The sequence below is a fragment of the Vibrio navarrensis genome (assembly GCF_015767675.1).
Taxonomy (GTDB): domain Bacteria; phylum Pseudomonadota; class Gammaproteobacteria; order Enterobacterales; family Vibrionaceae; genus Vibrio.
In genome coordinates, this window is the sequence record NZ_CP065217.1 from 1,498,048 (window position 1) to 1,612,952 (window position 114,905).

The following is a 114,905-nucleotide window of genomic DNA, read 5'->3' on the forward strand; positions in this document are numbered from 1 at the left end:
GGTGATTATGCGGCCACTGGCGGTGGGGAGTTCAAAGACTTCTTTGAGCAAGTGGCTCCCAAAGTTGGCTTGACGGTTGAGAAACTACAGCAAATGGCTGGTCCTGAAGCCTTGGTGGCAGTAAAAGACGCAATGGATCAGGCTAATATCCCAATGAAGCAGCAGATTTTTTATCTGGAGTCGATTGCGAATGATGCTTCAGCATTAATGCCACTGCTTGAAAATAAGGGAGTAAAGCTCTATGAGCTGACGCAGCGTTATCAAGACTTGAATGTCGCCATGTCTGAATACGACATTGAGAAATTCAAGCAGATGGATCAAAAGCTTGAAGATGTCAGCCTAAAACTCCAGAAATCATTTGCAAATGCGGTTTTGGGTTCAAGCAAGCAGATAGATTGGCTCACTGATAAGATTGTTGATACTCTTGATTATTTGGGTGCTTATTTCGATAGCATGAACGACGAGCCCAGTACCCAAAACGGAATACGTAAAAAACTCGATGATCTTCGTGGTGATGCAAGAACAGTTAAGATCGAGCTTGAAAGAGCAGAGAATGCGCTTGAAGGGTTAAAGAAAACCCAGAAAAAAGCAGAAGATGACTTAGAAATGCGGGCTCACCTAGCCAATGCAAGGTTTGGGGAAAAAGTCGATGCAGCACAAGCCAAAGTCACAAAGCTAAAGCAAGAATACGAAGCTCTCAGCCTAGCGGTAGACAAATATCAGCGCCAATATGATGACCAAAAGGACAAGAACAAGCCAAGTTTTAGTAAACCGCAGCCGGGGCTTGTTGTCGCGGGTTCAAGTAGCACCGACACCGACAGCAAAGAGTTAGCACGCCAACAGGCGGCTGGTGCTGCGCGTCTGTCCAGCCTTGATATGCAATACGCCAATGAGCGCGAGAAACTGCAGTTGGCTCATCAGCAGCGTTTAGCGGACATTGAAGCGTTGCAAGTCTCCGAAAAAGAGTTGAAGCAGCGAGGCTATGAAACGCTGGATGCGCTAAAAGCGGACTACGCCTCACGTGAAAGAGGCTTCTATCAAGCCGAATTGCAAGAGCGTCAGCGAAATCAAGACGACGCCATTCAGCGCGAAATCGATGCTTTTGCCCGTAAAGAGGAAGAGAAAACACGCCTTGCAGAGCAAGAGGCCAAGCAGCGTGCCTACATGGAAGAGCGCTTGATGCAAGAGCGCATTCGCGGTGTGAGCAATTTCATGGGGCAGATTTCCCAACTGCAAAACAGTGAAAACAAGAACGCTGCGCGCATTGGTAAAACCGCCGCTCGCTTTCAAATCATGCTCAATGCCTACGAATCGGCAACCTCTGCGTATAAATCTCTGGTCGGTATTCCTTACGTTGGCCCCGGACTGGCTGCCGCTGCCGCAGGTACCGCAATGGGATTTGGTATTTCCATGGCCAGCAAAGTCGATTCACTTTCGAACATGGCGCACAACGGGATCACCGAAGTTCCCATGATGGGCGGCAAGCGAGAATCCAACTGGACACTATTGGCCGGTGAACGGGTTTACACCAATGAGTCGGCGAATCGGATAGACCAAATGTTTAACGCCATTATGTTGATGCAAAGCCGCGTGTTTGCTTTTAACGATCCCATTTCTCAAACCAGTAAAGACTCTTCACGTATGGCCCCTCGGACGATGGTTAATATCTACGGCGCTCCCGAAGGCGCTCGGACGGAAGAGAAAACTGGCGAGAACGGGGAAGAAATTATCAACGTTTTCTTGGCTGATATCGATACCGACGGGCAAATGTCGCAAGCCATGACCCGAACGTTTGGCCTAGCTCGGCAGGGGGTATAAATGGTGGCCATGATGTATCCCAGCTATTTGCCTCATCCGCATTTTGACCCATCCGGTATTAAGCAGCAATCCAATCGTATCCGCAGTGAAATGGCCTCTGGTCGAGTTCGTCAGCGTCGCCGTTTTATGGTGGTTCCTGCCGAGCAGACACTGCAGTGGCGGCTGGAGCCAAACCAAGCGGCGGCGTTTTTAGGGTGGGTAGAGCATGCGTTGATGGGGGGCGTAGGCTGGTTTAGGTTGAATCAACGCACTGAGCTGGGCGTTGTCCCGATAGACATCCGCATGATTCAGCACCCACTAGAAAACGCCAAGCAAAAAGCTGGGCGTTTTTTTTATTCCGTTAAATGTGAGATTCGCCAGTACCCAATTCAGAGCGAAGAGATCACGGTTGGCCAAATCCTAGCGCCTCATACTCTTGATGAGTTTGTTGATGGTGTTGATATGGGCCGTTACTACACAGAGAGCTGGAAATGATGGAAAACAGCAACAACTATTTTCAGTTGATAGCTAAATTTAATAAGAATATTGAATGGCTTAATAAAGTTTTACTGGGTGGAGAGACAGATTACGTAGTGATTGATGGTGTTGGTAAACCATCTATCTCCAAAGAGTTTGCGGACCGATTCAGTGAGCTTCAGGCCATGGTTCAGGGGCAAAAGACCTATACAACCAAGGCTGCAATGGATGGTGATTTAAGCCCGTCAGCAGACACCATAGCCATGGTTTGGAGTGATCCAAACAGCCAAAATAATGGTTGGTATGGAAAAGTCGGCGCCAGTGGCTCAGGTAGTTGGAGTAAATCACAGTACGACCCTATCAAAGAATCTCAATCGTTGGTGTTAGACGTATCTTCGGCTATTTCATCTTCTACTGATAATACCTACAAGCGCCGTATGGCTGCTATGGGGCAGTATCTGCTCGATCATAAAACAGAAAAGATAGTGCCTTTTGTTGTTGACGAAGATGACATGGTTCGCCTCGGTTTTGACAAAGCGACCGGGGATCTTGTTGGTACAAGTTTAGGTTCTATTGATGATTCTGCGCCATCGTCTCAGGTTCACCCTGTTGTTGTTGATAAAAGTGGCCGAGTTGCCATTGGCGTGAACAAAAGAACAGGTGAAACATTAATGGTGCCGGATGAGTCTACTTCCATTCTTAATGCTGAAAAGCTGGAAGAGTACCACTTGGCAGAGCCTCTTGGCGCTTTTTCTGGTTACGTGTATTTGATTACTGATGAGGCAAACCGTGTTTTAGCAGGTGTTGATAAAAATGGCGCATGGGAGTTTTTTGGCGGCATCAAAGGGATTAACCAGCAAGTTAACGGTCCGGTTATTGGTAGTCCTAAGCCATTTGCTGATATTAATATGACGATGTTCTATGGTCAGAGCTTGTCAGTAGGCTCTCAAGGTAAGCCAGCGTTATCGACAGAGCAGAAGTATAACAACATCTGTTTTTCTGGCGGTGCGCGTTCAAAAAATACAGAGCTTGGCTCAACCATCCCTCTAGTTGAGACGAATGACCCGGCTCCTGATGGTGGAACTAACCGTGGCGAGACACCTTGTAGTGGCATGGGTGATTACACTCAAGTGCTGCTTGGAAATAGAGATATTCACACTCAGCTAGTTTGTACCGCTGGTCACGGTGGTTATCGTATTGACCAGCTTAACAAGGGAACGGAGTGGTACAACAATTATGCCGTACCTCATATTAGAGCAGGTTTTGATACATCAAAGGCCAGTGGTAAAACACACATTCACCAGGCTGTATGTTGGTTGCAAGGCGAAAACGATACCAATAAAAGCATTGACGCTTATAAGCTGGACTTAATCACTCTGCGAAACGATCTACAGACAGAGATGGCGACTTATGGAGGTCAAACAATTGAGCATGAGTTTATCACTTACCAGCTTTCTTCTTATGCTACGACTGGGAATGTCGCCCGAGCACAGCGAGCAGCATCAAAAGAGCATGAACATATTCATGTCTGTACGCCAACTTATCCAATTCCGCACTTTAGTGACAAAGTGCATTTAACCAATGTTGGGTATTACCTGATTGGGTGTTATTACGCTCGTGTCTATGATCATGTCGTCGTTCGAGGGGTTCCGTGGCAACCATTGGACTTTAAGCAAGCGTTGCGACAAGGGAAGTTGGTAACTGTTGAGTTTCACGTGCCTAACCCACCATTAGCTTTTGATACTGATTTTATGGGTAGTGTTTACCAATCAGGATTCAGAGTTGTTGATGCTGACGGTGATGTTGATGTTGAGTCTATTGTGCTTTCTGGCTCCAATAGAATCACATTAGTGTTAGCTAAAGAGCCTAATGGTGACGTCCGTTTGCGATATGGCCTGGACTATTCATCCAGTGTAATTGATGGCATTTCCTCAGGAGCCGGTGGCACGTTGCGTGATAGCAATGAGGAAACGGTAAAAATATCCGGTGTTACTCATCCACTTTATAACTGGTGTTTGCATTTTGAGGAGATCATCTAATGGCCACAACATTGTTAAGCCGTAATGCGAGTTTTACCAGCCAGGTACTGCCAACGTTAAATGGAGCTGGTTTTCAGTTAGGTGAGACCAGCCGAGAAAGCACGGCGAAAGGACATTACATATTGGGGGAAAGCCTAGAAAAAAGCGTAGTGGACTTATCGGGTAATGCTCACCACCTATCCGTTCCTTTTGATCAGCCAGTGGTTGGCGATGGCTACTGCGAAGTTGATAGCATGATGATGTTTGATACAGGTCTGGTTATTGGTGATGAACTGACTATGGCGGTTGTTTTTAAGCGAGTGGGTAATGGCTTGGTTATTGGTAACCTTGGGAGAAGCGGTGGTCTGCAGCGCCTTGACCGAAATGAAGAAGATTTGATTGGTTCGGCATCCATTTTTACTTCCACGGATATAACGAACTTTAACGCAGGTTACTCTCAGCCGATGGGGGCTTCGAGCGGTTCAATTTCAAACAAAGCTCAATATATAGATGATAGTTGGTGCTTTGCAGCTTATTGCATCTCACCAACGTCAACACATGCCCTGACCAGCCATTCAGGTATAAATAATCTATTGAAAGCCGCTCATCCTGGAACAGCAAAAACAACAACAGCTGAAGGTAAGCCAGTTCAAAATCTTCATATTGGTAATCCTAACTACAGCTCTATGGCCGGGAAATCATTGGTCGCTGAGGCTGTCTTTTTTGAACGGTCATTAGGTCATCAAGAACTTATTGCTTTGTATAAGCGCTCTCAGGCTCGAATGAAATTGAAAGGGATTATTATCTAATGGCATATATCAAAAGAATTAAAGGTGTAGTGGTTGATAACCCTGAACTTCCTGTCCTTGATGGGTTTAGAAGAATCACAGAAAATAATGTATTTGAGACAGATTCATGGGGACATTGGATTCTTGGCGGTTCTGAGCCAGATAGTATCCGTGATTTATCAGGTAATGGGAACAACCTTACGGTAATGTTTGGGCAGCCAGAGTTAGGTGCCAATTATGCAAAAGTTGGATTTTCTGATGTTTATGACACTGGGCACAAGTTAGGTAAAGCGCATACATTTGTTGTTGTGTTTAAGCAGGACAAATCGAAAGGTTCTTCTGGCGGCCTAGTTTTTGGTAACTTTGGTCGTTCAAGCAGCACATATCGTTTGGATCGTTATGGTCTGCCTATCATTGGCTGTTCTTCGGTGTATGTTTCCGGCGATCGCATTTGTGGGAATAGTTCATATTCATCTCCGTATTTGGCCTCTGTTGGCACCATTAACGATGATGCCGCGGGTAACTCAGAACAATGGTTCTTTGCTGCTTATTCCTTAGATGGAGAGTCTAAAGCTCGAATGGTAAATACCATCCGTGGTGTGAATAACCCATTAGAGATAAGCACACCAGGCGGTGGGGTAAATACTGAAACAAACCATCCTGTTGGTATCGGTAACCCTAACTATGACACAAATTTAATGAATGATTCATTAGTGGCCGAGGCGATTTTGTTTGACAGAGCATTAACTGCTGAAGAGATGGTTTCGGTGTATGACCGTTCTCGTCAGCGTATGGCATTGCGGGGGATTGTGATCTAATGGATACGGTTTTTAAATTAGCGCATAGATTTGTAGTGCCTTCAGAGCAAGTTGCCTCCCCTGTGTATTCACCCGGTGGTGACGTGCCTGAAGTGGGCGCTTGGGGGCATTGGATCCTCGGTGGTACAGAGAACGGTTCTAGAACGGACATTACTGGAAATGGTCGTAATTTACGGAATTATTTTGGTACGCCACAAGTGTTAGACCAAGGTGTTGAGTTTAACTATAACGATGTTTGGGACACGAACTGGGTACCAAAGGGCGAATTCACCATGGCCGTTGTATTCCGTCGCAAGACATTTGAACAGTTAGGTGGATTGGTTATAGGCAACTTAGGTACAAGTGGTGCTGGTTGGCGTCAAGACCGATTTGGCAACCCGCTTGAAGGTTCGACTTGTATCTATGCGAGTTATGGTGCTCCGCCTTTGCCAGCTCCAGAGGGCATTGGGGTTAACATGAACTCATCTCCAAACAAAAGTGAAGGGCAGAGTGCTAGCTTGGGAGCCGTTACTTTTGGTTCTACGACTGTGAACCATCGCGAATGGGTGTTTGTTCTTTACTCTGTATCACCTGTAGGTACCGTTGGGTATTCATCACTTAATAATCCCGCAGGGCGTTTCTATGATGGTGATGGGTATCGAGGGACGATTACCAATGTTACAGGTCAGACAGTTGGCCTAGGCAATGCTCACTATCAACCCGATTATGCTAATGAAAATAGCTTGATAGATACGATGGAAATTGCTGAGGCTATTCTTTTTGATCATGCCGTGACTGTAGAAGAAGCTGAGGCGGTATTTGAACGATCAAAAATGCGTATGAAGCTAAAAGGCATTGAACTACTCGACTTGAGAACCTGATTATGGAAGCAATAGAGGTTTATTACGCCTCTGCCCCAGCCAATGAAATCCCCATCCACACCCTCGAAATCCGAAACGAACAAGCCTACCAAAATGGCGATGCTGATGCCGTCATTCGGCTTGCTGATGGCTTTTATTCCGTTCGTGATGATGGTGAGGAAGGGATTTCTCTGGGGCTTGAGGACGGCAATCTCACTTTCTTTCGCTCCTCTGCCTTTGGGGTTTCCCTGCCGGGCAAAAGCGTGAAAGGGAAGCAGAACCTGCAGTTCCAGATTGATAACGTGACGGGCGAGGCCCGTCATTTTATTGATAAAGCCATGGAAGCCGGAAGCAAAGTCAAAATCATTTACCGCTTTTATCTCTCATCCAATCTATCCGCTCCCGCTAAACCACCGCTTGAGCTCACTTGCGTCAGTGAAAAAGACAACATCCAGACCGTGGCTGTTGTCGCGTCCTTTCATGACTTAGTGAATCGAGCGTGGCCAAAGCGCCGCTATACGCCAGCCGTGGCGCGTGGGCTTAAATATCAGGGGTCGTAATGCAGTTAATGGACTTAATGAACATTCCCTATCAAGACCATGGCAGGGCGCTCTCTGGCGTGGATTGTTGGGGCTTCGTGCGGCTGGTTCGCCATCATCACCACAAGTTGCCAATGTTGGCCAGCTTTGGTGCAGTTTCACCAGACGACAAAACAGGCATGACAGCTGGCTATCAAGCGTTAGTCGGTCAATTTAAGCTGACTCACCCTGTTGATGGTGCGATTGCCTGCCATTTTGTCGGCGACACCTTGGTGCATGTTGGCGTGGTCGTGGACGAGAACGGGCTAAAAGTGGCTCATACCGGGCGAAAAATGGGACGGCCTAGGCTTTCCCGTTTGGCTGAATTTGAGCGCATGGCGCTGATTACGAGGTATTACATAGAACATGAGTATGTTAGTGGTTTACCCGAACAAGTTGGACCGCACCAAGCGTGAGTTTTGTCCTGTTCAGGCAGGGCAAACGCTCAATGCTTGGATGGCCAATAACATCAAAGGCTATTACGTATCGCCGACCCCGCCTTTTTCTTACTTTGTGAACGGGCAACAAAAAACCAGCGAAGATTGGTTCGAGTACCGTTGGCAAAACGGAGACCTGATTGAACTGTTTGCTGAGCCGAAAGATCCCGTCACCGCCGTGATGGCAGTCATTGCGGTTGTTGCAGCAGGCATGGCCATTTATGCCATGAACCAGATCCCGGACAACTTTCAGAAAACTTCCCCGGAAGGCAGTCCGATCTATGACGCAAACGCGCAAGGCAACCGTCCTCGACTCATGGGGATCATTCCTGAGTTGTTTGGCCGTCATAAAACCTACCCCGACATCATCAGCGAGCCCCAATGGTACTTCTCGGATGACGATGAATTTATGATGCTTATGACGGCAGTGAGTGTGGGTGAGGTAGAACTGAGCGGCGATAATATTTATATCGGTGATACGCCCATTTCAAAATACGGAGCTGATATTGATTTTCATGTATTTCCTCCGGGCACCGATGTTACAGGCCACCCGGCACATCAGAACGTCTACACCTCTCGGGAAGTGGGCGCGACCGCTTCCACCGCGGGGATTGAGTTGGAAGGGGCGGTGAACTCTGTTGAAGCGCAAATCACTCGTTTATCGGGTAAAAACATCACGCTATTGACGGAAATTGATGGGTTCATGAGTGAGTTCTGGCCAGATGAATGGGAAGAAAACTCGATCATCGTGCTATCGGGCACGCCCGGGGCCAAAACCGTCTCGGCAGGGGAGGAGAATGGCGGATTTCGCGGTTATTACGCGACAAGTCCCATAGAGTTTTGGTCAACTCATGAAGCACTACACGATTGCCGCTATGGCGACTATATTCGTTACCCCATCTCGTACACTGAGTCACAAAATGGGGCGGCACAAATCGAGTACGCGACGGGGTACATCTCCGATACCTACGTGGTCACTGAAAACGACGTCGAATACTATGCGGTTAGAATCAAGGATGGAAACGGGATGAATATCCCGAACAGTGCCGTTCCTGTCGAAACTCGGCAGCTTCCTTTGCAGTTTTTAGGCAAAGATGATGGCCGCTATAAGATCAGCGAAAAACGCAAAACCAGTGCCACGGTAGAGAAACTTTTCCCCAGTGCGAGTGAAATGGCGTTCCCCGGCTTTACTAACACTGGCGACTTAACGCAGGTTCGGGTGACTGTCGAACAATCCTTGCCGGGCAAACCTGCTGGGCCGCATTATGCTTGCCCCATTTCGGAGGTGACGGACCAAATTTCCGTTGATATCAAGTTTCCTGATGGCATTGGTTACATGAACGACAACGGCTCAGTTTCTAGCCGGGAAATCCGCTTGATGATTGAGTGGCGAGGGGAAGGGGAAAGCGAGTGGAATCAGGTCCCTTTTAAACGCTCGGGGGCGACACGCGATCAAATGGGCAATACCATCACCATCAATCTTGGCCGAAAAGTACGCCCTGAGGTGCGCGTGTATCGGGTGACAGGGGACAGCAAAGATAGCCGTTCCTTTGACCGGATTGAATACAAACGGCTGAAGTCTCGCCTTGAGGCGAACACCAGGTACGATGATTTCACCACCATGGCCGTGCGCATTCGAGGCAGTAACACGCTGTCACGCAACGCTGAAAATCGCTTAGGTGTAGTACCAGTGCGCAAGTTACCCATTCCTGACGGCTTCGGCGGCTGGACGTCAGAGAATTATGCTACTCGCGATATTGCGCCAGCGGTGCGCTACATCATATGCGACAGTGGATTGAGCGATGTGCATATCGGGCAGCATGAGTTGCTGCGCTTACATGATGTATGGAAAGTGAGAGGCGATACTTTTGATGCGGTTTTTACTGACGACAGCACCTTGTTTGAGGTATTGAAAAAGGTCCTCGCCGTTGGCTATGCCGAGCCGACGCTGAACTATGGACAAATCGTTCCGGTTCGAGACGAACCGCGCACTGTGTTTGATTACCAATACCAGCCTGACAACATGCTCGGGAAAGGGCTCGAACGCTCGGGCAAGTTCTTTGATGAAGAAGAGCCAGACGGGATAGAGGTGGAATACTTCTCAACCGAGACGTGGAAACCGGAAACAATCTTGTGTCTTTTACCTGATGACCTTGGCAATAAGCCCGAAAAGGTACGTGCCTTTGGTGTAACGGATGCAACCAGAGCGTGGCGATTTGGGATGCGGATACGCCGCAAAAAGCGTTATCGCCGTTTTCAGTACTCATTCCAGACGGAGATGGATGCCTTTAACTCAAACTACCTTGATTACGTGGCACTGGCTGATGATGTGCCGGGTTACGCACAAAGTGGACGAATGGAAGGCTACGATGTGTCGAATGGCAAAACGGTCGTTACGCTCGATGCGCCGCTTGAGTGGGGAGAAGGGGTGCACCATATCGCGCTCAGAAAACCCAACGGGCGAACATCCGGCCCGTACGTTTGTGACCGTGGACCCAATCCATACCAAGTCACGATCAACGGCAGTTTAGACTTCAAACCCGTTCTCGATGGCTCGATAGAGCCGCCTTTTTGGTTATTTGGCGAAGCAGATAGCTGGTGCTATCCGGCGCTGATTGATGATGTGGCACCGCAAGGAACGGAGCGATGCAGCGTAAAAGCCGTTAATTATGACGTTCGTGTTTACGCTGATGATGATAATGAGCCGGATGAAAACGGGTACCCGAAAGTGGCTTGAAGTTAACGCCATTAAAAAGCCCCTTAACGGGGCTCTTCTAGTCGTTAATCACTGTGTACTCCATATACTCTGGGGTGACAGAGTTGACCATCAGTTGATAATTTCTGAATCTAATGGTCTTAGTATCTTTAGGGTAGATCAGCTCTTGGGTAAATGCTGATCTCGCGTGATTGTCGAATGTGTATTCACGGTAGAGCACATTGATACCATCAGAGCTCAAGCCAGTGAAAATCAATTCGTGGTTTATGTAACCGGAGTCAGAAAGTGGTGTGCTTGTCTCGTGTTTTTCAAATTGCACATTGCTTGGTTCAATGGTGTATTGAGAGCCGCTTCCAACAGGAGAAGTCCAGAAATCACCGGAAACGACAGTTTGGTCCCAGTACCCCGCCTTATCGATGCCGAACAATAGGTGACTACCTGGAATCATCACAATATCGTTGCCTTTTTCGTTTGTCCCTGCGATTTCGTATGCATCACCAGCTTTTCCAGAGAGCCTAAGAGCAACACTGGCTAAACCTCCGGACAGTACAAAAGCCTGTTTGGCTTGATAAGCATTTGACTGGACCAATGTTTTGTAAGCCTTTCTCGTCAGCAACTCTTCGCCAACATAGGCTTTAGTTTTGATTCCAATTTGATAGCTTCTAGAGTCCACATTCTCCACTCTAGAAGGGGTGGTTCTGGAAAAATTCGCCGTCGAAGTGCACCCGGTCAACGCTGTCGTTACAAGCGCCAAAACAAAAAGCCTTTTCATCCTTATAGCTCAACTTACTGTTGTAAAGGACTTAAAAGGTATTCGGATCAATAAGTTTTGTCACTGAAATAGGGGATGTTTTGTGATTTGAATTGCATAGCTATCGTGACGCGTAACGCTAACTTAATTTCATTTCATGTTTTTCAGTTCGTTGTAAAGGCCTGTCAAAAAATTTGTAATCAGCCTTCTTATTGGTTCCGGGAAGAGCCGGGACGCAGCAAGTAAGTCGTGCTCGGTCACGTTATCAAGCTCAAATCTATCTAGCACCATGTCAAGCTCGCTGACATTGAGTGCTTCAAGTATGCGTTCGTATTCACTCCAAGTGATGTCGCGGACGCCTTGCTCAATACGTTTATAAGTTTTCTTACTAATACCAGCCTTTTCGGCTAGTTGCTCTTGGGTTAGCCCCGCCAATCTTCTCCGGTGTTTGATTGCCTTGATCAATGAATCTCGTGACATTCAACACACACAACGGGCCGGATATGGCCATTTTGGTCTTAAAAGGGGTCAAAAAAGGGCACTTACCTTGTCAGACCTGAACAAATGAAATGATATGCGGTACGCGGCACACACATCGAAATTAAAATAATAAAAATATCAATAAAGATAATATTAACATCAAACAGAGGCTAGGTAGAGGTAATAATGAACTCTAAAAAGAAGGTGAGTTTGGATGATATTGAAGCTGGCTTAAATCACTTAAGCTCAATGGCATCTGAACTGAACAACGAGCTGTTGAAGAATGTAGGCAATAGCGCCTTATCAGAGAAAGCGGAGCGGATAGCGTATGTGTCTTGGATGATGACTAGGCTTCTAGATCAAGTTGAGTGATAACACAGGCTGGCATTTGTCAGCCTTTTATCTTTCTAAAGCAAAAATTATGGTTAGAGTCTGCGTCCAAATTGCGTCTAAATAATTATTGAGGTTAATTTTATTTTTATTAAATCATTTAGTTACGTCGGTTGATTCATAATCAAAAAAGAAGAATGTAGGCTGATTATCCTGGTGCATCCGGCGTACCATTGAGAGCTGCAAAAGGTGTATTAGACCATTGCACGCCAGCGCTGGCAACGACTTCGCTGGGCATCAAGCTCAGAAAGGGCAAAGACCATCAAACGGTTATACACCCGACTCGCAGCGTAAAACCTAGCGAAACGGTGACAACAACTGTTCCATCTCAAGTTTATGCAAAATCTCTATTTTGCGATGGGGGTGGCTGAAGGTGCGATAAAGCATTGCTTCGGCGACCGTGTCTGCGCTGACGGGTGTCCAGTTGTGTAGCCGGCCGCGTAGCAAAGGTGTGATTGGTCGCATCAGGCATTGCAGCCATTTTTCGTCTTGGCGCTGCTGCTCGCGCGCTCCCAGCAAAGGGCCGGGCCGGACGATCACCAGTTGTTCAAACGCCATCTGCATCAACGCATTTTCCATCTGTCCTTTGCACTTTAGATAGTGGAACGGAGAATGTGCATCTGCGCCCAAGCTGGAGACGACGGCCAACTTGGACACGCCAAGCACCTTCATGCTTTGTGCTACATGGCAGACAAGTTCAAAGTCCACCTGGCGCAGTTTTGCCCGGCCGCCAGCTTGCCTTCGCGTACTGCCCAAGCAGATAAAACCGATGGTGGGCCTTGGTAAACTCTCATCCCAAGCGGTAATTTTGAGCTCAGGGTCGAGCAGTAAATGTACCTTGTCATTGCCAGTATGCGCGACTTTTGGCGGCCGGCGGCTTAAGGCGTAGACGGTGCCAATCGCGTCATGCTGCAAAATGTGCTGAAGTAGCCTTGAGCCAACCAAGCCAGTCGCGCCAGCAATGATTACGCAGTGATTGTCCTGATTGATACTCATCGTTACTCCTAATTGATTCGCTGCTCATAGTGTTCAGCAAGTCGTCTTTACTATCATTAGCTTAGCGCTGGCGATCCGCTGTCGCTAGAGGTTACACTAGGTCACTTCTTTTTTCCCGTCAGTTTAAGACAGAGGACGTCATGTTAGATCAACAATTCGCCGCGCAAATTCAACACATTATCGACAACAAAACCAAGCCGCTTGGCGCTCTCGGCCAATTGGAGACAGTGGCGTTGCAACTGGCGCTCATCCAAAGTCAAGGCCAAAGCCAAGTGGCGGTGCAGATTGAACTGCGCAAACCGCAAATGTTGCTGTTTGCTGGTGACCACGGCATCGCGGATGAAGGGGTTAGCATCGCGCCCAGCGCAGTGACGCAGCAGATGGTGCTGAACTTTCTGGCTGGTGGTGCGGCGATCAACTGTTTTTGTCGCGGCAACGATATTGAACTTACGGTCATCGACTGTGGCATTTTGTATCCGGTGACGCAGACAGCACCCAATTTACTGTTGCGTCGCTTGGGCGAGCGAACGCACAATTTTGCTCAGCAAGCGGCGATGAGCCTTGAGCAAGTCGAACAAGGTTTAAGCAATGGCGCAGAGATTGTTAAGCAGCGCTGCATGCTCGGGGCGGATTTGTTGATGTTTGGCGAGATGGGCATCGCCAATACCAGTTCGGCAGCAGCGCTGCTGAGCGCGCTGTCTGGACACGAAGTGGATCACTGTGTCGGTAAAGGGACCGGCATTTCCGCAGAGCAGTTGTCATTGAAGATCAAACTGGTGGCACAGGGCGTCGGTCGCTGCTATGAGTTGCCCATAAAAGAAGTGCTGGCGCAAGTGGGCGGGTTTGAGATTGTCACTATGGTGGGGGCATTTTTGGCCGCTGAGCAGCATAAAACGCCAGTATTGGTCGATGGTTTTATTGTTTCGGTGGCCGCTTATATTGCCACGCTGCTGGAGCCAAACGTACGAGATTACTTGCTGTTTGCCCATCGCTCAGAAGAGCAGGGGCACCAAATCGTGTTGCAGCTGTTAGACGCACAGCCGCTGATCGACCTCGGTTTGCGCTTGGGAGAAGGCACTGGCGCCGCGCTGGCGTACCCATTGGTCAAAGCGGCGGCACAGTTTTACAACCAGATGGCCAGTTTTGAGAGTGCAGGAGTCACGGTGTAAATGGCGTTTCTTCGTTACCAGTTCGAACTGTTTTGTCTGGCGCTGAGTTTTTTCAGCCGCTTGCCAGTGCCAGCCAACACGCCGTATTCCCCCGAGCGAATGAATCAATCTGGGCGTTATTTTGCCTTGGTTGGTGCGTTGCTTGGTAGTTTGTGCGCGCTGTTTTACACCTTGGCCGCACAACTTGTGCCGTTTCAGGTGGCTATCTTGTTGATGATCGCTTGCAGCTTGTTGCTGACCGGCGCGTTTCATGAAGACGGACTCACCGACATGGCGGATGGCATTGGCGGCGGTATGACAGTAGAAAAGCGCCTCACCATCATGAAAGACAGTCGTATCGGCACTTACGGCAGTGCAACCTTGACCATGGCACTGCTAGGTAAATTTGTCTTTCTCACCACATTGGCTCGCCAAGCGGATTTTGTCCTGATTCTCATCGTTGCTTATACCTTAAGCCGAGCGGTGGCGGCGTCGCTGATTTATGATATGCCTTACGTCAGTGATGCAGACCAGAGTAAGAGCAAACCGCTTGCCAGCGCACAATCCTCGTTCGATCTGGCGGTATTGCTCTTTTGTGGTGTAATAGCGGCCCTGACCCTGGGCATGGCGAAAGGTTTGTTGCTGCTGCTCGTTGCTGCGCTATTTCGTATCGGCTTTAAGCGTTGGTTGATGGCGCGGCTTGGCGGATTTACGGGGGATTGCCTTGGCGCTGCGCAGCAATTGATGGAACTTGGGATCTATCTAGTGCTGATTGTGATGATCCATAACGGTTAAGGCGGTAAATGAAAGCATTAATACTCGGCGGGGCTCGCTCAGGGAAATCGTCTCACGCGGAAGCGCTGGTGCGCAATTGGTGTGAGCAAAGCGCTGGCACGCTTCACTATCTGGCCACGGCGGTGCCGTTTGATAATGAAATGAGCGAACGGATTGCGCATCACAAAGCGCAGCGTGGCAAAGGTTGGCAAGAGCACGAAGCGCCGCTGTTGCTAGCAGAGTATCTGGCAAGGTTCGAAGCGCAAGATGTGGTGCTGATTGATTGCTTGACGGTGTGGCTCAATAACTGGCTGTTTGAACTGGCAGAGCAGGCGGATAACGCGCAGCTCGAAGAGAAAGTGGCGCAGCTTTGCCAAGCGTTAATCGCTTGTCCGGCAAGCGTGGTACTGGTGTCCAATGAAGTGGGGTTGGGCGTGGTGCCGATGGGTAAAGTGAGCCGCCTGTTTGTCGATAATGCCGGGCGAATGAACCAGCGGCTAGCGCAAATCTGCCAGCAAGTAACACTGGTCGCTGCCGGATTGCCACTGGACTTGAAGAAGGCTGAATGACATGTCTAGTAAAGAGATTTATCTGCTTCGCCACGGAAAAACCACTGCGCCGCCGGGCCTTTACGGAGCCAGCGATGCAAAAGTAGACCCCAAGATGCAACACGCGATAGCGAGAGCCTTGTGCGAGCAGCTAACGCAAGAGCAAATCATTCCGCTCACTCGGATTGTCACGTCTCCGCTGAGCCGTTGCCGAGTGTTGGCTGAGCAGGTCGGTAGTTTGCTCGGCACACCGCTGGTGGTTGACGGTGGCTGGCGAGAAATGGCCTTTGGCGAACTCGACGGGCGGCCATTTGCGCAGCAAGATTACCCGTGGCCTTTACTCAACGCCTTTTCGCGCGACCCTGCCCACACCGAACTGCCCGGGGGAGAGCGTCTGGCTGATTTTCAACACAGAGTGATTCATGCTTGGTCGCAGATTGTCACCTCACAAGCTGATAAAGTGTTAATCATCACTCACGGCGGCGTCATTCGCCTTATTCTCGCCCACCTTTTGGGTGTAGACTGGCGAAATCCTCATTGGTATCAACGTTTAACCATTGAAAACGCAAGCCTGACGCACATCAGCTTGTTCACCGATAGCGACGGGGCCTCTTACCCTACGGTGAAAAGCATTGCGCTGCCGCTGCGGCTCAGGGACGAACAGACAAAGCAAATTCGTAATAAAGACAGATTTGATTAAGGAAAACAGCATGACAGCGCCAAGTTGGGATCTCACCATCGCTTACGCCGATCTAAGCGATGAACGCATCGAACAAGATATAGAGCTGATCGAGCAATGCATTAAATTGCTCAAAACCCAAGCTTCGCAAAAAGAAGTGGTCAGCGTAATGCAAAACGCCATCGTCACTAAAGAAGCGGCAGGCCGTTTACTTTCAACCATTTATACCTTTGCCAACTGTCACACGTCAGTCGATGTGACCCATGCCGAAGCGAAAGCACTCGTTGGCCGAATGGCCAAACTCAGTTCAGAAATGGATCAAGCGTTTAGCCCGTACGAGTTGGCCTTAATGCACGCCGATGACGATTTCATCGTTGATGTTTTAGAAAGTGATAATCCAGATGTCGCTTCACAGGCGTTCGCGATTGCGCAGTTGCGTAAGTTGGCGGATCAAAGCTTGAGTGTGGCACAAGAGCAACTGCTCTCAGCAATGGCAGTGGATGGCCGTGACGGTTGGGGACGCTTATACGACAACCTGACAGGGACGCTGAAAGTCAATCTTAAACTGGCAGACGGCCAAGAGCAGACCCTCGGCTTTTCTCAAGCCGCGGCGATTTTATATGGCTCGGACTTCGCGCGTCAGGAGAGCGCGTGGCGCGGTATTCAACAAGCAATGGCGACGCATCGCGAAACCTTTGCCGCGATCTTAAATGCGCTTTCCGGTTGGCGTTTAACCGAGTATCAAAAACGCTCTCACCAGCGCGATATTCACTTCCTTGAACCCAGTTTGTACAGCAGTCGTATTCAGCCGCAGACGTTGGAGACCATGATCTCGGTGACCAGACAAAATCGCCACGTGGGTCAAAAAGCAGGCGTATTAATGGCGAAAGTGCATGGTTTAAACGAGATGAAGCCGTGGAATCATCTCGCCGCCATGCCTGATTTTTCGGGAGAAGCCAAGGTCTATAGTTTTGAAGAAGCGATTGAGGTGATCCGCGCGGCGTTCGCTCAAGTCGATCCTGAGATGGCAACGTTTGTCGACATGATGGTCGAAAATGGCTGGATTGATGCCGCTCCCGGCGACAACAAACGCTTGGGCGCTTATTGCACAAAACTTGCGGCGACCCGAACGCCTTTGGTGTTTATGACGTGGGCGGGCAGCCGTTCCGATCTGATGACGTTGGCGCATGAACTCGGCCACGCGTTCCATAATTGGGTGATGCGAGATATGCCCTTGTGTCAGACCCGTTACCCAATGACCTTGGCCGAGACCGCGTCGATTTTTGCTGAAAACATTGTGCAGGACTACTTGATTGCCAAGGCGCAAAGCGACGAAGAGAAGTTGGAAATGCTGTGGGAAGAACTCTCGTCTGCGTTGGCGCTGATGATCAACATTCCGGTGCGCTATGAGTTTGAAAAAGCCTTTTATCAGCAGCGCACTGACGGCGAACTATCGGCCGATGAGCTGTGTGCGTTGATGAGCAGCACTTGGCAAGAATGGTATGGCGAAGCGATGTCAGAGCCCGATCCCTATTTCTGGGCCAGTAAGTTGCATTTCTCGATTTCTGATATCAGTTTTTACAATTACCCGTATCTGTTTGGTTACTTGTTCTCCAAAGGCATTTACGCCCAGCGCAGTGAAAAAGGCGAGCAGTTCTATCAAGACTATGTCTCGCTGCTGCGTGATACAGGCTCAATGATGGCGGAAGCCGTGGTGTTTCAGCATTTGGCGATGGATTTAACTCAAGACGAGTTCTGGCAAAAGAGTATTGATCTGATCAGCGCCAAAGTGGATGAGTTCGAGCGTTTGCTGGCAAAAGTGTCGCAGTAAGATAACTTGATCCAGCTATAACGAAAATGGTTAGGGATGTGATAGAGTTCGCTCCCTAACGTATTGTTATTGTTCAATAAGAAGTAAGCTTTTTGTAGTTGCATATAAAAAGAAAGTATGATTTGCCTGTTTTGCACTCATTTTATTGATTCGTCTTCATAAGTGGGATCCTAGCAACATAAATCATCAAAACATTTTATTAACATACCGCCGTGCAATTAAGGAGTAACGCATGACGAATTCTCTGTTTCGCCAATCGTTTTTGTTAGACACCCTAGATATGCAGCAGGCCGTTGATGCGCAAACAACGACGCTGCCAAGTGGGGTGCAACTTAAGCTGCATCAGCGCGGTGTGTTAGAAGTCATTCCGGCCAGTTACACCGCCAGCAGCAAAAATATGATTATTTCGACTGGGATCCACGGTGATGAAACGGCGCCGATGGAGTTGGTCGACAAGATCGTTCGTGACATTGAAACGGGATTTCAATCAGTCAAAGCACGTTGCTTGTTTATCATTGCTCACCCAGAAGCCACCAATGCCCATACGCGATTTATTGAAGAGAACCTCAATCGCTTGTTTGACGACAAAGATTACCCGATGAGCAAAGAGCTGGTGATTGCCGATACGCTGAAAATCTTGGTGAAAGACTTTTTTGCGGATACGGACGAAGAGACGCGTTGGCATCTTGATTTGCACTGTGCGATCCGCGGTTCGAAACACTATTCGTTTGCCATCAGCCCGAAAACTCGCCATCCGACGCGCTCCAGAGCGCTGGTGGATTTTGTCAACCACAGCCATGTGGAAGCGCTGCTGCTGTCCAATTCGCCATCCAGTACCTTTAGCTGGTTCAGCGCGGAAAACTACTCAGCGCAAGCGTTGACTATGGAACTGGGTCGCGTGGCGCGTATCGGTGACAACGACCTCAGTCGCTTTACCGCACTCGATATTACCCTGCGCGATCTGGTTGCTGACATGACGCCTGAACATTTGCCAAAACCAGCAGTGACTTACCGCGTCAGCCGCACGATTGTGCGTTTACATGAAGATTTTGCCTTTAGATTTGATGACGATGTGGAAAACTTCACCTCGTTTATGCATGGCGAAGTATTTGGTCATGATGGTGACAAGCCACTGATGGCGAAAAATGACAATGAAGCCATTGTCTTCCCTAACCGCAAAGTGGCGATTGGACAACGTGCAGCGCTGATGGTGTGTGAAGTGAAAACGCGCTTTGAAGATGGGCAGCTGGTTTACGATTAATCTGCTCGCCAGACACGCAGAAGGTTTATTTTTGAAAGGCTTAACGTTACAGTTAGGCCTTTATTATTTTGCGCCGCATTTGGCCTGATTATCATGGAATTTCACCAGCTTATTGACCACAAACAGCAGCGCTGGCAAAAAACGCTTATCTTGGTTGCCTTGCTTCTGCTCCTCCTTTCGGCCATCTATCTGATGGTGGGTGAAGTTTTCCTCTCGCCATTCTCTACACTTTCAAGTTTCGAGGTAAAACTGCTGGTGGATTTACGCCTGCCAAGACTCATAGCGGCGCTGGCAATTGGTGCCGCGCTAGCGGTTAGCGGCGCGACCTTGCAAGTGTTGCTGGGCAATGTGTTGGCTGAGCCCGGCGTACTGGGCATCTCGGGCGGGGCCAGTTTGGCGATGGTGATCGCGATGTTTTTTCTCCCCGCTATGCCAACGCCAAGCGTATTCATGATTTCAGCTATTTTAGGAGCGCTGGTTTTTACCTTGTTGCTGGTCGGCATGGCGAGGGCGATGCTTCTTTCTACCTCGAGAATGTTGTTGGTTGGGGTGGCGCTTGGCATTCTCTCTGGCGCAGCCGTTACGTGGGCATTCTACTTCAGCGATGATTTGAGCCTAAGACAACTGATGTACTGGTTGATGGGCAGTATTGGTGGTGCCAGTTGGCATCATCATCTGGTGACTTTAGTGCTTTTGCCTGTGCTGCTCTGGCTCTGTTCACAGGGCAAAGTGCTCGATAAACTGATGCTGGGCGAAACGCACGCTGCGCAGCTTGGACTGGATGTGCACAAAATCCGTTGGCAACTGATTCTGGCGGTGTCGGTATTGATCGGCTGCGCCGTGGCGCTTGGAGGCATCATCAGTTTTGTTGGTCTGGTAGTGCCGCACCTTTTGCGTTTGGCATTTGGCAGTGAAAACCGCTTCTTGCTGCCGTTATCCGCGTTGGCTGGGGCTGCTTTGCTGGTATTCTCGGACATTGGAGCGCGCACCTTGCTCGATTCGGCCGAGCTGCCGCTGGGGGTGCTGACCACCACCATTGGCGCTCCGGTTTTTATCTGGATGCTGCTAAGGAGCCAAGATGCAAGTTAACCACATCGGCGTCGGGCATCGGCTTCTCCCGCTCTCGTTTCAATGCCAAGCGGGGGAAAAAGTCTATCTGGTTGGGCCAAACGGCTCAGGCAAGAGCACCTTACTTTCTGCGTTATCTGGCGTTTTGAGTCGGCGTGATGGCGGCCAAGGCGAAGTGCAGCTGGGTACGTTGAGTTTGCTGACGCTGCCGCTGACCGAACAGGCGCGCTTTCGCGCCTATTTATCCCAGCAGGCCAAACCAGCGTTTCATATCGATGTCTATCAAATGTTGGCGCTCTCTTTACCCGCCGGGTGCAAACCCAGTGATAGCCATGTCAAGCAGGCTATTGCGCAGCTTTCTGCGTTATTACAGCTTGAAGATAAACTGCATCGCCGCGTGCAGACGTTGTCGGGCGGGGAGTGGCAACGCGTGCGTTTGGCCGCTGTTTGTCTGCAAGTCTGGCGTGATCTCAACCCTTTTTCGCAGCTTTTGCTGCTTGATGAGCCAGCCGCGCCGCTGGATGTTGCGCAAGAAAAATGGCTCTATCAATTGATCGATGTCATCGCAGCGCAGGGCATTACGGTGGTGGTCGCTAATCACGATCTAAACCGAGTCTGCCAGCATGCCGACAAAGTCCTGCTGCTTAATCAGGGTGTGATGGAGGCTTATGGCACGCCAGAGCAGGTGATGACGGTTGAGCATCTGCAAAAGGTGTTTCGCACCTCAGTGAAGAAAGTGATGGTGGACGATAACCCCTATCTGATTTTTACCTGAGCCTATCTGTTTTTTACCTGAGCCTATCTGTTTTTCACCTGAGCATCGAGACGAAAAACCCGCGACCATGCGCGGGTTAGTTGAGCGAAAAACTGAGCGGTGATTAGGCTGTCAACGCGCTGAGATCGGCTGGGCGGTAGTAAACCGATTTCAGCACTTTACCTTGGCGAATGGTTTTGCCTTCGCTGACAAAATCTTCGGCACACTTGGCAATCAAGTAATCGCCTTTTTGCACCGCCATCAGCTTCACGCCTTGTTCAGCGTAGAACTTTTCGGTGTCAGCGTATTCTTGCTCGTTGCGACACACTTTGCTCATGTTGCTTGAATGCACTTCATCCCAGCAGGGAATGAAATCAATGCCACGGTTTTTTGCCACGTTAAGCAGCAGATCAATCAGGTAGCTGATGGCGAGATTGTCTTCAACCTTCGCTTGACCAAGATGCACCAGTCTGCCCATTAACACATACACTGAATCGACGATGGCATCAGCCTGCTCTGTTTTGCTATCTGCTTCAGCGAGCTCTGTCATCTCTTCGATGATCAAAGAGGTATGCAGAGTGTCCGCTTTGTCGTCGAGGCTTTCAGGCGAAGCGACTGGCAAATCGAAGGTGCTGCGAAACTCGCTGATGTCGCGGTACAGGTGGTCAAAAATCTCTTGGGTCAGTTGAGACAAATACATGTGCTTTTCCATTGGTTTTTACTAAGCGCGAATGATACCAGAGCGAACCGGCAAGCTCTACCCTAGGCTCATGCTAGCGCGGGTTTCGTCTGCGTATTGGTAAAACCATCTGCTTAGTTAAAGCATCTGCTTAATGAAAGCCATCGCTTACGAAAAGAGATACGGAAACAGTTGTTTACGCTGCTCTGGCGTCAACGCTGAAACGCGCGCGATGTTGGTGTGCGGAATCGCTTCTGGATTGGGATAGTGACGCAGCACTTTCTCCATGCTCTCTTCACGGATCAGATGAAAAATCGGGTAAGGAGAGCGATTGGTGAGGTTTTCGTCATCTTCCGGCTGCGCGCCGCCGAAACAGTAATCGGGATGGAAGGTCGCCACTTGAAAAATCCCTTCCCAGTCTTGCTGTTTGATTAGCGCCTCCACCCAATCAATGAAAAAGTTGTAGTCCCAGAAATCTTCCAGCATGTTTGGCACCACCACCAGCGTGGTCTCCAACTCGCTCGGTTCGCTTTGATCCAATTCGAGCAACTGAGTGAGAATGTCTTGCAGCAGCGTTTCTTCGCTGTCAGCGTCACTGACGTGAATTTTGATCTGTTGATTGCGTTGCGGTTTGGCTGCGAAAGGGCAGAGATTGAGACCAATCACCACATCATCCAACCATTGGTTCACTTGCTGTTTGATTTCTTGAGTTGAGCGCTGTGTCATTGTCGTTATTGCTTTGGAAAAATGGGCGCCAAGTATAGCGATACCTAGCGCGAAAACCTACTTTTCTGATAGCGCTACTTTATCCTCTAGCATGGCGTACTTGGGTTTGCGCAGTTTCACGATCACGGCAATCAGCAATGCGTACAGTACCAGCGCGCCGTAAGTCACGCCCGGCCATTGCCAGTGTTGCCAGCAATAGAGCAGGAGAAATCCGCCCAGACTGCCGCCGACGTAGTAGTGCACCAGATACATCGCGGTAGCGGTGGCTTTGGCTTTGTGCGCTTTTTGTCCAACCCAGCCATAGGCCAAGGTGTGGGTAAAAAAGGCACCAAAAGAGATCAGCACCAAACCAAGCAACATGGCAAACAGGTGCTCAATTGAGGCAATCAACATCCCGCTCAAACTGATGACCGCGCCAGTTAACATCCCTATTACCGGGTGAAAGCGCTGGTTCCATTTTCCCGTGTATTTTGAACTCACCGTGCCGCCGAGATAACAAAGGAAGATCAACGAGGCAAGACCGACGGGCAAATTATGCGGTTCGGAAACCAAGCGGAAACCCATCACCGAGTAGAGATTGACGAACAAAGCGAAGTTGAGACCGCCAATCAGCATTGCCAGCCATACCCGAGTGTGACGCAAATGCTGAACGATGGTCTGGTTGTGTTGCCACAAGGTGTGCTTGCTGGCGGTGAAGTTTTTTTGCGCCGGAAGCAGTAAGCCAACGGCGAACACACCAAGCAAAGTAAACGCCAGCATCACTTGAATGGCGGTGGTGGTGCCAAACCAATCCGACATCAAACCGCCGCTGATCCGGCCGCTGATGCCACCCAGCGAATTCGCCGCAATGTAGCCGCCAATGGCATGGCCAAAGGCGCTTGGGCTGAGTTCTTCTGCCATGTACGCCACCGCCACGGCGGCAAACGCCGCGAGAGCAACACCCAGTAAGGCGCGGCAGGCAACGACAAACAGAAAGGAGTCACTAAAGAGCAGCGCGGCGCTGCACAGTGGAATGGCAAACAGGCCAGAGAGCATGACGCGGCGACGGCCAATTTTTTCGGACAATACGGCCATCGGTACAAGGCTAAAAGAGAGGCCAAGCGTGGTGGCGGCGAAAATCCAGTTGACCTGCGTTTCTGAAACGGCGTATTCGAGTGCCAGTTTTGGCAGCATGGGTTGGAAAAGATACAGATTGCAGAACACCAAAAAAGAGCCCAGTGCGAGTGCAAAGGTAATATGTCGATACTGTTTGCTGCCAAGGTCGTACATCTCTAATCTCATCCACCTGTCGATTTGTGAGCACAGTATCAGTCGTCTCATGATAAACAAAATATATTAAAAATATGATAACGATATATTTTTGATCTTCATGGAATCGAAACAACTCAAACAATTCGTCGCGGTGGCAGAGCATCGCAATTTCACCCGGGCCGCCGAAGCGCTGCACATCGCCCAGCCAGCGCTAAGTGTATCCATTAAACGCTTAGAGCAAAGTTTAGGCGTGACGCTGTTTAAGCGAGAGGACAAACAGATCGCGCTGACCACAGAAGGGGAGACGCTCTACCAGCACGCCAAACGGGTTGTACAGCAGTTGCACGACGCCGAACTCGCCATCAACGAGCTGAAGGGATTGGAAAAAGGGGAAGTGCGTCTTGGCGCGCCCAGCATGATGGGCAGCTATTTTTTTCCGGAGATCTTGATGGCTTTCAAAAGCCACTATCCCAATCTCAAACTGACCTTGATAGAAGCGGGCACGCAGTCGATCCGGCGTATGCTGCTTGAAGGTGAACTCGATATTGGCGTGATCACCGAAAACGATCTGCCGGAGGATTTGGAAACCGACCATCTTTTTTCTAGCCAAATGATGGCGGTGGTTGGCAGCGAGCATCCGCTAGCGGAGCGCACCTCGTTAAGCTTTGCGGAGTTTTTCCGCCACGAGTTGGTGATGTTTAAGTCGGGCTATTTCCATCGAGATTTCCTCGACCATTTCAGCGCCCAGCATGGGATTGAAATGCAGTATTCGTTTGAAACCAACTTGCTGCCGCTGATCTTAAAAATCGTCAAACGGGAGTTTGCCATCACGGCGCTGCTGGAACTGGTTACTGAACACGAAATTGGCATCAAAGGGGTGCCGTTTGATCCACCTGTGACGCTCAACTTGGCGCTCGCTTGGCGTCGCGGCGGCTATTTGTCGGTGGCGGATCGCACTTTTATCGAATTTATCAAGCAGTACGTTTAGCTTTTATACATACGCTCAAAGTTGCTTGGGTTCCAGCCAATCATCAGACGATCACCGATTTTCAGCACCGGAACCGAGCGCGCCCCAATCGCGTCGAGCTCTTTTCTGCCGCGCTGCATTTTGGCATTACACAAACGGTACTGAATGCCTTTACTATCGAGATAGCGCTGTGCGTCTTTACAGTGAGGGCATTTGTCTTTGATGTAGAGGACAACTCGTTTCATGTTTTGCTACCGATGCAAGGAAAAAGGGGCGCAAGTGTAGCCAATTAATCGCGACGGGAAAAGAGCCAACGAGAAATGCGATGAATCAAGGCGTCGAGTCGGGTAAACTAGCGCGCTTTGTTTGGCGCTACGTTTCAGTGGCACGAGAAACCAAGGGTAGAGCAATCTTGCATCCGTCACTTCGTTATATTCAGGGATATCCTGCCTACATTGTTGAACCAGTGAGCAAACTTATCGACACGGGCCGCTTAATCGGCTGGTTTGATCAGCGTTACCCAACGCGCCACGATATTCGCAGTGAAAAAGCGCTGTTTGATTACGCGATGGCGATAAAAAACCAGTTTATGAAGAAAACCGGACCGATCAGCAAGGTGGTTTACGACGCTAAGATCCATCTGATCAACAATGCGCTCGGGCTACACAGTGTGATTTCGCGTAACCACGGCGGCAAGCTAAAGTCGAAAAATGAGATCCGCATTGCCAGTGTTTTTAAAGACGCGCCCGAGCCGTTACTGCGTATGCTGGTGGTGCATGAGTTGGCTCACATCAAAGAAAAAGAACACGATAAGGCGTTCTACGCGCTCTGCTGCCACATGGAACCGGACTATCATCAACTGGAGCTCGATGCTCGTCTCTTTATGATTTATCTCGATCTCAAAGCTCAGGAAAAAAAACAGTCATGACCAACAAGCGCCAAACAGTTCGAGCTCAGAGCAAGCCCGCAGAGAAGCAGATACCCTCGTCGGCCAGTGTCGATTTTGCCAAAATCAGTCGTGCAGGATTACATCAGCGCAACCAACATCGCGGGCGATACGATTTCAAAAGGTTGACCGCCGCCTTACCTGCGTTGGCTCCTTTTGTGCTACACAATCCCAAAGGGGAGCAGAGCATCAACTTTGCTGATGCCAGCGCGGTGAAAATGCTCAATAAAGCGCTACTGTGCGCCTATTACCAGATCCAACACTGGGATATTCCGCCCGGTTATTTATGCCCGCCCATCCCCGGGCGCGCTGACTACATCCACCGTTTGGCTGAACTGCTAGAAAGTGAAAATGGGGCTGGTGATTATCCGCATGGCAAAGTCAACGCACTGGATATCGGTGTCGGCGCGAACGCCATTTATCCGATCATTGGCATTCACGAGTATGGCTGGCACTACACTGGCAGCGACATTGATCCGAAATCCGTGCAGTCGGCACAACGGATTGCCAAATCCAATCCGATGCTGGCTGGCCAATTCGTTGTTAAACGGCAAGACAATCCGCAATCCATCTTTCGTGGTGTGATTGCGCCGGGGGAACGTTACGATGTCACCACCTGCAATCCACCGTTTCACGCTTCGGCGCAAGAGGCGGCAATGGGTTCACAGCGCAAACTGAACAACCTCTCAGCTAACCGATTGAAAAAAGGTGTCAAGGCAAAAGCGGGCTCACAAAAATTGTCGCAAAACAACCCTATACTTAACTTCGGAGGTCAAAATTCTGAATTGTGGTGCGATGGTGGAGAATCCTCCTTTTTACGCCGCATGGCCAATGAAAGCCAAGGATTTGCCAGCCAAGTATTGTGGTTTAGTACGCTAGTCTCAAAAAATGACAATGTGAGACCTTTACGTAAACAGTTGGAAAAATTAGGTGTACGCAGTATTCGTGTCGTCGAGATGAGCCAAGGACAAAAAATCAGTCGTTTTGTCGCTTGGTCGTATATGGATCGGCAAGAACGAGGAGAGTGGGTTAAGTTGAAGTGACGTCAGTGTTTGGCTTTGCGTCATTGACCAGCGAAAACGAATAGGTTGCGTAACAGGAGGGCATGCGATGGATTTTGAAATTTATCTACCCTGTCAGCCAGATTGGCTGTGTGAAAGCTTCCTGAGCGTTTTTACTGTCCTGCTTTTGGTTGGATTGGTGGCGTTTATTCGAATTATCTATCGTGAATACCGCACCATAAAGCGCAAAAGTCAGGTGAGAAAACTGCGCGATACGCACCGCAAAGACAGGTATAAAATCCGCAATTCCACATCAAGACGTTAGCCTAAACCGCCTGAGTGAATCTCAGGCAGTTTTGTACTAAATGGCGCTTAGGCTTTGTTTGGCCGTCAACTTTTCTAACTCCTGCTGATATTTTTTCACCAACGCTTGGTTATCCGCTTTTTGTTCCAGCTCGATCAGCAGTTGCAGTGAGGGCGATTGTAAGCCGTAGCTTTGATGAAAACGCATCAAACGCAGGCGAGCTTGCGTGTAGTTGCCTGCGTCGATTTCCAACTTAGCGAGGTTGAGGATGGATTTGGGGCGGTGCGGATCGTAATCAATCGCTCGGGTGAAATAGGTTTGTGCTTTGGCTTTAAAGCCTGCTTTTAAGGCGCAAAATGCCGCGTTTTCATAACTGGCCGGGATCAAATAATAGTAAGGCTGGGCAATCGCTTGGTTGAACAGTTTGTCTGCTTGTGCGTAGTCCCCCTGTTTGCATAAAAAAGTGCCGTAGTTGTTGAGCACATTGCCGTTTTTGGGATACTGGCGAGTCGCTTTTCGATAGAGATCTTGCGCTTTGCCATTTTCGCCAACCAGCTCGTAATAGTGCGCCATGGAAAGCTGAGCGCGGTAGTAATCTGGTGCGTGGTTTAGCGCCTGTTGTAAGTTGTCGTAGGCTTTGACCATCGCGCCATTGTCGAGATAGCCAAGCCCCAAAGCAATGCGCGATTCGGCCATATCAATCGGGTCGGCATTGTTGGCGACTTGCCCTTCGGTGATGGTGATGCAACCCGTCAGTAGGGCAAAACTCAGCAGTGGAATGAAGCGAAACGTCTGATTCATCTTGAATTTTCTTCGTGCGATGCAAAATTTACCACGATGATAATTCCTCTGGTCGCCATGCCTATCAAGCTGCGAATAAGATGCGAGTCACTTTGCATATTCGGCAAAAAGGCCACCTTGCGGCGGCCTGAGAAGAGAGAAGCTGAAGCTTCGGCTATTCGTCTTTGGTGAAGGCGTCTTCACTGAAATGGTCCAAATCGAATGGGGTTTGCTGGTAAACGCAGTAGTTGAGCCAGTTAGAAAAGAGTAAATGACCGTGGCTGCGCCAACTGGCGATCGGCGCATTATCCGGATTGTCATTCGGGTAGTAGTTGACCGGAATCGCCGGCTCCAGCCCTTCACCGAGATCGCGCACATACTCATTGTGCAAAGTGTGCAGGTCATATTCTGGATGACCGGTAACAAACACATTACGCTTATCTTTGGTGCTGGCCAGATAGACGCCAGCCGTGTCTGAGGTAGCGAGAATGTCGAGATTGGTGTGCTCGGCTAGATACTCGGGCGAGAAATCGGCGTAGCGTGAATGCGGCGCTAAAAAGGTATCATCGAAACCTCGCAAAATCGCATGGTAAGGATGATGAATTTTGTGTTGATACACGCCCGAAAGTTTCTCTTTACGGGTGCGTTTCGGCAGGTCATAGAGTAGCTTGAGGCCCGCTTGGGCCGCCCAACACACATACAAAGTGGAAGTGACATGAGATTTTGCCCACTCCATGATGGTTTGTAGATGTTCCCAGTAGATCACATCCTCAAATTGCACCAGGCCGAGCGGCGCGCCAGTAATGATCAGGCCGTCGAAGTTACGGTTTTTAACCATTTCAAACTGACGATAGAAATTATCCAAATGCTCCGTTGGGGTATTTTTACTCGGGCGGTCATCAATGCGCAGCAGTTCAACATTCACTTGCAACGGGCTGTTAGACAGCAGGCGAAGGAACTGCGTTTCGGTCTCAATTTTTTTCGGCATCAAATTGAGGATCAACACACGCAGAGGACGAATTTCCTGACTGGCCGCGCGCGTTTCACTCATCACGAAGATATTTTCATTTCGCAATACATCGGCGGCGGGTAATTGATCTGGAATACGAATAGGCACAGCTTTCTCCCTAAGCTCATGGTTTTGGACGTCTATACATCTAAACCTATCTTATTTTTTTTGTGATGTCGACAAGGAAAATCGGCGAAGTGCGTTTTGTTGTACACGCACTGCGCAAAGGGTTTGCTCCAATCTGGTGCATTGGAAAGTGCCGAATAGCCAGAGAAACAAGCTAACCCATTGAAATAAATAGATCTCGAACTTTGGCATCTGATTTGCTTTCTGGTTTGCTTAGAGCTTAAAAAAGCCATCAAACGCACCATTCTTGCTGCGTTTATGGTGCAAATTAAGGCAATGAAGCCTCTTCCGTTAGCGGGAGAGGCTTTTTTTATGGCTAAAGGAGCGGATTATGCAAGGATGTACCCAGACAACATGCCCCTATTGTGGGGTGGGTTGTGGTGTCGAAGTTAAGCAACAAGAGATGGTTGGGGATGCCACCCACCCGGCCAATCAGGGCGCCCTGTGCGTCAAGGGCGCAGCGTTAGCGGAGAGCTTGCGCATGCCCACGCGTTTGCTCTATCCGAAACTCTCAGGTCAACAAGTCAGTTGGCCACACGCCAGCGAGTGGATCGCAGAGCAGTTTTTCCAAGCGATGCAGCAGCATGGCGCGGATTCCGTGGCGATGTATGTTTCTGGGCAACTGCTCACCGAAGACTACTATGTCGCCAACAAGCTGATGAAGGGTTATGTCGGCAGCGCTAATATCGATACCAACTCGCGCCTCTGCATGTCCTCAGCGGTCGCGGCTCATGTACGTGCTTTTGGTGAAGATGTGGTGCCAGTCAGTTACAACGACCTCGAACATGCAGAGCTGATCGTCATTTGCGGCGCGAATACCGCCTGGACACATCCGGTGCTGTTTCGGCGCATTCAGCAAATTCGAGAGCGCAAGCCAAACGTGAAATTGGTGGTGATTGACCCGCGCAAAACGGTGACCGCCGAGCAGGCGGACCTGCACTTGGCGATTGCCAATGACAGTGATGTGGCGCTGTTTAACGGTTTGTTGCGCTATGCGATTGACCAGCAAAAGTTAGATGACACCTTTATTGAGGCGCATACGCAGGGGTTTGAGGCCTTGCTCGAAGTGGTGATGCAAGAGAAGTATCAACTGCCCGCAGTGGCGAGTCGCTGCGGTTTAAGTATTGAAGCTTTGAGCACTTTTTATCGCTGGTTTGTCGCCAGTCAAGCCAGCATGACGCTGTTTTGCCAAGGGGTGAATCAAGCTCAAAATGGCGTGGATAAAGGTAACGCGATCATCAATGCACATTTAGCCACCGGACAAATCGGCGAGCGTGGCGCTGGGCCATTTTCGCTGACCGGCCAGCCTAATGCGATGGGCGGCAGAGAAGTGGGTGGATTAGCCAATCAACTGGCGGTGCATCGCGGTTTCGATCCGAGTTCGATTCGCGCGGTGCACCAATTTTGGCAATCTCCACGCATTGCGGAAAAGCCGGGATTGAAAGCGGTTGAACTGTTTGATGCGCTGGCGCGCGGTGAAATTAAGGTGCTGTGGATCATCGCCACCAATCCGGTGGTCTCGATGCCGGATAATCAAGCGGTGCGAGAGGCTTTATCTGCCTGTCCGTGCGTGATTGTCTCCGACATCACTGCTGATTCTGACGTGGCGCAGTATGCCGACTTGCTATTGCCCGCAGCAGGCTGGGGGGAAAAGCAAGGCATGGTGACCAACTCGGAGCGGAGACTGTCCCGCCAGCGCCGTTTTCTCTCGCCCCCAGGCGAGGCGAAAGCAGACTGGCAGGCGGTGTGTGACGTGGGCTCACTTCTGTGCGCTAAACTCGGGGCCAAAGATGGTTTTGCCTTTGACTCTGAAGCGGCGATTTTCCGCGAGTTTGCCGCGCTTAGTGGCATCAACCGCGATTCACCTCTCAAGTTCGACTTGTCCGCGTACCAAACGATGAGCGATGAGGGCTACCAAAACTGGGCTCCGACGCAGTGGGGCGGTGAGTCGCCTTATCGCAACAAGCAGTTTTCTTACCCGGATGGTAAAGCGAGATTTATCGCTGTTGAGCCAGGTGCTACGGGCACAAACGCTGAAAACCAAGCTGGACTCTGGTGGCTAAATACCGGTCGTCAACGAGATCAATGGCATACCATGACCCGCACCGGGCACATCGAAAAACTGGCGGGCAGTGAAGTGGAGCCGACGGTTTATCTCAATGCGCTGTCGGCGCAACGTTTAGAGGTGACCAATGGTGAGTTTCTCTCGCTGCGCCACGCAGAGCGCGATCACGCACTCCTTGCCAAAGTTGCAGTGGATGAATCGCTCTCGCTGGGCCAGCTCTTTATGTCGATGCATTGGGCAGGCGTCTATGCAGGCGGCAGCCAAGTTAACGCGGCTGTTTCTGCCAAGGTTGACCCTATTTCGGGCCAACCCGCCTTCAAATCATCCTTGGTACGTGCAAGCAAAGCCAATATCGCCACTTTTGGCCTCTATATCGGTAAAAATCCCCCTCCGGAAACAAGCGCGTACCGGGCCTATCAACATCAAGACAAGGTTGGCATCTGGCGTTTTGCCAGTGAAGAGCCAATCTCTCTGGAAGTATTGAGCCGTTCAAACAGTAAGTATGTGACTTGGCAACTCTCTCAGGGCTGGATTGGGCTCGAGATCGCCGCAGAAAGCTCATCCATCGGGCTGACTGAGGAAAAAGTCGAGTCGATTTTGCTCAGCTCACCCACTCCGCTTAACGCCGACTATCACGCCCTCAGTGCACTCATTGGTCAGCCAGTGCAATGGCAAGCGCTGATGCAAGCCGCCTTCGCGACTCGGGTAAGTCAACTGGTGTGCAGCTGCTTGCGAGTAACCGATGTGCAAATAGAACAGGCGATCGCCAAACAGGGCGTGAGCAATCTCGTTCAACTGCAAAGTCAGCTTAAATGCGGCACCAACTGTGGATCTTGCGTGCCGCAGCTCAAACAGTTTTTTGGCTGAACATGGTTAAGTGAGCGAAAAGGAGAAATCGTATGGAAAGCAAAACAACCCGCCACTCTTTAGAGGGCAGCTACAGCAAGCACATGTTTTTGGATGCCGAACGCTTTCAGGCTGAGCACGCGGGGTTAAGCGGGTCGCCAAATCAACGAGGCTTTGTCTCTTTGGTTGGCGCGGGGCCGGGCGATCCGGACTTGCTGACGGTGAAAGCGCTGAAAGCGCTACAGCGCTGCGATATGGTGGTCTATGATCGTTTGGTTAGTCAGGAGATACTCGATTTGATCCCGGCTTCGGCCGAGAAAATCTACGTGGGCAAACGCTGCGGCGAGCCAAGTTTGAAGCAAGCGGAGATCAATCAAATTTTGCTGCAATTTGCCAAGCAAGGGCGGCAGATTGTGCGTTTAAAAGGCGGTGATCCGTTTATTTTTGGTCGTGGTGGTGAAGAGGCCCTGGCGCTGGCGGAGCATCACATTCCCTATACCGTGGTGCCGGGCATTACTGCCGCGATTGGCTGCGCCGCCAGTTGCGCGATTCCTCTTACCCATCGTGAAATGGCGAGAAGTGTCACGCTGGTAACAGGAACGGTCGTGACCGGGCAGCTTCCGGCGTGGTCAGCGATTATTGCTGCAGGGCAAACACTGGTGTTCTACATGGGTCTTGAGTCGGCCAGAGCGATTGAACAAGGCTTGCTCTCGCATGGCGTTGCGGCCGATTTTCCCGTGGCGATTGTCACCCAAGGCAGTACCCCTTTGCAGCAAACGCACGTGACACAGCTGGCTGCGCTGGAAAAAACAGCGCTCCAGCTCAAAGGTATCAGCCCGGCATTGATCATTATCGGCGAAGTCATCACACTGCGAGATAAACTGATCACCACTTTAGAAGCGGTTGCTTGGCAGACATCCCAGCCTTTGACGCTGGACGTTTAGTGCACAAGTTAACGCGAAAACATATCGAGGAAGTATGAGCATCATTTTAGAGTGTATCCGCACCGTCGGGCGAGGCGAGCGTGGACGTAAACCACTGACGTTTGCTCAGGCATACCAAGTGATGGATGAGTATCTTGACGGACAAATAGAAGACGATCAGATGGCGATGCTGCTGATGCTGATCCGCGTACAAAATGAGACGCGTCAGGAGATCGCCGGGTTTGTCAAAGCGTTTCAGAGCCGTGTTCCCAATCTCGGTGCCGATGTGGATTGGCCTTGTTATGCGGGCAAAAGGCCCTCAGCGGGTAAGCCTTGGCATCTGCTGGCGGCCAAGATTTTAGCCGAGCAAGGCTATAAAGTGCTCCTGCACGGTTACAACGACAAACCTGCTGAACGTGAGCATGCCGAGCACTATCTGCCATCGCTCAATATTGCTCAAGCCGCATCGCCCGAACAGGCGAAAAGTTTGCTGGAGACGCAAGGCATTGCCTATTTAGCGCTGAAAGACTTTGCGCCCATCGCCGAGAAGATGATTGGTTGGAAAAGCCGTTATGGTCTTAGAACACCGATCAACACCGTGGTGCGGGCGCTCAACCCCGGCGGCGCGAAAGTGGGGCTGCGTGGTAGTTTTCACCCGGGGTTTCAGCAGTTACACGCGGAAGTGGAACAGGAGATTGGTCAGACCTCGCATGGTGTGATCTCATTTAAAGGCCAATCGGGCGAATCGGAGTTCAACCCCAAAGTCAGTCAAACCGTGTGGTTGAGCTCACCTGAGGGCGTGAGTTCGCACTATTGGACTGAGCAGATGCTCTCTGACATTCCTACTGTGACACAGTGTCCATTCGATACCCCGCCAGAGGAGAAAAATCTCATGGCGAATACCGTGGTCGCGACCTTGGCCGCGTTGCTGTTTACCGAGCTTAATGATCGCGAAGCCGCGCTGGAAAATGCGCATCGCATGTGGCGTGAATACTGCGCCGCTGAGGTAAACGCCTAACCTTTCTTCATCTCGCGGTTTGTCGCTTGCCCATTGCGCGCACCATTTGGGGGAAGCGCTTGCCCTCATAACACGCGTTGGCACATTCCTTGTTATGTCACTTATAGATAAAGATGACGACAAGGAATGTCTATGCCGAAAAAAATGCTGCCAAAAACCATCATCGTTTGTTGTGATACCCCCGCGAAACAGGCGCAAATCAGTGACTGTTTGGCCAAGGAGTACGACCTAGTGATCGGCTGTCAGTTGGCTCAATTGGAAAGCATGATTGAGCGCGAAAGCCAGGTCGCTGTGGTGGTGGCGTGGTCTGCACCTTGCGCTGAAGTTCGCTTGATTATCGAATACTGCCGACGTTTGCAACTGCCACTTCTGGTGCTGTTTCATCAGGTTTTACCCCATCAAATCAGTCAGTTATCCTCTTGTCATGATTGTGTTTTTCTGCCGCTGCAAGGTGTTTCTGCCTTGTCGCCGTGGCTGGCGTATGCAGCAGCAAGGCGCGAGAGCCATCTTGAAACCGAGCACAAACTCACTCAGCTCGCCGACAAAATTGAAGAGCGAAAATTGGTCGAGAAAGCCAAAGGATTACTGATGAAATGCCAGCAGGTGGATGAAAACACCGCTTACCAAGCGATACGTCGCTCTGCGATGCAAACCAGCCAACCGATGGCCCAAGTAGCGAAAAATTTGATTGCCACGCTCACGGCGCTGGAAATGTGAACTACTACTTTGGGGTTAGAGCAAAAGCGAGCAATTGGTGCGAGGTGCACTAAATCAAAGCAGACAAAACAACTTTAAGCAAAGAAATGCATCTAACTTGTTGTTTTTATTTTTTAATTAGTTGGCACGACAATTGAATTACCTTATGTGGGTATATTGTTGAATGGCTTATCTCAATTATCAACGGCGGTAATTGCAGGGACAGCAACGGCGCTACGGCTCTTCGGAGTCGTAGCGTTTTTTTTTGGAGAAAATCGATGAGAAAGAGAGACAAGCTTAGGGCTTTGGCTTTAACCAGCGTACTGCTGACTTTGACCCCGCAGGTTTTGGCAAAAATAGGCGCCGCGGAAAAGGAAGAGCTCAAATTTGGCTTTATTAAGTTGACCGACATGGCGCCGCTGGCGATTGCTTATGAAAAGGGCTTTTTTGAAGATGAAGGGCTGTATGTGACGTTAGAGGCGCAAGCCAACTGGAAAGTGCTGCTTGATCGGGTGATAGACGGTGAATTGGATGGTGCGCATATGCTGGCAGGACAGCCTTTGGGGGCAACCATCGGCATTGGCACTCAGGCAAAAGTTATCACCGCGTTCAGTATGGATCTCAACGGTAATGCGATCACGGTTTCCAATGACGTCTGGCAGCAGATGAAACCCAACCTTGCGAAAGACAGCGAAGGCAAGCCGCAGCATCCAATCAAAGCCGATGCACTGAAACCTGTGGTGGCGAGTTATCGCGACCAAGGCAAAACCTTCAACATGGGGATGGTTTTCCCCGTTTCCACCCACAACTACGAGCTGCGCTATTGGCTGGCCGCTGGTGGGATTCATCCCGGGTTTTATGCGCCGCACAAAGGAGATAACAGCGGGCAAATCAATGCGGACGTTTTACTCAGCGTTACACCGCCGCCGCAAATGCCCGCGACAATGGAAGCCGGCACTATCAAAGGTTATTGCGTGGGCGAACCATGGAATCAACAAGCGGTGTTCAAGGGCATTGGCGTGCCTGTAGTGACCGATTACGAGATTTGGCGCAACAATCCAGAGAAGGTGTTTGGTGTGGCAGAAACCTGGGCGCAGAAGTACCCCAACACCCACATTCGCGTAGTGAAAGCGCTGATCCGCGCTGCCCACTGGCTGGATGACAATCACAACCAACACCGCGCTGAAGCGGTCAAGTTGCTCGCGCGCAGCGAATATGTCGGCGCCGATGCGGAGGTGATCGCCAACTCAATGACAGGCACTTTTGAATATGAGCGCGGTGACAAACGCGATGTGCCGGATTTCAACGTTTTCTTTCGCCACAACGCGACCTATCCCTACTACAGCGATGCGATTTGGACTCTGACACAAATGCGCCGCTGGGGGCAAATCGAGAGCGAAAAGCCGGACGCTTGGTATGTGGATATCGCTAAACAAGTCTATCGCCCAGAGATCTATCAGCAGGCGGCGCAAGCGTTGATCGAAGAAGGGCGACTCAGTGCCGAAGATTTTCCCGATTTTGCCCATGAAACGGGTTTTCGCCCGGCACAAACCCACTTTATCGACCACTTAGTTTACGACGGCACACAGCCTAATCAGTACCTCAAGCAGTTTGCGATAGGGCTGAAAGGGTCGGACAAGCTGTAGCGAGCAAAGCTTAACAAGGAGAAGTTATGTCTGGAAACGTCATTTCATTGATTCCCAGCCCACAGGCCGTGGTCAATCACAGCCGTCTGTTGCTGCTGCCGCTGATTGGCATTCTGCTGTTTTTGCTGGCGTGGCACTTGAGCGCGCGGCAAGTCGAGACCTCGCTCGGCACTTTGCCGGGGCCAGCACAGACCTATCAGCAGTTTGTCAATCTGCTGGATGAGCATCAACACGAGCGTGATAAGGCGCAGCGCTTTCTTGAGCGTCAAGAGAAGAGAAACGCGCAAAAGCTCGCTTTAGATCCAAGCGCAGAAGTGAAGATTCGTCCTTATACCGGCAGGCCGACGTTTTTTGACCAAATCGCCACCAGCTTGGTGACGGTGGCGTGCGGCTTCCTACTGGCGAGTGTTAGCGCCATACCACTTGGCATTTTGCTCGGGTTAAATCAAGGTCTTTACTTAGCATTTAACCCTATTATTCAACTGCTTAAACCCGTTTCCCCATTAGCTTGGCTGCCGATCGTCACTATGGTGGTTAGCGCCACTTACGTCAGCGACGATCCGCTCTTGGCCAAATCGTTTGTCAACTCGCTGTTGACTGTGGCGCTGTGCAGTGTGTGGCCAACGCTCATCAATACCGCAGTTGGTGTCACCAGCGTGGATAAAGATCTGCTCAACGTCAGCAAAGTGTTGCAGCTTTCTTGGTGGCGACACATTCGCACCATCGTTTTGCCATCGGCGATGCCAATGATGTTTACCGGTTTGCGTCTGTCACTGGGGATCGCCTGGATGGTGCTGATCGCCGCTGAAATGTTGGCGCAAAACCCGGGGCTGGGGAAATTCGTCTGGGATGAATTTCAAAACGGCAGTTCCGATTCACTGGGCCGCATCATGGTGGCGGTTATTGTGATCGGCTTGATTGGCCTTTTATTGGATCGCGGCATGCTGCAGTGTCAGCGTTGGCTGTCCTGGAACAAACAAACCGCTTTACGCTAGGAGTCGGGGATATGTCGAAGTCATTTCTACAATTAACGCAACTGGGGATGCGATTTCCAACCCCAAACGGCGAATTTATCGCGCTGAAAAACGTCGATATGCAGATCGACAAAGGCGAGTTCATCTCGCTGATTGGCCACTCGGGCTGCGGGAAATCCACCGTACTCAACTTAGTGGCAGGTTTGCATCTTCCGACCGATGGCGGGGTGGTGGTCGATGGGCGCGAAGTGAGCGGACCGGGACCGGAGCGCGCGGTGGTGTTTCAAAATCACTCCCTTTTGCCTTGGCTCAGTGTGTACCAGAACGTCGAACTGGCGGTGAAACAGGTCGCCAAAGGGCAGTCGAAGGCGCAAATAAAACAGCAGGTATTTCATTATCTGGATTTGATCCAGATGGCACATGCGGCGGACAAGCGGCCCGATGAGATCTCCGGCGGGATGAAGCAGCGCGTCGGTATTGCCAGAGCATTAGCCCTGCAACCGAAAGTGCTGTTGATGGATGAACCGTTTGGCGCGCTGGACGCCTTGACCCGCGCGCGTTTGCAAGATGCCTTAATGGCGATTCAAGCGGAGCTGAATAACACGGTGATCATGATCACTCATGATGTCGATGAAGCGGTACTGCTGTCGGACAAGATCGTCATGATGACCAACGGGCCGGCCGCCACCATCGGCGAAGTGTTACACATTGACCTGCCAAGGCCACGCGATCGGGTCGCGCTGGCGGAAAACGCGCAGTATCAACACTATCGACAGTCGGTGCTGAAATTCTTGTATGAAAAACAGCATAAAAACGAGTCGCTGAGTACACGCACTAGCGTGGTACAGGCGAGTAAATCCGCCAGATTGGCCTGAGGAGAAGAGCATGGAAAGCATCGTGATTGTCGGTAATGGCATGGTCGGGCATCAACTGGTGGAACAGTTGGTCGCAGGTGGCAGCCATTTGCAAAAACGCATTGTGGTGATTGGCGAAGAGCGATTCATCGCCTATGACCGAGTCCACCTTTCGGGCTTGTTTGCTGGGCAGAGTCACCAAGATCTGCTGCTGAGCAGTGAAGAGTGGTATCAAAAATTGGGCATCGAGCTGCTGCTTGGTGTGGCCGTTGTCGCTGTCGACCGAGTGAGCAAAACTCTTACTCTAGAAGATGACACGCAACTGCATTATGACCAATTGGTGTTTGCAACGGGTTCCTATCCATTCGTGCCGCCTATGCCGGGGAGTGAGCGGAAAAATGTCTTTGTTTATCGCACCTTGGATGACCTATCGCAGATCAAGCAGGCTTGTGCTGGCGCCAAAACTGGCGCGGTGATCGGCGGTGGTCTACTGGGTTTAGAAGCGGCGAATGCACTGCGTTTGCTTGGACTTGAGACGCATGTGGTGGAGTTTGCCCCTCGTTTGATGCCAGTGCAGTTGGATGAGGGTGCAGGCACGGTACTGAAAAGCAAAATAGAGCAGTTAGGTTTGACGGTGCACACCGCGACCGCGACGGAAAAGATCATTGATGGCGAAAGCGCCTATCATCGCATGGTGTTTAAAGACGCTGCCCCTTTGGAAGTGGACGTGATTCTTTTCTCCGCCGGGATTCGGCCAAGAGATCAGCTGGCGCGCGATTGCGGCATTGAGATCGGCGAACGTGGTGGAATAGTGATCAATGATGCGTGTCAAACCAGCGACGCCGCGATTTACGCCATCGGTGAATGTGCGCTTTGGCAAGGCAAAATCTTTGGCTTGGTGGCGCCCGGGTATGCGATGGCAAGAGTGGTGGCGCAGCAGCTACAAGGGATCAGCGACGCGGCATTTACCGGTGCCGACATGAGTACCAAGTTGAAACTGCTGGGCGTGGATGTGGCTTCGATTGGTGATGCGCACAAGGCGACTCCTAACGCGCAAGAGATGGTGTTGCATGATGCTCAGCAGGGCGTTTACAAAAAACTGGTGGTGGATCAAAGTGGTACGCAACTGCTGGGCGCAATTTTAATTGGTGACAACCAAGACTATGACGCGCTGCTGCAAAGTTATCTCAATCAAACGTCTTTGCCTCAGCCAGCGGTGAGTCTGCTGTTTGACAGCCGCGCACTCAAAGGCGAGGTGAGCGATTGCGCGGTGATCTGCTCTTGTCACAACGTCACCAAAGGGGATCTGATTGGCGCCATTTACGCCGGGGCGCAAGATCTCGCCAGCTTAAAAGCGCAAACCAAAGCCGGAACAGGCTGTGGTGGATGTAGTGCGATGGTCAAAAGTGTGCTCGATGAGCAACTGAGTTTGCTGGGCGTCGAAGTGAGCAATCAGCTCTGCGAGCATTTTAGCCACACCAGACAAGCGCTCTATCATATTTGCCAAGTTGAAGCGATCCGCGATTTCTCCACCTTGATTAGCAAACACGGCAAGGGGCGTGGCTGTGACATCTGCAAGCCCACAGCAGGGTCGATTTTCTCTTCGTTATGGAACGAGCACATTATGGAATCGAAACACGCGCCGCTTCAGGATTCCAACGACGCCTTTATGGCCAATTTGCAAAAAGATGGCTCTTACTCGATAGTGCCGCGTATCCCTGGCGGGGAGATCACCCCTGAAAAGCTGATTGCACTCGGGGAAGTGGCGCGCGAGTACGATCTCTACACCAAGATCACGGGCGGGCAGCGGGTCGACCTGTTTGGCGCTCAGGTTGAGCAATTGCCGCAGATCTGGCAAACCTTGATCGAAGCAGGTTTTGAAACTGGCCATGCGTACGGAAAATCGGTGCGCACGGTCAAATCCTGTGTTGGTTCGACCTGGTGTCGCTATGGCGTGGACGACTCTGTCGGTTTAGCGATTGAACTGGAAAATCGCTACAAAGGCTTGCGTGCGCCACACAAACTGAAGTTTGCCGTTTCCGGTTGTACTCGCGAATGTGCCGAAGCACAAAGCAAAGACATTGGCGTGATTGCCACCGAGAAAGGGTGGAATCTGTACGTGTGCGGTAATGGCGGCATGCGTCCTCGCCATGCCGATTTGTTGGCTGCCGATTTAAGCAAAGCGCAGCTCATCGCATTAATTGATCGCGTGCTGATTTTCTATGTGCGCACCGCTGATCGCTTGCAGCGCACTTCGGTGTGGCTGGAAAACCTCGGAGGCGGTTTAGAGTACCTTAAGAGAGTGGTGCTAGACGACTCACTCGGTCTGTGCCAGCAACTTGAACAGCAGATGGCGCACATTGTCGACACCTATCATTGTGAGTGGCAGCAGACGCTCAACAACCCGGAAAAGCTGATCCGCTTTCGCCCGTTTATCAATTCTGACAAAACCAGTGTGCCTCTGGCTTATCAACGCACTCGCGGTCAGCGCATTCCCATCAAGCAGGAGGATTAACCATGGTCAACAAACAGTTCATCTGTCGTCTTAACGAGCTCAAAGAAAATCATGGGCATCCGGTGTGGTTGAATGAGCAACAACTGGCCATGTTCTATGTGCCCGAGGAAGGGGTATTCGCGGTGCAAAATTGGGATCCGATAGGCAAAGCGTTTGTCTTGAGCCGGGGTATTGTTGGCGATATTCAAGGCGCACTGTGTGTCGCTTCCCCTTTGTATAAACAGCATTTTTGTCTCAAAACGGGCAGTTGCTTGGAAGATGAAAGTGTCCGTCTCAACACTTGGCCCGTGCTGGTGGAAGACGATGCCGTTTATGTGCTGAGTTAGCGTTTTTCTTGCCACTATTTCAAAAACAGTCAAGTTCAAAAACAGTCAAGGCCAAGTGCGCACTTGGCCTTTTTTGCGAAGATATCGCTTCAAGGCTATTGAGTATCGAGCTGTCTGAGTATCAAGCCGCCGGGCTGGCACAAATGGGGCGTAAACACACCAGTGAACAAAAGGCGTACGTTACTTAAGAGAATGAAGACGCAGCAAGGTATACCCCATTAAACTCACGATCTCCTGTTGGCAATTCTGGCCAAAGTTCACCTCACATTTGTCTTGCAGCGCTTGATTGAACAGCGTGACGATGTCGCTGACTTGCTCATTGATGTGCAGTTGATAAGCCACTCGCCAAATATCGCGAAATGATTGCTCTTGCATGGCACTAACCCAACTGGTGCGAAAAACCTCGATATCGGCGGAGAAATCAAGATTTTCCAGCAAATGGTGCAGTAAACGATCTTTGAGCTGCAACGGAATCTTGGTCTTTTTGCCAAAGTGATGACATATGCCAGTGCGTGAAATACCGGATTCTTCGCTCAAGCTGGTGTAGGACATGCGTTCAAACCCACCACTTAGCAACTGACGAAATGCGGTGTCCAAGATGGTGTTTATCGTCTCTTGTGTCTCTTCTTTGCTCCGTTTCATACCACTTCTCCCTGATTGATTTCACAGCATACTAGCCCCTAAGCCGGGGGAACTCCACTTGTGGCAAGGCTATTTAACCCCGTACTGACAAATCTTGACCTTATACCTCAATTTCTCTTTTGTCAGTTGCGCAAGATAACAAAGTTTTTACATTCGTCATTGCGCTGTACAGGAAACATGACAAGCTAACTGGTTGAAATCTAATGTTTGGTGAAAAGATTGCAGCGAAGTATTTGTTCTAATTTTCTCTGTAACAATAAATTTACATGTTTTGCTAGTTGGGTGAACGAGCGGAGAAAATCGCCTGTCTATTCCAATTCTTGTGCGTCTGATCCAAGTTAACAGAGTGTTAAAAAACAAACGAATAGTACAAGGAGAAAGTCATGGTAGACGCGATCAACCCTCTGGGCACAGACGGATTCGAGTTTGTTGAATATACGGCGGCCAATAATGAGGGCATTGAACAGCTTAAAGCATTGTTTGCTTCCCTCGGTTTTGCTGAAGTGGCAAAACATCGATCTAAGCAAGCTTGGCTGTATCGTCAAGGTGACATCAACTTTGTAGTCAATGCCCAACCTCACAGCCAAGCCGAAGAGTTCGCTCGCATTCACGGCCCGTCCGTGTGCGGCATGGCCTTTCGTGTCAAAGACGCCAACCACGCGCTTGAACATGCCCTCGCCAACGGCGCGCAAAGATATCAAACCGAGATTGGCCCGATGGAGCTAAGTATTCCGGCGGTGTACGGCATTGGCGGCAGCTTGCTCTATTTTGTTGATCGCTACGGCAAACAGAGCATTTATGACGTCGATTTCCGTTTTTATGATGATGCAGATGAGCGTTTGGCCAAAGCAGACGTGGGCTTGTACGAGATTGACCACCTGACCCATAACGTAAAACGCGGCAACATGGATACTTGGGCGGGCTTTTATGAGCGCATCGGCAATTTCCGTGAAATCCGCTACTTCGACATCGAAGGCAAACTCACGGGCCTTGTCAGCCGTGCGATGACCGCACCTTGTGGCAAGATCCGTATTCCAATCAATGAGTCCTCTGACGATAAATCGCAAATCGAAGAATTTATTCGCGAATATAACGGTGAAGGCATTCAGCACATCGCCTTGACCACAGACGATATTTACGACACGGTCAAAACCCTGCGTGATCGCGGCATGGACTTTATGCCAACCCCAGACACTTACTATGAGAAGGTCAATGATCGCGTGGTCGGCCATAAAGAAGATATCGACAAACTGCGTGACCTGCGCATTTTGATTGACGGCGCGCCAACCAAAGATGGCATCTTGCTGCAAATATTTACCCAAACTGTTATCGGTCCTGTTTTCTTCGAGATCATTCAACGTAAAGGCAACGAAGGTTTTGGCGAAGGTAACTTCAAAGCGCTGTTTGAATCGATTGAAGAGGACCAAATCCGCCGTGGAGTATTGAGCGATGCATAAATGGATCTCCTTCCCTCATCGGGAGGGAGTGTGCTCTAAACAGGCACACGCCGACTTCCCGCAAGAGGCGATTTATGAACGTGAAGCAGGGCGCAGTGGCTTTTTTGGCCCTGCGGCCCATTTCCACCATCAGCATGCCCCGACAGGCTGGAGCGAATGGGAAGGCGAACTCAGACCGAGAGCGTTTGATTTCACCCGTGTTGAACACACCGCGCAGCAATCGCCGTGGCGTGTTCCTCATCTGCTGCACAATGCCCAGTGCAAAGTGCGCGTATGGAAAACTCAGGTGAAGATGGATTTTCTCGCGCGCAATGCCGATGGCGATGAACTGCTGTTTATCCATCAAGGTAAAGCGGATCTCTATTGCGATTACGGCCATTTAGAGGTCGGCGAAGGCGATTACGTGTTGATCCCGCGCTCGACCAATTGGCGTTTAGAACCGTCTGAACCGATGTTCATCTTGATGATTGAAAACAGCGATGCCGCCTACTCGCTGCCCGAGAAAGGGCTGGTGGGTAACCATGCAGTGTTTGACCCTGCGGTGCTAGAAGTGCCGTCAATCAACGACAAATTCAAAGCGCAATACAGCGAAGAGAGTACCCGAGTTGAGGTCAAACGCCATGAGCGCGTCAGTGTCATCACTTATCCATTTAATCCGCTCGATGCGATTGGCTGGCACGGTGATTTGTCGGTGGTGAAACTCAACTGGCGCGATATTCGTCCACTGATGTCGCACCGCTACCACTTGCCACCTTCGGCGCACACCACGTTTGTCGGTAACGGCTTTGTTGTTTGTACCTTTGTCCCTCGTCCGATTGAGAGCGATCCGGGCGCGCTGAAAGTGCCGTTTTATCACAACAATGACGACTACGATGAAGTGCTGTTCTATCACGCGGGCGATTTCTTCAGCCGTGACAACATTGAAGCGGGGATGGTGACGTTCCATCCAGCCGGGTTTACACACGGTCCGCACCCCAAAGCGTTTAAAGCGGGTCAAGAATATAAGAAAAAATTCACCGACGAAGTGGCGGTGATGATCGATACGCGCCATGCGCTGCAATTTGCTCCCGAGCTCGACAGCGTAGAGAACAAAGAGTACGTCTACAGCTGGCGTGAAAGTGAGTCATCGAGCGACTAAGAGAAGGGATAACAATGAAACTTGCGACAAAGAAAAATGGTTCGCGTGATGGCGAACTGGTGGTGGTGAGTCGCGATCTGACTCGCTATGTGTCGGCGAAAGCAGTTGCGCCCACTTTGCAAGCGGCTTTGGATAATTGGCCGCAAACCAGCCCACAGCTGCAAGAACTGTATTTGGCGTTGAACCAAGGTGATGTGGCGGGCAGCGCGCCATTTGATGAGAGCCAAGTGGCGTCACCTTTGCCACGCGCCTATCAGTGGGCGGATGGCTCTGCGTACGTCAATCACGTTGAGCTGGTGCGTAAAGCGCGCGGTGCAGAGATGCCGGAGAGTTTTTGGACCGATCCGCTCATGTATCAAGGCGGCTCTGACGCTTTTATCGCCCCGCGCGACAATATCGAATTTGCCAGTGAAGAGTGGGGCATCGATTTTGAAGGTGAGGTCGCGGTGGTCACTGGCGATGTGCCGATGGGGGCGAGTATCGCACAGGCGCAGGAGTCGATTCGCTTGGTGATGTTGGTTAACGATGTCTCACTGCGTGGTCTGATCCCGGCTGAGCTGGCGAAAGGGTTTGGTTTTTTCCAATCAAAACCCTCGTCTGCGTTTTCTCCCGTGGCGGTAACGCTCGACGAACTGGGCTCTGCGTGGAGTGAGAACAAGCTGCATCTGCCACTGCTTTCTACCTACAACGGCAAACCGTTTGGTAAACCCAACGCGGGCATCGACATGACTTTTGATTTTGCCGATTTGATTGTTCATGCGGCGAAAACGCGACCCTTATCCGCAGGGGCCATCATAGGATCTGGCACGGTGTCGAATAAACAGGGCACAGAACACGGAACGTCGATTGAAGAGGGCGGCGTCGGTTACTCATGTATCGCGGAAATTCGCATGATTGAAACAATTCGTGATGGAAAACCTGCAACATCTTTTATGAAGTTTGGTGATTCGATTCGCTTAGAGATGCTGGATGATGAAGGGCAAAGTATTTTCGGGGCGATTGAGCAGCAAGTGAGCCGTTATCAAAAGTAACTGGGGATAAGCGATGAGTGACAATCTAAAATTGTATGGTTACTGGCGCTCGTCCGCCGCTTATCGCGTGCGCATTTGCCTTAACCTCAAACAGTTGAACTACCAAAGCGTACCTATTCACTTGGTTAAGCAGGGCGGAGAGCAGCACAGCGTAGAGTATCATGCACTCAATCCCGCGGAGCTGGTGCCCGTTTTAGTCGATGGGGAGATGGTACTTAACCAGTCTTTGGCCATTATCCAATATCTGGATGATAATTACTCGGCGGTGCAAGTGATTCCCTCTATCGGTGTGCTGCGTTATCAAGCGCTGGCACTGGCGCAAGATATCGCCATAGAGATCCATCCGCTGAATAACTTGCGTGTATTGCAGTACCTTGAAGGGACACTTGAGCTTGACGAAAAGCACAAACTTGAGTGGATACATCATTGGATTGAGCAAGGTTTTCAAGCGGTGGAAGAGAAATTGCGCAGGCATCGCGAGCACTATGGCGAATGTTTATACAGCATCAGCCCTAGCCCAAGCATTGTTGATATCTGCCTTGTTCCGCAAGTGTATAACGCGCAGCGTTTTGGCATTTCCATGCAGAACTATCCGCTGATTAACGCCGTGGTGGCGGCTTGCAATGAGCTGCCCGCGTTTATCGCCGCTAAACCGGAAAACCAACCTGACGCGGTGCGATGACACAAGCAACGACAAAAACGCCCTTGATACATAGCGTCATCCAAGGGCGTTTTCTTTTTACTCGTGTGGTGTTTATAACTTGGGCGTTTAGCGGTTTAAGAGCAGTTCGATCAGCTCACTTTCGGTGGCAGGCTCTTTGGCCAACTCTATCTCTTCCGGGCTTCCGCCTTTGAGCATGTAAGCGGTTGTCCCACAGTGGTCGTAGTGATACCACTTACCTTCTAAGCAGACATCCGTGTAGCAGCGAGGATCTTGTTTCAATTCCATATGACCTCCGATGAAAATTGCAACATTGTTAACCAATTGCTAACAATGTTAAATCTACGCCGATTAATCAGATACAAAAATGATCTTGATCAACTTGAACTGTGAGATCGACCAAAGTCGTAACGATACAATACGAGCACAACGGCTTTTTTCTTGAGTTCAGTAGGCTTTCCACATAGTGTATTCGCAACCCAAGTGTATGTTTTGAGTGACATTGCAGCATGACCAATATCTTTATCATCGTCGCGTTACTGATCCTGTTCTTTTTCATCATCCAGAAATACGTGGTCAAACAAGATAACAGCAAAGATTACGCTTATCGTGTCAAGGGGCCGATGCTCAGGTCGCAGGAAGTAGCCTTCTTTAATGCGCTGAAAACCGCGGTTGGTGAGCATGGGGTGGTGTTTAGCAAAGTGAACATGAGCAGTGTGATTGCGCCGCGTGATATCGTCAGTAAAAAGCAGCTTTTCATCGCCAGCAACAAGATCTCGCGTAGCCATTTTGACTATCTCATCTGTGATCCAAGAACCTTTGAGCCGAGAGTAGTGATTGAACTCGATAACGGCAAAGAGCTCAATAAAAGTAAAGTGGAACGAGAGAAACTGCTGATGCAAGTGTGCAAAAGCGCCAACATTCCACTGATTGGTACATCGGTGAAACACAGTTATCAGGTGGGGCGATTAAGACGCTTGCTCGCGGCGCACATCGATTTGATTGAGCCGGACAAAGAGGTCCGCTTTTGCAAAAAATGTGGCAGCCCGATGGTGATCAAAGTCGCCTCACAAGGTGAATTTAAAGGGCGACGCTTTTTCACCTGCAGCCGACAACCCAACTGTACGTACACGGAAAACTACAACGTAGTGTTTGATGCCGATGACGACGAATAACGGGCTCCACGGTTTTACCTCACGGTGATGGAACACTTTTATGACCCGTATTACTCAAAATCCTCAAACCGTTCTATAGTGTAAGTAGTTGAACTTGTTTGGGGATTTGCTATGAAATGGCTTGCATTTTTACTCTCGCTATGGCTCCCCTTGTCCTTCGTAAACGCTAACCCAAAATCGATTACCTTAACCCTACCGACACAAATGGACGGCACTCATCTGTTCTATCATGAGTTGCTAAAACAGTCGTTAGCGGACATCGGCGTGCAACTCGTTATCAACACTCCTTTTGAGCATATTCCACAAAAGCGTTTGATCAAGATGGTTGAAAACAATCAATTGTCGTTAATGTGGCTGGTGCAGAGCAGGGAAAGAGATGCGCAGTATCCCTTTATCAACGCCCCCGTCACCAAAGGGTTGATCGGCCAACGCGTTCTGTTCATCCCCAAAGGGGCACAAGCACAATATAACCAAATTAACTCGCTCGAAGATTTGCAGCGCAGCGGCTTGGTGGCTGGGCTGGGTTCCAGTTGGTTTGATACTGATGTGTGGCAGGCGAATCACCTTGCCTACTACCCGCAAGATGGCGAATGGCGCGCTTTATATGACAAACTGAGTCGAGTTGGGCCCGTTAACTACTTCCCGCGAGGCATCAACGAAATCATCACGGAAGCACGCTTAGTCCCCAATCTGGATATTGAGCAACACCTATTGATTGTGTACGACCGAGATTTTCGCTTTTATCTCAGTGAAAGTGCCGAACGGCATCAAACCTTGCTGCAAGAAGCATTGGAAAGGGCAGATAAAAGTGGTCTGCTGCAACGTTTGATCGATACCTATTGGTTAAAAGATTTAAAAAAACTTAACCTTGAGCAAAGAGTGGTGATCCGATTGCCCAACGCCGATGATTAATGTGAGTTAGATCAATCGATTGATACTGAACAAGACCAAAAACAGAGCAAAAAGATTATTAATAGAGCAAACGATTCGGAAAGCGAAAAAATATGCTTGCACCTATCCGCTGCAGTGGTTAATATCCTCCTCGTTCTCAGGGAATGCGTCCGTAGCTCAGTTGGTTAGAGTATCGCCTTGACATGGCGGGGGTCGGTGGTTCGAGTCCACTCGGACGCACCATTCACTGAATGGTTAGCTTGAGAATTGTGCGTAAAGCGTCCATAGCTCAGTTGGTTAGAGTATCGCCTTGACATGGCGGGGGTCGGTGGTTCGAGTCCACTTGGACGCACCAAATTCGTTCAATATGAACAAACACAAAGCCTGCTCAATGAGCAGGCTTTGTTGCTTTCCAGTGTTTGATTTTGCCTAGTGGTATTGCCGCACGGTCATTTCTCATCAGTTTTCTATCTTGTTTCTCTTTTTCGTTACTTTGTTACATCTACAGTGATTCGTTACTGTTATTTTCACTATCGAAAGGGTGATTCTGCCGTGAATCGGGCAAGCTAATCGAGCCTTAAAAAGCATCTACCCCTTTAGGGTAGTTTAATTTCGTAATTGATTTACATCATCTTTTCATTTTCTTTCATAATTAACAATGCGCTCAGATAAGAACCTAACCCTTAGGAAGTACTATGAGCAAGTTGAAGCTAGTGATTGTCGGTAACGGGATGGTCGGACACCGTTATATCGAAGATCTGGTTGATAAAACGGATGTTTCCCACTTTGACATCACCGTATTTTGTGAAGAACCCCGCGTCGCGTACGATCGCGTCCATCTCTCTTCTTATTTCTCGCATCACACCGCCGATGAACTCTCACTGGTGAAAAGCGGCTTTTATCAAAAACATGGCATCAAGGTGCTGATTGGTGAGCGCGCAATCAATATCAATCGTGAAAAACAGACGGTGTATTCAAGCTCGGGGCGTGAAATTCACTACGATAAGCTCATCCTTGCAACAGGTTCCTACCCATTTGTCCCACCGATTAAAGGCAATGAAAGCAAAGATTGTTTTGTTTACCGCACCATTGAAGATCTCAAAGCCATCGAGGCATGGGCGAAGAAAAGTAAAAGTGGTGTCGTTATTGGCGGCGGTCTGCTCGGTTTGGAAGCCGTTGGCGCACTAAAAGCTTTGGGCATGGAAACGCACGTTGTCGAGTTTGCGCCGAAACTGATGGTTGAGCAGCTCGACCAAGCTGGCGGCGACCAACTTCGGCAAAAAATCGAACGCATGGGCGTGAAAGTTCACACCAGCAAAAACACTTTGGAAATCGCAGCAGAAGGCAAACAAGCACGCAATGTGATGCGCTTTGCCGATGGCACTGAGCTTGAGACTGACTTCATCGTTTTCTCGGCCGGTATTCGCCCACAAGACAAACTGGCTCGCCAAATGGGTTTAGGGATTGCACCTCGTGGCGGTATTGAAATTAACGATCACTGTCAAACCACAGACAGCAACATCTACGCAATTGGCGAGTGCGCGTCGTGGAATAAGAGGTTCTATGGTCTGGTTGCGCCGGGCTACAAAATGGCAACCGTGGCAGTGGATCACTTGCTGGGCAATACAGAAAGTAAATTCGAAGGCGCAGACATGTCTGCAAAACTTAAGTTGCTTGGCGTAAAAGTGGGCTCAATTGGCGATGCGAATGGTCGCACTCCGGGCTGTAAGAGTTACGTTTATCAAAACGAAGAGCTTGAAGTTTACAAGCGTTTGATCGTTTCTGAAGACAACAAGAAATTGCTCGGTGCAGTGATGGTGGGTGACACGTCGGATTACGGTGACCTACTGCAATTTATGCTCAACGAAATCGAGCTACCACAGCACCCAGATAGCTTGATCCTGCCGGCGCATGCGGGCGCAGAGAAGCCAAAACTCGGCGCGGATTCACTGCCAGCTTCTGCGGTGATCTGTTCTTGTTTCGATGTGACCAAAGGCAAGATCGCACAAGCGGTTGCCGATGGCCATCACACCATTGGTGATATCAAAGCCGTCACCGGTGCAGGCACTGGCTGTGGCGGCTGTATTCCACTGGTCACTTCGGTACTAAACGCGGAACTAGCAAAAGCGGGCGTGGAAGTGAAAAGCGATATTTGTGAACACTTTGCTTACTCTCGCCAAGAGCTATTTCACCTGATTCGCATCGAAGAGATCAAAACCTTCGATGATCTGCTAGCCAAACATGGCAAAGGTTATGGCTGTGAAGTGTGTAAACCTGTGATGGGCTCGATTTTGGCGTCGTGCTGGGGGGAGCACATCCTGACACCTCAACTGGTTAAGCTGCACGATACCAACGACAACTTCCTTGGCAACATGCAAAAAGACGGCACTTATTCCGTGATCCCACGTATGGCGGGTGGTGAAGTGACGCCGCAAGCGCTGAAAGTGTTGGCCGAGGTAGCGGCTGAATACAATCTGTACACCAAAGTGACGGGCGCTCAGCGTATTGGTCTGTTCGGCGCGCAAAAAGATGACCTTCCAGCCATCTGGAAAAAACTGATTGTAGCGGGTTATGAAACCGGTCAAGCGTATGCCAAAGCACTGCGTATGGCGAAAACCTGTGTGGGTTCAACCTGGTGTCGTTACGGCGTTCAAGACTCGGTGGGTCTTGGTGTGTTGATCGAGAACCGCTACAAAGGCATCCGCACACCGCACAAAATGAAGTTTGGTGTGTCGGGCTGTACGCGTGAATGTGCAGAAGCACAAGGCAAAGATCTTGGCATTATCGCTACCGATGCAGGTTGGAATCTATACGTGTGTGGTAATGGCGGTATGAAGCCGCGTCATGCAGACTTGCTGGCTAGCGATATAGACCAAGCAACAATGATCAAGTACATCGACCGCTTCATGATGTTCTACATCCGTACTTCTGCGCCACTGCAACGCACATCGGTGTGGCTAGAAAACATGGAGGGCGGTGTGGATTACCTTCGCCAAGTGATCGTCGAAGATAAATTGGGCATCAATGTACAGCTGGAAGCGGACATTGCCACATTGGTTGAAGCGTACCGCTGCGAATGGAATGAAACCATCAACGACGAAACTCAGCTAAAACGCTTCGCTCACTTTATTAACTCAGACAAGCGCGACGAAAACGTCGTGTTTGTACCAGTGCGTCAGCAACATCGCCCGGCCACGTTTGCTGAGAAACACCCAGAACTTCAAGGTGACATCTTGCATGTCGCGGTTACGGAATAAGAGGAGAGTCCATCATGGCATTCGAACAAGTATGTGACATTAACGACATTATTCCGGGTACGGGAGTGTGTGCACTGGTTAACGGACAGCAAGTCGCGGTATTTCGTCCTGGTGAAGACGAGCAGGTATTTGCCATCAGCAACACAGACCCGTTCGCGCGCTCAAACGTACTGTCTCGCGGTTTGATCGCTGAGCACAAAGGTGGTCTTTGGGTGGCAAGTCCACTGAAAAAGCAGCGCTTTAATCTGGCGACCGGTGCTTGTATGGAAGATGAACGTTTTAACGTGAAATCGTACCAAGCTCGCGTCAACAACGGCATTGTCGAAATCTCTGCTTAATCATTGGCTTGAGATTCAATAGCACAAAGGCTTCTTGTTTCCTCAACGGATTTTTGTAGGGAAAAGACGAAAAAGAGCAGGGAGCCTTTCTCTATTCCATCTTCAATTTTAACTTTGATAAAGGGACGCTCTATGTCTGATTTAAAACCTGCTGAATTCGTGCAAACCATGATTGATGTTGGTGAAGCGAAAATAAAAACCTCAACGCGCGACTTAATTTTGCGCGGCACGATGGCGGGCATCATATTATCGCTCGCTGTGGTGGTGGCGATTACCGCGATTACGCAAACCGGATTAGGCATTGTCGGTGCGCTTGTGTTCCCGGTGGGTTTTTGCATTTTAAGCCTGATGGGATACGACTTGGTGACTGGCGTGTTTGGTTTGGCGCCGTTAGCCAAGTTTGATAATCGCCCGGGCATTACTTGGTCACGCGTCTTTCGTTGTTGGGGACTAGTTGGTCTTGGCAACTTAATTGGTTCACTGCTTGTTGCTGCGCTTATCGCACTCTCTTTAACCATGAACTTTAGCGTAGAGCCAAATGCGGTTGGTCAAACGTTTATCAAAGCGGCGACGGCTCGCACGGTAGGCTTTGAAAACCTAGGTGCAGATGGTTGGATCACCTGTTTTGTGCGCGGCATTTTGTGTAACTTGATGGTTTGTCTAGGTGTTGTCGGTAACATGACGGCCAGAACCGTGGCAGGAAAGATCGCCGCAATGTGGCTACCTATTTTTATCTTCTTCGCGCTGGTGTTTGAACACGCCGTGGTCAACATGTTCTTATTCCCACTCGGTATGATGCTGGGAGCGGACTTCGGCATCGCGACTTGGTTGAACTTCAACTTGATCCCAACCATTTTAGGGAACATCGTCGGAGGTTTACTCTTCACTTGCATTCCTCTTTATTTAACGCACGCGAAAACCTCGCCAGCGCTGGCGAGCAAACTGCCGTAAGCATTCAACCTGTGTTGAATGGCAAATAACCTAAGTCATGCCCTGAAACGGTGTGGTTTCGTGGCAAGTCAATAATCGAAGGTGAGCGAGTACGCTAATCAGCCAGATACTCGCTTACGCTAAAGATTTTCTGATAACAAGTGGCCATTTACCAAATAAGCCGTTGTGAGTGCCACTTTTTATCATCAAAATTTCTATAGGCTCAACAATGAAGTCAATCACGCTCGCTTCCGTTCAAACTCAAGGTTTTGTTTCTCTGGTCGGTGCAGGGCCCGGCGATCCCGATCTTTTGACCGTAAAAGGGTATCGCGTTATTCAACAAGCGGACGTGGTGGTTTACGACCGTTTGGTTTCCGCTGAAATTCTTGCTCTCGCTAGTGAAAATGCCGAGAGAATTTACGTCGGCAAAAAGCTCGATTATCACTGCGTGCCGCAAGACCAAATCAACCAAATTTTGCTCGATAAGGCATTAGAGGGTAAACGTGTCGTGCGCCTCAAAGGCGGGGACTCGTTTATTTTTGGACGTGGCGGGGAAGAGCTTGAGGTATTGGCTGAACACGGTATTCGCTTTGAGGTGGTTCCCGGCATTACCGCTGCCGCCGGAGCAACCGCCTATGCGGGGATTCCGCTGACCCATCGCGATCACGCACAGAGTGTGCAGTTTATTACGGGCCACATTCAAAAATATGGCAAAGAGATCAAATGGGCGTCACTGGCGCAAGCCAATACCACTTTGGTGTTTTATATGGGGCTCAAGCAGTCTGGGTACATCGCGCAGAAGCTACTGGAAAATGGATTGGATGCCAATATGGCGTGTGCAATTATTGAGAATGGTACGCGCCGAGAGCAAAAAGTGCTGCGTGGAACCTTACAAGATTTACCAAGTCTCGCTCGGCAGGCAGTAAGTCCTGCGCTGATCGTAGTGGGTCGCGTTACAACTTTGCACGAAAAACTGAAATGGTTCGCTTAATTTGCTGGTTAAAATTGGGCTGGAAACTCTAATTTCTGCCCATTTTCAATGCGTTAGGAGTGTTTTTTAACCGATCAGTAACTTTGGCTAGCGAAATTGCTAGCATTTTTTTTCAGTAGGCGTATAGTATCTCTCGGCTCTTACAAAAGAGTGGTAATGTTAGATTTAGTCAAAGTTCCTTCTCAGTTATTTCTCGAAACCTTTCGTTAGACCTGCGTAAACTTTCTCTTGATAAATCATTCATAGCTTTGTATAGCCACTTTCAATAATTGATTAATTTTTTAAAGAGGTCACTATGTCTGGAAAAATGACAGGTACAGTAAAATGGTTCAACGAAACTAAAGGCTTTGGTTTCATCTCTCAAGACAACGGCGGCAAGGACGTTTTCGTTCACTTCCGTTCAATCGTTTCTGACGGTTTCAAAACTCTGGCTGAAGGCCAAAAAGTTAGCTTCAACGTTGAGCAAGGCCAAAAAGGTCCTCAAGCTTCTGAAGTAACTGTACTGTAATCAGTAACCAGTTTTTAAGACAAGTGGTGCGATTCGTCGCACCACTTTTCATTTGTGCTCAATAAAATTTCTAGCCTCAACTCTTTTCCTGATTTTCTGCAGAAATTTCATCCTCGATTGGTTGCCTCCGTAGACGACGCTAGGCGACGCACTTTCCCGGCTGTTCCTCTTTATCTAAATATTTCTCGCGAATCGCCAAAAACTGCTCCAAATTGCCAAGTAGAACGGCTACACACTGTGGGTCGAACATTTGGCCTGTATGGGCGCGAATAAAATCCACCACCGCATCAACCGACCATTCTGGTTTGTAAGCTCTGCGGCTAAGCAGCGCATCAAAAACATCCGATAATGTAACGATGCGAGCTTCAAGAGGGATGGCATCCGCACAAAGTTTGTCTGGCAGCCCGGCACCATCAAAATGTTCATGATGATGACGCACAATGTGTTTGATAAATGCAATTTCATCTTGTGACACCAGTTCGGCATCTGAGAGATGCACCACTTGTTCAATGATCTCTTCTCCGTAAATCGTATGCATGTTCATAATGCAGCGCTCTTCGTCGGTAAAACGCTTGTCACTAAACAGCACATGATCAGGAATTTTGTATTTGCCGATATCGTGAAAGGGGGCGTAAAGCCGTATACGGTGGATGAATTGATGGCTGATTTCGGGGCGCTGCCGAGAAAGCAACCTTGCCAGCAGTTCACTGTATTTGCCCATGCGGATGAGGTGTTCCTTTGTCTCGGGATCGCGAGCGTGCCCCATATTGAGCGCCACGCTCAACGCCGCCTGAAAGTGTTTTTGATTTTCATGTAGATGGATGAAAAGCTGACTAATGAGGTTGGAAAGAAAAGCCAAATCTTTTTGCACGTCTTGATTGGTGAAGTAGTGGGTCACCTCAGCGTTATAAAACAGAAATCCAAGCGTCTTGTTACGATAACTCAACGGGACGGTATAGCTGCTTTTATGGCCAAGTGCTATCAGCCTCGTCACTCGGTCGGTTGGTGTCATCTGCTGCAAGTCATTGACAATGCGAACAGCACTGCTGAAGGCAAGATGGGTGAGCGAAGAATCTGTCGTTAACGCATGCTCCGCAAAATCCAGCTCAGTTGAGACATCCGTACCAATCAGCCTATCTCGCACATAGTAATTGGATGCCTGTTTATCCCCTAGCAGCACGACCGAAAAGCGAGACAACGGTGGAAATGCTTCATACAGTTGTTGGAACAACTCGTCTAAGAGAGTGACGATCTCTTTGTTTTGCGATGCAATCTGGTTAAGCCTGAGGTAGTCCAACATCCTTTTGCCCCTTCTTAGCGTGGTTTGCGAGATTTGATCCCGCTCCTCAAATTGAGACGACTAATGTATCAATAATGCTACATATCGTTAACACAAAAAGCATTGAAGTTAGAATTCCATCATCTTTAACAGGGTTATTTCCGTCGTGGTCACAAGAATATGTGCACTCTGACACATAAAAGATGGCAATAAAAAAGCGCCATGGGAGTGGCGCTACATTTTTAGCTGCAAAAGTAGTAAAGGATCAACGTACTTTAAAGCGATTGAGGACCGCAGAAAGTGCCTGAGAGGTGTCATCGAGTTCATCACTGACCGAGTTAGTCTGGGCGGCATTACTGTTCAACTGACGAATGATTTCTTGAATGGCGGCCATGTTCTTGCTCACCTCATCGGTCACTTGGCGCTGCTCCATTGCTGACGTGGCCACCAGAGTATTGAGATTATTGATTTGTGCGACTGAATCAGTCACCACATTGAGGGTATCCATCACATGATTAGTACGTTCGGCGGTCTCTTCACAGCGTGTGCGCGTTGAACCCATTTCATTTACCACGTTTTCGGTGGTGGATTTTAGCTTGGCCAGCATCTCATTAATCTGCGCGGTACTTTGCTGGGTTCTCGCTGCTAAGGCGCGAACTTCGTCTGCGACCACGGCAAAACCACGACCTTGTTCCCCAGCGCGCGCCGCTTCAATTGCGGCGTTGAGAGCAAGCAAGTTGGTTTGCTCTGCGATATCGCCAATCACTTGCAATACCGAATTGATCTGCTTGGTATCGTCACTCATACGCGTGATGGTGTCTGACATCGAAACCACTTGCGTGACCAAATCGTTGACGCTGTGCACTGCGCCCGTAACACTCTGTTTCGACTCTTCAGCGTAGCGATTGGTTCTGTCGGTCAGTTTCGCCGCCTCGTCAGCGCTTTGGGCAATGGTGCTGGCGGTCGCGCTCATCTCCTCAATCGCAGTGATGGCTTGCTCGGTTTCTTGAGTGTGCTGATTGAGTGTCGAGAGGTTAGAGCTTGACTGTACGCCTAAATTAGCTACCGCATGGTCAATGCCTTTAGAAGAGTCGGCCACTTCGATAAACATCTGTTGCAGATGTTCAATAAACAAGTTGATGGAGTGAGAGATACGTCCGATCTCATCTTGGCTTTCAATATCAAGGCGTTGGGTCAGATCGCCATTGCCTTGCGAAAGACCAGCCACCACCACTTGCAAGCGCGCAAGCGGTTTGAATGACACATGCAGCAGTGGCACGCTAAACAGAATAATACCTGCCGCACACACTAACAGGGCGAGGGTGATCATCCAGTTGAGTTGGTCAGTATTGGCTTGGATGCTATCGAGATCGATGTAGCCGACCAGATCCCATTGTTGTCCGGCGAACGAGACGCTACGCACAATCGGCGTGAGGTTGTTGCCGTGCTTATTGCTGAAAATGACGCTGCCATTAGCGATCAGTTCGGCGTAACTGCCTTCGTTGGCGTAGTCGGTAATGACTTTACTAAATTGGCTTAAGTTAAAGACAAAAAAATCAACCGAATCATCAATGCGCTTGATAGAAAAGGTAATCATCGGTACGCCGCTATTCATGCTAACTGGGCTGATGACGGTTTCGCTAGGATGATTTTCTGCCAAGTCGATATACTGCTGAGCATCCTCGTCGCTCATATTGCCTGTATCGTCAAATGCATAGCCGTTGACGATTTTGACTATCTTGTCAAAACCCGAACTCTCTTTGGTTTCGCTGATGTCCATCATGCTGAAATTTAAACTGTTTGCCAGTGACAGTTTACCGTTTAGCTCAGCCTCAATTTTACGTTGGATAAGATCGACGTTATGGGTAATGTTTTTACTGTCAGATTCTTCTATATAGCGGCTGATGAAATAATTAACGCTGAAATAGGAGGTGACGATGGTTAATGTGATGATTGCGATGATCAGTGCAATGATCTTATTTTTAAAGGAAAGGTGATTCATAACACTTTAGATCCTTAAAAGTGACTAATGAAATAGGTGTCGCATTCCAGCGGCACAACAAAAGAGAAAACCTGATTTATAGTTTGGCTCAATAGTAAGACAGCCTCTATTTTGTTGCAAACAAGTTTCATTCGGTTGCAAACAGAATATCCACTGAGGTGAAGGCAAAATCCGCCACTTGCTTAAAATGTCAGCAATTTTGATAGGTTGGAGAACTCATTCGAGGTAGTTTTACTCTGTTACTCAGGCATAAACATCAATAAAAAAGTAACCCGTGATCAGCAAAGAAGAGAGCGCCACAAAACGTTGAATCCAGATGCGGGCAATATATTTGGACGCCATCGCTGAAATGTAACCGCCTGCTAAGCTGCCCACCAGCACCGCTATGCCATTTAGCCAATCAATCGAACCATGCCATATAAAAATAGCGACAGCGACGAGAGAAACGCAGCTAGAAATAAGCAGCTTGAGGCCGTTCATCAGATGAATATCGTGATAACCGCAAAGGCTCAGATAGCCAAGCGCGACGATGCCTAGCCCGGCATTAAAAAAGCCTCCGTAAGCCGAGACCAGGAGTAAAAAAGCAGCAGGTAAGATTTGGCGGGTGAGGCTCGATTTTTTCGCGTGTGAACCTTGAGCAAGGCGGCGATTGATATTTGGCCCAAAGATAAACAGCAAGGTGGCGAAGAGCAGCAGCCAAGGAATCGCAGTTAGAAAGTCATTTTCTTCGGTGGTCAGTAGCAGAACGGCGCCAAGCACGCCGCCCATTAGGCTGATTATGATGGTTCTTGGCAACACATCGCGATGGCTACTCAGTTCATGGCGAAAACCCCAAGCGCCACTGAGGTAACCAGCACAAGAGGCAAATGTATTGGTGGCATTGGCGATAACAGGCGGCACGCCAACTGCCATGAGTGCTGGGAACGTGATGAAACTGCCGCCGCCCGCAATGGAGTTGAGTACACCACCAAACACGCCAGCGAAGAAAAGTAGAAGAATATCCATGTGTTAGCTGTCCTTTTTTCTTCACCTTAGCGAAAGACAACGAGCAGTGATAGTGGACAAAAGGCAAACAGTGACTGAGTTGGCATCAATAAAAAACCGCCTCAAACGAGGCGGTCTATAGATTATTTGGCGGTTTGCGCCGTTTTGTTGCCGCTTGGTTTGAGCTTTTGATACACAGTCACCCACAGTGGGCTGGTGAGCATCACCACAGCAAGCAAAGTAAACACCAGCGTGATTGGCCGTTCCCACAAGAAGCTGAGCTGACCATCGGAGATCATTAATGCACGGCGCAGGTTCTCTTCCATCAGACCACCAAGGATAAAGCCAAGTAGCAGTGGCGCCAGCGGAAAATTGGCTAAACGCAGCGCAATCGCGCCCATAGCCACCAGCAGCATGACGAACACATCCATGGTGTTGAACGACACCAAATACACACCCGTGATCGAGAAAAACAGGATCATGGGGAGTAGTACGGTTTTAGGCACCGCAAGCAAACGTGAGATGTAAGGGATCAAAGGCAGATTTAGTACCAGTAAAACGATATTGCCAACGTACATCGAAATGATCACCGACCAAAACACATCGGGATGGTCAACAAACAGACGCGGCCCGGGTTGAATGCCGTATGCGATGAGGGCACCGAGCATGATGGCGGTGGTGCCTGATCCCGGAATGCCCAGTGTCAATAGGGGAACAAAGGAACCACTGGAAGCGGCATTATTGGCCGATTCTGGCGCGACTAAGCCGCGCAGGCTGCCTTTGCCGAACTCCTCTTTCTTCTCTTTTGGCGCGAGATTGCGCTCCATACCATAGCTCAGGAAAGCCGCGATGGTGGCACCTGCGCCCGGCAATACACCCGTAAAGAAACCGAGCAGCGATGAGCGAATGGAAACAGGGGCGGCTTCTTTGAACTCTTCCTTACTGATTTTCATTGAGCCGATGTTGCTGAGTTTGTTTTGTTCTTCGCCGCGAGTGTCTTGTTCTGGCTTTAAAATGCCCATTAAGGTTTCGCCGAGAGCGAACGTCGCCATGGCAAGCAGAAGGAAGCTAAAGCCATCCATCAAGTCGGTGAGGCCGAATGTAAAACGCTCAACACCGACGCCTTTATCGATGCCCACGGTTGATAGCATTAGCCCGAGAATAGTCATCATCCAAGCTTTCAGCACTTGACCTTTGCCCGCAAACGCCGCCACTGCAGAGAGGCCAACCAACATCAGCGCAAAATAGTCTGAAGATTGAAAACTGAGCGAGACGGTCGCGAGCGCTGGCGCGGCGATCAATAGCATGATGGCGGAGAGCGTTCCGCCGGTAAACGAAGCATACGCAGCCAGTGCTAGCGCTTTACCTGCTTGGCCTTTTTGCGCCATTGGGTAGCCATCAAAGGCCGTTACAACAGTGGAAGAACAGCCGGGAGCGTTGATCAAAATCGACGAAGTGGAGCCACCAAAAATAGCGCCATAATAGACCCCTGCCATCAAGATCATGCCTGAAGCAGGTTCGAGCCCGTAGGTGATTGGGATCATCAGCGCAATCGCCGAAATCGGGCCAAGCCCCGGCAACATACCGATGAAGGTGCCAACAAAACAGCCAACAATCACCATCAAAAGGTTCATCGGCATTACCGCCGTTGAAAGGCCTTGCAAAATTCCATCTAACATAACATTTATCCTATAAAGCCGATTACCACAGGGTGAAGATCACGCCGGGTTCAAGGTAAACATCCAAGCCTTTGGTGAGCAGCAGATAAAACGCGATCACAAAGGGAAAAGACGCGCCAAATAAGACCTTTTTGCGACGTTCGCCAAGCAAGTAAAAACCAGCCATCAGGAAAAAACCGGTAGCGAGCACAAAACCAAGGTAAGTGAGGCCAAGTCCGTATAACGCCATGAGGACGATAAAAGCGATCAGCAGTTTCCAGTTAAAATTCACCACAGCGCCACTTTTACTGTCAGGTTGACCGGAGATCAGCAGCAACAGCGATAGCAAACTGCCGATGATGGTGAGCGCAAACGGCAAGGTACGGGCAGTGAAGGGTTCGAGTTCATCGCCCGGATAAAGCGGGATCTGATAAGTTTGATAGCCGTAGCCAAGACAGAGAAGCAAGAAAATCAGCGCGCCAACGCGGTCACGGCTGAGTAACAACTCGGTCGAGAACAGTTTATTGCTTTTGAGTGAAGTGGTTGGTAAGTCCGACATAGCCAACTCCATGATTCAAGAAAGAAAAGCGCCGTAAATGAAGCGTCAATGAGAAGGATTCACTGACAAAACAGACCATACGACCTGCGAGGATTCATAAACAAAGGAGTAATCAAACACTGCCGAGGCAGCACTTCATAAACGGCAAAAGGGTGATAAGGGCAGGGGAAACCTGCCCGTCTGGATTATTTCAAAAAGCCGAGCTCGCGCATCAGGTCGCCCATCTGCTTCTCTTGCTCTTCAAGGAAGGCATAGAACTCTTTGTCTGCTTTGTAGTTGTCAATCCAACCATTGCGATCGCGCACCACTTTCCAATCTTCGGTGGTGTACATCTTGCTGAGCGCGGCATTCCACTCGTTTATTTTCTCTTGGCTCACGCCCGGTGCGGCAAAGAAACCGCGCCAGTTGGCAAAGACGGTTGGGTTGTTGTATTCGGTCAGTGTGGGAATGTTGGGCGCGGCTGCAAGGCGTTTGGGTGCTGTCACCGCTAGCACCTTGACTTGGCCAGCCTTAGACATTTCCAGCACTTCGCCAAGACCGGTTGAGAGCAACTGAGTTTCTCCAGAAAGTAGCGCCGCCATCGCTTTACCACCAGCATCATATGCGATGTAGCGTACATCTTTTGCTTCAAAACCTTGGCCTTTAAACGCAGCGGCGGCAACAAGGTGGTCCATGGAGCCGCGTGCGGAGCCGCCAGCCACTTTCACTTTGAGAGGGTTGGCCGCGAAATCTTTCACCACATCTTCCCAAGTGTTGTACTTCGAATCTGCCGACGCCACGATGGCACCGTAATCCGCCACTGTGGCAGCGACAGGAGTCAAATCTCGGAACGATTGCGGAAACACGCCGCTGAGCGAGCGAACTACGATCGGCGTCGAGTTGACCATCAGCGTATCTTCTTGGCGTTTGGCCGTTTCAATCAGATGCGCAATTGCTTTGCCACCACCGCCACCGGAAAGGTTTTGGTAGGAGACGTTGTCGACAATCTCCGCTTTCATCAGTACATCACCTGTACCGCGTGCAGTCATATCCCAGCCGCCGCCTGCGCCACCTGGGATCAGAAAGTGGATTTTCTCTATATCAGCGGCAAAAGTGTTCAGAGAAAAAGTAGCGGCGATGATCGAGGCTGCCAGAGTCGGTTTAAGTGCCTTAAACATGTTTCACGTTCCTTATGTCGGCGCTTCCTCGCTAAGAAGAAGCTGCTTATCGTTATGGTTTTTCCCCGCTACCACAGCATGTATGTCGCAGGAATAGAGAAAGGTTAAAAACCTGTTAACAAAATGTCTCTAATAGGAAGTTAAAAAAAATAACGGTCATAAAGTGAATTTTGTGCATAAAGTTCACGCCATCTCGTACGTTTTTGCCCAGCAATAGAAACTGTCGACACTTATCCATGTTTTGTTTGCGCTGAGTTGTTGCTATCGAGACTTTTCTTTTCAGTGCTAATGCCGCCTTTAAATGTTTTTATAGAATAAAAACAACAAGATAATATCAAATTCTGAACTGATTCTGGCTGGTTTCTTCAATTGATGGTTGTTTTGAATATAACCATTGGGATATATACCTTAGTCTAAAGTGTCGACAGTTGGCTTGATTGTCGACACTTTTATGCGCTATGTTAGCGTCAAGAGATAAAGAGTGTAGACACATAAGCGTGTCTGGAAGCGTGATGGAAATGAATGTCGAAGAGAGAGCTCACCTTAAAGTGCCAGTAAATGAGAAAGAAAATACCAAGTCAGAGACACTGACGGAGCTGTTGGTTGAAGCCATCATCAACGGCGACATGCTGCCGGGGAGTAAAATCTCGGAGCCGGAGCTGGCAAAACATTATCAAGTGAGTCGTGGGCCTTTACGTGAAGCGATCATGCGGGTGGAGGGGCTGGGTTTGATTGAACGCGCTCCGCATATTGGCGCGCGCGTGATTACCTTCTCTCCAGAAAAACTGATTGAGCTGTACGCGGTGCGCGAAGCATTGGAGGGCATGGCAGCCCGATTGGCCGCACGTTACATCACTCAAGAAGAGTTGCTGAGTTTGGAACTGCTGCTTTCGACCCATTCGAAACATATCGACGAAGTGGAAGGATCTTCGTACTTCCATCAACACGGTGATTTTGATTTTCACTACCGGATCATCAAAGCGAGTCGTAATCGCAAGCTCATCGCTTTGCTGTGTGACGAGCTCTACCACTTGCTGCGCATGTACCGTTATCAATCACCCAGAGCCCAATCGCGACCCAAAGAAGCGTTGGATGAACATAAGTATATTTTGCAGGCGATCCGTAATCGTGATGAAGAACTGGCAGAAATGCTGATGAGACGCCATATTTCAGGCAGTAGGAAACTAATTGAACAACATATTCTGCAAGATTAGAGGAAAATGTGATGAATTTATCCCCCGGGGCGAAGTTTAGACTCGCCGTCCAACAAAACGATCCGTTACAAATTGTCGGCACGATCAACCCATATTGCGCCATGATGGCGAAAAAACTCGGTCATCAGGCGATTTATCTCTCTGGAGGTGGTATCGCTAACGCCTCTTATGGCTTGCCGGATCTCGGCATCACCACACTCAACGATGTGCTGGTGGACGTGGAACGCATCACCAATGCGTGTGACCTGCCTTTATTGGTCGACATCGACACCGGTTTTGGCGGCGCGTTTAACATTGCCCGCACCATCAAAGCGATGGAAAAAGCCGGCGCAGCGGCGGTGCACATGGAAGACCAAGTGGCGCAGAAACGCTGTGGTCACCGACCCAACAAAGCGATTGTCAGCCAGCAAGAGATGGTGGACCGCGTTAAAGCGGCGGTCGATGCGCGCAGTAATCCAGAGTTTGTCATCATGGCGCGTACCGATGCGCTGGCGGTTGAAGGTATGGACAGTGCCATTGAACGTGCCATTGCGTGCGTAGAAGCGGGCGCCGACATGATTTTCCCGGAAGCGATGACAGAGCTTAAGCAGTATGAGCAGTTCTCAACGGCGCTACAATCTGCTACGGGTAAGCATGTGCCTATTCTGGCCAATATCACCGAGTTTGGCCAAACGCCGCTGTACGGCGGTGAAGAACTCGCCAAAGCGAAAGTGGATATGGTGCTTTACCCGCTGAGCGCATTCCGCGCGATGAACAAAGCGGCCGAGATGGTGTATCGCCATCTGCTGGAGGTGGGCAATCAGGAAGCACTGCTGGGGCAGATGCAGACGCGCAAAGAGCTGTATGAATACCTCAACTATCATGATTACGAAGACAAGCTGGATCAGCTGTTTTCAGAAAAATCCTCCTAAAAGGAAGCCTTTTGGTGGGGAAGCCCAAGAAAAAGTCGGAAATTGTACAGAGCCCTTAAGGGACAAACCCAATAACGTGAAACCGCTGCGCCATTGAGCATACGCTGATCCAACGAGGTCGATTCACCAGAATCTAAAGCGCAGCAAGAAAAGGAGTTCGACATGTCATCGAAAGAGCTAGGCGGAGCAGGTCTACGTGGTCAAAGCGCTGGAAGCACTGCTTTATGTACCGTTGGTAAAACTGGAACCGGTTTGACGTACCGCGGTTATGACATCACAGATCTGGCAAATAATGCTCAATTTGAAGAAGTTGCTCATCTACTGTTGGTCGGTCATTTGCCAACGCAAGCCGAACTGGACCAATACAAAACCCGTCTGATTGGCCTGCGCGGCCTGCCTCAGCCATTGAAAGAGGTACTGGAGCGCATTCCGGCCGACGCGCACCCGATGGACGTGATGCGGACGGGTTGTTCGATGCTGGGAAATCTGGAAACTGAACACGATTTTTCACAGCAGCTCGCCGCGACAGAGCGCATGCTGGCGCTGTTTCCGGCCATCATCTGTTACTGGTATCGCTTTAGCCATGATGGCGTGCGCATCGATACAGAAGACACCAGTGAAGACTGTATCGGCGGTTACTTCCTGAAAATGCTGACCGACAAAGCGCCAAGCGATCTATTCAAACAAGTGATGCACTGCTCGTTGATTCTGTACGCAGAGCACGAGTTCAACGCATCCACGTTCACGGCTCGCGTCTGTGCCTCCACCTTGTCTGATATTCACTCGTGCGTGACGGGCGCGATCGGTACGCTGCGCGGTCCGCTGCATGGCGGCGCGAACGAAGCGGCGATGGAGATGATCGAGAACTGGAAAACGCCGGATGAAGCGGAACAAAACATTCTGCGCATGCTGGAAAACAAAGAGAAAATCATGGGCTTTGGTCACGCGATTTACCGTGAGAGCGATCCGCGTAACGCCCTGATCAAACGCTGGTCGAAAGAATTGTCCGAAAAAGTCGGTGACACCCAACTCTATGCTGTTTCTGAGCGTGTTGAAGCGGTAATGAAACGCGAGAAGGGCTTGTTCTGTAACGCCGATTTCTTCCACGCCTCGGCGTATCACTTCATGGGTATTCCAACCAAACTCTTCACGCCCATCTTCGTGATGAGCCGTTTGACTGGCTGGGCTGCCCACGTGTACGAGCAGCGTGCGAACAACCGCATCATTCGTCCAAGTGCTGACTATGTTGGTCCGGATCATCAGCAATGGTTGCCGATTGAAAAACGCGGCTAACTCGCCAAGAAATGACCGTGCCCAATAGGCGCGGTCATCAATTTAATGCGGTTCGCCGAAGGGCGAATTTGCCTGCCACGGTTGTGACGCCCAAACAACTTAAAGCACTGGCGATACGCTTTCTGCTTTAAGTGGCAAGGGAATAGTAATGAATCGGATGGATACTATGACCACTCAAAACGAAATGAACAGCCAATACCGCAAACTACTGCCCGGCACAAATATCCGTTATTTCGATGCCGAAGAAGCGGTCAACGCAATTGCGCCCGGTGCCTACGCGACGCTGCCTTATACCTCACGCGTTCTGGCTGAAAACTTGGTTCGCCGCTGCGAACCCGAAGCACTGACAGACTCCCTGAAACAACTGATTGAACGCAAACGCGACCTTGATTTCCCCTGGTATCCGGCGCGCGTGGTGTGTCACGACATTCTTGGCCAAACCGCGTTGGTTGATTTGGCTGGTCTGCGCGATGCGATCGCAGAGCAGGGCGGCGATCCAGCCAAAGTCAACCCGGTGGTGGAAACGCAACTGATTGTTGACCACTCGCTTGCGGTCGAACACGCAGGGTTTGAACCGGATGCGTTTGAGAAAAACCGCGCGATTGAAGATCGCCGCAACGAAGACCGTTTTCACTTCGTCGAATGGTGTAAAACCGCGTTTAAGAACGTCAGCGTGATCCCTGCCGGGAACGGCATCATGCACCAGATCAACCTGGAAAAAATGTCGCCCGTGGTACAACTGAAAAACGGCGTGGCGTTTCCTGATACCTGTGTCGGCACCGACAGCCATACGCCGCACGTCGATTCTCTTGGCGTCATCGCGATTGGCGTCGGCGGTTTGGAAGCCGAAACTGTCATGCTCGGCCGCCCATCCATGATGCGCCTGCCGGACATTGTCGGCGTAAAACTGATCGGCAAACGTAAACCGGGCATTACCGCCACCGACATCGTTTTGGCGATCACCGAATTTCTGCGCGGCGAACGCGTGGTCTCGTCTTATCTCGAATTTTTCGGTGAAGGGGCGAAACAGCTCACCATCGGCGACCGCGCGACGATTTCCAACATGACACCGGAATATGGCGCTAGCGCGGGCATGTTCTACATTGATGAGCAGACCATCAACTACCTGAAACTGACCGGCCGTGATGCCGAACAAGTGGCGCTGGTTGAACAGTACGCCAAACAAACGGGCTTGTGGGCGGATGCGCTGGAGACGGCGCAATACGAACGCGTATTGGAGTTTGATCTCTCCCAAGTAGAACGTAACTTGGCCGGGCCTTCCAACCCGCATCGCCGTCTTCCAACCTCGCAACTGGTGCAACGTGGCATTGCCGGAAAGTGGGAAGAGAAAGCGGGTGAAATGCCCGATGGTGCTGTGATCATCGCCGCCATTACCTCGTGTACCAACACCAGTAACCCGCGCAACGTGGTCGCGGCTGGCTTGGTGGCGAAAAAAGCCAATGAGCTGGGCTTGGTACGTAAACCGTGGGTGAAAACCTCATTTGCGCCGGGCTCGAAAGTCGCCAAATTGTATCTTGAAGAAGCCAAGCTGCTGCCCGAATTGGAAAAGTTGGGCTTTGGCATCGTGGCGTATGCATGTACCACCTGTAACGGCATGAGTGGCGCGCTGGATCCGAAGATCCAACAAGAGATCATCGATCGCGATCTGTACGCGACCGCCGTATTGTCGGGCAACCGCAACTTTGATGGTCGGATTCACCCCTATGCCAAACAGGCGTTTCTGGCCTCGCCACCGCTGGTCGTCGCCTATGCGCTGGCGGGTACGATTCGCTTTGATATCGAGCGCGATGCGCTGGGGCATGATGCCAACGGTAAGCCGATTTACCTCAACGATATCTGGCCAAGCGATGAAGAGATTGATGCGATTGTGAATCAGCACGTTAAACCTGAGCAGTTCAATCAAGTCTACATTCAAATGTTTAAACTCGATGACGCCGAGCAAAACAGCAATCCACTGTACGACTGGCGCCCAATGAGTACCTACATTCGCCGTCCGCCGTATTGGGAAGGCGCACTGGCGGGTGAACGCACGCTTAAAGGCATGCGCCCATTGGCGGTGGTGGGTGACAACATCACCACCGACCACCTGTCGCCATCGAATGCGATTCTTGCCAGCAGCGCCGCGGGTGAATACCTGACTAAAATGGGCGTGCCGGAAGAGGACTTTAACTCCTACGCGACGCACCGCGGCGATCACCTGACGGCGCAGCGCGCAACGTTTGCCAACCCGAAACTGTTCAATGAAATGGTCAAAGAGAATGGCGAGGTGGTGCAAGGCTCGCTTGCGCGTATCGAACCGGACGGCAAAGTGACGCGCATGTGGGAAGCGATTGAAACCTACATGCAGCGCAAACAGCCGCTGATCATTGTGGCGGGCGACGACTACGGTCAAGGCTCCTCGCGTGACTGGGCAGCTAAAGGCGTGCGTTTAGCAGGTGTGGAAGCGATTGTCGCCGAAGGCTTTGAGCGCATCCACCGTACTAACTTGGTCGGCATGGGTGTGTTGCCATTGCAATTCAAAGAGGGCGTGAATCGCCTCACGCTGGGGCTCGATGGCACCGAACTGTACGACGTGGTGGGTGACATCAAGCCGGGCTGCGATTTGGCGCTGGTGATCACTCGTCAAAACGGCGAGAAGCTGGATGTCGCGGTGACGTGTCGTTTAGATACCGCCGATGAAGTGCATGTGTATAACGCGGGCGGTGTTCTGCAGCGTTTTGCGCAAGACTTTTTGGCCAGCTGAGAAGGAGTGATGCAATGAGCAATGTCAGCATAGCTTCTCCATGGACCACCGCTGAGATGCTGTCTCAGTCCCTATCTTCTCAAACCCGAGTGCCCGCGACCTATATGCGTGGCGGCACCAGCAAAGGGGTGTTTTTCCGTCTACACGATCTGCCGCCTGCGGCGCAGGTTGCGGGAGCGGCGCGCGATCGCTTGCTCATGCGCGTAATTGGCAGCCCGGATCCGTACGGCAAACAGATTGACGGCATGGGCGGCGCCACTTCAAGCACCAGTAAAACCGTGATTGTGTCGAAAAGTGCCCAAGCGGATCATGACGTCGATTATCTGTTTGGACAAGTGTCGATTGATAAAGCGTTTGTCGACTGGAGCGGCAACTGCGGCAATCTGTCGGCGGCGATTGGTCCGTTTGCGATTTACGCCGGATTTATTGCGCCCGAGCGCATTCCTCACAACGGTGTGGTTGAGGTGCGCGTGTGGCAAGTCAACATCAGCAAAACCATCGTCGTGCATGTGCCGATCAAAGATGGCTTGGTGCAGGAAACCGGTGAGTTTGAACTTGATGGCGTGACATTCCTAGCGGCGGAAATTCAGGTCGATTTTATGGACCCGGCCGACGGTGAAGGCTCTATGTTCCCGACCGGAAATTTGGTCGATGATCTTGATGTTCCGGGCGTAGGCACATTTAACGCCACGCTCATCAATGCGGGCATTCCGACGATTTTTGTTGATGCCGCGTCGATTGGCTATCAGGGCGCGGAGCTTCAGGATGACATCAACAACGACAGCAAAGCGCTGGCGATGTTTGAAACCATTCGTGCCTACGGCGCGCTGAAAATGGGGCTGATTCAAGACCTTAGTGAAGCGCAAACCCGTCAGCACACCCCCAAAATTGCATTTGTCTCCAAACCGCAAACCTACACCGCATCCAGCGGCAAAACCGTTGCAGCCAGTGATGTAGATGTCCTGGTGCGCGCGTTATCGATGGGCAAATTGCATCACGCCATGATGGGGACCGCTGCCGTTGCCATCGCTGCCGCGGCGTGTGTGCCAGGAACGCTGGTGAATTTGGCCGCCGGTGGCGGAGAGAAAACGTCGGTGACCTTTGGTCACCCTTCGGGAACATTAAAAGTTGGCGCCAGTGCAAGCGAAACGACGCAAGGTTGGGTGGTAGAAAAAGCCGTGATGGGTCGCAGCGCACGTATTTTGATGGAAGGCTGGGTGCGCGTGCCCGCAGAAACCATCAACCACGGCTAAGCCAGAACAATCAAGGAGAAGCACCATGTCTGCATATTTAAAGGAATATCAATGGGCAAAGGATGAGCCGCAAGCGTTCTGGAAAGCTCAAGCCCAAAACATCGACTGGTTTGAATTCCCTCAAACCATTTTGCAAGAAGACGAGCACGGCATTGAACGCTGGTTCCCGGATGGTTTGCTCAACACCTCGTGGTTGGCGCTGGATTACCACTGTGAACAGGGTCGCGGCGACCAAACGGCGCTGATTTACGATTCGCCGGTGACGGGTAAAAAACAGCGATACAGCTACACCGCGCTGCGAGATTGTGTTGCGCGCGTGGCGGGTATGTTGGCCGAGCAGGGTGTCACCAAAGGCGATCGCGTGATCATCTATATGCCGATGATCCCGGAAGCGGCGATGGCGATGCTAGCGTGCGCGCGTTTGGGGGCGATTCACTCGGTGGTGTTTGGCGGTTTTGCGCCAAACGAGCTGGCAGTGCGGATTGAAGACGCCGAGCCAAAAGTCATTATGACCGCCTCATGCGGTGTGGAAGTCAACAAAGTGATTCCTTACAAGCCTATGGTCGATAAAGCGATCATGGACAGTCGTTGGAAACCGGAAAAAGTGTTGGTGTATCAACGCCCGGAGTGTCTTGCCGATTTAACCAGTGAACGCGATCTGGAATGGAACACGCTGATTCAAAGCGCGCTGCCGCATGCGTGTGTGCCCGTGCTGGCAACGGACCCGCTTTACATTCTTTACACCTCAGGAACGACAGGCAAACCCAAAGGTGTGGTGCGTGACAACGGCGGTCATGCCGTCGCGATGAAATACTCGATGAACTGTATTTACAACATGCCGCAAAATGGCGTGTTCTGGGCCGCATCGGATGTGGGCTGGGTGGTGGGGCATTCTTACATTGTGTATGCGCCGCTGATTCACGGCTGCACAACCATTTTGTATGAAGGCAAACCAGTGCGTACGCCGGATCCAGGTGCATTCTGGCGCGTGTGTCAGGAATACAAAGTCACTGCACTGTTCTCGGCGCCAACGGCTTTCCGAGCCATCAAGAAAGAAGATCCAAATGGCGAGTATCTTAAGCACTATGACCTGTCGAGCGTGAAAACCATCTTTATGGCGGGTGAACGTTTGGATCCGCCAACTTTAGAATGGGTCGAATCGCAAACCGACAAACCGGTCATTGACCACTGGTGGCAAACCGAAACGGGCTGGGCGATTGCCGGCAACCCAACGGGCATTGAACTGATGCCGATTAAAGCGGGTTCAGCGACTAAGCCGATTCCGGGGTATCAAGTGGAAATCCTCAATGAACTGGGCGAGGTGCTGCCGCCGAATCAGCAAGGCTTTGTGGCGTTGAAACGCCCGTTGCCGCCAAGCTGTTTGCCGACTGTATGGCGTAATCACGACCGTTTTGAGTCCGGTTATTTGTCGCAATTCCCAGGTTACTACGTCTCAGGTGATGGCGGTTATCTGGATGAAGATGGTTACCTGTTCATCATGGGCCGCATTGACGATGTGATTAACGTTGCGGGTCACCGTCTCTCGACTGGTGAAATGGAAGAGATTGTTGGCGCGCACCCAGCGGTGGCGGAATGCGCGGTGGTGGGTGTGCATGATGAACTGAAAGGGCAGTTGCCAATCGGGTTTGTGGTGCTCAAAGATGGTGTCAAAGTCGATGAACTGCAGTTGGAGCAAGAGCTTATCGGCAAAGTGCGAAACGAGATTGGTGCGGTGGCCTGCTTTAAACATGCCATGGTTGTCGAACGTTTGCCCAAAACCCGATCGGGTAAAATATTGCGCCGCACCATTCGCCAGATCGCAGATGGTGAGCAATACGTCGTTCCCTCCACCATTGATGACCCCTCTAGCTTGAATGAAATTGAGAAAGTACTGCATCGAGAGTGATGGTTGTCTCAAGAAAAGTACCAGTCCCGCTGATAAATGGCGGGATTGGCGTTTTTGGCTACGCGACTCCAGCGTGATAACTGTCGGAGCAACAACAAATTTTCTTGCTATCCTCCTTTGCGCGCGACACACTGTCGTTTTGTAATTGATTGATCTCTCCATGAACGACTTCACCATCTCAGCAGCACAACCAAGCGACATCGATGCGCTCAATGACCTGATGTTTGCTCTGCATGACGAGCACCATCAGCAATGTCCCGAATTTTTCAAAACTGCCGAAGAGATTGAACAAGAGAAAAGCATTGCTCGCTATCTGGATGATCCAGAATGTTTGGTTTTTGTCGCAAAGCGAGGAGAAGAGGTGATTGGTTTTATCAGCGGCCACTTTTGTGAGCTGATTTCTACCGTTAGCCAACCTTTGCCAATGGGCAGTGTCGACGAGCTGTTTGTTGTAAATGCCTATCGCCATCAGGGCATCGCGCAAACGCTACTGGAAAAAATCGAGCAAACCTTCACTGACTATGGAGTCAGCCAAGTGTTTGTCGAAGTGTGGCATTTTAATCAGAATGCGATCGCTCTTTATCAAAAGTCGGGGTTTCACCATCATATTCATTGGCTGCGAAAAACGCTCATCAGCGGAAAATAACGCTTCTGACAGTTTGCATTCAGCTCGGCAATTTGCTCAGTCTCCCATTGCTGGATGTTTTTCTGTTTACATGCTTAATTTTTGTCGAAAAAAATCTAACTTCCTGCCATCATGACGACAAATTTTCTTATTGTTGCTCACTAAAACATTCTGCCGAGTTTAGATGCAACGCCAGATCGACATGCAACTCAAAGGTTTTCACACGTGTTAAAACGAGCCTTCATCATCACCCTTGGCGTCTTTTCTCTTTTTTACAGCACATTTTCTGCCGCTGGATTGCCAACACCATTACCCGAAGGGATTAAAGGCGCGCTCTGCATTGTGCGTGTCGACAACAAGTTGTTGCTGGTGAATGAAATTCTGACGGGGCAAATCTCGCTGCCCGGTGGAACCATCAGCGCAGGTGAGCCTCCACACGAAGCGGCGCAAAGAGAAGTGTGGGAAGAAACTGGCCTAGTGGTGACGGTGGGGGAAGCGCTGGGCTACAGCGATACCGCGGTATTTTATGATTGCGTGTCGGACTCGCCGATCGTCGCTTACAACACTCAGCATGCATTAGGTGGAAATACCTTACCCATTTGGTTTGCGCCGCATTATGGGGTAGAAATTGCTTCCGCGATGCTGCTTCAGCCAACTGCTCTCAAAGCGGAGCAATACCGTTTTCCCCAACAGTGGCCGCTGGTCAGCGAAATGTTTACTCGTGCCACCAATCAACCTGCCAGTTATGTGCGCGATCTCAAAGAGGCTGCGCCATCGTATCGTCAAATTGGCCTTGGTTGGTTAGCCGCTAGCCAATCTTGGGCGGCTCAATCGCAAATGTTGTCATCCATTGCCATGGCCGTTGCACATCTTGCTTTTTATCTCACCACTCCAGCACTGCTTTTGGTGGTCATGCCGCTCATTCTCTGGCGCTTCGGACGAGATTTTACCTTGCATGCTCTGTTTGCAGTGACCGTCACTTCATTATTGGCTTTGGTTGCGCAGCAAGGCTTTGCGATGCCTCGGCCCCATGTGTATCTGCCTAGCACGGAATTGCTTCCTAGTTCGGGTTTTAGTTTTCCCAGTGCTTCAATGGCCGTTTGGGTCTGCTTGGCGCTGCTGTTCACCCAGCGTGAAGGGGGAAAGGAGTGGGGCAAATGGGCGTTTGGCACTATCGTTTTGGTCGCTTTGGGACAGTTTTACGCCGGCGCAGAGTTTTTTTCTGATCTGTTGATTGGCGCGCTGTTAGGCGCTTTGGTTGCTTGGCATTTGCTTCGTTTGCAACAAAAAGCGGAGCTGGATTTGGGACAACTGTTTGCCTCTCCTTTAGTGTGGGGAGCACTTGTCGCCGTGGCCGTTGGCTTGACTTTTATCTGGCCGTTACCAGTGTTTTCCGCTTGGCTTGCCACCCTGATGTTAATGCCGCTTCTGGTGCTGATGTGGCGCAAAAAAGTGTGCAGTTTGACTCAAGCGCGTGCGTTAGTGCTGATTGTGGTGCTGCTAACGCTTAACTTGTTGCTCACTTTGCTGCGAACCCACTTTTCTTCTAGCGGACTTTATTCCTATATTTTAGAAACGTTGCGCTACCCATCGTCGCTCTTGGTCGCGATGTTGCTGGTGTTGCCACTTTGCAAGGGTAGGCAAGCGTAAACAACTTGCTGTGAGATGAAAATAACGCCTCGACTGAGGCGTTTATTTTGGGTGACGAGTTAACTCTGCTCACTCGGAAAAACAAATTTTTCGATCGCTTTGGCGACGCCGTGATCATTATTGGATGCAGTGATGTAATTGGCAATCGCTTTTGTCTGCTCCATCGCATTGGCCATCGCCACGCCCACGCCCGCGTATTGCAGCATATGGTGATCGTTCTCGGCATCGCCCATACAGATCACTTCTTCCGCTTGGATGCCGAGATGTTCGGCAATCGCCGCTACACCAATACCTTTGTTACTCAATGGATTAAGAAACTCTAGGAAGAATGGTGCACTTTGCACTACGGTAAACTGTTGATGCAGCTCACTAGGCAGTTTGGCGATGGTTTCGGTGAGCAGCGACGGCTCGGCAACCATCATGGTTTTGATGATCGGGTGATCGTCTGCGAGTGCTTCGAAGTTCATTTCAGTGATCGGCAAGCCGTTGATCTTAGCTTCTATTTCTGTGTAAGGGTTGGTTTGAGGGGTAATCAAACCGTGCTCCTTGCTGAAGGCATGAACGTAAACGCCGAGTTTTTCTGCTAAGCGGGCAAGCTGCTTCGCGCTTTTGCCATCGATAATTTGTTCATGAATTAATTCGCCGCTGCCGACGTTCTTCACCATCGAGCCGTTATAGAAAAGAACAAAGTCGCTGTCTGAGGAGATACCGAGCTCATCCAACTTGTCTTGCATTCCTTCCAGTGGACGGCCAGAGGCCAGTACCACCGTCACGCCTGCTGCGCGAGCACGCGCAATCGCCGCCTTATTTTCGTCGGAGATTTGCTTGTCGCTGTTGAGCAAAGTGCCATCCATATCCAGCGCGATTAACTTGAACATACTTACCTACTAAACTTTGAAGAAGAAGACAAAGTGGTAATGAAACACCAAAACGAGTCAGATTAACACTGAATTTTTGTGTTCCCAGCAGATTAATTTGACCTGAGAGCGGGACTCCTTTAAGGTCTGCGCCTTGCGATTTATTGTTAGGGTTGAGAGTTAAGTTGTATAAAGTTAACGAGATGTTTGAAACCATTCAGGGTGAAGGCGTTTTTACTGGTGTGCCAGCGGTGTTCGTCCGTTTGCAAGTGTGCCCAGTAGGCTGTTCTTGGTGTGATACCAAACAAACTTGGCAAGCTTTAGCGCAGGATCAACGCACGTTTGGCGAAATCATTCTCAAATCGGGAGATAGCCCAAGTTGGTGTAATGCTGACGCCGAGGAGATTGTGGCTCAGTATCAACAGCAAGGTTTCAATGCCAAACACATAGTGATCACCGGCGGCGAGCCATGCATTTATGACTTAACTTCTCTAACCGAAGCATTTGAAGCGATCGGCTGCCAATGCCAAATCGAGACGAGTGGTACCTATCCCGTGCAGACTTCGCGTAAAACCTGGGTGACAGTGTCACCCAAAGTGGCGATGAAAGGTAAATTACCCGTGCTTGATAGTGCTTTGCTGCGAGCCAACGAAATCAAACATCCGGTCGGTACAGAAAAAGACATTGAGCAGTTAGACCTGTTGTTGGCCAGAGCACAAGTGCCTGCTACAACGACGATAGCCCTGCAACCAATCAGTCAGAAAGCCAGAGCGACGCAATTGTGTATTGAGACTTGTATTGCGCGTAACTGGCGTTTATCGGTTCAAACCCACAAATATTTAAGTATTGCCTAGAAGGGATAAGCGATGAATAAAGCGGTAGTGGTTTTTAGTGGTGGTCAAGACTCAACCACTTGTCTTGTGCAAGCTCTGAATGAGTATGATGAGGTCCATGCCATCACGTTTGATTATGGCCAGCGCCATCGTTTGGAGATTGAAGTTGCACAACAACTTGCCGCGGACTTGGGTGTCAAAGCACACAAAGTGATGGATGTCACGTTACTCAATGAGCTGGCGATTAGCTCGCTGACGCGTGATGACATTCCTGTTTCGCATGAACTTCAAGCCAATGGATTACCGAACTCTTTTGTGCCCGGGCGCAACATTCTCTTTCTGACTTTGGCGGGCATTTACGCCTACCAAATCGGTGCTGATACTGTGATAACGGGGGTGTGCGAAACTGATTTTTCTGGCTATCCCGATTGCCGTGACGAATTTGTCAAAGCAATGAACAGTGCGTTGGTTAAAGGGATGGACAAAGCCTTGGCCATTAAAACGCCGCTAATGTGGTTAAACAAAGCGGAGACGTGGGCATTGGCCGATCAACACAAAGCGTTGCAACTGGTCAGGGAGAAAACCTTGACCTGTTACAACGGTGTGATTGGGGATGGTTGCGGTGATTGTCCATCATGCCACTTGCGCAAAGCGGGGCTTGATGACTACCTTAATAACCAACCGCTTGTGATGGCGTCGCTGCTTGAGAAACAGGCTCAAGCTTAACTGGCAGACGGCTCGCATCAACGACTCCCATTTTGCGCTCTCTTTGCCGTTGAGAGAGCGCGAAATCGAGCTTGTTATAGACGCAGTCGAAGTTTGGCGCTGAACGCTCTAAAACAAGATAGGCTATATAGGCGTTAAGCTGGATCGGCTCGCCAGTTTCTGCATGAATCACGCTGCTGGCGATACGTTGGCTTAGCTGTTCAACGCGCATTGGCACATCTACCTCGTCAACCTCTTTCAGCAACAGCATAAACTCTGTTCCATTGAGCCGTCCCAATAACTCCCCTGGCAAAAGATGGGCGATAAGATTGCAAGCGATAGTATGTAATAGCTCATCGCCATACGCGTGGCCAAACTCCCGATTGACGGCTTTAACACTATCTAATTTAAACAGAATCAGTACCGGCACTTTATGTGGGACTCTGTTAGTCGTTTGCGCTTCGATTGCCTCAATGATTGCACGGCGATTCAACGCTGTTGTTAATCGATCGGTTTGTTGCTGCTTACGGTAGCGATGATTGGCTAACGCCAAAACGAGCAGTAGAGTCACTAACGCAATCAACAACAGAGAATAGAGAAACTTCTCTTGTTCAAGGCTCTTGACTAAGCGCATTTTGCGCTCAGTGTCACTTTGAAGCTGCGTTAAGCGTAACTGATAGTCGAACTGCTTTTGCGCGAGATCCAATGCCTCAATCGCTTTGGTTGTGTCTTTGTCTCTGAAGCTAAGTTCGAGTTGGGAATAGTGCGTGTAGTGTTGATAGGCTTTCTGGTAGTTCCCTTGCTGCACATCGATGTTCGACTGCAATAGTAAGGCGTTCGCTTCGATTACGGGCATATCCATCGATACTGCGAGGTTATAAGCCTGTGTGGCGTGCGCCATCGCTTCGCTGAGCTTGCCCATCTCAAGATAACCGAGGCTAAATCGAGAGTGAACCTCGGCCGCTAAGCGGTGGTTTTGCCCTTGCTCTGCCGCTTTAAGCGCGAGTTCAAGATAGTGTGAACCTTTCTCTGTATCATTCATTTGTAGATAGAGAGAGCCCAAACCAAGATACGTCATGACCAGACCAAAGTTGCGATTTTCCTTAATCAAGATCGCGAGTGCTTGCTCGTAGTAGAGGATTGCTTGCGGCTGATCGCCACGATCGTGATAGAGCTCTGCAAGGCTGTGCAATATTTGTGCTAAGGCAGCCGGAGAATGTCCGTTTTCGCGAATTTCCTTGGCTTTAAGCAAATACTCTTCGGCTTGCGCGTATTGGCCTAATTCGCGTAGCAAATTGCCGGTATCGTTGTAAGCGGCAGAGACATCCGCGTTTGCAGGTAGATGACGCAGCACCGCTTGATAGTGAATAAGAGATTGCTCAAATTCGCCTCGGAAATGTTCGTTATTGGCGATCACGCGATAAACCAAGTATTTCGGTAGCAAAGATTGACCCTCTTCAGCGGCAAAAAGCTTGAGTTGAGAGCAGAAAAACTTGGCTTTATGGTAGTCGCCTTGTTCGTTGAGCGTATAACAAAGCTGATATAACAGCAGTTCTTGCACTTTACGTACTTCGCTTAGTGTTGCTTGGTTGAGTAAGGTCGTAAAACCTTTAACCGCTTGTTCATACTGGCCTTTCTGTCGGTCATATAGCGCTTGTATGTAAAGTGATTCTTGGCGAGAGAAGTGAGTGTTTTTGTTTTGACTCGCGCCATAATAGGGTTGATTGCGTGCAAAAAGATAATCAAATAGTAAACCACTCACATATAGTTTTTCCGCGCCTGGAAGGAGGGCGGCGTAACGATCTTGCAAGAGATCTAGGGCGCGATTGTCTTCGGCTCTGAGTTTTTGTTGGTAGACGCCTAACCACTGATGGAGTCCGCTGTTGTCTGCGAGCGTCATACAAGAAAAAGTACTGATTGTGAGCCAAAGTAGTAGCTTGCGTTTAAACATGGGCTGATTTGATGGTAAAAATGAGATACAGGAATGATATCTTTTTGTAAATGAAAAGGTGTGATGCATTCGAGATAGTGAAATATACAATACGTCGTATATCAAAGAGCAATATACCAGAGTTGATAAATGTATCTACAGTGTAGCAAAGCTGTAAAAAAGGCTGGTACTGAACCAGCCTCTCTTTTAAGCAAACATCACTTAACGATTATAGATACATTTTTGCCAGCTCAGCCGGCTCAAGTTCTTTACCTTCCAATTGCGCATTCCAGTTGATACCAACCAGCACGCCGTCTTCATCTAAGGTGATAAGCCAATCTTCAACGAAAATATCAAGAGGAATTTCAAGTACTTCAAAATCAGCCCACTCTTCTACATTGTGTGCGACGGCATCTTCTTTAGCAGACCAAAACGGCATCACTTCACTATTTTCAAATTCTGAAGAGTCACAAGCCAGCCATCCTTCTTCATTTCGAAGGCCCCAAACCAGCTTGGTTTCTTGAGTTTCTTGAATGAAAAGGTCCAGATTCGCTTGAATATCCGCAGTTAATTTGCTCATTTTAAAATCTCGATATGAAAAGACCCGCGTAGGGTACCATTTTATCGCAGCCTTACCAATGAGTATCTGAGTTTGCGCTGGTGTCGGCTCGACAAAGATAAGGGGCTTTTTCGCCCCAATGATTATTTCTTGCTTTTTGGTAGACGGGTAAAAATGGTCCATTCTTCTTTGATGTCACCTTTGTGACCAACGACGGAGGCCACTACGCGACGGTTCAAAGCGTGGCTGACTTCGTCCTCGCCGTCGTTAGCCAGTTTACTGTCACCAAAGCCTACAATGCGTACTCGATTTGATGAAATGCCATAACTGATGAGCATCTCTTTAACGTTGTCTGCTCGGCGTTGAGACAGCTCAAGGTTTAGTTTTGCATTGCCTGTACGGCTGGCAAAGCCTTGCAGTTCGATTGAAGTGGATGGATAAAGTTTCAAAAACTCAGCCAGTTCTTTGATTTGACTGCGAAATACCGGGTTAATCACGTCGGAGTTGTTGGCAAATAACACCCGGATCTGCATTTGCTGGGTCGTTTTGATGTAAGTTCCGCAGCCATCGTTATCGACTTCCGCTGTACTTGGCGTATCGGGACACAAATCGCGGGCGTTAATTACGCCATCTCTGTCTTGGTCTTGTAAATCATCAATTTGATCCGCAACCGGAGTGGGGCGGTAATCATATTCGTCCGCCATTAGGGAGGAAGATAGAAAAATAGCAGCTAAGGCAAAAGGTAAAGTGTATGGTTTCATTAGTATTCCACCTTTTGGGTCCACTCTTTAGGGATATCGACTCGCAGCGTATCGAGCAATTGCCCCGTTGCATTCATCACACGAAATTTGGCGTATTGCTCTGCATATTTAGCGTCTAAGTAACCTTTGCGAGCTTCGAACAGCTCGTTCTCGGTATTTAACAAGTCAAGCAAAGTGCGTTTGCCAATACGGTACTGCTTTTCGTAAGCAATCACAGTGTCGGAAGCAGAGTCAACGTGATCGGCCAAAAACTCTTTCTGCTGTAAAGTAAGGTCAAGCGCACTCCAAGCTAGGCGTAAACCCTCTTCGACGCTCCGGTAACTTCTTTCGCGAAGATCTTTTGCTTTGTTCAGTTGATAAGCGGCACTTTCAGAGTTCGCGGAATCTGTTCCGCCGTTGTACAAATTGTAACGCATACGAAGCATGGCTGTGAGCTCGTCACTCTGCCCCTCAATACCACCTGCATCGCTACGCCAAGTCTGTGACGCTTCAAACGTAAAGGTAGGATAGTTGCGGCCTTTGGTCTGCTTATACTGAAAACGGGCCGAATCGACATCCACCGTTGCAACTCTAAGCACCGGATGGTGCTCAAAAGCTTGGCTTATAGCTTCATCGACAGTAAACGGAATTCTCTCTTGATCCGCTCGCGGAAAAATCAGTGATTGGGGTGTCTGTCCAACCAAACGGGTAAACATAGTATGAGAATCAAACAAATTATTTTGTGCTGCGGCTAAGTTACCGTGCGCTTTCGCCAAGCGGGCTTCGACCTGAGACAAATCTGCGGTAGAACCGATGCCTGAGTTCACCCGTTTTTTAATGTCACTGTAAATACGTTTGTGAGTCATGAGATTGCTTTCAGAGAGCGCTAAGATTTCGTACGCTTTCACCGCATCCAGATAGACTTTGGTCACTTCTAGGGCTTTATCCTGCGCGTCTGCTAACAGTTGGTAACGTAACGACTCCGCTTCCGCGGCTGTTCTATCCATATCATTGAGTGTGGCAGAACCGTCCCAAATCAGTTGCGTCAAAGTTAAAGACGCATCTTTTCGAGTCATATCCGTCGAGTCACGAGGAGGATTACCAGCAGGATTGATGGATTCGAAGCCGACACCTGCATCTAAGTCCACTCTTGGCAAGTAAGCGCCAGAAGAAGCCTGATTGGCATATTGCTTACTCAAGAACTCGTTAAATGCACTTTTTAGTTCGGGGTTGGTGGCAAGCGTAATGGCAACCGCTTGCTCCAATGTTTGCCCCATAACAGGAAGTGTCATCACTAGCCCAGCGGCTAATGTGCTTATTCGGGTCCACTTCACTCAATTTCTCCTACTCGTTGTTTGCGCTAAGTCTAAGAGATTAGCTGTCTTAATTTTGAGAAGATTACGATGAAACGTCAATTTTTTAGCGCAACAAATCATTGAATCGATGCTGAGTTTGCGTACTCAATCGCAAAATATCAGTCATTGTAACGAATTCCAACTCCATTTTCTAACTTGTTGAAATCGATGTTTTAAACAAATGCAGTTGCGCACGAATAGAGTTCAATTCGTGATATTGCTTCATAAATGAGACTGTGTGAGCAAAGTCGCCAATAGGTGACAAAAATGTAAAAGAGATTGGCTTTTCGGATGTTCTAGCGATCCCCGTTTGATATACTAATGGGTAAGAAAATAGAATTAATGTACCTGTCAAAATATTGGCAGAACTGCACCGTCATCACAGAGGTTTATTTATGGATTTCTCAGCCTTTCTTTCTGGAGCTGCTCTTACCGCTGGTCGAATTGTTGTTATTGATTTGAACGGCAATATAAGAATGTTAGCGCCCGGACAAACACCTGCACCTGGCGAAGTTGTGATTGATACCCTAGATGAATCTGAGGTGCCCACTGTTCGAGTGGCGACAGAAAACGGCAGCAATGACATTACGGGTGACGTGCAGCAGATTTTTGCAGCGTTAGAAGACGGACAAGATCCAACCCAACTGGGTGATGAGTTTGCTACCGCCGCAGGTGAAACGGGCGGTTCGAGTTTGGTCTCTGGAGGGACGATTTCCCGCGACGCAAGCGAGACTCTAGCAAGTACAGCATTTACTACCCAAGGTTTGCAGGACCTGGGGCTTAACCAAGCGCAAAGTCTTTCTCTCTTTGAAGTGTACAGTTCTTTTTCTTCAGATGCGGCAACTACCAGTCCAGCAGAAACTTTGCCTCTATTGACCGTTACACTAGATGAAGATAGTGGTTCTGAAGCGGACGATTTTCTAACCAACAATGGATCATTCACCGTCTCTGGACAAAATGATGGTGCGACGGTCGAATATTTTGTTGATGGCGAGTGGACAACCACAGCGCCAACGCCAGTGGAAGGCGAAAACACCATCACTGTTCGTCAGACCGATGCAGCAGGCAACACTTCTGGTAGCAGCACGCTGACGTTTACTCTCGACACGACAGCGCCAGATGCTCCGCAGATCTCGCTAGACACTGACAGCGGCAGCTTGGCCGATGACTTCCTTACTAATAAAGGTGATTTCACCGTTGCTGGCACCGAAGAAGGTGCGACGGTGGAGTATTTTGTCAATGGTGAGTGGACAACCACCGCGCCAACACCAGTAGAGGGTGCAAACACCATCACTGTTCGTCAGACCGATGCGGCAGGTAATACTTCGGCCAGTAGCACGCTGACGTTTACTCTCGATACCACCGCGCCAGACGCGCCGCAGATCTCACTAGACACTGACAGCGGCAGTTTTGCTGATGACTTCCTGACCAATAAAGGCGATTTCACCGTTGCAGGCACCGAAGAAGGTGCGACGGTGGAGTACTTTGTTAATGGTGAATGGACAACCACGGCGCCAACGCCAGTTGAAGGTGAGAACACCATCATCGTTCGTCAGACAGATACAGCAGGTAACACTTCTGGTAGCAGCACGTTAACCTTTACTTTAGATACCACCGCGCCAGATGCACCGCAGATCTCTCTCGATACCGACAGCGGCAGCTTGGCCGATGACTTCCTTACTAATAAAGGTGATTTCACCGTTGCTGGCACCGAAGAAGGTGCGACGGTCGAATATTTTGTTGATGGCGAGTGGACGACGACAGTTCCAACGCCAGTGGAAGGCGAAAATACCATTATCGTTCGCCAGACCGATGCAGCAGGTAATACTTCTGGTAGCAGCACGCTGACGTTCACGTTAGATACCACCGCGCCAGACGCGCCGCAGATCTCACTAGACACCGACAGCGGCAGTTTGGCGGATGACTTCCTGACTAACAAAGGCGACTTCACCGTTGCTGGCACCGAAGAAGGTGCGACGGTGGAGTACTTTGTTAATGGTGAATGGACAACCACAGCGCCAACACCAATGGAAGGTGCAAACACCATCATCGTTCGTCAGACCGATGCGGCGGGCAACACCTCAGGCAGCAGCACGCTGACGTTCACGTTAGATACCACCGCGCCAGATGCACCGCAAATTTCTCTCGATACCGACAGCGGCAGCTTAGCGGATGACTTCCTTACTAATAAAGGTGATTTCACCGTTGCAGGTACCGAAGAAGGTACGACGGTGGAGTACTTTGTTAATGGTGAATGGACAGCCACAGCACCAACACCAGTAGAAGGTGCAAACACCATCATCGTTCGCCAGACCGATGCAGCAGGCAACACTTCGGCCAGTAGCACGCTCAACTTTACTCTGGATACTTCGGCAGAGACTGGTACGGTTTCTGTCGATCCAATTACCTCAGATGATGTGATTACAGAAACAGAGAAAAATCAGACTATTACAGTGACTGGTTCAGCGACTGATGGTGACATCAAAACTGGAGATGTTGTTACCGCGATCATTAACGGTAACGAATACAAAGGTAGCGTTTCTGAAGATGGCTCGTGGGAGTTATCTGTAAGCGGCTCAGACCTTGCTGTTGATACTGCTTTTGAAGTAACCGTTAATTCAACCGATGCAGCAGGTAACGAAGTCACCTCTACAGGTGAGTCAGTTCATAGATTTGATGACACGCCTGTTATCGTGAACATTGACATCGATCCAATTACTGAAGACTCGGTAATAAATGCAAGTGAATCTCAAAGTGATATTACTATTACTGGTACCGTTTCGGGGGAAGAGTTTGAGCAAGGAACGGTAACGCTAATTGTTAATGGCAAAGAGTTTAGTGGGCAAGTTGTTGACGGCAGGTACGCAATTGATGTTCCTGGTAATGAGTTACTTGCCGACTCTGACAAACAAGTGACAGCTGTTGTCGATGTTGTGAACAGCAAGGGGCAAATCGGCTCATCTACCTCTACCGAAGTATACTTTGTTGATACATCGTCACTGGCGACAATACGTGTCAACCCTATCACTAGCGATGATGTTATTAATCTTGCTGAGAGTCAGTCAAACGTTACTGTCAGTGGCCGTGTTGGTTTCGATGCTAAAGCTGGTGATCTAGTCTCAATGACAATTAACGGCACCTTATACACAGCAACGGTTTTGGCAAACAAAACTTGGAGTGTGGAGGTTTCGGGTACCGATCTAGCAAACGATAACAGTTTTGTTGCGACAGTAACTGGTGTGGACAGCGCAGGAAATCCTTACTCTGCCTCTACCACTTCAACGCATACGATCGATCTGGCTGCGGAAGCGGGTACAGTGACGGTGGCGAATATCACAGAAGATGACGTGGTCAACGCGGCAGAAAGCGGACAAACCATCGCGGTGACAGGTACAGCGACAGGTGGCGATATCGCACAAGGCGATAAAGTGACCATGACGATCAATGGTAAATCTTACGAAACCACGGTCGATGCGAACGGCAACTGGACAGTGGATGTGGCGGGTAGCGACCTAGCAGCGGACACCGAGTTCGAAGTTGTTGTGACGTCTTCGGACTCGGCGGGAAATACCGTAACAAGTTCGGCTTTATCAACTCATGGTGTTGCTCCAATGGCTGTGGATGATTCAGCGTCAGGCACAGAAGACGGTGGCGTGATCACCATCGATGTGTTGGCGAACGACAGCGATGTGGATGGCGATACGTTGACCATCACAGGCGCGACGGTCCCAGCAGAGCAAGGTACGGTCGCGATCGTCGACGGCAAACTCGAGTTCACGCCAGCGGCGAACTTCAACGGCGAAGCGACCATCAGCTACACCATCAGCGATGGCAATGGCGGAACCGATACTGCGGACGTGAAAGTGACCGTGGATGCGGTGAACGACGGCCCAGTGGCCACAGACGATACGGCGTCAGGCACAGAAGACGGTGGCATGATCACCATCGATGTGTTGGCGAACGACAGCGATGTGGATGGCGATACGTTGACCATCACAGGCGCGACGGTCCCAGCAGAGCAAGGTACGGTCGCGATCGTCGACGGCAAACTCGAGTTCACGCCAGCGGCGAACTTCAACGGCGAAGCGACCATCAGCTACACCATCAGCGATGGCAATGGCGGAACCGATACTGCGAACGTGAAAGTGACCGTGAATGCCGTGAACGATGCGGTAGACGCGGTGAATGACGAAGTGACGGTTGCCGAAGACGGCAGCATCACGCTGAACCTAACGGGCAACGACAGTGCACCAGACGGCGGCCTGGAAATCACCCACATCAACGGCGTGGCGTTAACCGGCAATGCCCAAGACATCGCGGTGGACAATGGCACCGTGGTCATCGCGGCGGATGGCGCGATGACGTTCGAGCCAGCGGCTGACTTCAATGGTGAGATCAACTTCGGCTACCAGGTGAAAGACGCGGACGGCGATGTAGACAGCGCGAACGTGAAAGTGACCGTGAATGCCGTGAACGATGCGGTAGACGCGGTGAATGACGAAGTGACGGTTGCCGAAGACGGCAGCATCACGCTGAACCTAACGGGCAACGCATCACGCTGCGGACCGATGACAGCGGGCAACGATCAGTGCTACCAGACGGCGACAGCGCGAACGTGAAAGTGACCGTGAATGCCCGATGCATCAACGGCGTGGCGTTAACGGGCAATGCCCAAGACATCGCGGTGGACAATGGCACCGTGGTCATCGCGGCGGATGGCGCGATGACGTTCGAGCCAGCGGCTGACTTCAATGGTGAGATCAACTTCGGCTACCAGGTGAAAGACGCGGACGGCGATGTACGACCAGCGCGACCGTGGTCATCGCGGCGGATGCGATGAAAGTGACCGTGAATCGGCCGTGAACGATGCGGTAGTGACCGCGGTGACGCGGTGAATGACGAAGTGACGGTTGCCGAAGACGGCAGCATCACGCTGAACCTAACGGGCAACGACAGTGCACCAGACGGCGGCCTGGAAATCACCCACATCAACGGCGTGGCGTTAAAATCAAGACCCACATCAACGGCGTGGCGTTAACGATGGCAATGCCATGCACCAGACGGCGGCCTGAAAAAGACGGCGCGTTAAATCGCGTGGTGGTCATCGCGGCGGATGGCGCGATGACGTTCGAGCCAGCGGCTGACTTCAATGGTGAGATCAACTTCGGCTACCAGGTGAAAGACGCGGACGGCGATGTAGACAGCGCGAACGTGAAAGTGACCGTGAATGCCGTGAACGATGCGGTAGACGCGGTGAATGACGAAGTGACGGTTGCCGAAGACGGCAGCATCACGCTGCCTAACGGGCAACGACAGTGCACCAGACCTGGAAATCACCCACATCAACGGCGTGGCGTTAACGCAATGCCCAAGACATCGCGGTGGACAATGGGAAATCACCTGACATCAACCGTGGGTCATCGCGGCGGATGGCGCGATGACGTTCGAGCCAGCGGCTGACTTCAATGGTGAGATCAACTTCGGCTACCAGGTGAAAGACGCGGACGGCGATGTAGACAGCGCGAACGTGAAAGTGACCGTGAATGCCGTGAACGATGCGGTAGACGCGGTGAATGACGAAGTGACGGTTGCCGAAGACGGCAGCATCACGCTGAACCTAACGGGCAACGACAGTGCACCAGACGGCGGCCTGAAATCACCCACATCAACGGCGTGGCGTTAACCGGCAATGCCCAAGACATCGCGGTGGACAATGGCACCGTGGTCATCGCGGCGGATGGCGCGATGACGTTCGAGCCAGCGGCTGACTTCACGATCAACTTCGGCTACCAGGTGAAAGACGCGGACGGCTGACTTCAATGGTGAATGCCGTGAACGATCAGACGCGGTGAATGACGGCTACCAGGTGAAAGTGACGCGGATCAACGGCGTGGCGATGCCCAAGACATCGCGCGAACGTGAAAGTGACCGTGAATCGGCGCCAGGTGAAACGGACGGCGATGTAGACAGCGCGATGCGGTAGACGCGGTGAATGACGAAGTGACGGTTGCCGAAGACGGCAGCATCACGCTGAACCTAACGGGCAACGACAGTGCACCAGACGGCGGCCTGAAATCACCCACATCAACGGCGTGGCGTTAACCGGCAATGCCCAAGACATCGCGGTGGACAATGGCACCGTGGTCATCGCGGCGGATGGCGCGATGACGTTCGAGCCAGCGGCTGACTTCAATGGTGAGATCAACTTCGGCTACCAGGTGAAAGACGCGGACGGCGATGTAGACAGCGCGAACGTGAAAGTGACCGTGAATGCCGTGAACGATGCGGTAGACGCGGTGAATGACGAAGTGACGGTTGCCGAAGACGGCAGCATCACGCTGAACCTAACGGGCAACGACAGTGCACCAGACGGCGGCCTGAAATCACCCACATCAACGGCGTGGCGTTAACCGGCAATGCCCAAGACATCGCAAGACATCGCGGTGGACAATGACCGTGAATGCCGTGAACATGCGGTCGGTGAATGACGGGCAGACGGCGGCCTGAAATCACCCACATCAACGGCGTGGCGGTGGACAATGGCACCGTGGTCATCGCGGCGGATGGCGCGATGACGTTCGAGCCAGCGGCTGACTTCAATGGTGAGATCAACTTCGGCTACCAGGTGAAAGACGCGGACGGCGATGTAGACAGCGCGAACGTGAAAGTGACCGTGAATGCCGTGAACGATGCGGTGAATGACGAAGTGGTACGGCAGCATCACGCTGAACCTAACGGGCAACGTGAATGACGACATCGTGACAACGGTTGCCGATGGCGCGATGACGGGCTGACCAGACGGCGGCCTGGAAATCAACATCAACGGCGTGGCGTTAACCGGCAATACTTAAGACATCGCCTGGTACCAGGTGAAAGACGCGGCGGCGATGCGGAGCAGCGCGAATGTGAAAGTGACCGTGATGCCGTGAACGATGCGAGACGCGGTGAATGACGAAGTCAAGTGAGATCACCCTTGCACCCAGACGGCGGCTACGCGCGTGAAATGTGACCGTGAGTGACCGTGAATGCCGTGAACGATGCGGTAGACGCGGTGAATGGCGAAATCACCCACATCAACGGCGTGGCGTTAACCGGCAATGCCCAAGACATCGCGGTGGACAATGGCACCGTGGTCATCGCGGCGGATGGCGCGATGACGTTCGAGCCAGCGGCTGACTTCAATGGTGAGATCAACTTCGGCTACCAGGTGAAAGACGCGGACGGCGATGTAGACAGCGCGAACGTGAAAGTGACCGTGAATGCCGTGAATGCCGTGAACGATGCGGTAGACGGTGATCGTGAACGTGGCGGTGAATGACGAAGTGACGGTTGCCGAAGACAGCGGAACGTGAAAGTGCATCACGCTGAACCGGTGAATAACGGGCAACGACAGTGCACCAGACGGCGGCCTGAAATCACCCACATCAACGGCGTGGCGTTAACCGGCAATGCCCAAGACATCGCGGTGGACAATGGCACCGTGGTCATCGCGGCGGATGGCGCGATGACGTTCGAGCCAGCGGCTGACTTCAATGGTGAGATCAACTTCGGCTACCAGGTGAAAGACGCGGACGGCGATGTAGACAGCGCGAACGTGAAAGTGACCGTGAATGCCGTGAACGATGCGGTAGACGCGGTGAATGACGAAGTGACGGTTGCCGAAGACGGCAGCATCACGCTGAACCTAACGGGCAACGACAGTGCACCAGACGGCGGCCTGGAAATCACCCACATCAACGGCGTGGCGTTAACCGGCAATGCCCAAGACATCGCGGTGGACAATGGCACCGTGGTCATCGCGGCGGATGGCGCGATGACGTTCGAGCCAGCGGCTGACTTCAATGGTGAGATCAACTTCGGCTACCAGGTGAAAGACGCGGACGGCGATGTAGACAGCGCGAACGTGAAAGTGACCGTGAATGCCGTGAACGATGCGGTAGACGCGGTGAATGACGAAGTGACGGTTGCCGAAGACGGCAGCATCACGCTGAACCTAACGGGCAACGACAGTGCACCAGACGGCGGCCTGGAAATCACCCACATCAACGGCGTGGCGTTAACCGGCAATGCCCAAGACATCGCGGTGGACAATGGCACCGTGGTCATCGCGGCGGATGGCGCGATGACGTTCGAGCCAGCGGCTGACTTCAATGGTGAGATCAACTTCGGCTACCAGGTGAAAGACGCGGACGGCGATGTAGACAGCGCGAACGTGAAAGTGACCGTGAATGCCGTGAACGATGCGGTAGACGCGGTGAATGACGAAGTGACGGTTGCCGAAGACGGCAGCATCACGCTGAACCTAACGGGCAACGACAGTGCACCAGACGGCGGCCTGGAAATCACCCACATCAACGGCGTGGCGTTAACCGGCAATGCCCAAGACATCGCGGTGGACAATGGCACCGTGGTCATCGCGGCGGATGGCGCGATGACGTTCGAGCCAGCGGCTGACTTCAATGGTGAGATCAACTTCGGCTACCAGGTGAAAGACGCGGACGGCGATGTAGACAGCGCGAACGTGAAAGTGACCGTGAATGCCGTGAACGATGCGGTAGACGCGGTGAATGACGAAGTGACGGTTGCCGAAGACGGCAGCATCACGCTGAACCTAACGGGCAACGACAGTGCACCAGACGGCGGCCTGGAAATCACCCACATCAACGGCGTGGCGTTAACGGCAATGCCCAAGACATCGCGGTGGACAATGGCACCGTGGTCATCGCGGCGGATGGCGCGATGACGTTCGAGCCAGCGGCTGACTTCAATGGTGAGATCAACTTCGGCTACCAGGTGAAAGACGCGGACGGCGATGTAGACAGCGCGAACGTGAAAGTGACCGTGAATGCCGTGAACGATGCGGTAGACGCGGTGAATGACGAAGTGACGGTTGCCGAAGACGGCAGCATCACGCTGAACCTAACGGGCAACGACAGTGCACCAGACGGCGGCCTGGAAATCACCCACATCAACGGCGTGGCGTTAACCGCAATGCCCAAGACATCGCGGTGGACAATGGCACCGTGGTCATCGCGGCGGATGGCGCGATGACGTTCGAGCCAGCGGCTGACTTCAATGGTGAGATCAACTTCGGCTACCAGGTGAAAGACGCGGACGGCGATGTAGACAGCGCGAACGTGAAAGTGACCGTGAATGCCGTGAACGATGCGGTAGACGCGGTGAATGACGAAGTGACGGTTGCCGAAGACGGCAGCATCACGCTGAACCTAACGGGCAACGACAGTGCACCAGACGGCGGCCTGGAAATCACCCACATCAACGGCGTGGCGTTAACCGCAATGCCCAAGACATCGCGGTGGACAATGGCACCGTGGTCATCGCGGCGGATGGCGCGATGACGTTCGAGCCAGCGGCTGACTTCAATGGTGAGATCAACTTCGGCTACCAGGTGAAAGACGCGGACGGCGATGGACAGCGCGAACGTGAAAGTGACCGTGAATGCCGTGAACGATGCGGTAGACGCGGTGAATGACGAAGTGACGGTTGCCGAAGACGGCAGCATCACGCTGAACCTAACGGGCAACGACAGTGCACCAGACGGCGGCCTGAAATCACCCACATCAACGGCGTGGCGTTAACGCAATGCCCAAGACATCGCGGTGGACAATGGCACCGTGGTCATCGCGGCGGATGGCGCGATGACGTTCGAGCCAGCGGCTGACTTCAATGGTGAGAACTTCGGCTACCAGGTGAAAGACGCGGACGGCGATGAGACAGCGCGAACGTGAAAGTGACCGTGAATGCCGTGAACGATGCGGTAGACGCGGTGAATGACGAAGTGACGGTTGCCGAAGACGGCAGCATCACGCTGAACCTAACGGGCAACGACAGTGCACCAGACGGCGGCCTGGAAATCACCCACATCAACGGCGTGGCGTTAACGGCAATGCCCAAGACATCGCGGTGGACAATGGCACCGTGGTCATCGCGGCGGATGGCGCGATGACGTTCGAGCCAGCGGCTGACTTCAATGGTGAGATCAACTTCGGCTACCAGGTGAAAGACGCGGACGGCGATGTAGACAGCGCGAACGTGAAAGTGACCGTGAATGCCGTGAACGATGCGGTAGACGCGGTGAATGACGAAGTGACGGTTGCCGAAGACGGCAGCATCACGCTGAACCTAACGGGCAACGACAGTGCACCAGACGGCGGCCTGGAAATCACCCACATCAACGGCGTGGCGTTAACCGGCAATGCCCAAGACATCGCGGTGGACAATGGCACCGTGGTCATCGCGGCGGATGGCGCGATGACGTTCGAGCCAGCGGCTGACTTCAATGGTGAGATCAACTTCGGCTACCAGGTGAAAGACGCGGACGGCGATGTAGACAGCGCGAACGTGAAAGTGACCGTGAATGCCGTGAACGATGCGGTAGACGCGGTGAATGACGAAGTGACGGTTGCCGAAGACGGCAGCATCACGCTGAACCTAACGGGCAACGACAGTGCACCAGACGGCGGCCTGGAAATCACCCACATCAACGGCGTGGCGTTAACGGCAATGCCCAAGACATCGCGGTGGACAATGGCACCGTGGTCATCGCGGCGGATGGCGCGATGACGTTCGAGCCAGCGGCTGACTTCAATGGTGAGATCAACTTCGGCTACCAGGTGAAAGACGCGGACGGCGATGTAGACAGCGCGAACGTGAAAGTGACCGTGAATGCCGTGAACGATGCGGTAGACGCGGTGAATGACGAAGTGACGGTTGCCGAAGACGGCAGCATCACGCTGAACCTAACGGGCAACGACAGTGCACCAGACGGCGGCCTGGAAATCACCCACATCAACGGCGTGGCGTTAACCGGCAATGCCCAAGACATCGCGGTGGACAATGGCACCGTGGTCATCGCGGCGGATGGCGCGATGACGTTCGAGCCAGCGGCTGACTTCAATGGTGAGATCAACTTCGGCTACCAGGTGAAAGACGCGGACGGCGATGTAGACAGCGCGAACGTGAAAGTGACCGTGAATGCCGTGAACGATGCGGTAGACGCGGTGAATGACGAAGTGACGGTTGCCGAAGACGGCAGCATCACGCTGAACCTAACGGGCAACGACAGTGCACCAGACGGCGGCCTGAAATCACCCACATCAACGGCGTGGCGTTAACCGGCAATGCCCAAGACATCGCGGTGGACAATGGCACCGTGGTCATCGCGGCGGATGGCGCGATGACGTTCGAGCCAGCGGCTGACTTCAATGGTGAGATCAACTTCGGCTACCAGGTGAAAGACGCGGACGGCGATGTAGACAGCGCGAACGTGAAAGTGACCGTGAATGCCGTGAACGATGCGGTAGACGCGGTGAATGACGAAGTGACGGTTGCCGAAGACGGCAGCATCACGCTGAACCTAACGGGCAACGACAGTGCACCAGACGGCGGCCTGAAATCACCCACATCAACGGCGTGGCGTTAACCGGCAATGCCCAAGACATCGCGGTGGACAATGGCACCGTGGTCATCGCGGCGGATGGCGCGATGACGTTCGAGCCAGCGGCTGACTTCAATGGTGAGATCAACTTCGGCTACCAGGTGAAAGACGCGGACGGCGATGTAGACAGCGCGAACGTGAAAGTGACCGTGAATGCCGTGAACGATGCGGTAGACGCGGTGAATGACGAAGTGACGGTTGCCGAAGACGGCAGCATCACGCTGAACCTAACGGGCAACGACAGTGCACCAGACGGCGGCCTGGAAATCACCCACATCAACGGCGTGGCGTTAACGGCAATGCCCAAGACATCGCGGTGGACAATGGCACCGTGGTCATCGCGGCGGATGGCGCGATGACGTTCGAGCCAGCGGCTGACTTCAATGGTGAGATCAACTTCGGCTACCAGGTGAAAGACGCGGACGGCGATGTAGACAGCGCGAACGTGAAAGTGACCGTGAATGCCGTGAACGATGCGGTAGACGCGGTGAATGACGAAGTGACGGTTGCCGAAGACGGCAGCATCACGCTGAACCTAACGGGCAACGACAGTGCACCAGACGGCGGCCTGGAAATCACCCACATCAACGGCGTGGCGTTAACCGGCAATGCCCAAGACATCGCGGTGGACAATGGCACCGTGGTCATCGCGGCGGATGGCGCGATGACGTTCGAGCCAGCGGCTGACTTCAATGGTGAGATCAACTTCGGCTACCAGGTGAAAGACGCGGACGGCGATGTAGACAGCGCGAACGTGAAAGTGACCGTGAATGCCGTGAACGATGCGGTAGACGCGGTGAATGACGAAGTGACGGTTGCCGAAGACGGCAGCATCACGCTGAACCTAACGGGCAACGACAGTGCACCAGACGGCGGCCTGGAAATCACCCACATCAACGGCGTGGCGTTAACCGGCAATGCCCAAGACATCGCGGTGGACAATGGCACCGTGGTCATCGCGGCGGATGGCGCGATGACGTTCGAGCCAGCGGCTGACTTCAATGGTGAGATCAACTTCGGCTACCAGGTGAAAGACGCGGACGGCGATGTAGACAGCGCGAACGTGAAAGTGACCGTGAATGCCGTGAACGATGCGGTAGACGCGGTGAATGACGAAGTGACGGTTGCCGAAGACGGCAGCATCACGCTGAACCTAACGGGCAACGACAGTGCACCAGACGGCGGCCTGAAATCACCCACATCAACGGCGTGGCGTTAACCGGCAATGCCCAAGACATCGCGGTGGACAATGGCACCGTGGTCATCGCGGCGGATGGCGCGATGACGTTCGAGCCAGCGGCTGACTTCAATGGTGAGATCAACTTCGGCTACCAGGTGAAAGACGCGGACGGCGATGTAGACAGCGCGAACGTGAAAGTGACCGTGAATGCCGTGAACGATGCGGTAGACGCGGTGAATGACGAAGTGACGGTTGCCGAAGACGGCAGCATCACGCTGAACCTAACGGGCAACGACAGTGCACCAGACGGCGGCCTGGAAATCACCCACATCAACGGCGTGGCGTTAATCGCGGTGGACAATGGCACCGTGGTCATCGCGGCGGATGGCGCGATGACGTTCAGCCAGCGGCGACTTCAATGGTGAGATCAACTTCGGCTACCAGGTGAAAGACGCGGACGGCGATGTAGACAGCGCGAACGTGAAAGTGACCGTGAATGCCGTGACGTGGTGCGGTAGACGCGGTGAATCGAAGTGACGGTTGCCGAAGACGGCAGGAAATCACCCACATCAACGGCGTGGCGTTAACCGGCAATGCCCAAGACATCGCGGTGGACAATGGCACCGTGGTCATCGCGGCGGATGGCGCGATGACGTTCGAGCCAGCGGCTGACTTCAATGGTGAGATCAACTTCGGCTACCAGGTGAAAGACGCGGACGGCGATGTAGACAGCGCGAACGTGAAAGTGACCGTGAATGCCGTGAACGATGCGGTAGACGCGGTGAATGACGAAGTGACGGTTGCCGAAGACGGCAGCATCACGCTGAACCTAACGGGCAACGACAGTGCACCAGACGGCGGCCTGGAAATCACCCACATCAACGGCGTGGCGTTAACCGGCAATGCCCAAGACATCGCGGTGGACAATGGCACCGTGGTCATCGCGGCGGATGGCGCGATGACGTTCGAGCCAGCGGCTGACTTCAATGGTGAGATCAACTTCGGCTACCAGGTGAAAGACGCGGACGGCGATGTAGACAGCGCGAACGTGAAAGTGACCGTGAATGCCGTGAACGATGCGGTAGACGCGGTGAATGACGAAGTGACGGTTGCCGAAGACGGCAGCATCACGCTGAACCTAACGGGCAACGACAGTGCACCAGACGGCGCCTGGAAATCACCCACATCAACGGCGTGGCGTTAACCGGCAATGCCCAAGACATCGCGGTGGACAATGGCACCGTGGTCATCGCGGCGGATGGCGCGATGACGTTCGAGCCAGCGGCTGACTTCAATGGTGAGATCAACTTCGGCTACCAGGTGAAAGACGCGGACGGCGATGTAGACAGCGCGAACGTGAAAGTGACCGTGAATGCCGTGAACGATGCGGTAGACGCGGTGAATGACGAAGTGACGGTTGCCGAAGACGGCAGCATCACGCTGAACCTAACGGGCAACGACAGTGCACCAGACGGCGGCCTGGAAATCACCCACATCAACGGCGTGGCGTTAACGGCAATGCCCAAGACATCGCGGTGGACAATGGCACCGTGGTCATCGCGGCGGATGGCGCGATGACGTTCGAGCCAGCGGCTGACTTCAATGGTGAGATCAACTTCGGCTACCAGGTGAAAGACGCGGACGGCGATGTAGACAGCGCGAACGTGAAAGTGACCGTGAATGCCGTGAACGATGCGGTAGACGCGGTGAATGACGAAGTGACGGTTGCCGAAGACGGCAGCATCACGCTGAACCTAACGGGCAACGACAGTGCACCAGACGGCGGCCGAAATCACCCACATCAACGGCGTGGCGTTAACGGCAATGCCCAAGACATCGCGGTGGACAATGGCACCGTGGTCATCGCGGCGGATGGCGCGATGACGTTCGAGCCAGCGGCTGACTTCAATGGTGAGATCAACTTCGGCTACCAGGTGAAAGACGCGGACGGCGATGTAGACAGCGCGAACGTGAAAGTGACCGTGAATGCCGTGAACGATGCGGTAGACGCGGTGAATGACGAAGTGACGGTTGCCGAAGACGGCAGCATCACGCTGAACCTAACGGGCAACGACAGTGCACTGAAATCACCCACATCAACGGCGTGGCGTTAACCGGCAATGCCCAAGACATCGCGGTGGACAATGGCACCGTGGTCATCGCGGCGGATGGCGCGATGACGTTCGAGCCAGCGGCTGACTTCAATGGTGAGATCAACTTCGGCTACCAGGTGAAAGACGCGGACGGCGATGTAGACAGCGCGAACGTGAAAGTGACCGTGAATGCCGTGAACGATGCGGTAGACGCGGTGAATGACGAAGTGACGGTTGCCGAAGACGGCAGCATCACGCTGAACCTAACGGGCAACGACAGTGCACCAGACGGCGGCCTGGAAATCACCCACATCAACGGCGTGGCGTTAACGGCAATGCCCAAGACATCGCGGTGGACAATGGCACCGTGGTCATCGCGGCGGATGGCGCGATGACGTTCGAGCCAGCGGCTGACTTCAATGGTGAGATCAACTTCGGCTACCAGGTGAAAGACGCGGACGGCGATGTAGACAGCGCGAACGTGAAAGTGACCGTGAATGCCGTGAACGATGCGGTAGACGCGGTGAATGACGAAGTGACGGTTGCCGAAGACGGCAGCATCACGCTGAACCTAACGGGCAACGACAGTGCACCAGACGGCGGCCTGAAATCACCCACATCAACGGCGTGGCGTTAACCGGCAATGCCCAAGACATCGCGGTGGACAATGGCACCGTGGTCATCGCGGCGGATGGCGCGATGACGTTCGAGCCAGCGGCTGACTTCAATGGTGAGATCAACTTCGGCTACCAGGTGAAAGACGCGGACGGCGATGTAGACAGCGCGAACGTGAAAGTGACCGTGAATGCCGTGAACGATGCGGTAGACGCGGTGAATGACGAAGTGACGGTTGCCGAAGACGGCAGCATCACGCTGAACCTAACGGGCAACGACAGTGCACCAGACGGCGGCCTGAAATCACCCACATCAACGGCGTGGCGTTAACCGGCAATGCCCAAGACATCGCGGTGGACAAGTGACGCTGAACCTAACGGGCAACGACAGTGCACCACGGCCGAAATCACCCACATCAACGGGTCGTTAACCGGCAATGCCCAAGACATCGCGGTGGACAATGGCACCGTGGCATCGCGGCGGATGGCGCGATGCGCGATGACGTTCGAGCCAGCGGCTGACTTCAATGGTGAGATCAACTTCGGCTACCAGGTGAAAGACGCGGACGGCGATGTAGACATGGCGCGAACGAAGCGGCTGCGAATGCTACCGTGAAAGTGACGAACGTGAAAGTGACCGTGAATGCCGTGAACGATGCGGTAGACGCGGTGAATGACGAAGTGACGGTTGCCGAAGACGGCAGCATCACGCTGAACCTAACGGGCAACGACAGTGCACCAGACGGCGGCCTGGAAATCACCCACATCAACGGCGTGGCGTTAACCGGCAATGCCCAAGACATCGCGGTGGACAATGGCACCGTGGTCATCGCGGCGGATGGCGCGATGACGTTCGAGCCAGCGGCTGACTTCAATGGTGAGATCAACTTCGGCTACCAGGTGAAAGACGCGGACGGCGATGTAGACAGCGCGAACGTGAAAGTGACCGTGAATGCCGTGAACGACGGCCCAGTGGCCACAGACGATACGGCGTCAGGCACAGAAGACGGTGGCGTGATCACCATCGATGTGTTGGCGAATGACAGCGATGTGGATGGCGATACGTTGACCATCACAGGCGCGACGGTCCCAGTCGAGCAAGGTACGGTCGCGATCGTCGACGGTAAACTCGAATTCACGCCAGCGAATGGTTTTAGTGGTAAAGCAACTGTTACTTATACTATTACCGATGGAGTTGCGTTTGATTCTGCAGAAGTTTCTGTGAGTGTTAATCGTGTTTCAGTTGATCCAATTACTGCTGATGATGTGATTAACGCGAGTGAAGCGGCAGGCACAGTGACCGTGACCGGTAAAGCCACCGGTGGCGATATCAGCGAAGGCGATGTGGTAACCATGACCATCAATGGTAAGCCTTACGAAACCACGGTCGATGCTGATGGCAACTGGACAGTGGATGTGGCGGGTGCAGACCTGGCCGCGGACACCGCGTTCGATGTGAACGTGGCGTCAACGGACGGCGCGGGCAACCCAGTGACCAGCACCGGTTCTTCAACGCATACGGTCGATACGTCTGCGACAGCCTCTATTGATGTCGATCCAATCACGGATGACAGAATCATTAACGCTAATGAGTCTGCTGAAGGTGTGTTGATTCCTATCACTGGTTGGGTAAGTGGTGACGCTAGACCTGGCGATACCGTTACAATTACTCTTGGTGGAGTCGAGATTGGTCGTGCATTGGTTTCCAATGATACAAATGCAGATGGTAAGTACCTATTTACGGTCGAAGTATTAGGCTCGAAGTTGGCTAATACTACGCTTCAATATCCTCATATTGTTGCCACTGTCACAGGGACAGATGATGCGGGGAATGAGTTTAGTGCGTATAGCAATGAAGTTTATAGCGTCGACCAAAGCTTAAACATTGAAGTTTTTGTTGAAGAGGAAAGCGATGACAATGTCATTAATTTTGATGAACAAGGAAATGTGACTATCTCCGGTTTTGTCGAAAAAGGAGCGTCTATAGATACCATTACAATTACTGATAAAGACGGTAATCCAATGGTGATTTCTTCGGGGATCTCGGTTGATACTAGTGATGAGAATGCTGACTATTTCTCAGTCGTTGTAGATGTTTCGCAACTGACTGATGGACAACTAAACGTCGTGGTAAGTGCCACTGATAGCGCTGGTAATACAGGTGATTCAGAAGTTGTTCATATTTCGAAAGATACTACTGTTTCTCTTACTTCCAAAATTACCGATGAAACAAATAGCGGTTCCAAAGAGGACAATGTCACTAACGATTCAACTCCATCCATTACTGGCTTAACGGAAGCGGGTGCGAGCGTGACTATTACCTACACGGATGCGACAGGTGCCCCTCGAGCAGCCACTGGTACAGCGGATGCAGACGGTAAATACACCATTAATATCAGTAATGCGCTGTCAGAAGGCAGTAATGATCTTTCTGTTAGCGCTGTGGATGCAGCGGGTAATGAGACCACAATTGTACAGACTGTGGTTGTCGATACTTCAGCTGCGCCTGTTGCACAGGACGATACGGTATCTGTATACCGCGGTTTGACGGGTTACTATTACAGTTCAAATGACAGTGAAAATGGAAATCTGACGTCAGTTCAAGACGCCTTGGATGTTATCGCGAGTAAAGACCCAGATCTTACCTTTGAAGCGCGTGACATTAATTACTCATTAGATGCCAACAACAATAGCTTGAGTTCAAAGTCTCAGGTTGCTGATTTCCTAAATAATGATGCAGGATCATTGCAGGGCGAAGTGGCAAATCACACAGATGGTGTGATTAAGATGAGTGGTTCTGTTTATCTAGATGCAGGCAATTACGCATTTAAAGTGAGAGCAGATGATGGCTATACAATATTAATTGATGGCGTTGCTGTAGCCACAGTTGACCGTAATCAATCACCTACAACAACCATGCATAGCTCCTTTGAGATAAACAGCGATGGCTACCATAAGATTGAAATTGTGTATTGGGATCAGGGTGGAAATGCAGTACTCGATGTCAATCTAGGTACTGTTGATGCTAACGGCAACTTCAATAATGGTGAGCATGATCTAAACGACTATCCGTTGATTGGCGATACACTGACGACTAAAGAGGGTAGTGAGCTCGTACTAAATAGCACACTGCTTTTGGGCAATGATTACGATCTTAATGATGGTGACACTATCTCTATCCTTGCTGATGGTTTTAGTTCAAACGATGGAGCCGTATCATATGATGCTGCGACAGGAGAGATCATCTTTACGCCAAACGAAGGTGTTACGGGGTCGGCAAGCTTCACTTACACCATCGTTGATAGTACAGGCAAGACCGATACCGCAACGGTTACCACTTTGGTCACTCCAATCAGTGATGGCTTGAGTGTTTCTGCCACTTTGAGTTCTGTTAGTGGCAATGTCGCCGATACTTTAGTGGCAGCTCAGCTTGCTGCGATAGAAGGTAAACTTGCTGATGACACAGCAAGTGACGACGACGACTATCTGAGTAGCAACGGAGCTTGGGTCCAGGCATTAGGTGGTAATGACACTATCGTCTATGGGTCCGGTTCCCATATGCTTGTTCAAGGTGGTAGTGGTAACGATGTTATTGTGGGTAACAATTCGTCTGCTGTTTCAGAAAATCTGCAAGGTGGTGATGGCAATGACATCCTAATTGGTGGTACAGATGTTTCTGATTCTATCAACTTGATCGGCGATGATGTCGGGGAAACAGGTAATGATATCTTTATTTCTCGAAGTGCAACTTCTACTACCGCTTACTACGGTGGTAATGGAGTTGACACGGCATATTTAGTTGGTAGTAGCAGTGACTATCAGTTCACTACAGCTGGTTCATCAGACTTTACTTTAATTCACCAAGGTACAGGTAACGCTAATCATGATTTCTACAGTGTAGAAAGTTTGTATTTCGCAGATGGCAAGTTTGAAGTAAGTGGCGGACAGTTAGTCAAAACTGCAGAGATATATCAGCTAAATATCGATATTGACCTGAATGACAATGATGGTAGTGAAAAAGTTACCTCTGTTGTAATTAGTGATGTTCCTGACGATGTAACACTCTCTGTCGGAACTAAGCAAGCTGACGGTACTTGGGTTATCGATCCTGCTCAGCTAAATGTGGAAGGTAAGTTGACTGTATTGGTAGAAGCACCAGTTGGAACAACGCCTGTACTGACTGTGACGGCTGGAGCACAGGAGATGGATGGTGACACTCCTCTCGATAGGCCAGAATATGCACAAGGGCAAACGGGTACTATTCTCCTTGATACATCAAACCCTAATGGAGATAACGCTGTTTCTGGTACTCAGGGAGACGATGTACTTATGGGGGATGTGGGCGGTTACGTTAAAACCGTGACTCCAGGGCAAGACTATAATGTTGCATTGATAGTAGACACTTCAGGAAGTATGAGCGACGTAACCACCAATGGCATGACTCGTATTGCTATGGTTGAAGCTGCGTTGAAAAATCTCATCTCAACTCTTAGAGAGCACGATGGTGTTGTTAATGTAAAACTTATTTGTTTTGATGACGTCGTTGATTTTAATTTCGAAGCACAAAGCATTACTACGAATCCAACCCAATATCAGGAGTTGTGGAATGCAATAGATACTAAGCTGAATGCGTATGGCTATACCAATTATGAAGCTGGCTTAGAAATGGCTGATTCTTGGTTTAGTAGTATGCAAAATGGCGCGCAAAATATGGCGTTCTTCCTGACGGATGGTGAACCGTATGTTGGAGGTAGTAGTGATAGTGCTTTAAAAGATGCCATTGATGCGTTTGCTTCACTTTCCACGAAGGCTCAAGTACAAGCCATTGGTATTGGCAACGACATTAGTACCGATGTATTGAAGTTCTTTGACAACACAAATACCGGTCTTATGGAACAAGTTAAGGACTTCTATACAGAAGCTATGTTGTTTAGTTTCTCCAGTTTGACTGGCAGTAATTCTGGTAATGATGGCAATGTGAGTATCAGTGATGGTGATCTAGTATTGACCGACGACGACTACAGCTATTGGGACGGCGGTTATGCTCAATGGACAAGTGATACATTTAATGTGGAACAAGGCCAACAACTGAGTTTTGACGCTACTCTTGAAAGGGGTAAGTTCTACTGGGCACTGTATAATGCAAATGGTGAGCTAGTAGAGAGTGGCAACGATGAAAAAACCAATGGTAACAAGTCTGTCAATGTTGAAAGCGGTGCGCTACAGGCTGGTAGCTATAAATTAGTAATCAGCTACGATGCGACAAATGGGCGCAGTGGAGAGGTAAGAATCGACGAAATCAACCTACTGAGCCCACTACTCGCACCTGCGGGTGAAGTGCAGATTGTCACAACCCCAGAGCAATTAGAAGCCGCGTTACAAGGTGGTGATATTGTGTATAACATTGCTGATATGGGTAGTGATACCGTCAGTGGCGATGTAGGAAACGACATTTTGTTTGGAGATGCGGTCAATTCAGATGCGCTACCTTGGGGTGGCGACAATCCAGAAAAACCAGATGATTTAGTGGATGGGGCTGGTTTAGATGCTGTGTATAAGTTCCTCTCGCTGAAAAATGGCTACGAAGCTACAGATGTAGATGTCTATACATTTATCAAGAATAACCACGAGCTATTCAATATCATAGACGACACTCGAGGTGGTAACGACACGTTAGATGGTGGTCTTGGTAACGATATCCTTTATGGGCAAGGTGGCAACGACATCCTCATCGGCGGCCTTGGTAATGACATCTTAACTGGTGGTGAAGGTGCTGACATCTTTAAATGGGTTGATATGGAAACGGCGAGTGACCGCGTCACAGACTTCAATGTCGAGCAAGGTGATAAGCTTGATCTATCTGATCTCTTTGACGATATGTCTAAAGCGGATATTGAAACTTTGCTGGCTGATCTTGAAGGCGATTCTAAAGGTAGCGTCGGTGATGTCTCGATCGAAGTGACCAACGAGAATGGTGCGCATCTGACCATCGTCAAAGGCGGCCAAACCTTAACGATTGATTTTGATGGTGCTGTAGATGCTTCCTATATTACCAATAGCTTGTTAGAGAACCTGAATCATTTAAAGGACTAAAATAACGAAAACCGGAGCTTGTAAGGGCTCCGGTTTTTTGTGCTGTCTGTAATTTGGATTTATCCTTTGCAAAAAAGAGCCTCGATGGGAATCGAGGCTCTTTTTATAGATACAGACTGTATTTACAACACCTTACACGCAAACCCTTTAAGGTAGAAACCTTCTGGGTAGGCCGTGTCGGTTGGGTGATCGGCGGCTTGTTCGAAACGCTCTACAAATTTGACGCTTCTGCCAGCATCGACGGCGGCATCGGCAATGATTTTTTGGAACAACAGTTGGTCCATCAGACCGGAGCAAGAGTAGGTGAGCAGTGTGCCGCCGGGTTTGAGAATTTGCATCGCGAGCATGTTGATGTCTTTATAGCCACGACATGCGCCGTTGAGTTGCGCTTTGCTTTCGGCAAACTTGGGTGGGTCCATGATCACCACGTCAAATTGCGTGCCTTGGTCGCGATATTCACGTAGCAGTTTGAACACATCGGCATTTAAGAACACGGCGCGTTTCTTGGAGATATCAAATTCGTTCAACTCTGCGTTGAATTTTGCGGTGTCCAACGCTGGCTGCGAGACGTCTGCGTTGATCACTCTTTTGGCTCCGCCTTTTAAAGCATAAAGACCAAAGCCGCCGGTATAGGAAAAGCAGTTTAAGACTTCTTTATCTTTGAAGTATTTCATCGCTTGCTGGCGACTGTCGCGTTGATCGAGGTAGAAACCGGTTTTGTGGCCGCCGACAATATCGACGCTAATTTTGACGCCATTTTCTTCGATAACAACCGATTTAGGCGGCATGTCACCATGTAGCACACCAGTCGTTTCTTTCAACCCTTCTTTCTTACGCACGGCTACATCTGAGCGTTCGTAAACATTGCAGTCAGGAAATACCTCAACCAAAGCGTCAACAATATTTTGCTTTTGATGTTCTGCACCCGCGCTGAGCAGTTGGCAGACAAAGAAATTTTGGTAACGGTCTATGGTGACACCTGGCAAACCATCGGATTCTGCCGCGATCAAGCGATAACCCGTTAAACCATCGCGCGCAATGATCTCTTCGCGCAGCAGTTGAGCTTGTTGAAGACGTTGAACGAAAAAGTCCACATTAATCTCTTCTTTTTCAAAGCTCCACACACGGGCGCGAATTTGCGATTCAGGAGAGTAGGCCGCTTTTGCCAACCATTTACCATCGTGAGCCAATACGTCAACGGTTTCTCCCAGTTGCGGATTGCCTTCCACCTTGTCGATGCCACGAGAAAAAATCCATGGATGGCGTCTGATGACGGATTTCTCACGGCCTTTGGCTAAATAGATTGAAGCTGACATTGCAGTACTCTTTAGAAATTTGAAAGTGGGGTATTTTCATGGAATCAGCGTAGAAAAGCAAATAACAAAAAGGCCGCGTTATGCGGCCTGATTAACTAGGACTATCGTTAAGCTTTTAGCCCAGTGAGCAAGCTTTCCATTGCATCACTTTGTGTGCGAAGTTGCTCGACATTACGTGATGTCATGGTGATCATTTCGCAAACCTGATTGGACTGATGACGTATTTCCTCCACGCTTGCGGCAATATTATCTGCCACGACGCCTTGCTCTTCAGCCGCCGTTGCAATTTGCAAGCTACTATCGGAGATAGTTTGGTTCTTATCAGCGAGCGAGGCGATTTCATGATTCACTTCCGACATCAACGCTTGCCCTTGGCTGGCATTGCTCACGGTGACTTCCATCAGCTTGGTTAATGACTGGCTGTTACGTTGTAATGCTTCAATCATGGATTGAATTTCGACGGTTGCTTTCTGAGTTCTTCCCGCTAACGCACGAACCTCATCCGCCACGACCGCAAAACCACGCCCTTGTTCACCTGCACGTGCGGCTTCTATCGCGGCGTTGAGAGCCAATAGGTTAGTTTGCTCTGAAATGCCGTTGATGGTGGTGACCACTTCATCGATCTGCGCTGCATTGGCATCGAGCTCTTCTACTGCCTGAGAAGCAGATTGAATTTCTGTCGATAGTTTAGAAATCGAACTCAAGGTGTTCACCACTTTTACTTGACCAGATTGCGCCACGCTACGTGCATCTTCCGTTTGAGTGCTGGAATCATGCGCCAAATTGGCGACTTCACGTATAGTCGACGCCATCTGTTCTGTGGCACTGGCTAGAGAATTGAGGTGCTCTTGCTGAGTGCCTGAAATGTCAGAGCTTTTATGCATCGACTGGTTCAAGTCTGAGCTGATCTGCTGCATCAAAGCGACGGATTCTTGGATAGACAACACCATTTTTTGCTCACGCTCTGCCACTTTATCGATGGTGATCGCAATGGTGCTGAACTCATCTCTCACCAGAAAGAAGTTCATACGGGCAGTGAGATCGCCACTGGCTAAGGTGCTCAGCGCTTTATTCATGGTAAACATCGCGCCGCCAATAAAGGTCATGATGTAGTAGACACCCATCGCCAAAACAAACAGCGAACCGAGAATAATAGTGAGATGCGTACTTGAAAGTGCCGATAACAAATTGCCCTGCTGTGAAGAGACCAGACTAAACGCGCCATTCATCACCGAAACCGCGTCTTTTCCGTTGCCAATTGCAATCGCAGGGTAAGCGGAGAGCAGTTCAGCGACTTGATTGCGCGTCAAATTTCCCGATTCAATCAGACCTTTAACCAGCATGAGCTGATCTTGATACGCTTCATTTAGCATCGCATCTGCGGCATTGGTGAGAACAAAAGTTAGCATCAATAATGCTAAAACTGGGAGGAGGAAGAGCAAATAGAATTTTTCTTGAATTTTTAAGTGGATGAGATACTTATCAATCCAACGAAATGGAATTTCTTTCATAATTATTATACTCGTAGTGACCCACTGTCCTTTGTGGGGTGAATAGAGTTGATAAATATATCACTCAAAAAAACGGAGAGGTATACGGATGACAAAACGATGCGAGAAATTTGTGGTCTCGGGCATAGTTCAGGGCGTTGGCTTTCGCTATCACACGTCACATCAAGGGTTGAAGCTGGGGTTAGTCGGCTATGCAAAGAATCTGCACAACGGCAATGTTGAAGTGATCGCTTGCGGCGAAGAAGAAAGCCTTGAGGCATTTGCTCGTTGGTTGACCCACGGACCAAAAACGGCACAAGTTGATGCATTGAGCCGAGAAGAGAGTGTTTATCGAGACTTTGATGGCTTCGAAATCTTGTAGCCAGTCTTGGCTACAAGAGCGCTTATAAACATTTTGCGGGTTTAGGCAATCCAGCCAATTTAGTGGCTTGTTTTGCCGGCCCTTGCTTAAAAAGCTTAAATAAGTATTTGCTGTTTCCTTTTTCTGGGCCATGCGCTTTTTCCATCGCTTTTACCAGCATTCTTACCGCAGGAGAGGTGTTAAATTCCAGATAAAAGTTGCGAACAAAGTGGATCACTTCCAAATGTGCATCGGTCAATTCAATCCCTTCTTGCTCCGCGAGTATGGCGATCATGCCTTCATCCCACACCGTGTGATCGAGCAGGTAGCCTTGAGCATCAGTTTCAATTTCTTTTCCGTTATAAACAAACATGGTGGTTATCCGTCGTTGTTTCGACAAGTAGTGACAAAGAAGGGTAGAGTAGCCTAGTCTTCGTCGATAGCTCAACCGAAGTTTGTTCAGATTGAATTGAATGGTTAAATTTAATGCGTCGTTCAAAAGGGCGTTTTAGAAGTTTAAATTGCATATATATGCGAGTGAGTTAGAAAGTTTTCGGGGTGGGTAGCAATAATAATGCTAATAAATTTAAAATCTGCACATAAAAAAGCCCGAGATCGGGCTTTTTATGTTTAAAACGATATTAATCGTCATTCATGATGCCAAGAATACTTAGCAAACTAGTGAACAAGTTGAGGATGTTCAAGTACATCGAGATGGTTGCGCTGACGTAGTTGGTTTCTTCTCCACGTACGATACGGCTAGTGTCGTACAGAATAAAGCCAGAGAAAACCAGTGCAGAAACGCTACTGATGACCAACTGACCCAGTGTCGAACCCACAAAGATGTTGATGATGGCGGCGACGATAACAATGATCAAACCTGCCACCAGGAAGTTACGCATAAAAGAGAAATCTTTTTTGCTGGTGATGGTGTAGGCAGAAAGGCCAAGAAACACCATACCGGTTAAACCTAGCGCTTGTGCGATGATGGTTGGGCCGCTAGGAATCGAAGCGTAGTAGGTTAGCATCGGGCCTAATGCACCGCCCATTAGGGTTGTAAAGACAAATGTCCAGACGATCCCCATTGACGAGTTAATGCTACGCGGCAGTGCAAAAAACAAGATACCAATCGCGGCGAGTTGCATGACGAGCGCTACGATTGGCGAAATACCCATTGCCATCGTTGCCATTGCTGCAATAGCACTGGTTACTAAGGTCATGGATAGTAGGAAATAGGTATTCTTCAGTACTTTATTTGTCTGAAGTGTACTTTCCATACTTGTTGTACGAGAAAACATTGGACTGTTCATAATCTTCCTCTTAAAAAGATCGGTTTACTTATATGTACATTTATGAGGCCGATAGTTCCAAAAATCAAGCCTGACGTTGTACCTAACTAGGCAAAATAATAGTAGAAATAGTAACTTATGTATTACTTAAGTTGTAACACTTTATTGCGAATATGCAAAAGAAAAAGAGGTGTTTCGCAACACCTCTTGGTTTTCTATGCATTAATGATGGAGTATTTGTGCGAGGAAATTCTGAGTTCGATCAGATTGCGGATTTTCGAAGAAATCTTTCGGATTGTTTTCTTCAATGATTTCACCTGCATCCATGAATATCACTCTGTCTGCGACTTCTTTGGCAAACCCCATTTCGTGGGTAACACAAAGCATGGTCATCCCTTCTTCAGCCAGTTCAACCATAACGTCTAATACCTCACGCACCATTTCTGGGTCCAGTGCTGAGGTTGGTTCGTCAAACAGCATGACTTTAGGGCTCATGCACAGCGATCTTGCAATCGCAACGCGCTGCTGTTGCCCGCCTGAGAGCTGACCGGGATACTTGTCTGCTTGCTCTGGAATTCTGACTCGTTCGAGATATTTCATCGCGACCGCTTCTGCTTCTTCTTTCGGCATTTTTTTTACCCAAATTGGCGCCAGTGTGCAGTTTTCTAAAACAGTGAGGTGAGGGAAGAGGTTAAAGTGCTGGAAACACATGCCGACTTCTTTTCTCACCGCTTCAATATTTTTTAAGTCCTCGGTCAATTCCGTGCCAGAAACGATAATTTGCCCTGCTTGGTGTTCTTCCAAGCGGTTGATGCAGCGGATCATGGTGGACTTACCAGAGCCGGACGGGCCACAAATGACGATTTTTTCGCCCTTTTTGACATTCAAATTGATGTTCTTTAGTACGTGAAACTCACCGTACCACTTGTTCATATCCTTCAGTTGGATCATGTAATCTTGTTGTTGCGTCATAATACGTCCTTGAGCTTACAGAGTTATCGTTTGTGACCAGTGTGTAGTTTGTTTTCCAACCATATCGAATATCTCGACATGCCAAAACAAAATACCCAGAACACTAACGCGACAAATACATAACTTTCGGTTGCAAAACCGAGCCATTCGGGGTCAGTATTGGCTGCTTGCCCGATGCCTAACACATCGAACATGCCGATGATGAGTACCAGGCTGGTGTCTTTGAAAAGCCCGATAAAGGTGTTCACGATTGAGGGGATAGTAATCTTCAGTGCCTGAGGAAGAATAATCAGCCCCGTTTTCTTCCAGTAGCTCAAACCAAGCGCATCAGCCGCTTCATATTGGCCTTTGGGAATGGCTTGCAAACCACCACGAACCACTTCTGCCATATAGGCTGCGCTGAACATGACCACGCCTATCAATGCACGGATCAGTTTGTCTGTCTCAGAGCCTTCAGACAAGAACAGAGGTAGCATGACTGACGCCATGAATAGTACGGTAATCAGCGGCACCCCACGCCATACCTCGATATAGACGGTACACATACTGCGAATAATCGGCATATCTGAGCGTCTTCCTAGTGCCAAGGCGACGCCAATAGGCAGTGAAACAACGATGCCAACCAGTGCAATGATCAGTGTGACTAACAAGCCTCCCCATTTATGGGTTTCGACCACTTCTAGGCCAAATATGCCACCGTATAGCAGCGCAGCGATAATAAATGGGTAGATGTTGACGAAAAAGAGCCAAATCCAAGTACGTTTTGGTGTTTTTTCATAAGCTAAAAGCACAGTGAAAATTGCTAAAGACGCATAGAAAAGGCGAGGGCGCCACAACTCAGCTTGAGGGTAGAAGCCATACATAAACTGTTCCCAGCGAACGCTGATAAATACCCAGCATGCCCCTTCGCGTGTGCAGTCGTCTCTGGTTAAACCAGACCAATCGGCGCTGATGATCGCCCAATCCACGATATGCCAAAGTGCTGACAGTGCAAAATAGGCCAGAATGACGGTGACAATCGAGTTAATGGGGCCATTAAACAGGTTTTTTCGCAGCCAACCAATAATCCCCACAGTGTTTGCTGGCGGCGGCAGATTCGGTTGAAATTGATGTACTCGCATATTATCTCTCCACCAGGGCAACTTTTTTGTTGTAAAGGTTCATCAAGGCTGAAGTTAAAAGACTTAACGTCAGATAAACCGCCATGGTCATCGCAATGATCTCAATCGCTTGTCCGGTTTGGTTCAATGTTGTACCTGCAAAGACAGAGACCAAGTCAGGATAACCAATCGCCATAGCAAGTGAGGAGTTTTTGGTCAGGTTCAAGTACTGGCTAGTCAGCGGCGGAATAATAATTCTCAGCGCTTGAGGGATGATAACCAGCTTTAAAGTGCGCGCTCGAGGTAAGCCTAGAGACATCGCGGCTTCAGTCTGACCATGGTTAACGGCATTAATGCCCGAGCGAACAATTTCGGCAATAAACGCCGCAGTATAGATACTGAGAGCGACCAGTAAAGCAGCTAGTTCAGGAATAATGCTGATGCCACCACGAAAGTTAAAGCCTTTGAGTTCAGGATATTCAAACGCAATTGGCGAGCCAGCAATAAAGTAAACTAATACTGGTAGCACTATCACTAAAGAAAAGGCGATGCGACCCATCGGGGTTTGTTGACCACTGAGCTTTTGTTTGTTTTTCGCCCAAATACCAATAAAAATAGTCGCCAACACACCAGAAATTAAAGCGGCGAAGACGAATGCACTGCCCGATTCAAAGATCGGTTTGGGGAAAAACAGTCCTCTTACGTTGAGGAAAACATATTCGCCTAAGCTGATGCTTTCCCTTGGTGACGGAAGCGCCTGTAAGACCGCAAAGTACCAGAAGAAGATCTGCAACAGCAGCGGAATATTACGAAAGGTCTCGATATAGACGGCGGCAAAACGGCTTACTAACCAGTTTGTTGACAAACGTGCGATGCCGATAACAAATCCGAGAAAAGTCGCAACGATAATACCAAGAAACGATACTAACGCTGTATTAAGTAAACCTACAATAAACGTCGTACCGTAAGAGTGGGTCTCGTCATACTCAATCAAAGTGAGACCGATACCGAATCCGGCTTCTTGACTTAAAAAGTCAAAACCCGTTGCGATACCGCGTGACTCCAAGTTGGTGAGTGCGTTGTTTACTATGGTGTAAAAGAAGAAGACCAGAGCCAGTATGGCTAGGATCTGAAACAGCACCGAGCGAAAAGTGGGGTTGTAAAACAAATTGGTGCCCGAAGCTGGCTTTCCAGCTCCTGTGGAAAGTGATTTATTGTCGGGTTTCATACAGCTATAACCTCTAATCCATTACTTAGAAAAAGGGCGGCATCACATACCGCCCATTCTTAGCTAGACTCTTATCATTAACGGATTGGTGGCGCGTACATAAAGCCGCCGGCATTCCAAAGGGCGTTAACGCCACGAGCGATCTGCAGTGGTGAACCCATACCTACAGTGCGTTCGAAGCTTTCGCCGTAGTTACCTACTTGTTTGACAACTTGGTAGCCCCAGTCGTCACGGATGCCTAAACCTTTGCCTTTCGGACCATCGACACCCAAAATACGTTTGATGTTTGGATCGTCAGATTTAAGCATTTGCTCTGCGTTTTGGGATGTAATGCCGTATTCCTCGGCGTTGATCATTGCATTTAGAGTCCATTTCGCGATGTTGAACCACTGGTCGTCACCTTGACGAACAACAGGGCCAAGGGGTTCTTTGGAAATGATCTCAGGCAGTACAACCGCTGAGCTTGGGTTCTCTAGGTTGAGACGCAGCGCGTACAGACCTGATTGGTCAGTGGTTAACACGTCACAACGACCAGCGTCAAAGCCTTTGGAAGTTTGCGCTGCAGTATCAAATACAACAGGTTTGTACTTCATACCGCTGTTGCGGAAGTAGTCTGCCAAGTTTAGCTCGGTTGTTGTACCCGATTGAACGCACACGGAAGCGCCATCCAACTCTTTTGCACTCTTGATTCCTAACTCTTTTTTCACCATGAAGCCTTGACCGTCGTAATAGTTTACGCCGACAAAGTTAAGCCCCAATGCTGTGTCGCGATGCAGTGTCCAAGTGGTGTTGCGAGAAAGAACATCGATCTCGCCAGATTGCAATGCAGTAAAACGCTCTTTCGCGGTGAGTGGAACATACTTAACTTTTGTTTTATCACCCAGTACAGCAGCGGCGATGGCTTGACAATATTCTACGTCGATACCTTCCCATTCACCCTTTGCATTAGGGTTAGAGAAGCCTGGGAGACCAGTACTCACACCACAAGCCAAATAACCTTGTTTAGTGACTTTATCCAATGTGCTATCTGCTGCAAATGCATTTGACGACATAACTGCAGTAGAAGCCGCTACGACGGAAGCAAGAACCGTTAATTTATTTGCCATTTGTATCCTTCCTGTATGATCCAAGTTTAACCAGGTGACACCCGATACAACGTGCTCAATCTGTGTTGTGTGTGCCCTATGTGCTTGATTTCCATTTTAAACGGCATTTGGAAATCAATTATTTATAAGCGTAGGAAAGGATTTTCGAATTCTCAAATATATAATTTAAAAAGAATTTTGAGAGAACTCACAAACCCTGCGGTAACTAGAATGAACAAATGTTAATCTAATGTAAATAGTGCAATGAGGTACCACTGCGGTGCAACAGAGTGTTTGTTATTTACACTTCTAATAATATGGTCAAAAAGAGCGATCCTAAGAATCATCTTGAAACTATATTCTGAACATGGCTGGAAATTTGAACAAAAATTATTTGTTGTTGGCACGCTTAGTGATATCAATGCACCAAATCTGCTAGGATGACGCTTCAGACAGATAGAACAAACAAGGATTGAAATGCGATATTTTCCTCTTTTCATGGATCTGGAAAACAAACCTGTGCTCGTTGTTGGTGGTGGCGAGGTAGCAAGCCGAAAGATTGAAGCGTTGCTGAAAGCGGGTGCTAAAGTGACGATTGTCTCTCCAAGCCTAGTTGAAGAGCTGCTGGATGTGGTGAAAAGCGGAGAGTGCTATTGGCTGAAGAGCTTTTACTCTTCTGAATTAATTAACCGGCATTACGTCCAAGTGTGGGCGACGACGGATAACCCCGAGCTCAATCATCAGGTTTACCGTGACGCGAAAGCCCACAATGTGTTGGTCAACGTGGTGGATGACAAACCGTATTGCGACTTTATTACTCCGTCTATGATCAACCGTGGTCGGATCCAAATTGCGATTTCCAGTGGCGGCTCGTCGCCTGTACTTATTCGTAATATTCGCGAGTCACTGGAAGCACTATTGCCGCAAAATTTGAGCTTATTGGCCGACTTTGCAGAGTCAAAACGCAGTGCGATCAAGTCTTTACTGCCAAGTGTTGAGGAACGTCGAGTCTTCTGGGAGCAATTTTTTGCTCGAAATGATGTACAAGAGGCAAAAAACAATCGTCAATTGGAACAAGTGTTTTCTGAAGCAACTCGCTCACCGTTTGAGCAAGGTTGTCAATGTGTTTGGATACGTTGTAGCGAGGATGTCGAACTCCTGCCTATTAAAGCACTGCGTTATATGCAAAAAGCAGAGATGGTGCTGTATTGGTCTGAGCTTGAGAAGGGATTTTTGGAAATGGTGCGGCGTGATGCGAACCGACGCAGCTATAGCGATTCCGCACAGTTAGCCGAAATGGTAAACCAAAGCCGAGGCGAATACCGTAACCTGTGCATTCTGTTTCCTAAGAGCAGTCAGGCATTTAATTTTATGCAAGGAGCGGATTTGGTTATCTAGGAATTAGGTAGGAAGTGAACGAACAAAAAAGCCTCGCGAGAGGCTTTTTATTGGTCGCTAGCAGCGAGATGCGATTGAACTTTGCATACTCAGTGCGTACTTAGTCGCGAAAGTTATTGAACTGGAAAGGTTGCCCTAGCTCTGCGGCACGAATCGCGGCGATCGCTTCTTGCAGGTCGTCCCGCTTTTTACCAGTCACACGAACTTTGTCACCTTGAATTGACGCCTGAACTTTCATCTTGGAGTCTTTAATCAGCTTAACGATCTTTTTCGCCATTGGAGTGTCAATACCTTGCAGAAACACAATGTCCTGATGCCAGTTTTTGCCAGTTTGTTCGGATTGTTTGGCATCCATCGAATTGGCGTCAACTCCACGTTTTGCAAGATGTCCACGCAAAATGTCGCGCATCTGTTTGAGCTGAAAATCACCTTCAGCGGAAACTTTCACCGTTTCCTCAACCAGCTCAAAACTGGCTTTTACGTTGCGAAAATCAAAACGAGTAGAAAGTTCACGGTTTGAGTTATCTACTGCGTTACGCAATTCAACGATGTCGATTTCAGAAACAATGTCAAATGACGGCATGGTTTACGATCCTTAATTTACAATCTTATCTGCTTTCTTTTACCGCTTGAGCTAAAAGCTCCAGCATCTGTTCGGTATCTGCCCAGCCTAAACATGGGTCAGTAATGGATTGGCCGTAATGCAGATTGTTCAAATCTGTCATTGGCTGGTTGCCTTCTTCAATAAAGCTTTCAGCCATAATACCTGCCACGTAAGTGCTGCCCGCGCGAATTTGAGCGCAAATGTCTTTCGCGACATCGAGCTGTTTACGGTGCTGCTTCTCACAGTTGGCATGGCTAAAGTCAACGATGAGGCGCTGCGGCAAATCAAATTCGGCCAGCGCTTTACACGCATTTTCTACCGACTGTGCATCGAAGTTTGGCCCAGTGTCACCACCACGTAAGATAATGTGTCCAAATGGGTTACCGCTGGTGCGGTAGACGGTCATGCGGCCATTTTTGTCAGGCGAGTAGAAGTAGTGAGAAGCCTTGGACGCGCGAATGGCATCTATCGCGATTTTCACGTTACCGTTTGTGCCATTCTTAAACCCAACTGGACAGGAGAGGGCTGAAGCCATTTCTCGATGGATTTGAGACTCTGTGGTTCTTGCCCCAATAGCGCCCCAAGTGATGAGGTCCGCGATGTATTGACCTGTGATCATGTCAAGAAACTCGGTTGCTGTTGCCAAGCCAAGTTTGTTGATATCCAATAGCAGTTTTCTTGCCTTGTGAAGGCCGGCTTCTAGCGCGTAAGAGCCGTCTAAGTTCGGGTCGGTGATCAGCCCTTTCCAGCCCACTACAGTACGAGGCTTTTCGAAGTAGGTACGCATCACAATGAATAGCTCGTTGCGATATTGATCCTGAATTTGGCTGAGACGTTTGGCATAGTCGATCGCCGCGTCGGTATCGTGCACCGAACAAGGGCCGACAATCACCAGAAGACGGTTGTCTTTTCCTGTCAAAATATCTTCAATTTGTCTACGTGACTGAGCGATTCGTTCTGCCACATCATCAGTGATTGGATGTGCACTGCTCAGCTCTGCAGGGGTAGGCATTGGACCCAGAGGTTGGGTTCTCAATTCATCGGTTTTTAGTGGCATGTGATAGCTTTGTTCTTTTATTGCGAAGCGGTAAAGATAACGGAATTGCACCAAGGAATAAACCATTTAGCCGTAAACTTATCAATCTAATTGCGTTGTAAACTGTAAACAAGTGAAGGAGATAGGTGGTCTTTGTGCTCACTTTTGGTTCTCGTTAGATAGCACGCAAATTTCTTTCCCGTCTTTGTATGGCCAATCAGTGACTTAATATGTTTAAAATATGAATAAATATACTTGAAACTTGTTTTTAAGCTCGGTATCGTCGGTCACATAACTACACAATTGGAGTCGTCATGGAGCATTTTGTTCAGGGAAGCATTCATCCCGCACTGAGTTTGAATTTTGTTTTGCCGCAATCGGCAGAAAAAAATTCAAAGCGTATCTATTTTTCCACTTCGGCTTGGTATCGCAGCCAAAGCTTGCCAGCCAATGAGTGGGTTTCCTGGCTACAACCTAGATTGTCAGATGAAACCGAAGGGCCACTTTGTGTCAGAGTGAGTCTAAGTGACTTAACCTTGCCAGAATACGCCTTTTTAGGCATGGTTCAAACGGACTGCATGGAAGCTAACCCTTTGATGGGAGCTCGCGGAGTGTCGCGTTTTTGCGATATGAATTACAAACCTATTTTTGCGGTAGAGTGCGATGCAATCAAGCAGTTGCGTGCACAGGGAGTGGACGTTGAGGTCGTCGTCCCTTTTGTACGCACCTTAGCGGATGCGGCGACCATTATCGACTTACTTGCCGAACAAGGCTTGCCACGTGGTTTGCAGGGGTTGAAAGTGATTTTTAGTATTGATACGCCCTCTGCCGCACTGCTGAGCGACAAACTGCTGCACTATTTTGATGGGTTGGCGATCAATATCGAAAATTTGGCTCAGTTCACGCTTGCCGTCGACCAAAGCAATCCATCACATCTACATGCTTACGATGTGCAAAATGATGCGGTACTGGAACTGGTGCAAAAATCGGTAAAATCCGCAGTCACTGTCAATAAACCCGCTTTAGTTTTGTTGTCGAATCTGGATAAATGGCCGCGTTTACAACAGGCATTGCTTGATATGGACTCCGTCGAGTTATTCCACTTCTAAACATTGTCTGGTGTTCGAATAAATAGCAAGGGAGAGCCATGAGTTGTTAATCTGGCTCTCTTTTTTATTAACAACTCTTTGACATTGTGGGTGCGATTGCACAAACTGGTCTGACTAGTTTTCATGGAAGAATGTCGATGCTCAGCCCAATTCAAAAAGCCAATCTCTATCTGAACATGTTCGGTTTTACTAAAGTACCGTTGATCTGGCTCTGTCGGCCGAAAATCATCGCCATTAATGAAAAAATGGTGGAGGTCAAAATCCCGCTGCGTAAGCGAACTAAAAATCATCTAAACAGTATGTATTTTGGTGCGTTGGCGGTGGGTGCTGACGTGGCTGGCGGTTTCCTTGCTATGAGCAAAGCGAGCAATCAAGGGGAAAAAATTTCGCTGGCTTTCAAAGGCGTGAAAGCGGAATTTCTCAAAC

At 50.2% G+C, this 114,905-nt stretch carries 120 protein-coding genes and 2 tRNA genes (2 of these 122 only partly in view); 90 read left to right on the forward strand and 32 right to left on the reverse strand.

Annotation, left to right across the window (positions count from 1 at the left end):
* The 9 genes in view from I3X05_RS06780 to I3X05_RS06820 are tightly spaced (at most 2 nt apart) and all read left to right on the forward strand, a layout consistent with a single transcriptional unit that may run on beyond the window.
* Nucleotides 1-1,818, forward strand: partial view of a hypothetical protein gene (locus tag I3X05_RS06780; RefSeq protein ID WP_337971061.1) — the 3' portion only. Its footprint begins 417 nt before the window's first position; the window shows 1,818 of its 2,235 coding nt (coding positions 418-2,235); its start codon lies beyond the left edge, outside the window; it ends in the stop codon at nt 1,816-1,818.
* On the forward strand, nt 1,819-2,292 hold the full coding sequence (locus I3X05_RS06785) for a hypothetical protein (RefSeq protein WP_337971062.1): 474 nt from the start codon (nt 1,819-1,821) through the stop codon (nt 2,290-2,292).
* The gene (locus tag I3X05_RS06790) at nt 2,289-4,313 is read left to right on the forward strand and encodes a sialate O-acetylesterase (protein ID WP_337971063.1); all 2,025 of its coding nucleotides are present in this window, start codon (nt 2,289-2,291) and stop codon (nt 4,311-4,313) included. The genes I3X05_RS06785 and I3X05_RS06790 overlap by 4 nt, the downstream gene beginning before the upstream one ends.
* On the forward strand, nt 4,313-5,101 hold the full coding sequence (locus I3X05_RS06795; RefSeq protein WP_337971064.1) for a hypothetical protein: 789 nt from the start codon (nt 4,313-4,315) through the stop codon (nt 5,099-5,101). The genes I3X05_RS06790 and I3X05_RS06795 overlap by 1 nt, the downstream gene beginning before the upstream one ends.
* Nucleotides 5,101-5,898, forward strand: coding sequence for a hypothetical protein (locus I3X05_RS06800; protein WP_337971065.1), 798 nt, complete (start codon nt 5,101-5,103; stop codon nt 5,896-5,898). Before I3X05_RS06795 ends, I3X05_RS06800 begins: the two co-directional genes overlap by 1 nt.
* On the forward strand, nt 5,898-6,758 hold the full coding sequence (locus I3X05_RS06805) for a hypothetical protein (protein WP_337971066.1): 861 nt from the start codon (nt 5,898-5,900) through the stop codon (nt 6,756-6,758). Before I3X05_RS06800 ends, I3X05_RS06805 begins: the two co-directional genes overlap by 1 nt.
* A gap of 2 nt (nt 6,759-6,760) precedes the next feature.
* Entirely contained in the window at nt 6,761-7,297 is a 537-nt protein-coding gene (locus I3X05_RS06810; protein ID WP_337971067.1) for a DUF1833 family protein, read from the forward strand.
* Nucleotides 7,297-7,731 carry a phage tail protein gene (locus I3X05_RS06815; RefSeq protein WP_337971068.1) on the forward strand — a complete coding sequence of 145 codons (435 nt, stop codon included), beginning with the start codon at nt 7,297-7,299 and terminating at the stop codon, nt 7,729-7,731. Before I3X05_RS06810 ends, I3X05_RS06815 begins: the two co-directional genes overlap by 1 nt.
* Entirely contained in the window at nt 7,682-10,489 is a 2,808-nt protein-coding gene (locus tag I3X05_RS06820) for a host specificity factor TipJ family phage tail protein (protein WP_337971069.1), read from the forward strand. The genes I3X05_RS06815 and I3X05_RS06820 overlap by 50 nt, the downstream gene beginning before the upstream one ends.
* A gap of 37 nt (nt 10,490-10,526) precedes the next feature.
* Here I3X05_RS06820 and I3X05_RS06825 read toward each other — a convergent pair whose 3' ends face one another.
* On the reverse strand, nt 10,527-11,141 hold the full coding sequence (locus I3X05_RS06825) for a hypothetical protein (RefSeq protein WP_226980030.1): 615 nt from the start codon (nt 11,139-11,141) through the stop codon (nt 10,527-10,529).
* A gap of 228 nt (nt 11,142-11,369) precedes the next feature.
* Nucleotides 11,370-11,684, reverse strand: coding sequence for a helix-turn-helix domain-containing protein (locus I3X05_RS06830; RefSeq protein WP_337971070.1), 315 nt, complete (start codon nt 11,682-11,684; stop codon nt 11,370-11,372).
* Between the two features lie 201 nt (nt 11,685-11,885).
* Here I3X05_RS06830 and I3X05_RS06835 point away from each other — a divergent pair, with 201 nt between their 5' ends.
* Nucleotides 11,886-12,071: a hypothetical protein gene (locus I3X05_RS06835; protein WP_039436254.1), complete on the forward strand. Its 186-nt coding sequence runs from the start codon at nt 11,886-11,888 to the stop codon at nt 12,069-12,071.
* A gap of 315 nt (nt 12,072-12,386) precedes the next feature.
* On the opposite strand, the gene I3X05_RS06840 is transcribed toward I3X05_RS06835, so the two are convergent.
* Nucleotides 12,387-13,085, reverse strand: a complete 699-nt coding sequence (locus tag I3X05_RS06840) for an NAD(P)H-binding protein (protein ID WP_337971071.1) — start codon at nt 13,083-13,085, stop codon at nt 12,387-12,389.
* A gap of 140 nt (nt 13,086-13,225) precedes the next feature.
* On the opposite strand from I3X05_RS06840, the gene cobT reads away from it, so the two are divergent.
* The 8 genes from cobT (at nt 13,226) to btuD (ending at nt 21,169) form a co-directional block, all read left to right on the forward strand.
* Complete coding sequence (cobT, locus tag I3X05_RS06845; protein WP_193166635.1) at nt 13,226-14,254, forward strand: nicotinate-nucleotide--dimethylbenzimidazole phosphoribosyltransferase; 1,029 nt, start codon at nt 13,226-13,228, stop codon at nt 14,252-14,254.
* Nucleotides 14,255-15,028 (forward strand): adenosylcobinamide-GDP ribazoletransferase, encoded by a 774-nt coding sequence (locus tag I3X05_RS06850; RefSeq protein WP_045571558.1) that lies wholly within the window; start codon nt 14,255-14,257, stop codon nt 15,026-15,028. It begins immediately after the preceding gene.
* An 8-nt stretch (nt 15,029-15,036) separates the two neighbouring features.
* On the forward strand, nt 15,037-15,576 hold the full coding sequence (gene cobU / locus I3X05_RS06855) for a bifunctional adenosylcobinamide kinase/adenosylcobinamide-phosphate guanylyltransferase (RefSeq protein ID WP_193166636.1): 540 nt from the start codon (nt 15,037-15,039) through the stop codon (nt 15,574-15,576).
* Between the two features lies 1 nt (nt 15,577).
* Nucleotides 15,578-16,255, forward strand: a complete 678-nt coding sequence (gene cobC / locus I3X05_RS06860; RefSeq protein ID WP_193166637.1) for an alpha-ribazole phosphatase family protein — start codon at nt 15,578-15,580, stop codon at nt 16,253-16,255.
* Nucleotides 16,256-16,265: 10 nt separating this feature from the next.
* The gene (locus I3X05_RS06865; RefSeq protein ID WP_337971072.1) at nt 16,266-18,065 is read left to right on the forward strand and encodes a M3 family oligoendopeptidase; all 1,800 of its coding nucleotides are present in this window, start codon (nt 16,266-16,268) and stop codon (nt 18,063-18,065) included.
* 232 nt (nt 18,066-18,297) lie between these two features.
* A complete protein-coding gene (locus tag I3X05_RS06870; protein WP_045571562.1) occupies nt 18,298-19,326 on the forward strand; it encodes a succinylglutamate desuccinylase in 1,029 nt (342 codons plus the stop codon).
* Between the two features lie 93 nt (nt 19,327-19,419).
* Entirely contained in the window at nt 19,420-20,415 is a 996-nt protein-coding gene (btuC, locus tag I3X05_RS06875; protein ID WP_337971073.1) for a vitamin B12 ABC transporter permease BtuC, read from the forward strand.
* Entirely contained in the window at nt 20,405-21,169 is a 765-nt protein-coding gene (gene btuD, locus I3X05_RS06880; protein WP_193185003.1) for a vitamin B12 ABC transporter ATP-binding protein BtuD, read from the forward strand. Before btuC ends, btuD begins: the two co-directional genes overlap by 11 nt.
* 103 nt (nt 21,170-21,272) lie before the next feature.
* Here btuD and I3X05_RS06885 read toward each other — a convergent pair whose 3' ends face one another.
* The 3 genes from I3X05_RS06885 to I3X05_RS06895 all read right to left on the reverse strand — a co-directional run bounded on the left by I3X05_RS06885 (nt 21,273) and on the right by I3X05_RS06895 (nt 23,822).
* Entirely contained in the window at nt 21,273-21,848 is a 576-nt protein-coding gene (locus I3X05_RS06885; RefSeq protein WP_045571565.1) for a nucleoside triphosphate pyrophosphohydrolase family protein, read from the reverse strand.
* Between the two features lie 147 nt (nt 21,849-21,995).
* Nucleotides 21,996-22,553, reverse strand: coding sequence for a DUF1415 domain-containing protein (locus I3X05_RS06890; protein WP_045571566.1), 558 nt, complete (start codon nt 22,551-22,553; stop codon nt 21,996-21,998).
* A 57-nt stretch (nt 22,554-22,610) separates the two neighbouring features.
* Entirely contained in the window at nt 22,611-23,822 is a 1,212-nt protein-coding gene (locus I3X05_RS06895; RefSeq protein WP_045571567.1) for an MFS transporter, read from the reverse strand.
* A gap of 100 nt (nt 23,823-23,922) precedes the next feature.
* Here I3X05_RS06895 and I3X05_RS06900 point away from each other — a divergent pair, with 100 nt between their 5' ends.
* Nucleotides 23,923-24,792, forward strand: a complete 870-nt coding sequence (locus I3X05_RS06900) for a LysR family transcriptional regulator (protein WP_337971074.1) — start codon at nt 23,923-23,925, stop codon at nt 24,790-24,792.
* Here the strand turns inward: I3X05_RS06900 and I3X05_RS06905 are convergent.
* Nucleotides 24,789-25,016 (reverse strand): glutaredoxin family protein, encoded by a 228-nt coding sequence (locus I3X05_RS06905; protein WP_039426194.1) that lies wholly within the window; start codon nt 25,014-25,016, stop codon nt 24,789-24,791. The genes I3X05_RS06900 and I3X05_RS06905 overlap by 4 nt on opposite strands.
* 167 nt (nt 25,017-25,183) lie before the next feature.
* Here I3X05_RS06905 and I3X05_RS06910 point away from each other — a divergent pair, with 167 nt between their 5' ends.
* From I3X05_RS06910 to I3X05_RS06920, 3 genes are all read left to right on the forward strand, one after another.
* Nucleotides 25,184-25,699 carry a M48 family metallopeptidase gene (locus I3X05_RS06910; RefSeq protein WP_193157445.1) on the forward strand — a complete coding sequence of 172 codons (516 nt, stop codon included), beginning with the start codon at nt 25,184-25,186 and terminating at the stop codon, nt 25,697-25,699.
* Nucleotides 25,696-26,760 carry a 23S rRNA (adenine(1618)-N(6))-methyltransferase RlmF gene (rlmF, locus tag I3X05_RS06915; protein WP_337971075.1) on the forward strand — a complete coding sequence of 355 codons (1,065 nt, stop codon included), beginning with the start codon at nt 25,696-25,698 and terminating at the stop codon, nt 26,758-26,760. Before I3X05_RS06910 ends, rlmF begins: the two co-directional genes overlap by 4 nt.
* Nucleotides 26,761-26,827: 67 nt before the next feature.
* Nucleotides 26,828-27,043, forward strand: a complete 216-nt coding sequence (locus I3X05_RS06920) for a hypothetical protein (RefSeq protein ID WP_045571571.1) — start codon at nt 26,828-26,830, stop codon at nt 27,041-27,043.
* Nucleotides 27,044-27,079: 36 nt separating this feature from the next.
* Here the strand turns inward: I3X05_RS06920 and pilW are convergent, their stop codons facing one another.
* A complete protein-coding gene (pilW, locus tag I3X05_RS06925) occupies nt 27,080-27,823 on the reverse strand; it encodes a type IV pilus biogenesis/stability protein PilW (protein WP_045571572.1) in 744 nt (247 codons plus the stop codon).
* A gap of 154 nt (nt 27,824-27,977) precedes the next feature.
* Complete coding sequence (gene metA, locus I3X05_RS06930; RefSeq protein ID WP_045571573.1) at nt 27,978-28,919, reverse strand: homoserine O-acetyltransferase MetA; 942 nt, start codon at nt 28,917-28,919, stop codon at nt 27,978-27,980.
* Nucleotides 28,920-29,268: 349 nt separating this feature from the next.
* On the opposite strand from metA, the gene I3X05_RS06935 reads away from it, so the two are divergent.
* The 9 genes from I3X05_RS06935 (at nt 29,269) to nirD (I3X05_RS06975) (ending at nt 40,800) form a co-directional block, all read left to right on the forward strand.
* Entirely contained in the window at nt 29,269-31,869 is a 2,601-nt protein-coding gene (locus I3X05_RS06935; protein WP_193157408.1) for a nitrate reductase, read from the forward strand.
* Between the two features lie 32 nt (nt 31,870-31,901).
* Nucleotides 31,902-32,792 carry a uroporphyrinogen-III C-methyltransferase gene (cobA, locus tag I3X05_RS06940; protein WP_425304493.1) on the forward strand — a complete coding sequence of 297 codons (891 nt, stop codon included), beginning with the start codon at nt 31,902-31,904 and terminating at the stop codon, nt 32,790-32,792.
* A gap of 34 nt (nt 32,793-32,826) precedes the next feature.
* Entirely contained in the window at nt 32,827-33,789 is a 963-nt protein-coding gene (locus I3X05_RS06945; RefSeq protein WP_337971076.1) for a glycosyl transferase family protein, read from the forward strand.
* Between the two features lie 126 nt (nt 33,790-33,915).
* Nucleotides 33,916-34,506 (forward strand): ANTAR domain-containing response regulator, encoded by a 591-nt coding sequence (locus tag I3X05_RS06950; protein WP_045571577.1) that lies wholly within the window; start codon nt 33,916-33,918, stop codon nt 34,504-34,506.
* A gap of 257 nt (nt 34,507-34,763) precedes the next feature.
* The gene (locus I3X05_RS06955; RefSeq protein WP_045571578.1) at nt 34,764-36,131 is read left to right on the forward strand and encodes a CmpA/NrtA family ABC transporter substrate-binding protein; all 1,368 of its coding nucleotides are present in this window, start codon (nt 34,764-34,766) and stop codon (nt 36,129-36,131) included.
* Between the two features lie 26 nt (nt 36,132-36,157).
* Nucleotides 36,158-37,126, forward strand: a complete 969-nt coding sequence (locus tag I3X05_RS06960) for an ABC transporter permease (RefSeq protein WP_337971077.1) — start codon at nt 36,158-36,160, stop codon at nt 37,124-37,126.
* Nucleotides 37,127-37,137: 11 nt separating this feature from the next.
* Nucleotides 37,138-37,980 carry an ABC transporter ATP-binding protein gene (locus tag I3X05_RS06965; RefSeq protein ID WP_337971078.1) on the forward strand — a complete coding sequence of 281 codons (843 nt, stop codon included), beginning with the start codon at nt 37,138-37,140 and terminating at the stop codon, nt 37,978-37,980.
* A gap of 10 nt (nt 37,981-37,990) precedes the next feature.
* Nucleotides 37,991-40,474, forward strand: coding sequence for a nitrite reductase large subunit NirB (gene nirB / locus I3X05_RS06970; protein ID WP_337971079.1), 2,484 nt, complete (start codon nt 37,991-37,993; stop codon nt 40,472-40,474).
* A 2-nt stretch (nt 40,475-40,476) separates the two neighbouring features.
* Nucleotides 40,477-40,800: a nitrite reductase small subunit NirD gene (nirD, locus tag I3X05_RS06975; RefSeq protein ID WP_039436311.1), complete on the forward strand. Its 324-nt coding sequence runs from the start codon at nt 40,477-40,479 to the stop codon at nt 40,798-40,800.
* A 180-nt stretch (nt 40,801-40,980) separates the two neighbouring features.
* On the opposite strand, the gene I3X05_RS06980 is transcribed toward nirD (I3X05_RS06975), so the two are convergent.
* Complete coding sequence (locus I3X05_RS06980; protein ID WP_045571582.1) at nt 40,981-41,442, reverse strand: TetR/AcrR family transcriptional regulator; 462 nt, start codon at nt 41,440-41,442, stop codon at nt 40,981-40,983.
* A gap of 383 nt (nt 41,443-41,825) precedes the next feature.
* Between I3X05_RS06980 and hppD the strand changes: the two genes are divergently transcribed.
* From hppD to maiA, 4 genes are read left to right on the forward strand one after another with little or no spacing between them, the layout of a single operon-like run.
* Nucleotides 41,826-42,899 carry a 4-hydroxyphenylpyruvate dioxygenase gene (gene hppD / locus I3X05_RS06985; protein ID WP_045571583.1) on the forward strand — a complete coding sequence of 358 codons (1,074 nt, stop codon included), beginning with the start codon at nt 41,826-41,828 and terminating at the stop codon, nt 42,897-42,899.
* On the forward strand, nt 42,892-44,037 hold the full coding sequence (locus tag I3X05_RS06990) for a homogentisate 1,2-dioxygenase (RefSeq protein ID WP_039444005.1): 1,146 nt from the start codon (nt 42,892-42,894) through the stop codon (nt 44,035-44,037). The genes hppD and I3X05_RS06990 overlap by 8 nt, the downstream gene beginning before the upstream one ends.
* 14 nt (nt 44,038-44,051) lie before the next feature.
* Nucleotides 44,052-45,068 (forward strand): fumarylacetoacetate hydrolase family protein, encoded by a 1,017-nt coding sequence (locus tag I3X05_RS06995; RefSeq protein WP_193166645.1) that lies wholly within the window; start codon nt 44,052-44,054, stop codon nt 45,066-45,068.
* A gap of 13 nt (nt 45,069-45,081) precedes the next feature.
* Nucleotides 45,082-45,750 carry a maleylacetoacetate isomerase gene (gene maiA, locus I3X05_RS07000; protein WP_337971080.1) on the forward strand — a complete coding sequence of 223 codons (669 nt, stop codon included), beginning with the start codon at nt 45,082-45,084 and terminating at the stop codon, nt 45,748-45,750.
* 87 nt (nt 45,751-45,837) lie between these two features.
* Here maiA and I3X05_RS07005 read toward each other — a convergent pair whose 3' ends face one another.
* Entirely contained in the window at nt 45,838-46,017 is a 180-nt protein-coding gene (locus I3X05_RS07005) for a hypothetical protein (protein ID WP_039436316.1), read from the reverse strand.
* A gap of 221 nt (nt 46,018-46,238) precedes the next feature.
* Here I3X05_RS07005 and I3X05_RS07010 point away from each other — a divergent pair, with 221 nt between their 5' ends.
* The 9 genes from I3X05_RS07010 to cspE all read left to right on the forward strand — a co-directional run bounded on the left by I3X05_RS07010 (nt 46,239) and on the right by cspE (nt 53,819).
* Nucleotides 46,239-46,904 (forward strand): DUF2726 domain-containing protein, encoded by a 666-nt coding sequence (locus tag I3X05_RS07010; protein WP_045571585.1) that lies wholly within the window; start codon nt 46,239-46,241, stop codon nt 46,902-46,904.
* Nucleotides 46,905-47,015: 111 nt separating this feature from the next.
* A complete protein-coding gene (locus I3X05_RS07015) occupies nt 47,016-47,816 on the forward strand; it encodes a hypothetical protein (protein WP_045571586.1) in 801 nt (266 codons plus the stop codon).
* Between the two features lie 145 nt (nt 47,817-47,961).
* Nucleotides 47,962-48,038, forward strand: a tRNA-Val gene (locus I3X05_RS07020).
* A 35-nt stretch (nt 48,039-48,073) separates the two neighbouring features.
* A tRNA-Val gene (locus I3X05_RS07025) sits at nt 48,074-48,150 on the forward strand.
* Nucleotides 48,151-48,490: 340 nt separating this feature from the next.
* Complete coding sequence (nirB, locus tag I3X05_RS07030; protein WP_193157417.1) at nt 48,491-51,052, forward strand: nitrite reductase large subunit NirB; 2,562 nt, start codon at nt 48,491-48,493, stop codon at nt 51,050-51,052.
* A 14-nt stretch (nt 51,053-51,066) separates the two neighbouring features.
* Nucleotides 51,067-51,390, forward strand: a complete 324-nt coding sequence (gene nirD, locus I3X05_RS07035) for a nitrite reductase small subunit NirD (RefSeq protein WP_045571588.1) — start codon at nt 51,067-51,069, stop codon at nt 51,388-51,390.
* 132 nt (nt 51,391-51,522) lie between these two features.
* Entirely contained in the window at nt 51,523-52,341 is an 819-nt protein-coding gene (locus I3X05_RS07040) for a formate/nitrite transporter family protein (RefSeq protein WP_193157418.1), read from the forward strand.
* 208 nt (nt 52,342-52,549) lie between these two features.
* A complete protein-coding gene (cobA, locus tag I3X05_RS07045) occupies nt 52,550-53,311 on the forward strand; it encodes a uroporphyrinogen-III C-methyltransferase (protein ID WP_193157419.1) in 762 nt (253 codons plus the stop codon).
* Between the two features lie 295 nt (nt 53,312-53,606).
* On the forward strand, nt 53,607-53,819 hold the full coding sequence (gene cspE, locus I3X05_RS07050; RefSeq protein WP_039426258.1) for a transcription antiterminator/RNA stability regulator CspE: 213 nt from the start codon (nt 53,607-53,609) through the stop codon (nt 53,817-53,819).
* A gap of 139 nt (nt 53,820-53,958) precedes the next feature.
* Here the strand turns inward: cspE and I3X05_RS07055 are convergent, their stop codons facing one another.
* From I3X05_RS07055 to I3X05_RS07080, 6 genes are all read right to left on the reverse strand, one after another.
* A complete protein-coding gene (locus I3X05_RS07055; protein ID WP_337971081.1) occupies nt 53,959-55,119 on the reverse strand; it encodes an HD domain-containing phosphohydrolase in 1,161 nt (386 codons plus the stop codon).
* A gap of 244 nt (nt 55,120-55,363) precedes the next feature.
* The gene (locus tag I3X05_RS07060; RefSeq protein ID WP_337971082.1) at nt 55,364-57,100 is read right to left on the reverse strand and encodes a methyl-accepting chemotaxis protein; all 1,737 of its coding nucleotides are present in this window, start codon (nt 57,098-57,100) and stop codon (nt 55,364-55,366) included.
* 243 nt (nt 57,101-57,343) lie between these two features.
* Nucleotides 57,344-58,105, reverse strand: coding sequence for a sulfite exporter TauE/SafE family protein (locus I3X05_RS07065; protein ID WP_337971083.1), 762 nt, complete (start codon nt 58,103-58,105; stop codon nt 57,344-57,346).
* Nucleotides 58,106-58,227: 122 nt separating this feature from the next.
* Nucleotides 58,228-59,763, reverse strand: coding sequence for a tripartite tricarboxylate transporter permease (locus I3X05_RS07070; protein WP_193166650.1), 1,536 nt, complete (start codon nt 59,761-59,763; stop codon nt 58,228-58,230).
* 22 nt (nt 59,764-59,785) lie between these two features.
* Nucleotides 59,786-60,301 (reverse strand): tripartite tricarboxylate transporter TctB family protein, encoded by a 516-nt coding sequence (locus tag I3X05_RS07075; RefSeq protein ID WP_045571595.1) that lies wholly within the window; start codon nt 60,299-60,301, stop codon nt 59,786-59,788.
* Between the two features lie 185 nt (nt 60,302-60,486).
* Nucleotides 60,487-61,458, reverse strand: coding sequence for a tripartite tricarboxylate transporter substrate binding protein (locus I3X05_RS07080; protein ID WP_337971084.1), 972 nt, complete (start codon nt 61,456-61,458; stop codon nt 60,487-60,489).
* A 518-nt stretch (nt 61,459-61,976) separates the two neighbouring features.
* On the opposite strand from I3X05_RS07080, the gene I3X05_RS07085 reads away from it, so the two are divergent.
* The 8 genes from I3X05_RS07085 to I3X05_RS07120 all read left to right on the forward strand — a co-directional run bounded on the left by I3X05_RS07085 (nt 61,977) and on the right by I3X05_RS07120 (nt 73,074).
* Complete coding sequence (locus I3X05_RS07085; protein WP_337971162.1) at nt 61,977-62,672, forward strand: GntR family transcriptional regulator; 696 nt, start codon at nt 61,977-61,979, stop codon at nt 62,670-62,672.
* An 11-nt stretch (nt 62,673-62,683) separates the two neighbouring features.
* Nucleotides 62,684-63,583 (forward strand): methylisocitrate lyase, encoded by a 900-nt coding sequence (gene prpB, locus I3X05_RS07090; RefSeq protein ID WP_039462981.1) that lies wholly within the window; start codon nt 62,684-62,686, stop codon nt 63,581-63,583.
* Nucleotides 63,584-63,745: 162 nt separating this feature from the next.
* Nucleotides 63,746-64,876 carry a bifunctional 2-methylcitrate synthase/citrate synthase gene (gene prpC, locus I3X05_RS07095; RefSeq protein WP_045571597.1) on the forward strand — a complete coding sequence of 377 codons (1,131 nt, stop codon included), beginning with the start codon at nt 63,746-63,748 and terminating at the stop codon, nt 64,874-64,876.
* A gap of 166 nt (nt 64,877-65,042) precedes the next feature.
* Entirely contained in the window at nt 65,043-67,640 is a 2,598-nt protein-coding gene (gene acnD / locus I3X05_RS07100; protein WP_337971163.1) for a Fe/S-dependent 2-methylisocitrate dehydratase AcnD, read from the forward strand.
* 56 nt (nt 67,641-67,696) lie between these two features.
* Nucleotides 67,697-68,893, forward strand: coding sequence for a 2-methylaconitate cis-trans isomerase PrpF (prpF, locus tag I3X05_RS07105; RefSeq protein WP_425304498.1), 1,197 nt, complete (start codon nt 67,697-67,699; stop codon nt 68,891-68,893).
* A gap of 25 nt (nt 68,894-68,918) precedes the next feature.
* Nucleotides 68,919-70,799: a propionyl-CoA synthetase gene (locus tag I3X05_RS07110; protein ID WP_337971085.1), complete on the forward strand. Its 1,881-nt coding sequence runs from the start codon at nt 68,919-68,921 to the stop codon at nt 70,797-70,799.
* A gap of 160 nt (nt 70,800-70,959) precedes the next feature.
* Nucleotides 70,960-71,445 (forward strand): GNAT family N-acetyltransferase, encoded by a 486-nt coding sequence (locus tag I3X05_RS07115; RefSeq protein WP_193166653.1) that lies wholly within the window; start codon nt 70,960-70,962, stop codon nt 71,443-71,445.
* A gap of 204 nt (nt 71,446-71,649) precedes the next feature.
* Nucleotides 71,650-73,074 carry a bifunctional NUDIX hydrolase/phosphatase PAP2 family protein gene (locus I3X05_RS07120; protein ID WP_337971086.1) on the forward strand — a complete coding sequence of 475 codons (1,425 nt, stop codon included), beginning with the start codon at nt 71,650-71,652 and terminating at the stop codon, nt 73,072-73,074.
* Nucleotides 73,075-73,133: 59 nt separating this feature from the next.
* Here I3X05_RS07120 and I3X05_RS07125 read toward each other — a convergent pair whose 3' ends face one another.
* Complete coding sequence (locus I3X05_RS07125; RefSeq protein ID WP_045571602.1) at nt 73,134-73,952, reverse strand: Cof-type HAD-IIB family hydrolase; 819 nt, start codon at nt 73,950-73,952, stop codon at nt 73,134-73,136.
* 164 nt (nt 73,953-74,116) lie between these two features.
* Between I3X05_RS07125 and queE the strand changes: the two genes are divergently transcribed.
* On the forward strand, nt 74,117-74,785 hold the full coding sequence (gene queE / locus I3X05_RS07130; RefSeq protein WP_193166655.1) for a 7-carboxy-7-deazaguanine synthase QueE: 669 nt from the start codon (nt 74,117-74,119) through the stop codon (nt 74,783-74,785).
* Between the two features lie 12 nt (nt 74,786-74,797).
* Nucleotides 74,798-75,490: a 7-cyano-7-deazaguanine synthase QueC gene (gene queC, locus I3X05_RS07135; protein ID WP_045571604.1), complete on the forward strand. Its 693-nt coding sequence runs from the start codon at nt 74,798-74,800 to the stop codon at nt 75,488-75,490.
* Here queC and I3X05_RS07140 read toward each other — a convergent pair.
* The 4 genes from I3X05_RS07140 to I3X05_RS07155 form a co-directional block, all read right to left on the reverse strand.
* On the reverse strand, nt 75,435-77,420 hold the full coding sequence (locus I3X05_RS07140; protein ID WP_045571605.1) for a tetratricopeptide repeat-containing diguanylate cyclase: 1,986 nt from the start codon (nt 77,418-77,420) through the stop codon (nt 75,435-75,437). The genes queC and I3X05_RS07140 overlap by 56 nt on opposite strands.
* 208 nt (nt 77,421-77,628) lie before the next feature.
* On the reverse strand, nt 77,629-77,979 hold the full coding sequence (locus I3X05_RS07145) for a DUF2750 domain-containing protein (protein ID WP_045571606.1): 351 nt from the start codon (nt 77,977-77,979) through the stop codon (nt 77,629-77,631).
* Between the two features lie 122 nt (nt 77,980-78,101).
* Nucleotides 78,102-78,719 carry an OmpA family protein gene (locus I3X05_RS07150; RefSeq protein ID WP_045571607.1) on the reverse strand — a complete coding sequence of 206 codons (618 nt, stop codon included), beginning with the start codon at nt 78,717-78,719 and terminating at the stop codon, nt 78,102-78,104.
* Nucleotides 78,719-79,990, reverse strand: coding sequence for a TolC family outer membrane protein (locus tag I3X05_RS07155; RefSeq protein WP_139046403.1), 1,272 nt, complete (start codon nt 79,988-79,990; stop codon nt 78,719-78,721). Before I3X05_RS07155 ends, I3X05_RS07150 begins: the two co-directional genes overlap by 1 nt.
* 458 nt (nt 79,991-80,448) lie before the next feature.
* On the opposite strand from I3X05_RS07155, the gene I3X05_RS07160 reads away from it, so the two are divergent.
* The 32 genes from I3X05_RS07160 (at nt 80,449) to I3X05_RS07310 (ending at nt 101,491) form a co-directional block, all read left to right on the forward strand.
* The gene (locus I3X05_RS07160; RefSeq protein ID WP_337971087.1) at nt 80,449-84,672 is read left to right on the forward strand and encodes an Ig-like domain-containing protein; all 4,224 of its coding nucleotides are present in this window, start codon (nt 80,449-80,451) and stop codon (nt 84,670-84,672) included.
* Nucleotides 84,642-84,893: a cadherin-like domain-containing protein gene (locus tag I3X05_RS07165; RefSeq protein WP_337971088.1), complete on the forward strand. Its 252-nt coding sequence runs from the start codon at nt 84,642-84,644 to the stop codon at nt 84,891-84,893. Before I3X05_RS07160 ends, I3X05_RS07165 begins: the two co-directional genes overlap by 31 nt.
* A gap of 51 nt (nt 84,894-84,944) precedes the next feature.
* Nucleotides 84,945-85,091, forward strand: coding sequence for a hypothetical protein (locus I3X05_RS07170; RefSeq protein WP_337971089.1), 147 nt, complete (start codon nt 84,945-84,947; stop codon nt 85,089-85,091).
* Between the two features lie 2 nt (nt 85,092-85,093).
* Nucleotides 85,094-85,513 carry a cadherin-like domain-containing protein gene (locus I3X05_RS07175; RefSeq protein ID WP_337971090.1) on the forward strand — a complete coding sequence of 140 codons (420 nt, stop codon included), beginning with the start codon at nt 85,094-85,096 and terminating at the stop codon, nt 85,511-85,513.
* A complete protein-coding gene (locus I3X05_RS07180; RefSeq protein ID WP_337971091.1) occupies nt 85,491-85,736 on the forward strand; it encodes an Ig-like domain-containing protein in 246 nt (81 codons plus the stop codon). The genes I3X05_RS07175 and I3X05_RS07180 overlap by 23 nt, the downstream gene beginning before the upstream one ends.
* Complete coding sequence (locus I3X05_RS07185) at nt 85,727-85,867, forward strand: cadherin-like domain-containing protein (protein WP_337971092.1); 141 nt, start codon at nt 85,727-85,729, stop codon at nt 85,865-85,867. Before I3X05_RS07180 ends, I3X05_RS07185 begins: the two co-directional genes overlap by 10 nt.
* Nucleotides 85,868-86,041: 174 nt before the next feature.
* Nucleotides 86,042-86,155, forward strand: coding sequence for a hypothetical protein (locus tag I3X05_RS07190; RefSeq protein WP_337971093.1), 114 nt, complete (start codon nt 86,042-86,044; stop codon nt 86,153-86,155).
* The gene (locus I3X05_RS07195) at nt 86,146-86,463 is read left to right on the forward strand and encodes an Ig-like domain-containing protein (protein ID WP_337971094.1); all 318 of its coding nucleotides are present in this window, start codon (nt 86,146-86,148) and stop codon (nt 86,461-86,463) included. The genes I3X05_RS07190 and I3X05_RS07195 overlap by 10 nt, the downstream gene beginning before the upstream one ends.
* 74 nt (nt 86,464-86,537) lie before the next feature.
* The gene (locus I3X05_RS07200) at nt 86,538-86,804 is read left to right on the forward strand and encodes a cadherin-like domain-containing protein (protein WP_337971095.1); all 267 of its coding nucleotides are present in this window, start codon (nt 86,538-86,540) and stop codon (nt 86,802-86,804) included.
* A 264-nt stretch (nt 86,805-87,068) separates the two neighbouring features.
* The gene (locus I3X05_RS07205; protein ID WP_337971096.1) at nt 87,069-87,371 is read left to right on the forward strand and encodes a cadherin-like domain-containing protein; all 303 of its coding nucleotides are present in this window, start codon (nt 87,069-87,071) and stop codon (nt 87,369-87,371) included.
* Between the two features lie 30 nt (nt 87,372-87,401).
* A complete protein-coding gene (locus tag I3X05_RS07210; protein ID WP_337971097.1) occupies nt 87,402-88,796 on the forward strand; it encodes a tandem-95 repeat protein in 1,395 nt (464 codons plus the stop codon).
* On the forward strand, nt 88,754-89,104 hold the full coding sequence (locus I3X05_RS07215; protein ID WP_337971098.1) for an Ig-like domain-containing protein: 351 nt from the start codon (nt 88,754-88,756) through the stop codon (nt 89,102-89,104). The genes I3X05_RS07210 and I3X05_RS07215 overlap by 43 nt, the downstream gene beginning before the upstream one ends.
* Nucleotides 89,062-89,412, forward strand: coding sequence for an Ig-like domain-containing protein (locus I3X05_RS07220; RefSeq protein ID WP_337971098.1), 351 nt, complete (start codon nt 89,062-89,064; stop codon nt 89,410-89,412). The genes I3X05_RS07215 and I3X05_RS07220 overlap by 43 nt, the downstream gene beginning before the upstream one ends.
* Entirely contained in the window at nt 89,409-89,546 is a 138-nt protein-coding gene (locus I3X05_RS07225) for a cadherin-like domain-containing protein (protein ID WP_425304499.1), read from the forward strand. The genes I3X05_RS07220 and I3X05_RS07225 overlap by 4 nt, the downstream gene beginning before the upstream one ends.
* A complete protein-coding gene (locus I3X05_RS07230) occupies nt 89,482-89,652 on the forward strand; it encodes a hypothetical protein (protein ID WP_425304494.1) in 171 nt (56 codons plus the stop codon). The genes I3X05_RS07225 and I3X05_RS07230 overlap by 65 nt, the downstream gene beginning before the upstream one ends.
* Before the next feature lie 21 nt (nt 89,653-89,673).
* Entirely contained in the window at nt 89,674-89,802 is a 129-nt protein-coding gene (locus I3X05_RS07235) for an Ig-like domain-containing protein (RefSeq protein WP_425304495.1), read from the forward strand.
* Nucleotides 89,799-90,020, forward strand: a complete 222-nt coding sequence (locus I3X05_RS07240; protein WP_337971100.1) for an Ig-like domain-containing protein — start codon at nt 89,799-89,801, stop codon at nt 90,018-90,020. Before I3X05_RS07235 ends, I3X05_RS07240 begins: the two co-directional genes overlap by 4 nt.
* Nucleotides 89,978-90,637 carry a tandem-95 repeat protein gene (locus I3X05_RS07245; protein WP_337971101.1) on the forward strand — a complete coding sequence of 220 codons (660 nt, stop codon included), beginning with the start codon at nt 89,978-89,980 and terminating at the stop codon, nt 90,635-90,637. The genes I3X05_RS07240 and I3X05_RS07245 overlap by 43 nt, the downstream gene beginning before the upstream one ends.
* On the forward strand, nt 90,595-91,188 hold the full coding sequence (locus I3X05_RS07250; protein ID WP_337971102.1) for a tandem-95 repeat protein: 594 nt from the start codon (nt 90,595-90,597) through the stop codon (nt 91,186-91,188). The genes I3X05_RS07245 and I3X05_RS07250 overlap by 43 nt, the downstream gene beginning before the upstream one ends.
* On the forward strand, nt 91,179-91,496 hold the full coding sequence (locus tag I3X05_RS07255; RefSeq protein WP_337971094.1) for an Ig-like domain-containing protein: 318 nt from the start codon (nt 91,179-91,181) through the stop codon (nt 91,494-91,496). Before I3X05_RS07250 ends, I3X05_RS07255 begins: the two co-directional genes overlap by 10 nt.
* Nucleotides 91,487-91,870: an Ig-like domain-containing protein gene (locus tag I3X05_RS07260; protein ID WP_337971103.1), complete on the forward strand. Its 384-nt coding sequence runs from the start codon at nt 91,487-91,489 to the stop codon at nt 91,868-91,870. The genes I3X05_RS07255 and I3X05_RS07260 overlap by 10 nt, the downstream gene beginning before the upstream one ends.
* Complete coding sequence (locus I3X05_RS07265) at nt 91,828-92,730, forward strand: tandem-95 repeat protein (protein ID WP_337971104.1); 903 nt, start codon at nt 91,828-91,830, stop codon at nt 92,728-92,730. Before I3X05_RS07260 ends, I3X05_RS07265 begins: the two co-directional genes overlap by 43 nt.
* Nucleotides 92,721-93,116, forward strand: a complete 396-nt coding sequence (locus tag I3X05_RS07270) for an Ig-like domain-containing protein (RefSeq protein ID WP_337971105.1) — start codon at nt 92,721-92,723, stop codon at nt 93,114-93,116. The genes I3X05_RS07265 and I3X05_RS07270 overlap by 10 nt, the downstream gene beginning before the upstream one ends.
* 19 nt (nt 93,117-93,135) lie before the next feature.
* A complete protein-coding gene (locus I3X05_RS23715) occupies nt 93,136-93,228 on the forward strand; it encodes a hypothetical protein (protein ID WP_425304496.1) in 93 nt (30 codons plus the stop codon).
* Entirely contained in the window at nt 93,215-93,895 is a 681-nt protein-coding gene (locus I3X05_RS07275) for a tandem-95 repeat protein (RefSeq protein ID WP_337971106.1), read from the forward strand. Before I3X05_RS23715 ends, I3X05_RS07275 begins: the two co-directional genes overlap by 14 nt.
* The gene (locus I3X05_RS07280; RefSeq protein WP_337971103.1) at nt 93,886-94,269 is read left to right on the forward strand and encodes an Ig-like domain-containing protein; all 384 of its coding nucleotides are present in this window, start codon (nt 93,886-93,888) and stop codon (nt 94,267-94,269) included. Before I3X05_RS07275 ends, I3X05_RS07280 begins: the two co-directional genes overlap by 10 nt.
* Nucleotides 94,227-94,805 (forward strand): tandem-95 repeat protein, encoded by a 579-nt coding sequence (locus I3X05_RS07285; protein ID WP_337971107.1) that lies wholly within the window; start codon nt 94,227-94,229, stop codon nt 94,803-94,805. The genes I3X05_RS07280 and I3X05_RS07285 overlap by 43 nt, the downstream gene beginning before the upstream one ends.
* Nucleotides 94,796-95,179, forward strand: coding sequence for an Ig-like domain-containing protein (locus I3X05_RS07290; protein WP_337971103.1), 384 nt, complete (start codon nt 94,796-94,798; stop codon nt 95,177-95,179). Before I3X05_RS07285 ends, I3X05_RS07290 begins: the two co-directional genes overlap by 10 nt.
* Nucleotides 95,137-95,421, forward strand: a complete 285-nt coding sequence (locus tag I3X05_RS07295) for an Ig-like domain-containing protein (protein WP_337971108.1) — start codon at nt 95,137-95,139, stop codon at nt 95,419-95,421. Before I3X05_RS07290 ends, I3X05_RS07295 begins: the two co-directional genes overlap by 43 nt.
* Nucleotides 95,412-95,729: an Ig-like domain-containing protein gene (locus I3X05_RS07300; RefSeq protein ID WP_337971094.1), complete on the forward strand. Its 318-nt coding sequence runs from the start codon at nt 95,412-95,414 to the stop codon at nt 95,727-95,729. Before I3X05_RS07295 ends, I3X05_RS07300 begins: the two co-directional genes overlap by 10 nt.
* Before the next feature lie 153 nt (nt 95,730-95,882).
* Nucleotides 95,883-96,014: a cadherin-like domain-containing protein gene (locus I3X05_RS07305; protein WP_425304500.1), complete on the forward strand. Its 132-nt coding sequence runs from the start codon at nt 95,883-95,885 to the stop codon at nt 96,012-96,014.
* Nucleotides 96,015-96,025: 11 nt separating this feature from the next.
* Nucleotides 96,026-101,491 (forward strand): Ig-like domain-containing protein, encoded by a 5,466-nt coding sequence (locus I3X05_RS07310; RefSeq protein WP_337971110.1) that lies wholly within the window; start codon nt 96,026-96,028, stop codon nt 101,489-101,491.
* Between the two features lie 122 nt (nt 101,492-101,613).
* Here the strand turns inward: I3X05_RS07310 and I3X05_RS07315 are convergent, their stop codons facing one another.
* Together I3X05_RS07315 and I3X05_RS07320 are read right to left on the reverse strand one after the other, a co-directional pair.
* On the reverse strand, nt 101,614-102,807 hold the full coding sequence (locus I3X05_RS07315) for a class I SAM-dependent methyltransferase (protein ID WP_045570375.1): 1,194 nt from the start codon (nt 102,805-102,807) through the stop codon (nt 101,614-101,616).
* Between the two features lie 107 nt (nt 102,808-102,914).
* Entirely contained in the window at nt 102,915-104,318 is a 1,404-nt protein-coding gene (locus tag I3X05_RS07320) for a methyl-accepting chemotaxis protein (RefSeq protein ID WP_045570374.1), read from the reverse strand.
* A gap of 88 nt (nt 104,319-104,406) precedes the next feature.
* Here I3X05_RS07320 and yccX point away from each other — a divergent pair, with 88 nt between their 5' ends.
* Nucleotides 104,407-104,679, forward strand: coding sequence for an acylphosphatase (gene yccX / locus I3X05_RS07325; RefSeq protein ID WP_039426312.1), 273 nt, complete (start codon nt 104,407-104,409; stop codon nt 104,677-104,679).
* Between the two features lie 22 nt (nt 104,680-104,701).
* On the opposite strand, the gene I3X05_RS07330 is transcribed toward yccX, so the two are convergent.
* From I3X05_RS07330 to I3X05_RS07355, 6 genes are all read right to left on the reverse strand, one after another.
* Complete coding sequence (locus I3X05_RS07330; RefSeq protein WP_039444504.1) at nt 104,702-105,031, reverse strand: TusE/DsrC/DsvC family sulfur relay protein; 330 nt, start codon at nt 105,029-105,031, stop codon at nt 104,702-104,704.
* A gap of 268 nt (nt 105,032-105,299) precedes the next feature.
* On the reverse strand, nt 105,300-105,968 hold the full coding sequence (locus I3X05_RS07335; RefSeq protein ID WP_045570373.1) for a Bax inhibitor-1 family protein: 669 nt from the start codon (nt 105,966-105,968) through the stop codon (nt 105,300-105,302).
* Nucleotides 105,969-106,169: 201 nt separating this feature from the next.
* Nucleotides 106,170-106,919 (reverse strand): amino acid ABC transporter ATP-binding protein, encoded by a 750-nt coding sequence (locus tag I3X05_RS07340; RefSeq protein ID WP_193157422.1) that lies wholly within the window; start codon nt 106,917-106,919, stop codon nt 106,170-106,172.
* Between the two features lie 23 nt (nt 106,920-106,942).
* On the reverse strand, nt 106,943-108,040 hold the full coding sequence (locus I3X05_RS07345; protein ID WP_045570371.1) for an amino acid ABC transporter permease: 1,098 nt from the start codon (nt 108,038-108,040) through the stop codon (nt 106,943-106,945).
* 1 nt (nt 108,041) lies between these two features.
* Entirely contained in the window at nt 108,042-109,247 is a 1,206-nt protein-coding gene (locus I3X05_RS07350; RefSeq protein ID WP_045570370.1) for an amino acid ABC transporter permease, read from the reverse strand.
* 77 nt (nt 109,248-109,324) lie between these two features.
* Nucleotides 109,325-110,353, reverse strand: a complete 1,029-nt coding sequence (locus I3X05_RS07355; RefSeq protein ID WP_045570369.1) for an amino acid ABC transporter substrate-binding protein — start codon at nt 110,351-110,353, stop codon at nt 109,325-109,327.
* Between the two features lie 456 nt (nt 110,354-110,809).
* Here I3X05_RS07355 and I3X05_RS07360 point away from each other — a divergent pair, with 456 nt between their 5' ends.
* On the forward strand, nt 110,810-111,730 hold the full coding sequence (locus tag I3X05_RS07360) for a precorrin-2 dehydrogenase/sirohydrochlorin ferrochelatase family protein (RefSeq protein ID WP_045570368.1): 921 nt from the start codon (nt 110,810-110,812) through the stop codon (nt 111,728-111,730).
* Between the two features lie 100 nt (nt 111,731-111,830).
* Here the strand turns inward: I3X05_RS07360 and I3X05_RS07365 are convergent, their stop codons facing one another.
* Both I3X05_RS07365 and I3X05_RS07370 read right to left on the reverse strand, forming a co-directional pair.
* Nucleotides 111,831-112,313 carry a YajQ family cyclic di-GMP-binding protein gene (locus I3X05_RS07365; RefSeq protein WP_045570367.1) on the reverse strand — a complete coding sequence of 161 codons (483 nt, stop codon included), beginning with the start codon at nt 112,311-112,313 and terminating at the stop codon, nt 111,831-111,833.
* Nucleotides 112,314-112,338: 25 nt separating this feature from the next.
* A complete protein-coding gene (locus I3X05_RS07370) occupies nt 112,339-113,391 on the reverse strand; it encodes a 3-deoxy-7-phosphoheptulonate synthase (RefSeq protein ID WP_045570366.1) in 1,053 nt (350 codons plus the stop codon).
* 293 nt (nt 113,392-113,684) lie between these two features.
* On the opposite strand from I3X05_RS07370, the gene I3X05_RS07375 reads away from it, so the two are divergent.
* Together I3X05_RS07375 and I3X05_RS07380 are read left to right on the forward strand one after the other, a co-directional pair.
* The gene (locus I3X05_RS07375) at nt 113,685-114,479 is read left to right on the forward strand and encodes a putative PEP-binding protein (protein ID WP_193157423.1); all 795 of its coding nucleotides are present in this window, start codon (nt 113,685-113,687) and stop codon (nt 114,477-114,479) included.
* A 137-nt stretch (nt 114,480-114,616) separates the two neighbouring features.
* Nucleotides 114,617-114,905, forward strand: the 5' portion of a protein-coding gene (locus tag I3X05_RS07380; protein WP_045570364.1) for a PaaI family thioesterase. It continues 188 nt past the right edge of the window; only the first 289 of its 477 coding nucleotides appear in the window; it begins with the start codon at nt 114,617-114,619; the stop codon falls past the right edge of the window.

Bases quoted from the DNA above. Each gene is read 5' to 3' on its own strand.
- I3X05_RS06785 (WP_337971062.1), top strand. From the start codon at position 1,819: ATGGTGGCCATGATGTATCCCAGCTATTTGCCTCATCCGCATTTTGAC.
- I3X05_RS06790 (WP_337971063.1), top strand. From the start codon at position 2,289: ATGATGGAAAACAGCAACAACTATTTTCAGTTGATAGCTAAATTTAAT.
- I3X05_RS06795 (WP_337971064.1), top strand. From the start codon at position 4,313: ATGGCCACAACATTGTTAAGCCGTAATGCGAGTTTTACCAGCCAGGTA.
- I3X05_RS06800 (WP_337971065.1), top strand. From the start codon at position 5,101: ATGGCATATATCAAAAGAATTAAAGGTGTAGTGGTTGATAACCCTGAA.
- I3X05_RS06805 (WP_337971066.1), top strand. From the start codon at position 5,898: ATGGATACGGTTTTTAAATTAGCGCATAGATTTGTAGTGCCTTCAGAG.
- I3X05_RS06810 (WP_337971067.1), top strand. From the start codon at position 6,761: ATGGAAGCAATAGAGGTTTATTACGCCTCTGCCCCAGCCAATGAAATC.
- I3X05_RS06815 (WP_337971068.1), top strand. From the start codon at position 7,297: ATGCAGTTAATGGACTTAATGAACATTCCCTATCAAGACCATGGCAGG.
- I3X05_RS06820 (WP_337971069.1), top strand. From the start codon at position 7,682: ATGAGTATGTTAGTGGTTTACCCGAACAAGTTGGACCGCACCAAGCGT.
- I3X05_RS06835 (WP_039436254.1), top strand. From the start codon at position 11,886: ATGAACTCTAAAAAGAAGGTGAGTTTGGATGATATTGAAGCTGGCTTA.
- I3X05_RS06840 (WP_337971071.1), bottom strand. From the start codon at position 13,085: ATGAGTATCAATCAGGACAATCACTGCGTAATCATTGCTGGCGCGACT.
- cobT (WP_193166635.1), top strand. From the start codon at position 13,226: ATGTTAGATCAACAATTCGCCGCGCAAATTCAACACATTATCGACAAC.
- I3X05_RS06850 (WP_045571558.1), top strand. From the start codon at position 14,255: ATGGCGTTTCTTCGTTACCAGTTCGAACTGTTTTGTCTGGCGCTGAGT.
- cobU (WP_193166636.1), top strand. From the start codon at position 15,037: ATGAAAGCATTAATACTCGGCGGGGCTCGCTCAGGGAAATCGTCTCAC.
- cobC (WP_193166637.1), top strand. From the start codon at position 15,578: ATGTCTAGTAAAGAGATTTATCTGCTTCGCCACGGAAAAACCACTGCG.
- I3X05_RS06865 (WP_337971072.1), top strand. From the start codon at position 16,266: ATGACAGCGCCAAGTTGGGATCTCACCATCGCTTACGCCGATCTAAGC.
- I3X05_RS06870 (WP_045571562.1), top strand. From the start codon at position 18,298: ATGACGAATTCTCTGTTTCGCCAATCGTTTTTGTTAGACACCCTAGAT.
- btuC (WP_337971073.1), top strand. From the start codon at position 19,420: ATGGAATTTCACCAGCTTATTGACCACAAACAGCAGCGCTGGCAAAAA.
- btuD (WP_193185003.1), top strand. From the start codon at position 20,405: ATGCAAGTTAACCACATCGGCGTCGGGCATCGGCTTCTCCCGCTCTCG.
- I3X05_RS06885 (WP_045571565.1), bottom strand. From the start codon at position 21,848: ATGTATTTGTCTCAACTGACCCAAGAGATTTTTGACCACCTGTACCGC.
- I3X05_RS06890 (WP_045571566.1), bottom strand. From the start codon at position 22,553: ATGACACAGCGCTCAACTCAAGAAATCAAACAGCAAGTGAACCAATGG.
- I3X05_RS06895 (WP_045571567.1), bottom strand. From the start codon at position 23,822: ATGTACGACCTTGGCAGCAAACAGTATCGACATATTACCTTTGCACTC.
- I3X05_RS06900 (WP_337971074.1), top strand. From the start codon at position 23,923: ATGGAATCGAAACAACTCAAACAATTCGTCGCGGTGGCAGAGCATCGC.
- I3X05_RS06905 (WP_039426194.1), bottom strand. From the start codon at position 25,016: ATGAAACGAGTTGTCCTCTACATCAAAGACAAATGCCCTCACTGTAAA.
- rlmF (WP_337971075.1), top strand. From the start codon at position 25,696: ATGACCAACAAGCGCCAAACAGTTCGAGCTCAGAGCAAGCCCGCAGAG.
- I3X05_RS06920 (WP_045571571.1), top strand. From the start codon at position 26,828: ATGGATTTTGAAATTTATCTACCCTGTCAGCCAGATTGGCTGTGTGAA.
- pilW (WP_045571572.1), bottom strand. From the start codon at position 27,823: ATGAATCAGACGTTTCGCTTCATTCCACTGCTGAGTTTTGCCCTACTG.
- I3X05_RS06935 (WP_193157408.1), top strand. From the start codon at position 29,269: ATGCAAGGATGTACCCAGACAACATGCCCCTATTGTGGGGTGGGTTGT.
- cobA (WP_425304493.1), top strand. From the start codon at position 31,902: ATGGAAAGCAAAACAACCCGCCACTCTTTAGAGGGCAGCTACAGCAAG.
- I3X05_RS06945 (WP_337971076.1), top strand. From the start codon at position 32,827: ATGAGCATCATTTTAGAGTGTATCCGCACCGTCGGGCGAGGCGAGCGT.
- I3X05_RS06950 (WP_045571577.1), top strand. From the start codon at position 33,916: ATGTCTATGCCGAAAAAAATGCTGCCAAAAACCATCATCGTTTGTTGT.
- I3X05_RS06955 (WP_045571578.1), top strand. From the start codon at position 34,764: ATGAGAAAGAGAGACAAGCTTAGGGCTTTGGCTTTAACCAGCGTACTG.
- I3X05_RS06960 (WP_337971077.1), top strand. From the start codon at position 36,158: ATGTCTGGAAACGTCATTTCATTGATTCCCAGCCCACAGGCCGTGGTC.
- I3X05_RS06965 (WP_337971078.1), top strand. From the start codon at position 37,138: ATGTCGAAGTCATTTCTACAATTAACGCAACTGGGGATGCGATTTCCA.
- nirB (WP_337971079.1), top strand. From the start codon at position 37,991: ATGGAAAGCATCGTGATTGTCGGTAATGGCATGGTCGGGCATCAACTG.
- nirD (WP_039436311.1), top strand. From the start codon at position 40,477: ATGGTCAACAAACAGTTCATCTGTCGTCTTAACGAGCTCAAAGAAAAT.
- I3X05_RS06980 (WP_045571582.1), bottom strand. From the start codon at position 41,442: ATGAAACGGAGCAAAGAAGAGACACAAGAGACGATAAACACCATCTTG.
- hppD (WP_045571583.1), top strand. From the start codon at position 41,826: ATGGTAGACGCGATCAACCCTCTGGGCACAGACGGATTCGAGTTTGTT.
- I3X05_RS06990 (WP_039444005.1), top strand. From the start codon at position 42,892: ATGCATAAATGGATCTCCTTCCCTCATCGGGAGGGAGTGTGCTCTAAA.
- I3X05_RS06995 (WP_193166645.1), top strand. From the start codon at position 44,052: ATGAAACTTGCGACAAAGAAAAATGGTTCGCGTGATGGCGAACTGGTG.
- maiA (WP_337971080.1), top strand. From the start codon at position 45,082: ATGAGTGACAATCTAAAATTGTATGGTTACTGGCGCTCGTCCGCCGCT.
- I3X05_RS07005 (WP_039436316.1), bottom strand. From the start codon at position 46,017: ATGGAATTGAAACAAGATCCTCGCTGCTACACGGATGTCTGCTTAGAA.
- I3X05_RS07010 (WP_045571585.1), top strand. From the start codon at position 46,239: ATGACCAATATCTTTATCATCGTCGCGTTACTGATCCTGTTCTTTTTC.
- I3X05_RS07015 (WP_045571586.1), top strand. From the start codon at position 47,016: ATGAAATGGCTTGCATTTTTACTCTCGCTATGGCTCCCCTTGTCCTTC.
- nirB (WP_193157417.1), top strand. From the start codon at position 48,491: ATGAGCAAGTTGAAGCTAGTGATTGTCGGTAACGGGATGGTCGGACAC.
- nirD (WP_045571588.1), top strand. From the start codon at position 51,067: ATGGCATTCGAACAAGTATGTGACATTAACGACATTATTCCGGGTACG.
- I3X05_RS07040 (WP_193157418.1), top strand. From the start codon at position 51,523: ATGTCTGATTTAAAACCTGCTGAATTCGTGCAAACCATGATTGATGTT.
- cobA (WP_193157419.1), top strand. From the start codon at position 52,550: ATGAAGTCAATCACGCTCGCTTCCGTTCAAACTCAAGGTTTTGTTTCT.
- cspE (WP_039426258.1), top strand. From the start codon at position 53,607: ATGTCTGGAAAAATGACAGGTACAGTAAAATGGTTCAACGAAACTAAA.
- I3X05_RS07055 (WP_337971081.1), bottom strand. From the start codon at position 55,119: ATGTTGGACTACCTCAGGCTTAACCAGATTGCATCGCAAAACAAAGAG.
- I3X05_RS07060 (WP_337971082.1), bottom strand. From the start codon at position 57,100: ATGAATCACCTTTCCTTTAAAAATAAGATCATTGCACTGATCATCGCA.
- I3X05_RS07065 (WP_337971083.1), bottom strand. From the start codon at position 58,105: ATGGATATTCTTCTACTTTTCTTCGCTGGCGTGTTTGGTGGTGTACTC.
- I3X05_RS07070 (WP_193166650.1), bottom strand. From the start codon at position 59,763: ATGTTAGATGGAATTTTGCAAGGCCTTTCAACGGCGGTAATGCCGATG.
- I3X05_RS07075 (WP_045571595.1), bottom strand. From the start codon at position 60,301: ATGTCGGACTTACCAACCACTTCACTCAAAAGCAATAAACTGTTCTCG.
- I3X05_RS07080 (WP_337971084.1), bottom strand. From the start codon at position 61,458: ATGTTTAAGGCACTTAAACCGACTCTGGCAGCCTCGATCATCGCCGCT.
- I3X05_RS07085 (WP_337971162.1), top strand. From the start codon at position 61,977: ATGAATGTCGAAGAGAGAGCTCACCTTAAAGTGCCAGTAAATGAGAAA.
- prpB (WP_039462981.1), top strand. From the start codon at position 62,684: ATGAATTTATCCCCCGGGGCGAAGTTTAGACTCGCCGTCCAACAAAAC.
- prpC (WP_045571597.1), top strand. From the start codon at position 63,746: ATGTCATCGAAAGAGCTAGGCGGAGCAGGTCTACGTGGTCAAAGCGCT.
- acnD (WP_337971163.1), top strand. From the start codon at position 65,043: ATGACCACTCAAAACGAAATGAACAGCCAATACCGCAAACTACTGCCC.
- prpF (WP_425304498.1), top strand. From the start codon at position 67,697: ATGCTGTCTCAGTCCCTATCTTCTCAAACCCGAGTGCCCGCGACCTAT.
- I3X05_RS07110 (WP_337971085.1), top strand. From the start codon at position 68,919: ATGTCTGCATATTTAAAGGAATATCAATGGGCAAAGGATGAGCCGCAA.
- I3X05_RS07115 (WP_193166653.1), top strand. From the start codon at position 70,960: ATGAACGACTTCACCATCTCAGCAGCACAACCAAGCGACATCGATGCG.
- I3X05_RS07125 (WP_045571602.1), bottom strand. From the start codon at position 73,952: ATGTTCAAGTTAATCGCGCTGGATATGGATGGCACTTTGCTCAACAGC.
- queC (WP_045571604.1), top strand. From the start codon at position 74,798: ATGAATAAAGCGGTAGTGGTTTTTAGTGGTGGTCAAGACTCAACCACT.
- I3X05_RS07140 (WP_045571605.1), bottom strand. From the start codon at position 77,420: ATGTTTAAACGCAAGCTACTACTTTGGCTCACAATCAGTACTTTTTCT.
- I3X05_RS07145 (WP_045571606.1), bottom strand. From the start codon at position 77,979: ATGAGCAAATTAACTGCGGATATTCAAGCGAATCTGGACCTTTTCATT.
- I3X05_RS07150 (WP_045571607.1), bottom strand. From the start codon at position 78,719: ATGAAACCATACACTTTACCTTTTGCCTTAGCTGCTATTTTTCTATCT.
- I3X05_RS07155 (WP_139046403.1), bottom strand. From the start codon at position 79,990: ATGACACTTCCTGTTATGGGGCAAACATTGGAGCAAGCGGTTGCCATT.
- I3X05_RS07160 (WP_337971087.1), top strand. From the start codon at position 80,449: ATGGATTTCTCAGCCTTTCTTTCTGGAGCTGCTCTTACCGCTGGTCGA.
- I3X05_RS07175 (WP_337971090.1), top strand. From the start codon at position 85,094: ATGGCAATGCCATGCACCAGACGGCGGCCTGAAAAAGACGGCGCGTTA.
- I3X05_RS07180 (WP_337971091.1), top strand. From the start codon at position 85,491: ATGACGTTCGAGCCAGCGGCTGACTTCAATGGTGAGATCAACTTCGGC.
- I3X05_RS07200 (WP_337971095.1), top strand. From the start codon at position 86,538: ATGACGGGCAGACGGCGGCCTGAAATCACCCACATCAACGGCGTGGCG.
- I3X05_RS07225 (WP_425304499.1), top strand. From the start codon at position 89,409: ATGACGTTCGAGCCAGCGGCTGACTTCAATGGTGAGATCAACTTCGGC.
- I3X05_RS07230 (WP_425304494.1), top strand. From the start codon at position 89,482: ATGGACAGCGCGAACGTGAAAGTGACCGTGAATGCCGTGAACGATGCG.
- I3X05_RS07305 (WP_425304500.1), top strand. From the start codon at position 95,883: ATGGCGCGATGCGCGATGACGTTCGAGCCAGCGGCTGACTTCAATGGT.
- I3X05_RS07315 (WP_045570375.1), bottom strand. From the start codon at position 102,807: ATGTCAGCTTCAATCTATTTAGCCAAAGGCCGTGAGAAATCCGTCATC.
- I3X05_RS07320 (WP_045570374.1), bottom strand. From the start codon at position 104,318: ATGAAAGAAATTCCATTTCGTTGGATTGATAAGTATCTCATCCACTTA.
- yccX (WP_039426312.1), top strand. From the start codon at position 104,407: ATGACAAAACGATGCGAGAAATTTGTGGTCTCGGGCATAGTTCAGGGC.
- I3X05_RS07330 (WP_039444504.1), bottom strand. From the start codon at position 105,031: ATGTTTGTTTATAACGGAAAAGAAATTGAAACTGATGCTCAAGGCTAC.
- I3X05_RS07335 (WP_045570373.1), bottom strand. From the start codon at position 105,968: ATGAACAGTCCAATGTTTTCTCGTACAACAAGTATGGAAAGTACACTT.
- I3X05_RS07340 (WP_193157422.1), bottom strand. From the start codon at position 106,919: ATGACGCAACAACAAGATTACATGATCCAACTGAAGGATATGAACAAG.
- I3X05_RS07345 (WP_045570371.1), bottom strand. From the start codon at position 108,040: ATGCGAGTACATCAATTTCAACCGAATCTGCCGCCGCCAGCAAACACT.
- I3X05_RS07350 (WP_045570370.1), bottom strand. From the start codon at position 109,247: ATGAAACCCGACAATAAATCACTTTCCACAGGAGCTGGAAAGCCAGCT.
- I3X05_RS07355 (WP_045570369.1), bottom strand. From the start codon at position 110,353: ATGGCAAATAAATTAACGGTTCTTGCTTCCGTCGTAGCGGCTTCTACT.
- I3X05_RS07360 (WP_045570368.1), top strand. From the start codon at position 110,810: ATGCGATATTTTCCTCTTTTCATGGATCTGGAAAACAAACCTGTGCTC.
- I3X05_RS07365 (WP_045570367.1), bottom strand. From the start codon at position 112,313: ATGCCGTCATTTGACATTGTTTCTGAAATCGACATCGTTGAATTGCGT.
- I3X05_RS07370 (WP_045570366.1), bottom strand. From the start codon at position 113,391: ATGCCACTAAAAACCGATGAATTGAGAACCCAACCTCTGGGTCCAATG.
- I3X05_RS07375 (WP_193157423.1), top strand. From the start codon at position 113,685: ATGGAGCATTTTGTTCAGGGAAGCATTCATCCCGCACTGAGTTTGAAT.